Source organism: Streptomyces sp. B21-105 (assembly GCF_036898465.1).
Classification (GTDB): Bacteria; Actinomycetota; Actinomycetes; order Streptomycetales; family Streptomycetaceae; genus Streptomyces.
Genome location: NZ_JARUMJ010000001.1, coordinates 7,389,901 through 7,505,243 on the forward strand (window position 1 = coordinate 7,389,901; position 115,343 = coordinate 7,505,243).

The following is a 115,343-nucleotide window of genomic DNA, read 5'->3' on the forward strand; positions in this document are numbered from 1 at the left end:
CACCCTGCGCCACGACGCGGCCGTGCTGGAGCGCATCCTCGCGCGCGTGCGGCCCCACCTCGACGGCGTGCCCGACGCGGCCCGCCTGCTCGCCCCGGTCGACGACTATCTGCTGGTCTGTCCCGGCCTCGCAAACGCCTGGGACCCCGGCACCGCCGATCCGCTTCGTCCGCTGCCGCCGCTGACCACCGCCCATCTGACGGCCCTGCGCATCGCCGGCGGCCGGATCGCCGTCCGCACGGCCGGCCTGCTCCACCAGCTCGTCACCGGCGCCGGACGCGACCCGGCCGGCGTGCTGCCGGAGCTGGACGTGCTCATCGACGCGTGGTGCGCCCGCTACCGGGACGACTGCGGGGCGCGCTGGATCCCGGTGGCGCGCCAGGCCGAGTACCAGGCGCGGGTCGTCCTCGCCGCGTTCCGTCTGGCCGGTGCCCGTTCGGGTGAGTCGCACTGGGGTACCCAGCCCGTCGTGCCGATGCACCGGGAATGAAGCACTTCCTCAACCCTCTCCGGCCGGCCCGGGCGGTACGGCGCGTCCTGCCGGCCGCGGCCGCCCTCCTCCTCGCCGCCGGCGCCGCCCCGGCGGCCCTGGCCGCCCCCCACGACGCCCCCGCGGCCCTGGCCGCCCACCACGCCTTTGACGCCTCCCTCGAGGCCCTCCCCGGCAACTGGCTCCAGCTCACCGTCACCCGCGGCGACGCCCGCTCCCGCGACACGCGCGGCACCCTGCTGCTGTGCGACCCGCCCCAGGGCCACACGCGGGCCGCGGAGGCCTGCGACGCCCTGGCCCGGTCCGGCGGCGACGTCGAGGCCGTCCCGCGCGACGGCAGCCGCGTCTGCCCGCTGGTCTACGCCCCGGTGACGGTCCGCGCCCAGGGGCGCTGGAACGGCCGCCCGGTCGACTACAGCCACACCTACAGCAACGACTGCGAGCGGGAGGCGCTGACGGGCCCGGTCTTCGCCCTGGACGACGATCAGGTGCCCGAGTTCTGAGCAGCCGGTCCGCACGCACGGCCCCGGGAACCCCGCGTTCCCGGGGCCGGCCCCGGGCGGACGGCCCGATCGGACGACATGGACGGGACGACGGGACGACGGGACGACGTGGACGGGCGCACCGGCCGGAGGGCCGGCGCACCGGTTCGGCCGTGCGGGCGAACCGTTTGGCCCACGGCAGTTGCGCCCCGCGGTCACGCCGCCCGGTCGCGGGCGTGCAGGGCCGCCGCGACGACCGTCCGGGACTGGTGCTCGACCTGATGCTCCAGGGGGACCCAGCGGGCGTGGAAACGGTCGGCGAAGGCGTCGCTCCAGGTCGCGACGAGGTGCTCCAGGCGCGGAGCCGCGTCGTCGTCGCACTCCTGGAGGACCCGCCACAGCATCGCGGCCGCCCGCAGCGGCAGCCGGCGGGCGAACGCGTCCACGCTGCCGACGTACGCCATCGTCGTGTCGGCCGGCGGGGTGCGGGTCCAGTCCGCGGCCAGCCCGGGCACCAGCTCCAGCGCCCACCTGGCCGCCCGCAGCAGCGGACCGTCGACGCCCTCCAGCCGCGGCAGCACCTCGGCGAGCACCCGCTCCACCTCCGTCGCGTCCCGCAGCAGCCGTCGCGCCAGCCGCCGGATCGCCGCCGCCGGGGCGGGATGCGGGGCGGGGTCGTCCACCATGTCGCTCGCCCACATCGGGACCTCCACCACCGCCGTCAGACCGCCGTAGCGGTGGGCGTGGTACCAGGTGCTGTGCCGGGCGTCGTCCGGCATGCTCGGGTAGGCGGCCTCCGCGCCGGCGGCGGGCATCACATGCACGCCGGGCCCGGACGCCGGCCAGCCCGCCGCGTCGGAGGCGCCCGTCTCGACCGGGATGTGCAGTTGCGCGGCGGACTTCGCGAACGGCTCGGCCAGCCCCGGGATGTCCTTCGTCAACTGCACCCAGCTGCCGCCCAGGTCGGTCCCGTGCAGGGTCGCCTGGAGATAGGGGCGCAGCTCGTCGATGACCCGGGTCAGCGCGCGCGTCTCGGGCGGCAGCCGGTCCGGCGGCAGGACCGCCGGGGACCACTCCGGCTGCTCGGGGCCCGCCGGACGGAAGAAGCCGAGGTGGTACTCCAGCAGACTGCGGGGCGCGGGGGTGACGTGCAGACTCGCCCCGTCGGGGTCCGCGCACAGCAGGAAGTGCCAGGACGTGCCGTCGCGCAGTTCGCGTTCGTACAGCACCCGTTCGGCGAGCGCCAGCAGCGTGCACCCCCCGGTCGGCTCGTTGGCGTGGGCGCCCGCGACGACCAGCACGGCCCGCCGGGCGTGCCCCACGGACAGCAGGTGCAGCGGCCGGCCCGCACGGGAGACCCCCACCTGCCGCAGCGTGCACGTACCGGGCTGGCGCGCGGCCAGAGCCCGGGCAGAAGAGGTCAATTCGCTCACCGTGGGGTAGCGCAGCTCCGGCAGGAGACTCACCCCCGTATTCGTCCGCCCGGCCTTCGCCTCCGCAGTACCCCACGGCCGGTGTGAACTGTCAAGAACGCCCGCGGGCGGGCTTCAGGGGCGCTCGAAGCACGTCCCTGCGGTCGAGGGCGGGCCGACGACACGGCCGCGGGTACGGGCGTGCGACACCTGCTCGGACGCCTTCGCCGTTCGCCGTCGCTCAGTCCCCCGTTCCCCCCGTTCCCCCGCCGGGTCGTTCGTTCCCCCCGTTCCCCCCGCTCCCCCGCCGGGTCGTTCGTTCTCTCCGTCCGACCGCGCCGTGTGAGGCCGCCCGTTCGTCCGTCGCGTATCCGTTCGCCGCGTCAGTCGACCCGTTCCAGCAGCGCCACCGGCAGCCGTTCGAACAGGTCGGCCACGCGCGCGTGCCCGCTGAACTCCCGCTCCCCGGCCAGCGCGTCGGCCCAGCGCCCGGGCGGCAGTGCCAGCCGCGTCTCCCGCCAGCCGCCCGTCTCCGCCAGCCGCAGCGACAGCCGGGTGACGGCTGTGACCGCCCGGCCGGAACGCGCGAACGCCAGACAGTGGTCCGACGCCACCCCTTCCGCGGGCAGCGGCTCGTACGTCGCCGACTCGCCGAAGACGTCCGGCCGCCGCCGGCGCAGCCACAGCGCCGCCTCGGTCACCGCCGCCTTGGTGTCGGGTTCCTCGGGCGGGAAGCGCACCGGGCGCCGGTTGTCCGGGTCGACGAGCGTCCGGGACTCGCACTCGGCGCCCTGGTAGACGTCCGGCACGCCCGGCATCGTCAGATGCACCAGCGCCGTGCCGAGCACGTTCGCCCGGATGTGCGGCGCCAGCGCGCGGCGCAGCGCGGCCACCCGCTCGCCCGGCGGCCCGCACGGTCCCGCCGCAGCGAACGCGGCCAGCGCGTCCTCGTACGACGGCTCCTGCTCCGTCCAGCTGGTGTACAGGCCCGCCTCGCGCGCGTGCTTGAGCAGTGCGTCCAGGACGCGCTCCGGGGCCGCCGGGCCGAGCCCGAAGACCGTCTGCCAGGCCGCCCACGCCAGCTGCCCGTCCACCGACTGCCCGTCCACCGTCTGCCCGTCCACCGTCTGCCCGTCCACCGCGCCCTCCTGCGCGGCGGTGACCTCCGCCAGCACGTCGGACCAGCGCGCCGGGCACTCGGTGAGCACGGCGAGCGCGGCGCGCACGTCGGCGCTGCGCTTGGTGTCGTGCGTCGACACGACCGTCCCGGTGGCCGGCCAGTCGCGCTGCACGCGCGCGCAGTACGCGTGGAAGTCGGCCGGCGACACGCCCGGGGAGCCGGGGTCGCCGCCCACCTCGTTCGCCGCGGGCAGCGGCACGTACCGGTAGAACGCCGTGTCCTCCACCGACTTGGCGCGCAGCGCGGACGACGTCTGCGCGAACCGCGCCCGCAACTCCGCCCCCGCCTGGCCCTCCCCGCCGAGCACCAGTGCCCGCACCACGTCGACCGCGCCCGCCTCCTCCGGCACGGCGAACGCCTCCCGGGCCTCCTGGGCCGCCGCCTCGGTGACGACCGCCGCCGGGTCGCCCGAGGCGTAGGGCCGGTAGACCTCCATCCGGACCAGCAGCTCCACCAGGGCCCTGCGCAGCGCCCAGGGCGCCCGGTCGCGCAGACGGGGGTCGGACGAGGCGGCGCACGCCCGGGAGGCCGCCCGCGTCAGCCGGTCCGTCTCGGCCGCCAGTTCGTGCGAGAGCACCGTGTACGCCGCCCGCCGCACGGTCGGCCCCCAGTCGCCGCCCCGGTCCGTCTGCGGGGCCGCGAAGCGCCGGTAGCGGGCCAGGAGCTCCCCGGCCCCCGCGGGGTCCGTGAACAGGCCGTCGACGCGGCGCAGGGCGTCGTAGCCGGTCGTGCCGGCGACGGGCCAGGAGTCCGGCAGCCGCTCCCCGTCCGAGAGGATCTTCTCGACGACCGTCCACCGGCCGCCGCTCGCCGCGTGCAGCCGCTCCAGGTAGCCGTCCGGGTCGGCGAGGCCGTCCGGATGGTCCACGCGCAGGCCGTCGAGCACCCCCTCGTGCAGCAGCCGCAGGATCGTGCCGTGGGTCGCCTCGAACACCACCGGGTCCTCCACCCGCACCCCGATGAGCTCCGAGATGCTGAAGAAGCGCCGGTAGTTCAGCTCGGTGCGGGCCAGCCGCCACCAGGCGAGGCGGTACCACTGGGCGTCCAGCAACCGCGGCAGCGGCAGCCCGCCGGTGCCCTCGCGCAGCGGGAAGACGTGCTCGTGGTAGCGCAGGACGTGGCCGTCCACCCGCAGGTGCTCCAGTTCCCCGCCGACCGGACCGCCGAGCACCGGCAGCAGCATCCTGCCGTCCTGCGCCTCCCAGTCGACGTCGAACCAGCGCGCGTACGGCGAGCCGGGGCCCTCCCGCAGCACTTCCCACAGGGCATGGTTGTGGCGCGGGGACATCGCCATGTGGTTCGGCACGATGTCCACGACCAGGCCGAGCCCGTGCTCGCGCGCGGTGCGCGCCAGGGCCCGCAGTCCCTCCTCCCCGCCCAGCTCCGCACGCACGCGCGTGGGGTCGGTGACGTCGTAGCCGTGCAGGGAGCCGGGTACGGCCTCCAGGACGGGGGAGAGGTGCAGATGCGAGACGCCGAGCGAGGCCAGGTACGGCACGGCCGCCGCCGCGGCCCCGAAGGGGAACCCGGGCTGCAGCTGCAGCCGGTAGGTCGCCGTGGGCGGCACGGGAACGGGGGCGTCACGTCGCTCAGGGGTCATGACACCCTTCGTACCCGCCCCGCCGCGTTTCGTGTCACCGCCTCCCCGTCCGGGGGCGGTCCGGACCCGTCTCCCGGGCCCTCGGCCGGGTCCGTCCCGCAAGCCGGCCCCTCGCCGCCCCGTGCCGCCCGGGAGCGGCCTACGTGGGCCGCTGCAGCACCGTCATGCTCCGGTCGGGCAGCGTCAGCCGGGCCCCGGCCTGCACCTCGGCGCCCGCCCCCTGGGCCACGGACGCCGGGTCCGCCGTGTCCACCACCACCTGCCACTGCCGTCCGTGGTCGACCGGCACCACGAACTCCAGGGTCCTGGCGGTGGCGTTGAACATCAGCAGGAAGGAGTCGTCCGTGATCCGTTCGCCGCGCGGGCCCGGCTCGGAGATCGCGTTGCCGTTGAGGAACACCGACAGCGCGGACGCCTGTGCCCGGTCCCAGTCCCGCGGCGCCATCTCCGTCCCGCCGGGCGTGAACCAGGCGATGTCCGACAGCTCGTCATGGGTGCCCTCCACCGGCCGGCCGTGGAAGAAGCGGCGCCGCCGGAAGACGGGATGCTCACTGCGCAGCCGCACCAGCGCGCGCGTGAAGTCCAGCAGCTCGCTGCCGTCCTGCGGCCACTCGACCCAGGCCAGCTCGCTGTCCTGGCAGTAGGCGTTGTTGTTGCCCTTCTGGGTGCGCCCGAACTCGTCCCCGTGGCTGATCATCGGCACGCCCTGGGAGAGCATCAGCGTGGCGACGAAGTTGCGCATCTGCCGGGCCCGCAGCGCCAGCACCCCGGGGTCGTCGGTGTCGCCCTCCACGCCGCAGTTCCAGGACCGGTTGTGGCTCTCGCCGTCCCGGTTGTCCTCCCCGTTGGCCTCGTTGTGCTTGGCTTCGTAGGAGACCAGGTCGTGCAGGGTGAACCCGTCGTGGCAGGTCACGAAGTTGATCGAGGCCAGCGGGCGCCGACCGTCGTCCTGGTAAAGGTCGGACGAGCCGGTCAGCCGGGAGGCGAACTCGCCCACCGCCCGCGCCTCGCCCCGCCACACGTCCCGCACGGTGTCGCGGTACTTGCCGTTCCACTCCGTCCACAGCGGCGGGAAGTTCCCCACCTGGTAGCCGCCCTCGCCCACGTCCCACGGCTCGGCGATCAGCTTCACCTGCGAGACCACCGGGTCCTGCTGGACCAGGTCGAAGAACGACGACAGCCGGTCCACCTCGTGGAACTGGCGCGCCAGGGTCGCCGCGAGGTCGAAGCGGAACCCGTCGACATGCATCTCCAGGACCCAGTAGCGCAACGAGTCCATGATCATCTGCAGTACGTGCGGAGACCGCATGAGCAGCGAGTTCCCGGTGCCGGTGGTGTCCGTGTAGTACCGCGGGTCGTCCGCCAGCCGGTAGTAGGACGGATTGTCGATGCCCCGGAAGGACAGCGTCGGGCCCAGGTGGTTGCCCTCGGCGGTGTGGTTGTAGACCACGTCGAGGATGACCTCGATGCCCGCCTCGTGCAGCGCCCGCACCGCCGACTTGAACTCCAGCACCTGCTGGCCGCGGTCACCCCAGGAGGCGTACGCGTTGTGCGGGGCGAAGAAGCCGATCGTGTTGTAGCCCCAGTAGTTGTTCAGCCCCATGTCGACGAGCCGGTGGTCGTTGACGAACTGGTGCACCGGCATCAGCTCCAGGGCCGTCACCCCGAGCTCCGTCAGATGCTCGAGGACCGCCGGGTGGGCGAGGGCCGCGTAGGTGCCGCGCAGCTCCTCCGGCAGCCCGGGGTGGCGCATCGTCAGGCCCTTGACGTGGGCCTCGTAGATCACCGTCTGGTGGTAGTCCGTGCGCGGACTGCGGTCGTCGCCCCAGTCGAAGTACGGGTTGACCACCACCGACGTCATCGTGTGCGGCGCCGAGTCGAGGTCGTTGCGCCGCTCGGGCGCGCCGAAGTGGTAGCCGTACACCTCCTCGCCCCACCGGATCGCGCCCGCGACCGCCTTCGCGTAGGGGTCGAGCAGCAGCTTCGCCGAGTTGCAGCGCTGCCCGCGACCGGGGTCGTAGGGGCCGTGCACCCGGAAGCCGTACCGCTGCCCCGGCATGACGCCCGGCACGTACGCGTGCCGGACGAACGCGTCGCTCTCCCGCAGTTCCACCGCCGTCTCCGAGCCGTCGTCGTGCAGCAGACACAGCTCTACTCGGTCCGCGGCCTCCGTGAAGACCGCGAAGTTCGTGCCGGCGCCGTCGTACGTGGCACCGAGGGGATACGCCTCTCCAGGCCAGACCTGCATGGATACGACTCTTTCAGGTGTGCCGCCGCGGCGGGGTCGCCTTGCCGCCCGAGTCTCCCGGAAACTGAGGGAACCACCCGTGACGTACGCCCCTCTTACCCGGTGACCGGTGCATGCGGGGCCAAACGGACACCGTGTGCCGAACCAGTGGGGCAGACGTACTCCCGGCAGCAGGGGGAGTAGGGGGAGATTGTGCGCACGACAGTGCGCCGCCACCTGGGCAAGGTGGTGGCGGGTACGGCCATAGCGGTGGCCGCGACAGCCGTGATGGTCGGGATCACCCTCCCGGGCACGGCGGGGGCGGACGACACGGGAGGCGGCAAGAACGGACAGAGCGCGGGCCGGGCGGCCGACGGAACCCAGGGGGACACGGCGGCGGTGCGGCCCGGCGTCGTCGAGGAGGCGCCCGCCGAGGGCGCGAAGGGCACCGGACGCGATCCGCTGACCGACGACGAGATCGCGCGCGTCGAGAAGATCGCACTCGGCCGGCAGCCGCTCACCGCCGCGAAGGACGTGGACGGCGACCGCGGCCCCCAGCGCCTCGGCGTGGACCTCGCCGACCTCGAGGCCGACGAGGTCGACGACCCCGATGCGCCCCGGCGCGCGGAGGTGTCGTTCTACGACTACGCGACCGACACGCTTCTCACCAGGACGGTCAACCTCGACACCGGCAAGGTCGAGGCCACCGGTTCGCAGCGCGGCGTCCAGCCGCCGCTCGGCACCGCCGAGCAGAGCGAGGCGGCCGCCCTGCTGATCGCCGACCCGCTGGGCGCCGGCCTCAAGGCCGACTTCAAGGACGCCACCGGCAAGGTCCTCACCTCACCCGAACAGCTGCAGCTCGCCGGCATGGTGTATCGGGCGGTGCCGGGCGCAGGCCCGGCCGCCCTCGCCAAGTGCGGCGAACACCGCTGCGTACGGCTGCTGTCGAAGGTCAGGAACGGACCGTGGATCGACACCCGAAGCCTGGTGATCGACCTCAGCGCCCGCAAGGTGGCCCGGATCACCGGTTGAGCCGGCCCTGAACCGCTCTGACCGCTCTGACCGCTCTGACCTCTCTGGCCGCCCTGTACCGCTTTGAACCGACGCGGCGGCCACGTCGGCCTACGCCACGTCCGTCCGCTGTGAACCGGCGGGCCCACGCGGCCCACGCCCGGCCCGTCCGCTCCGAAGACCGACGCGGGGCCCACGCGGCCCACGCCCGGTCCTTCCGCCCGTCCGTCGTCGCCCCGCCTGCCTCCTGCAGAGGGATGCAAAGGAGTCATGTCGTCATGCGCGTTCCGTTTCTGAAGCGCGGCCCCCGGTCGCAGGGCGCCGCCCGCGCCCGCACCGGCGTGGCCGCCGGCCTCTGTGCGGCGGCACTCGCCGCCGGTGTGGCCGCCGGCGGCGGCCCGGCCGCCGCCCAGCCGAAGGCCGCCCCCGCGGCGGCCGCCGCCGACTGCAGCGCCGCCTACCGCATCGAACAGAAGCTCTCCACCGGCACCACCTGGCGCATGTGCTGGCGCTTCGAGGCCAAGTCCGGGCTCGTCCTCGAGAAGGTCTCCTACCAGCCGCCCGGCGAGGCCAAGCCGATCCGCGTCCTCAACAGCGCCAAGATCGCCCAGATCCACGTCCCGTACGACGACGGCAAGAACGAGTACAACGACATCACCGACTACAACTTCGGCTCGGGCCTGGTCAACATGACGCCCGCCGAATGCCCCGGCGGCACCATCCGCACGGTGAAGGTCCCCGACTCGTTCACCGGGAGCCCGAACGTCAAGGGCCTGTGCACCACGACCCGTTCGCGCGGCCACGCCTACCGCATGCAGGCCGACAACAACAAGGTCTTCCAGGCCCAGGGCAAAGACCTGCTGATCTACACCGTCAACAAGGTGGGCTGGTACGAGTACATCACCGAATGGCGCTTCTCCGACGACGGCGCGATCAACATGAACGTCGGCGCCACCGGCAGCCTCTCGCCCTTCGACTACGACGCCGGCGACGGCCGCGGCTGGCCCCTCGGCAAGGGCGCCAAGGCCTACGCCACCAGCCACAACCACAATGTGTTCTGGCGGCTCGACTTCGGCCTCGACGGCTCCTCGGCCGGCAAGGTGGAGCAGTACGACTCGGTGGTCAGCCCGCCCGCCGGCGCCCAGCAGGGCCCGACCACCAAGACCACCCGCACCGCCGTCACCAAGGAACTCGCGGGCGACGCCGCGAACATGCGCTGGTGGCGGGTGGTCAGCGCGACCGGCAAGAACAAGGACGGCCACGCCCGCTCCTACGAATTCGTCCCCGGCGCCACCACCAAGTACGCGGGACGCCCCTTCACCCGGCACGACGTGTACTTCACGCAGTACAACAAGTGCGAGCAGTACGCCAGCAACAACGTGCGCGACTGCGGCAGCCCGCTGCACGGGTACTCGGTCGACAAATGGGTGAACGGCCAGGCCCTCACCCACCCCGTGGCCTGGGTGAACGTGGGCTTCCACCACGTCGCCCGGGACGAGGACCAGCAGCCCATGCCGGTCCACTGGCAGGGCTTCTCGCTCGCCCCCAGGGACGTCACCGCCATGAATCCGCTCACCCCCTCCGCCCTCGCGGGACAGAACGGACGGCCGAACGCCGGTAGTTGAGAAACGACCTGTCCATCCGGCTGCACCGCCCGCCGCTCGCGGAGTACCCTTCCTTGATCGTTGGGACGGGGAGTGCTCGGGGGAGCGGAAGGCGGTGCGCGGGTGGGCTCGGGAGGGCTGGAGCTGCCCCCTGGTGACGAGGGTCACGAGGGGAGCTCCGCAGACGTCCCGCCCGGCACGGTGTCCCTGGCCCGGCCGATGGAGACGAACGCCATCGGACCGGAGCTGGACTGGGACACCGAAGCCTGGCGGGAGGTGCGCACCCGCGCCCAGCGGGCCGGCCGGGCCTACATCTGGCTGAATCTCGTCGAGCAGCGGCTGCGCTCGGTCGTGGCCGCCGTGCTGCGCCCCATCTACGAACCCGTCAACGGCGACGAATGGGTGGTCGCCGCGGCCGGCCCCGCCGGGCAGGAATGGGTGCAGCGCGCCGTCGCGGTACGCGAAGTCAGCCGCCGCAAGGGCTACTTGCTCGACCCGGCCGACGACAACGTGATCTCCTTCCTCACCCTGCCCCAGCTGCGCGAACTGATGGTGCAGCACTGGCCCTGCTTCGAGCCGTACTTCGACGACCGCCGCGACGTCGAACTCGCCCTGGACGAGCTGGAGGTGACCCGCAACGTCGTCTCCCGCAACCGGGCTCTGTCCGAGGCCGTCCTGAGCCAGGCCGAACGGGCCTCCGCGCGCCTGCTGGAGATGCTCGGCACCAGCGGCGACGTGCCCTCCGCACGCCGGCTGCCCGTCGACGCCGTCGAGGACCTCGTCGGCGACCGGTACGCGGACGTGGTCGCCGTCCACTCCGACCGGGTGCGGCTGCTGCGCCAGTTCCCCGCCGAGGACATCTTCGACGGCTCCCGCCGGATCGACGCCATCGGCATCGGCCTCAACCTGCTGGTGCAGAACTTCTCCGGCCGCCGCCTGGTCCGCCTCGCCGAGGCCGGCGCCCGCGTCCGGCTGCTCTTCCTCAACCCGGCGTCCAGCGCGGTCAAGCGCCGCGAACGGGAACTCGGCATGAAACGCGGCGAGTTGAGCCGCGCCGTGGAGATGAACATCCTGCACATGCGCCGGGTCCGGTCCCGGCTGCGCGACCCGGGCGCCTTCCAGATCCAGGTGTACGACGAGACGCCCCGCTTCACCGCCTACCTCGTCGACGGCGACGGCACCGACGGCATTGCGGTGATCCAGTCCTATCTGCGGCGCATGCGCGGCATGGAGGCGCCGGTGCTGGTGCTGCGGGGCGGCAGCCGGGTGGTCAAGCCGGGCGAGGTGGACGAAGCCGGCCTCTTCCCGGCATATCGCGAGGAGTTCGAGCTGGCCTGGGCGGACTCGCGGCCGGTGTCCTGAAACGTCGGGCGCCTAAAACGTCGGGTGTCCTGAAACGTCCGGTGTCCTGAAACGTCCGGTTCTCCTCGCGGTAAGCGGAACGCGCTCCTCTGATTGTCAGTGGCCCATGGGAAGGTGGGAACCACTGGGGGAAGCACCACCGAGAAGGGGGGCCGACATGGCCTGGCACCAGGAGCTGCTGGTCGGCTTCGACCTGGAGACCACCGGGACGGACCCGCGCGAGGCGCGCATCGTCACGGCAGCCGTGATCGAAGTCAGGGACGGGCAGGTCCTGGGACATCGCGAGTGGCTGGCGGACCCGGGCGTGGAGATCCCGGCCGACGCGGTCGCGGTGCACGGGATCAGCAACGAGCGGGCGGCCGCCGACGGCGCTCCGGCCGACCGGGTCGCGAACGCGATAGCCGACGTCCTCGTGGGCTACTGGCGCACCGGGGTCCCGGTCGTCGCCTACAACGCGGCCTTCGACCTCACGCTGCTGTCGGCCGAACTGCGCCGCCACGGGCTGCCCTCGCTGCGCGAGCGCCTCGGCGGCCTCGACCCGGCACCGGTGGTCGACCCGTACACCATCGACCGCTCGGTCGACCGCTACCGGCGCGGCAAGCGCAACCTCGAAGCGGTCTGCGCCGAGTACGGCGTCCGCCTCGACTCCGCGCACGACGCCTCCGCCGACGCCCTCGCCGCCGCCCGGCTGGCCGGGGCGATAGCGGCCCGCCACCCCAAGGTCGCCGGTCTCGGCCCGGCCGAGCTGCACCGCCGTCAGATCGAGTGGTACGCCGAGTGGGCGGCGGACTTCCAGAGCTTCCTGCGCCGCAAGGGTGACGCGGAGGCGGTGGTGGACGGCTCCTGGCCGGTGCGGGAGCCGGCCGGCAGCCCCAGCGTGTGAGGCGCGGCCGGGAGGCCCGAGCACGTCGCCGCCCTCGCGACGGGGCCGGTGTCCCGGGCCCGTGTCCGGGCCCCTCGCACGGGTCTGTGTCTTTGGCGGGGGAGCGCGCCCGGGCGGCGGAGTGTTCCGGCGGGGGAGCGTCTGGGTGGGGGAGCGTCCCGGCAGGAAGTGAGTCCCCCGGCCGGGGAAGCGTCCTCGGCCGGGGAAAGCGACCTTGGTGGAGGAATCGCCCCCGGTGAGGCCGGGTTCCGCGAAGGGGCGCCGTCCTCAGAAGGGGTACCAGCGCACCGCCTCGTCCCCGTCCCGCAGTGACGCCACCCGGCGCCGGAACTCCGCCGCGGCCTCGGCGTTCGCCGGCGCGTGCTGGGCGACCCAGGCGCAGCTCGCGGTCTCGCGCGCGCCCCGCAGCACCGCACAGCCCTCCCACTCCCGCACGTCCCACCCGTAGGCCTCGGTGAACGCGTCGTAGGCCTCGGCGGGCAGGCCGTACCGGTCGAGGGAGAGCGCCATGACGACGAGGTCGTGCTCGCGCAGATCGGCGGAGAACGTCTCCAGGTCGACCAGGACCGGCCCGTCGGGGCCGATGTGCACATTGCGCGCCAGCGCGTCGCCGTGGATCGGGCCGGGCCGCAGCCGCGGGGTGAGAGCGGCGGCGGCCTCGGCGAAGCCGTCGCGTCGCGCGCGCAGAAAAGCCGCGTCCGCCGGGTCGATCGCGTCGCCCGCGAGCCGCAGCCAGCGTTCGACTCCCGACAGCAGGTCCCGCGGGGGCAGCGCGAAGGCGGGGGCGGGCAGGGCGTGCACCAGCCGCAGCAGTCCGGCCAGGTCCCGTGGCCCGGCAGGCCGCACCGGATCCGGCAGCCGGTGCCACACCGTCACCGGATGCCCCTCGACCAGCAGCGGCTTCGGCTCGGCTGCCCGCACCGCGGGCACGCCCGCCTCGGCCAGCCACGCCGCGACGTCCAGCTCGCGCCGGGCCCGTTCGAGGAGTTCGGCGTCCCGGCCCACCTTCACCGCCAGGCCGCCGGCGGCGAACACCGCGTTCTCCCCGAGGGCGAGCAGCCGCGCGTCCGCCGCCGGGCCGGGCAGCACTCCCGCCGCGGCCAGTACGATCCGCGCCCGCGCCTCGTCCATCGTCCGCCTTCGTGTCGTCGCCGGCCCGGCCCCGCCGACGGGGCCTGCCGTCCGGCGGTGTGGCCCCGCCGACGGCGTGGCCCCGCCGACGGCATGGTCCGGTCGTTCGACGCTCAGTGTCGCATTCGGGCAGGCAGGCGCCGCTCGAGCGGTCTGCGCTCCGACGGCGGGGCGGCGGGGTGTACTCTCGATTTCAGTTGCACGATACGTATCGTCTCGCCTACGGTCGGCCCATGACCAGTCGCGCCGCCCATATCGCCATGTTCTCCATCGCCGCCCACGGCCACGTGAACCCCAGCCTGGAGGTGATCCGCGAACTCGTCGCCCGCGGGCACCGCGTGACGTACGCGATTCCGCCCGCCTTCGCCGAGAAGGCCGCCGGCGCCGGAGCCGAGGTCAAGCCGTGGCACTCGACGCTGCCCTCCCCGGACGACGCCCCGACCGCCTGGGGAACCACGCTCCTCGACCACGTGGAGCTCTTCCTGGCCGACGCCGTCCAGGCGCTGCCCCAGCTGGCCGAGGCCTACGACGGCGACGAACCCGACCTCGTGCTGCACGACATCACCGCCTACCCGGCTCGCGTCCTCGCCCATCGCTGGGGCGTCCCCGCCGTTTCGCTGTCGCCCAATCTCGTCGCCTGGGAGGGGTACGAGGAGGAGGTCGCCGAACCGATGTGGGCCGAACCGAGGAAAACGGAACGCGGAAAGGCTTACTACGCCCGTTTCCAGGCCTGGCTGGAGGAGAACGGGATCACCCGGCACCCGGACGCCTTCGTCGGCCGCCCGAACCGCTCCCTCGTCCTGATCCCCAGGGCGCTGCAGCCGCACGCCGACCGGGTGGACGAGAGCGTGTACACGTTCGTCGGCAGCTGCCAGGGCGACCGGACCGCCGAAGGCGAGTGGACCCGGCCCGCCGACGCCGAGAAGGTGGTGCTCGTCTCGCTGGGCTCCGCCTTCACCGACCGGCCGGAGTTCTACCGGGAGTGCGTACGGGCCTTCGGCGTCCTGCCCGGCTGGCGCCTCGTGCTCCAGATCGGCCCGCGCGTCGACCCGGCCGTGCTCGGCGAGGTGCCCGACTCCGTCGAAGTGCGTTCCTGGATCCCGCAGTTGGCGGTGTTGCGGCAGGCCGACCTGTTCGTCACCCACGCGGGCGCCGGCGGCAGCCAGGAGGGGCTGGCAACGGCCACGCCGATGATCGCCGTACCGCAGGCCGTGGACCAGTTCGGCAACGCCGACGTCCTTCAGGAGCTCGGCGTGGCCCGGCGGATCGACACGGCGGACGCCACGGCCGAGACCCTGCGCGAGGCCGCCCTCGAACTCGTCGACGATCCCGAGGTCGCCCGCCGGCTCAAGGCGGTCCAGGCGGAGATGGCTGCGGAAGGCGGCACACCGCGGGCGGCGGACCTCGTCGAGGCCGAACTCGACGGGACACGCGGCTGAACCGGGCAGGAGGTGCGGCTGAACCGGTCAGGACACGCGGCTGAGCCGGGAGCACGCGAACCTGAACCCGGCACGCAGAAGGGCCCGTTGACTCCCCCGGAAGTCAACGGGTCCTCAGTGCTGTCGCCTGCTGTAGCTTGCGGTTCCCTTGCGGGGACGCCGCAGAGCGTCAGACCCTCACCTGCCGGTCCTCGTCGTCCCGCGCCACCGGCGCGACCGCCTCCGGCGACTCGTCGTGCGTGAGGTCGGGCAGCCAGTGCAGCCACTTCGGCAGGTACCAGTTGCGCTCGCCGAGCAGCGCCATCACGGCAGGCAGCAGCACACCGCGGATGATCGTCGCGTCGATCAGAACCGCTGCCGCGAGACCCACGCCCATCTGCTTCATCGACTGCATGGACAGCGTCCCGAAGATCGCGAACACGGCGACCATGATGACGGCGGCGCTGGTGACCACGCCCGCCGTGGTGACGACGCCGTGCGCGATGGCCTCGTTCGTCGTACGCCCCCGCAGCCGCGCCTCGCGGATCCGGGACACGACGAACACGTGGTAGTCCATCGACAGACCGAACAGGATCACGAACAGGAACAGCGGCAGCCAGGTGATGATGGCGCCGACGCCCTCCGCGCCCACCAGCGACGCGCCCCAGCCGTGCTGGAACACGGCGACGAGGATGCCGTAGGCCGCGCCCACCGACAGCAGGTTGAGCACGATCGACGTGATCGCGACCGTCAGCGAGCGGAACGACAGCAGCATCAGCAGGAAGGCGAAGACCACGACGAACGCGAAGACGGGAGTGACGGCTCCGGCCAACTGGTCGTTGAAGTCCTGCGAACCGGCCACCTGGCCCGTGATCGGCGCCTGGACGCCGTCCACCTTGCCGAGCGTGGCGGGCCGCACCTCGTCGCGCAGCTTCGCCAGGCTCGCCCCCGCCTTGTCGAGGTCGGAGCCGCCGACCAGAGGGACGTACACGTACGCGATGTTCTGCGCGTCGTGCAGCTTGATCTCGACCGGGCCCCGGGAGGCGCCCGAACTCACGGCCTGCTCCTTGAACGCCTGGAGCGCGGCCTTCACGTCGGCGGCGTTGATGTCGTCCGCCTTGACGATCACCTCGGCCGGTTCGGATCCGCCCGGGAAGGCCTCGTTGACCCGGTTGTACGTCTGCACGATGGGCAGCGAGTCGCCGAACTCCTGGTCCAGGGTGAGGTTCTGGGTCTTCATGCCGACTGCCGGAGCGGCGATCGCGAGCAGCGCGCCGGCCGCGACGACCAGCGAGACGCCGGGCTTGGCGAGGACGACCTTCAGCACGGCGCTCCAGAACCGGCTGCCCTGCGCGGCACGGCCGCCGTTGCCCTTCTTGCGGCGCTTGTCGGGGTGCAGGAACGGGATCTGGCCCTTCTCCACCCGGTGGCCGAGCAGCGAGAGAAGCGCCGGCAGCACGGTCACCGAACCGACCATGGCGACCGCGACCACCATCAGAGAGGCCAGACCCATCGCCTCGAACGTGGCGAGCCCCGTGAACAGCATGCCCGCCATCGCCACGCACACGGTGACACCGGAGACGATCACGGCACGGCCGCTGGTCGCCGCGGCGATCCTGAGAGCGGTTTCCGGATCACGTCCCGCGGCCCGCTCCTCGCGCTCACGGCGGAGGTAGAACAGGCAGTAGTCGACGCCCACGGCCAGACCGACCAGCAGCATCACCGAGCTCGCGGTGTCGTCCATCGGCTGGAAGTGGCTGACGATGCTCATCAGACCCATCGTCGCCATGATCGCCGTGACCGCGAGGGCCACCGGCAGCAGCGCCGCCACCAGCGCGCCGAAGGCGATCAACAGGATGCCCAGCGCCACCGGTACCGCGGAGTACTCGGCCTGCTGGAAGTCGTCGCCGAACGCGTCGTCGAACGTCTTCATCATGCTGGCGCCGCCGATCTCCTCGATCCGCAGCGAGGAGTGCTCTTTCTGCACGCCCGCGACCGCGTCGAGAACCGGCTCGACCCGCTCGCCGGCGGTGTCGGAGTCGCCGCGCATGTCGAACTGCACGAGCGCGCTGCGGCCGTCCTTGGAGATCGTCTGCGTGTCGTAGGGTGAGGTCACGTCGGTGACCTCACCGGTCTTGCCGACCGCCGCGACGACCGCGGTGACAGCCGCCTTGAACTCCGGGTCGGTGGCCTTGAGGGAACCGTCCTTCGCCTGGATGAGCACGGTCTCGCCTGCCGGCTCCTCGATCCCGGCATCCTCGATGATCTTGGCGGCCGTGTGGGTCTCGCCCGCGAGCTGGTCGCTCTCCTTCACCTCGACCGTGCCGGCCGCCGAGCCGATCCCCATGGCCAGGACGACGAACAGCACCCAGATGCCGACCGCGGCCCATCGATGCCGGGCACTCCAGCCGCCCGCCCGCGCGGCGAAACCCCGCACCCTTGTATCTCCGGTTCCCATGACGGGCCTGCCCCCTTGTGATGCGGTGGAGGCCCCCTGCCGCCACCTTCCGATTCGAAGGTATGGCCTGGATAAAGCCGTCTCGTCGTGCTGCCCGGTGAAGTGCCGGGCACACGAGTCCTCCCCTCGGAGCGCGTCGTCTCACCACTGGGTAGGACAGTGACCCCTTACACCTATCAGCGGATCTCGGGGGCGGCGTTCAGGGTGCAGTCGCCGGTGAAGCGTGGAAATGTCGTTGGAAAGTTTGCTCAACACGTCACAGGCCTGTGGAGAAGTCCGTCAGAGGTTGCTCCGCGGCCCGTCGATCGGCGAGAGTTTCGCCCGGCCCCTCGTCCGGGCCGCCCGGCCCCTTCGTCCGGGCCCGTGGCCGTCGTGCTCACCCCCACGGGGCACGGCGGCCGCATAGGCTGAGCGGGTGACGACGACGTACGCGGCCCTGCTGCGCGGCATCAACGTGGGCGGCAACAGAAAGCTCCCCATGGCCGAACTGCGCACCCTGCTCGAAGAGCTCGGCCACGGCGACGTGCGCACCTACCTCCAGAGCGGTCAGGCCGTCTTCTCCAGCGGCCACGGCGACGAGGAGAGCCTGGCCGCCGGGCTCACGGCGGCGATCGAGAAGCGCTTCGGCTTCGCCGTGGACGTGCTCGTGCGCGACCACGCATATCTGCGGGCCGTCGCCGACGCCTGCCCGTTCCCGGCCGCCGAACTGGAGGCCAAGCAACTCCACGCCACCTACTTCTCCGCGCCCGTCGACGAGGAGCGCTTCGCCGGCATCGACCGCGCCGCACACCTCCCCGAGGACTTCCGCCTCGGCGACCGCGTCCTGTACCTGTACGCCCCCGTCGGCCTCGGCCGCTCCAAGCTCGCCGAGCAACTCGCGAAGCCCCGCGTGAACAAGGGGCTCATCGCCACCACCCGTAACTGGAACACCGTCCTCAAACTGGTGGAGATGACCCGGCAGTGAACCGGCCCCGACGGCGGCCGTGACCGGGTGGGGCGGCCGTGACCGGGCGGGACTGGACGGTGGCCGCAATTGGGCGAGCCAGGCACGGTGGCGCCTTCGACGCCCCCTGGCCACCCCCGGCTCGCACCCGGCTCGCACGCCGGGGTTGCTCGGGCTTGCCCCCGGCGTGCACGTGGCCGGCCCCGGCGCGGGGCGGTGTCGCCGGTACGGCGAAGACGCCCTGCGGCAGGGGAGGGCAGGGTAGGGGAGGGGAGAGCGTGGCAGGCCAGGGTGTCCCGCCGCCCCACCGGGCCCTTCACCACCGGAAGTTGCCACGCCCCGCCCATGAATCCCGCCGACGAATCCCCTCGACGAATCCCCTCGACGAATCCCGTCCGCGTACCCGGGCGGCTGTGCGAGGCTCGTCCCATGCGCTACATCATCATCGGGGCAGGGGCGGTCGGGGGCACGATCGCCGGACGGCTGGCGGAGGCGGGGCAGCACGTCGTCCTGGCGGCGCGCGGCGCGCACCGGGCGGCCCTCGTGGAGAGCGGACTGCGACTGCGCGTCCCGGAGGGCCGGCTGACCTTCCGGCTGCCCGTGGTCGAGAGCCCGGCCGAACTCGGCACACTGCGCACCGACGACGTCCTCGTCCTCGCCGTCAAGACCCAGGACGCCGAGTCGGCCCTGGGGGCATGGGGGCCGGCCCCGGTCGAGGGCGGCGCCACCGCAGCCGAACGGCTGCCGCTGTTCTGCGCGCAGAACGGCGTGGAGAGTCCCCGGGTGGCCCTGCGCCGCTTCCGGCACGTCTACGCCGTGTGCGTCTGGCTGCCGTCCACCCACGTCGACCCCGGCATGATCGCCGCCGCGGGCACCCCGCTCACCGGCATCCTGCACCTCGGCCGGTATCCGCACGGCGCCGACGACACCGTCCGCCGTGTCGCCGCCGACCTGGAGAAGGCACACTTCGAGGCGCCCGTCGTGCCGGACGTCTCCCGCTGGCAGTACGCCAAACTCCTGTCCAACCTCGGAAACGCCCTGGAAGCGGTGAGCGGGCCGACCGGCGACCCCCGCGCCGAGGCGCTGTACGCGCGTGTGCGGGCCGAGGGCGAGAGCGTGCTGCGCGCCGCCGGCATCCCGTACGCGAGCACCGAGGAACAGCGGGCCGCACGCGGCGACAAGATGACCCTCGTCCCGCTCGACGACGCCCCACGCGGCGGCGGCTCCTCCTGGCAGTCTCTCAGCCGCGGCACCGGGACCATCGAGGCCGACCACCTCAACGGCGAGATCGTGCTCCTCGGGCGCCTGCACGGCGTGCCCACCCCGCTGAACGAGTTGCTGCAACGGCTTGCGAACGAGTTCGCCCGGGAGCGGCGGGAACCCGGTTCCCTGCCGTTGCAGGACCTGTTGCGGCTGGCCGACGACGCTGTCGCGTTTCTTCAAGATTCCCCAGAACCCCGCTCTGTAGCGTGAGCGGCATGAAGCACGACGAGACCCACCGGTACCTGTCCGCATGCGCCGCCGAGGCGGCGCGCGTCGCCCGCGGCGTTCCCGCGGAGCGGCTGAACGACCCCACGCACTGCCCCGGTTGGACGCTGCGCACCCTGGTCGACCACTGGGTCCTGTACACCTCCCACGGCCTCGAGCACCGCGCCCTGCGCAAGCCCCTGCCCGACGAGCTGACCGGCCGCGACTTCACCGCCGACCCGCACTGGGCGAACGCGTACGCCGAGCAGCTCGACCGGGCCGTCGCCGCCTGGGCGGACCCGGCCGTGTGGGAGGGCGAGATCGACCTCGGGGCGGCGGCGATGCCCGCCGCCGAGGTGGTCTCGCTGATCATCAAGGAGACGGCGCTGCACGGTTGGGACGTGGCCGTCGCCACCGGCCAGGAGTTCAGGCTCCCCGACGACGTGGCCCGGTTCGTCCTCGACGTCGTCGAACGGCACGGCGACCTCTACCGCCGCTACGAGGGCTTCGCGCAGGCGGTGCCGGTGGCGCAGGACGCGCCGGTGTTCGAACGGGCGCTCGCCGCGAGCGGCCGCGACCCGCGCCAGGGCCCGGTCCCGGCGCCGGCCTGACGGCCGGCTCGCTCCGTCGTCCTGCGGGGTCGGCGAGATCCATGGCGTCCATGGCGTCCATGGCGTCTGTGGGGTTCGTGGGGGTTCGACCCATCGGCAGCGGTTGCACAGCCGACCTCCGCCACCGTCACGACACACACGCGCCAGCCCGCGCCGCCGCCCGTCGGCCGCAGTCGCGCACCCGCCGGCGGTCGCACACCCGCCGGCTGAGGTTCCGCCTCAGGCCCCCACAGATGCCAGAGCCGGTGTCCGGGCTGTTTCGTAACGTTCCAGAAGCACCCGGGCCACCTCCGGCGCCGGGCCCAGCACGTCGGCCAGGACGTCCGCCCCGGCCGCTCCGCGCGCGATGCGGTCCGGCAGAAAACCGGGGGCCAGGACGTACGGCGCGACGGCGACGCGCGCACACCCCAGCGCCCGCAGTTCGCGGACCGCGTCCTCGGTGCGCGGCAAAGAGGCGGAGGCGAACGCAGGCCGCACGGCACACCAACCGGTGCGCCGCCACTCCCGCGCGATTTCTGCGATCACTGCGATCGCCTCCGGGTCGGAGGACCCCGCCGAGGCCAGCACGACCCCGGTCGAGGACTTGTCGGCGGGCGACAGCCCCGCCTCGTACAACCGCCGTTCCAGCGCGGAGAGCAGCAACGGCGAGGGGCCGAGCACCTCGGCCTGCCTGATCCGCAGCTGCGGCGGCGCGTGCCGCAGCACCGCCGGGATGTCCGCCTTCGCATGGAACGCACGGGTCAACAGCAACGGCAGCGCCACGACGTTTCGCACGCCGTCCGCCGCCAGCGACTCCAGCACCCCGTGCACGGACGGCACGTTGAAATCGAGGAAACCGGTCTCTACACGCAACCCCGGCCGCAGCGACCGTACCCGCCGCACCAGGGCGTGGACGGTCGCGGCATGCCGCGGGTCACGGCTGCCGTGGGCGATCACCACAAGGGCGGGGAGAACCGGTTTCCTGTGCATGCGGCGTCAGCTCTTCACCAGCAGGCCGCGGCTGCGCAGCACCCACCGCTCGAGCGGACTGAAGATCAGCAGGTCGATCGCGATGCCGACGAACAGGATGAGCAGGATCGCCTCGAACACCATCGACATGTCACTGGCGTTGCGCCCGTTCTCCAGCAACTGGCCGAGGCCGACGCCGAGATCGGGGAACGACGCGATGATCTCCGCCGCCATCAGTGAACGCCACGAGAACGCCCAGCCCTGTTTCAGACCCGCCACATAGCCCGGCAGCGCGGCCGGCAGCGTGATGTACACCGTGCCCTTCAGCCCCGTCGCCCCCATGGTGCGGCCCGCCCGCAGGAACAGCGGCGACACCTGGTCGACCCCGGAGACCAGCCCGTTGGCGATGGACGGCACCGCGCCGAGCAGGATCACCGCGTACATCATCGAGTTGTTCAGACCCAGCCACAGCACGGCCGGCGGCACCCACGCCACCGACGGCAGCGACTGGAGACCGGACAGGATCGGTCCGATCGCCGCCCGCACGAACTTCACCCGCGCCACCAGCAGGCCCAGCGGGGTGCCGATCGCCAGGGCGAACAGGAAGCCGAGCAGTCCGCGCGAGACGCTCGTCCAGATGTAGCCGAGCAGCTCGCCCTGCAGCCAGGCCTGGCGGAGTGTGTGCCAGACGTCGAGCGGGGAGACCAGCTTGGTCGGGTCGTCGACCGTTTTGAAGGTGATCTGCCAGACGACCAGCAGCAGCGCCGTCGCGACGACCGGCGGCAGGATCTTGTCGACGAGGGTCCGCCGCAAGGGCACCCGCGCGGTGGGCGCGACGACGTCCAGCGCGTCGAGACCCGCCTCCACCCCGGCCAGCCCGCCGGCGTCCGCCTCCGTCACCGTGCCCACCGTCCCCGTTCCCGTTCCCGTCGTCTTCGTCTCAGTGCTGGCCATGACGGCGGATCTCCCCACGCAGGACCTCGGTGATCTGGAGGGACAGTTCCGCCACCGGGGCGTCCTCGATCCGGCGCGGCTGCGGGATGTCCACCGTCCACTCGCGCGCCACCCGGCCGGGCCGGGAGGACAGCAGGACGACGCGCTGCGCGAGCCGCACCGCCTCCCGCACGTTGTGTGTCACGAACAGGACGGACAGCCCCGTCTCCGCCCAGATCCGGGTGAGCTCGTCGTGCAGCACGTCCCGCGTGATGGCGTCCAGCGCCGCGAACGGCTCGTCCATCAGCAGCAGTTGGCTCTCCTGTGCCAGCGCGCGGGCCATCGCCACCCGCTGCCGCATACCGCCGGAAAGCTCGTGAACACGCTTTCCGTACGCGCCCTTCAACCGGACCAGCTCGAGCAGCTCCTCGGCCTTGCCGCGCCGCTCGGGCTTCGCGACCCCCCGCAGTTTCAGGGCGAGTTCGATGTTCTTGCCCGCGGTCAGCCACGGGAACAGCGCGTGCTCCTGGAACATCAGCGCCGGGCGGCCGTCCGTCGTGATGGATCCCACGGTGGGCCGGTCGAGCCCGGCCACCAGGTTCAGCAGTGTGGACTTGCCGCAGCCCGACGCCCCGAGCAGGGTGACGAACTCGCCTGGCGCGACATCGAGGGTGATGTCGTCCAGGACGAGTTGCTGCCCGCCCGGACCCGCGAAGGACTTCGAGACGTGGTCAAGGCGCGCCGCGTACGCCACGGACGCGGTGGGCTCGGCGGCCTTGGCGAAGGTCGTGGCCATGGTCGTCACCTCCTGGGAACTCATCGGGACTTCGGCCGGCCGACGCCCAGACCGGCGTCGTCGACAGCGGACTCGCCCTCGGCGTCGAGGACCTTGTTCAGGATCGTCAGGTCGTAGATGCCCTCGAGGTCGGGCTTCTCCAGCAGACCCGCGTCGACGGCGTGGGCCGCCTCGGCGCCGAGGGTGGCCGCCAGCGGGTCGTCGGTGAACCGGATCGACCGCCACGCCGGGTCCAGCACGTCGGCGGGCAGGGCCTTGCCGGTGTCGGTCTCCAGCTGCCTGTTCGCCGCGGCCTTCGCCCTCGCCGGGTTGGCGCCGATCCACTCGTTGGTCCGCACCGCGCCCTTCAGCACGGCCTCGACGACCTTGGGATGCTCCTCGAGGAACCTCTGCGACACGATGACGTTCGTGATCACGAACTTCCTGTCGGGCCACAGCGACGCCTCGTCCAGCAGCACCCTGCCGCCCTCGGCGAGCAGCTTCGAGGCGGTCGGCTCCGGCACCCAGGCGCCGTCGATCGACCCCGACCTGAACGCGTCCGGCGTCACCTTGTTGTCGCTGCGGACGACGGTCACGTCACCCTTGCCGCTCTGCGCGTCGACCTTCCAGCCCTGCTCCGCGATCCAGTGCAGAAACGCCACATCCTGCGTGTTTCCGAGCTGAGGCGTCGCGATCCTCTTGCCCTTGACGTCGGCGATCGAGGCGATCTTGTCCGGGTTCACCACCAGTCTCACCCCGCCGGACGCCGAACCCGCCACGATGCGCAGGTTCTTGCCGTCGGACCTGGTGTACCCGTTGATCGCCGGGGACGGACCGATCCAGCCGATGTCGAGGGAACCGGCGTTCAACGCCTCGATCTCCGAGGGGCCCGCGTTGAACGTCGCGTACGACGCCCTGGTGCCGCCCAGCGCCTTTTGGAGGAAGCCCTGCTCGCGGCCGACGAGCGCGGTCCCGTGCGTCAGGTTGCCGAAGTACCCGATCCGCACGGAGTCGAGCCCGTCGATCTTCCGCGCCCCGGCGGCGACCTGCTCGTTGGCGTTGGCGTCCTTGGCCTGCGAACCGTAACCGCAGGCGGCGAGGGCGAGCAGGGGCAGAGCCGCTAGGACCGCGACGCCGCGGCGAAGCCGTGACAGGGGGAGACTGGCAGGCACCGGGAGGGGTTCCTCTCGTCGGCCCGGCGGTCACGGTCTCTCAGGTCGTGGCCGGGAGCTCGGCAAAGGGTTTTCGTCGTTTCCACGACGGCAGGCGGGACGAGCGGGCGCGCGGGCGGTGCGCGTACGTCAGCCCGCACATCGCGCGACTCCGCCCTGCCCGCTGCCGAGGAGGCCGCTGCCGACCCGGCCGCCCTCCTTCGCGAACGTCGCGTAGACGTCGGTCGCGGCCACCGTCAGAAGTCCCAGCCGTCGTCGTCGGCCGCGTCCTTGACGGGCTCCGGCGACGCGAACGACTCGCCGACCATGCCCGCGGTGAGCGTCGTGCCGTCCGCCGGGTCGATCAGGATGAACGAGCCCGTACGGCGCGAGTCGGCGTAGGAATCCACCGGAAGCGGTTGTGCCGTGCGGATCTTCACCCGGCCGATGTCATTGGCGACGAGCTGTCCCGGGTGCGGGTGCAGGGACAGGTCGTCGAGCGTGAGACGGGACGGGATGTCCTTCACGATCGCCTTGACGGTGCGGGTGCCGTGCTTGATCAGCACCCGGTGCCCGACGGTCAGCGGCTGGTCGGCGACATGGCACACGGTCGCCTCGACGTCCTGGGTGGTGGCCGGCGCGTCCTTGGTGGGCACGATCAGGTCGCCGCGCGAGATGTCGACGTCGTCCGCGAGCAGCACGGTCACGGACTGCGTCGTCCACGCCACGTCCACCGGCTCGCCCAGCAGGTCGATGCCGGAGATCGTCGACGTCCGACCGGACGGCAGCACGGTCACCGGATCGCCGACCCGGAACGTGCCCGCCGCGATCTGGCCCGCGTATCCCCGGTAGTCCGGGTGCTCGGCGGTCTGCGGCCGGATCACGTACTGCACGGGCAGCCGGGCGTGGCAGTGCGCGAGGTCATGACTGACCGGAACCGTTTCGAGGTGTTCCAGGAACGTCGGCCCGCCGTACCAGTCCATGTTCGCCGACGGATCCACCACGTTGTCGCCGGCCAGCGCCGAGATGGGGATCGCGGTCACCTCGGGGACGCCCAGCTCGCTCGCGTACGCCGTGAACTCCTCGGCGATCGCCGCGAAGACCGGCTCCCGGTAGTCGACCAGGTCCATCTTGTTGACGGCGAGAACGACGTGCGGGACCCGCAGCAGGGCCGCGATCGCCGCGTGTCGGCGGGTCTGCTCGACGACGCCGTTGCGGGCGTCGACCAGGATCACCGTCAGCTCCGCCGTGGAGGCGCCCGTCACCATGTTGCGGGTGTACTGCACATGACCTGGGGTGTCGGCGAGGATGAACCGCCGCCGCGGCGTGGCGAAGTAGCGGTAGGCCACGTCGATCGTGATGCCCTGCTCACGCTCGGCGCGCAGCCCGTCGGTGAGGAGCGCCAGGTCGGGCGCTTCCTGCCCGCGGCTCGCCGAGGCGCGCTCGACGGCCTCCAGCTGGTCGCTGAGGATCGACTTGGAGTCGTGCAGCAGCCGGCCCACCAGGGTGGACTTGCCGTCGTCGACGGAGCCGGCGGTGGCGAACCGCAGCAGGGTCGTGGCCGAGAGTTCCTCGGAGGTGATCGTGCTCATGCTTAGAAGTACCCCTCGCGCTTGCGGTCTTCCATCGCGGCCTCGGACATCTTGTCGTCGGCGCGGGTCGCACCGCGTTCGGTCAGCCGGGAGGCGGCGATCTCGGCGATGACGTCGTCCAGTGTCACCGCGGCGGAGTCGACGGCGCCGGTGCAGGACATGTCACCGACAGTGCGGTAACGCACGAGACGCTTTTCGACGGTTTCCCCGTCCTTGGGTCCGCCCCACTCACCGGCGGTCAGCCACATGCCGGCCCGTTGGAACACCTCCCGCTCGTGCGCGAAGTAGATCTCCGGCAGCTCGATGCCCTCGCGGGCGATGTACTGCCAGACGTCCAGCTCGGTCCAGTTGGAGAGCGGGAAGACCCGGACGTGCTCGCCGGGCGCGTGGCGGCCGTTGTACAGGTTCCACAGTTCGGGCCGCTGGCGACGCGGGTCCCACTGCGAGAACTCGTCGCGCAGGGAGAACACCCGCTCCTTGGCGCGTGCCTTCTCCTCGTCGCGCCGGCCCCCGCCGAAGACCGCGTCGAACCTCTCCGCCTGGATCTTCTCCGTCAGCGGCAGCGTCTGGAGCGGGTTGCGGGTGCCGTCGGGACGCTCCTTGAGCACGCCGCGGTCGATGTAGTCCTGCACCAGGGCCACATGGAGGCGCAGCCCGTGCTCGGCGACCGCGCGGTCGCGGTACTGGAGGACCTCGGGGAAGTTGTGCCCGGTGTCCACGTGCAGCAGCGAGAAGGGCACGGCGGCCGGGGCGAACGCCTTCAGTGCCAGGTGCAGCATGACGATGGAGTCCTTGCCGCCGGAGAACAGGATCACCGGCCGCTCGAACTCGCCCGCCACCTCACGGAAGATGTGCACCGCCTCGGACTCCAGCGAGTCCAGGTGACTGAGGGCGTACGGGCTGACCGTGCCCTCCTCGGTATCGGCGACGGTGGTCGTCATGCCAGTCCCCTCTCGCTGAGCAGGGCGTACACCGACGCCGCGGACTCCTGCACGGTCTGGTCCTGGGACTCGATCCGCAGATCGGGCGACTCGGGCGCCTCGTAGGGGTCGTCGACCCCGGTGAGCCCGGTCAGCTCGCCCGCCGCCTGCTTGGCGTACAGGCCCTTCACGTCACGGACCGAGCACACCTCGACCGGAGTCGCCACGTGCACCTCCAGGTAACCGGTTGCGCTCTCCTGGTGGCGCTTGCGCACGGCCTCGCGGCTGTCCGCGTACGGCGCGATCACCGGGACGAGCACCTTGACTCCGTTGCGGGCCAGCAGCTCGGCCAGGAAACCGATGCGCTGCACGTTGGCGTGCCGGTCCTCGCGGCTGAAACCGAGGCCCGCGGAGATGAACTCGCGGATCTCGTCGCCGTCGAGCACCTCGACGAGGTGGCCCTCCTCGCGCAGCCGGCCGGCCAGCTCGTACGCGATGGTGGTCTTGCCGGCACTCGGCAGACCCGTGAGCCAGACGGTGGCTCCGGTCGTCACGTGGTTCTCCCGGTTCGTAGGGGGACGGGGGGCGTTGTCGGGGGTGGCGCTGTTCGTGGAGGTCGCGGTCATGGCGGTCAGCCGTGCAGTCCGCACTCGGTCTTCCCGCGTCCCGCCCAGCGCCCGGCGCGCGCGTCCTCGCCCTCGAGGACCCGGCGGGTGCACGGGGCGCAGCCGACGGAGGTGTAGCCGTCCATCAGAAGGGGGTTGGACAGTACGCCGTGCTCCGTGATGTACGCATCGACGTCGTCCTGGGTCCAGCGGGCGATCGGCGAGATCTTGACCTTCCGCCGCTTCTCGTCCCAGCCGACCACCGGGGTGTCCGCCCGGGTCGGCGACTCGTCGCGCCGCAGGCCGGTGGCCCAGGCGAGGTACCCGCGGAGCCCCTCCTCCAACGGCTGCACCTTGCGCAGCTTGCAGCACAGGTCGGGATCGCGGTCGTGCAACTTCGGCCCGAACTCGGCATCCTGCTCGGCGACCGTCTGACGGGGGGTGAGCGTGATGACGTTGACGTCCATCACGGCCTCGACCGCATCCCGGGTGCCGATGGTCTCGGGGAAGTGGTAACCGGTGTCGAGGAACACCACGTCCACGCCCTTGAGGACGCGGGACGCGAGGTGGGCGACCACGGCGTCCTCCATGGAGGACGTCACACAGAACTGCCTGCCGAAGGTGTCCACCGCCCACTGAAGGATCTCGAGCGCCGAGGCGTCCTCGAGGTCGCGGCCCGCCTGCTCGGCCAGCGCCTTCAACTCGTCCGCCGTACGGTTTTCCTGAAGCGTCGTCATATCCGGTCCCCTCCCGTTTCGGTGCGCTGAACGCCCCGGGACAGCAGCCCGAGGAACTTCAGCTGGAATGCGCGGTTGCACGCCGCGCATTCCCAGGCGCCGTGACCGCCCTGCACGGCCTCGCTCGGACGCAGGTCCTCGTCGCCGCAGTAGGGGCAGTGGAAAGGGGCGGCCCGCTCGCTCATGAAAGGGCCTCCTCGCTGGCGCGCGCGGCCCAGGCGGCGAACCGCTCGCCGTCCTCGCGCTCGTCCTGGAACCGCTTGAGAACGCGTTCCACGTAGTCCGGCAGCTCGTCCGAGGTGACCTTCAGCCCGCGGACCTTGCGGCCGAAACCGGCTTCGAGCCCGAGCGCCCCGCCTAGGTGTACCTGGTATCCCTCGACCTGCCGGCCCTGCTCGTCGAGGACCAGCTGACCCTTGAGACCGATGTCCGCGACCTGGATGCGGGCGCAGGCATTCGGGCAGCCGTTGAGATTGATGGTGAGGGGCTCGTCGAAGTCCGGCAGACGGCGCTCCAGCTCGTCGATCAGCTGGGAGCCGCGCTGCTTGGTCTCGACGATGGCCAGCTTGCAGAACTCGATGCCGGTGCAGGCCATGGTGCCGCGCCGGAAGGTCGAGGGCTTCGCGGTCAGGTCCAGGGCCTCCAGGCCCTCGACGAGTGATGCGACCTGCGCCTCCTCGACGTCGAGGACGATCATCTTCTGCTCGACGGTGGTCCGGACGCGGCCCGAGCCGTGTGCCTCGGCGAGCTCCGCGATCTTCGTGAGGGTCGTGCCGTCCACCCGGCCGACACGCGGTGCGAAACCGACGTAGAAACGGCCGTCCTTCTGCCGGTGCACGCCGACGTGGTCGCGCCACCGGCCCACCGGCTGGTCCGGGGCCGGGCCGTCGACCAGCTTGCGCTGCAGGTACTCGTCCTCCAGCACCTGACGGAACTTCTCCGGCCCCCAGTCCGCGACCAGGAACTTCAGCCGGGCGCGGGTGCGCAGCCGCCGGTATCCGTAGTCACGGAAGATCGACAGCACGCCCTCGTAGACGTCCGGGACCTCGTCCAGCGGCACCCAGGCGCCCAGCCGCACACCCAGCTTGGGGTTGGTGGACAGCCCGCCGCCGACCCACAGGTCGAAGCCAGGCCCGTGCTCGGGGTGGCGGACGCCGACGAACGCGACGTCGTTGATCTCGTGGACCACGTCCAGCACGGGGGAGCCCGAGATCGCCGTCTTGAACTTCCGCGGCAGGTTCGAGTACGCCTTGTTGCCGAGAACGCGGCGCTTGATCTCCTCCAGAGCCGGGGTACCGTCGATGATCTCGTCCTCGGCGATACCGGCGACGGGGGAGCCGATCATCACACGGGGGGTGTCGCCGCACGCGGTGACCGTGGACAGGCCCACCGCCTCCAGGCGGTTCCAGATCTCGGGCACGTCCTCGATGCGGATCCAGTGGTACTGCACGTTCTGCCGGTCCGTGAGGTCGGCGGTGCCCCGCGCGAACTCCTGCGAGATCTCGCCGATGACCCTCAGCTGCCGCGTGGTCAGCGCACCGCCGTCGATGCGCACGCGCAGCATGAAGTACTCGTCGTCCAGCTCCTCCGGCTCCAGGATCGCGGTCTTCCCGCCGTCGATCCCGGGCCGGCGCTGGGTGTACAGGCCCCACCAGCGCATCCGGCCGCGGAGATCGTTGGGGTCGATGGAGTCGAAGCCCCGCTTGGAGTAGATCGTCTCAATGCGTGTCCGCACATTGAGACCGTCGTCGTCCTTCTTGAACTGCTCGTTGCCGTTGAGCGGGGTGTGGTGCCCCGCGGCCCACTGGCCCTCGCCGCGGTGACGGCTCACCTTGCGGCGGGGAGTCGCGGCTGCAGGCTTCTGCGGGGTGGCGGCCATGGTTGATACGTCCTTCGGGACAGCAGCGGAAGGTGTCGGCGCGCAGCGCCGTCCGGCGGTGGTCGGGTGACGGGGCGAGAGGCTCTGACCTGTGCGTACGGGCGCACAGGAACCGTGCGCGTCGTTGCGCAGGAGGGAGGCTGTAGTCAGATGTCGGGCGGAGCTGCGGCTCGTCAGCTCGCCGGACAGATGGCGCTGGACATGCGGCCGAGGTCGACGTGCCGCCGACTCACCAAGGCAATTCCAGTTCCGGACATGACGAAAGCGTGTCACGGCGATCTGGACACAGTCCAGCTTCGTCCGCGATTCGGACACCCTTGTCCCGGAATGCGAGACAAGGGTGGCGTCTGTCACATGACGTGCACGGTCTCGTGTCCGCGCAGGTCACCACGGACAGGACGCAGCGGACAGGACGCAGCGGACAGGGCGTAGAGGACGGGACGCAGCGGTTCAGATGGGGAAGGCGCCCGGCCAGGGACCCGGCGCAGACACCTCGGCCTGTTCCTCGACCTTCCTGTCGAACAAGATGAAACCGCGCCGCTGATAATTCTCCATCGCGTGCTCGCCGTCCAGACTGCAGGTGTGCAGCCACACCCGCTTGGTCTGCGGCAGCCCCGGCCAGCGGTCGGTGAGATCCCACGCCCGGGCGGCGCCGTACGACAGCAGGTGTCCGCCGATCCGCCGCCCGCGGAAAGCAGGCAGCAAACCGAAGTAGACGATTTCGACGACCCCGTCGTCCTGCGGCTCCAGCTCTACGTATCCGGCCGGCGTGCCCCGCTCGTAGGCGACCCAGGTCTCGACCCCGGGGCGCTGCAGATGCTCCCGCCACTGCGCGTATGTCCAGCGCAGCCGGTCGATCCAGCGAATGTCCCCGCCGACGGACGCGTACAGGAAACGGCTGAACTCGGGGGAGGGGACCTCGGAGCGGGCGATCCGGACATCGCCCTCGGGCGCGGCAACCGGCAAGAGGTCGCCCGGGTCGGTCTGCTCCAGGGACCAGGTGGTCACGGGGATGTTCGTCATGCCCGAAAGAAAATCATCACCGCGACGTTCTGTCGATCGAGGCCAGCGGCAGCGCGAACAGCGCCCGGCCCGACTGCGCCCAGACCTCGCCGGTCGCCGCCCAGTAGGACAGCGACTCCGTCTGCGTGCTCCAGCAGCCGTGCCGGTCCGCGGCGCCGCACACCGCGGCGCCCGAACCGCCCGCGCTGTGCCCGCCGTCCGCCTCGCCCTCGCCGGAGCTCTGGCGCCACAGCGTCCCGTGCGCGTCGTGCGGGCCGGCGGCACGGGTCACATACCACCGCGCGTCGTAGGACAGCACGCCGTGCACCCCCGTGACCTTCGTCGTATAGGCCTCGGACGCCGTCACCCGACCGTTCGCACCGGTGGCGAGCAGACCCGCGTGGCCGGGCGCGGTGCTGAACGGGTAGCGCCACAGACGGGCGCCACGGTCGCCGTCGTCGCGCGTCCACTCCCCGGCGACCAGGCTGTCCGGCGCGGTGCTGCGGTCGAGGGAGACGGTCGAGGGACGCGGCGCGCCCGAGCCGCCGCTCAGCTCGTAGGAGCCGACGGCCGGCAGCACGAAACCGTACCCGTGCGCCGACCAGCCGCCCGGCACCCGGCCCACCGCGTCACCGGCGACCGTCGCGCGCTGCACACGGTTCATGTCGTACACATACAGCGCGGACCGGTCCCCGTCGTCCGCGGTGACCAGCAGCTTGTCCTGGTACCAGACCATGCCGGAGACGTGCGAGACCAACCCGCGGTAGTCCCGGCCGCCGTCCACGGGGACGGCGAGCAGCGCCCAGGTATAGGAGAGGTGGCCGAGATCGGCGGCATCGACGAAGCCGACCCGGGCCAGGCCCCGGTCCGCCGCCGCGCCGCCGCTGCGCGACCAGCCGGAGAGGATCACCCGGTTCGAACCCCACACGCCGTCGTCGTCCGCGTCCCCCGACGTGGTGACCGCGCCCGGCCGCCAGCCCGCCGTGTCGTCGGTGTTCCAGCAGTACGCGCGCGTGGCCGTGGGGGAGACCGGCAGGGCCCGGCGCTCGGCGGGCGAGCAGTCGATGGCGTCCCGCAGGGTGCGGTCGGCGCCGTCCAGCACCGCGCTGACGCCGACCGGGCGGCCCATCCCGGCCGCGAGCCGGTCCAGGGAGGCCTGCGGCACCATGTTCTCCGTCAGCCGCAGCCCGGCGACCTCGGACGCCGCGGTGAGCGGCTTCAGATCCCCGGGCCGTCATGGGTGACCGTCGCCTGGGAAGCGCTGATCACGGTGGCGGCAGCAGTGAGGGCGAGAGCGGTTCCGGACAGGAACGCCCGCAGTGCCCTGCCGCGTCTGCGCCGGCGGTGTCGGCCGCGCTGTCTCATTCGCCCTCCCGAGGCGGGCCAACTGCACCTGATGATCCATACGTTGACAGAGGAGCAGGTGGGGTGACCCGTTAGAGGGATGCTACGGCAGTCGGCCGCCCCGGAGGACGGAGACCGTGCAAATATGCGGAAGACGCTGTAGTAAGAAACGGAAGACGCTGTCGCAAGAACCCGGATGAATCGCCGTTACGACGGTGACGACGTCCTGTTTCTGACCACCGCAGGCGCCGTCGAATGGGGCAGCAACTCCCGGGATCGGCGGGCAGCAGCACGTCGACGTCGGCATCCTCGCAGAAACGATACGGCCGGTGTTCCAGAAATCCCCCCAGGTAGCGCCGCACCCGGGACATCTCGGCCCGTACCGTCACCGTACGGTCCGCGTCGCCGAACATGTCCTCCGCGAGCTCCGCCGCACTGCGCCCGCTCCGCTGCGCCGCCAGCAGATACAGTAATTCCGCATGCCGGGGACTGAGTTCGTGGGACCACGAGCCCGCGTCCCCCGACACCGTCACCGACCAGCGCCGGGGCCTGGTCAGGTCGAGCACGATCCGGGTCGCACCGCTCTGCCGCCGCCCGGCCGCCTCGTCCACCGACCGCACCAGCCAGCCCCCGGCCAGCGGCTCGAGGGTGCACAGACCCAGCGCCGGCAGCCATCGACGCCCCGGGGACGGCGACTTGGGCAGCGCGATCCGGCTCGTGTACGGCATCCCGGTCACCGCGGCCGTCCAGCCCTCGCCGTCCACGGCTGCGGCCCGGCCGCCTATCCGGGCCAGCGCCGGCGCCGCCACAGCGCGCAGCCGCTCCAGTGAACCGAGGTGTTTCTCGCGCAGCCTCGACTCGGCGAGCTTGGCCACCGAGTCGACCCACGCGAGGGTGGCCGGGTGCATCGTCTCCAGCGGCCCGCTGACGTCGACGACGCCCAGCAGCCGGCCGCTGCGCGGGTCGGTGATCGGCGCTCCCGCGCACGTCCAGGCGGCGTGCGAGCGCACGAAATGCTCGGACGCGAACACCTGCACGGGCCGGCGCACCACCGCCGGCGTGCCGACCCCGTTGGTGCCCACCACCGCCTCGCCCCAGTCCGCGCCCAGCTCGAAACCGAGCCCGTCGGCCTTGCGCAGCACCGGGCCGCAGCCCTCGCGCCACAACACCCGACCCTCCCCGTCGGCGACCACCATGATGTGGTGAGCCACGTCCGCGACCGACAGCAACCCTTCCCGCAACACCGGCAGCACCTCGCGCAGCGGCGACTCCTCGCGCCGCCGCCGCACCTCGTCGGAGGTGAGCAACCCCGCCCGGACATCACGCTCCGGATCGACGCCGCTGCGCAGCAAGCGCTCCCAGGACTGCTCGATCACCGGACGCGGGGCGACGCGCACCCGCTGCCCGGCCAGCCGGGCGTCACGGACCTGGTTGAGCACCCGCGCCGCCCGCGCGGCGTCGACGGCCGCGAGCTGCGGCACGTTCATCGGTGGCATCGCCACTGGACCTCCCGGGTTGGACGCAGGCCGAGAACCGGGTGTCAAGCGCCTGCGCCGACTGTTTCCGGTCTTACTGGGACCTCCCATCTTGCCGTCCACGCGTGACGGAGGGGCATACTCCGGTCACCACCACCGACAAGTTGCAACCCCCTGCAACCCTGGTGAAGACCCACAGCTTGTTTGAAACTTGAGCCACGCCGTCCCGAGCGGCGATGCTGGCCTCGCAGGGCCATTGCGGCGGGGGTGGTGCCGTGTCGGCGCAGCACCACCCCCGCTTCCTGTTTCGGTGACTTTCCCGAGCCGGGCGTCATTCCCGGGGAGCGGCCCGCTCGACGAGCGCCGCCAGATCCAGACGGTGCGGCAACGTCCCGAAGGCCGCGCCCCCGTCCCCGCCCAGCCGCGAGGCGCAGAACGCGTCCGCCACCTCGGGCGGCGCGAACCGCACCAGCAGCGACCCCTGGAGCACCAGCGCGAACCGCTCCGCCAGTCGCCGGGCCCGCCCATCCACCCCGTCCAGATCGGCCAGGTCCGTCAACAGATCCCTGATCGCCCCGTCCAGCCTATGGTCGGCCCCCCGCGCCAAGCCCACCTCGTGGAGGTAGGCGTGCAACGCCTGGGGCTCCCGCTGCAGCGCCCGCAGCACGTCCAGTGCCTGGACGTTGCCCGCACCCTCCCAGATCGAGTTCAGTGGCGCCTCCCGCACCAGCCGGGGCATCCCCGACTCCTCCACGTAACCGTTTCCGCCGAGACATTCCGCCGCCTCCACCGCAACTGGAGCACAGCGCTTGGTCACCCAGTACTTGGCCGCCGGAACAGCCATCCGGAGAAACGCCCGCTCCTGCTCGCTCCCGTCGTCGCAGGCCGCCGCGAGCCGCAGCGCGAGCGTGGTCGCTGCCTCCGACTCCAGCGCCAGATCTGCCAGCACATTGCGCATCAGCGGCTTGTCGACGAGCTTTCCGCCGAACGCCGCACGATGGGAACAGTGGTGGACCGCCTGCGCCACCGCCTGCCGCATCAGCCCCGCCGACCCCAGCACACAGTCCAGCCGGGTCGCCGCCACCATGTCGATGATGGTCCGCACCCCGCGCCCCTCCTCGCCGACCCGCCGCGCCCACGTCCCGTCGAACTCGACCTCGGCGGAGGCGTTGGACCGGTTGCCCAGCTTGTCCTTCAGCCGCTGCAGGCGGAACACGTTCCGGGAACCGTCTTCGAGAACGCGCGGAACGAGGAAACACGTCAGCCCGCCGCCACCCCCGCCGTGAGCCGTCCGCGCCAGCACCAGGAAACCGTCCGACATCGGCGCCGAACAGAACCATTTGTGCCCGGTCAGCTCGTACGCCCCGTCCCCGGCGAGCGCGGTGGCGACCGTCGTGATCGCCCGGACGTCGCTGCCGCCCTGTTTCTCCGTCATCCCCATGCCGAACAACGCACCAGCCTTCGACCGGGCCGGCCGCAGCGCACGGTCGTAGACCGAGGACGTCAGCCGGGGCTCCCACTCCGCGGCCAGCACCGGATCGGTGCGCAGCGCGGGCACCGCCGCGTGGGTCATGGACAGCGGACAGCAGGTGCCCGCATCGACCTGCGTCCACACCAGGAACCCCGCCGCCCGCCGCACATGCCCGCCCGGCCGCCCCCAGGCACCGGTCAGCCCGGCCCCCACACCCTTGCCGAGCAGCCGATGCCACGCCGGGTGGAAGTCGACCTCGTCGACACGGTGCCCGTGACGGTCAAACGTGCGAAGTTCCGGAGGATGCGCATCGGCCTGCATCGCCCACTCCTGCACCTGCGCCGACCCCGCAGCCCGCCCGAGCGCCGACAACTCGCCGCGCACCTCGTCGAGCAGTTCCGGATCCAGGTGCCTTTCCACGGCCGCCACCAGCGTTTCGTCCGCGCCGTAGACGTCGTATCCGGTGAGGGGCGGGGGCTGGTTGGTCACCGTGTGCGTGCTGCCTGCCATGGCCCGAACCTACCCCCGGGCACGTCGGTCATGACCGTCAGCGGGCCGCGCGCCGCTCCCCGACCCGGTGAAGAGGCCTTGCCGGAGGTGAGTGCAGCCCCGAACGGCGGATACCTTTAGGGCGTGCAGCCAGCAAGTCAGTCACCCGAGCAACCCGGGAGCCCCGCGGGGCGTCTCCACCGGGCGCGTGCCCTTTACCGGAACGTCTCGAAGCGGCGGACCGCCTGGCTGCTGTTGAAGGACACCGTCAACTCGTGCATCGAGTACCGCATCCTCGGTCTCGCTGCGGAAGCCGCTTTCTTCACGTTGCTCTCGGTGCCTCCGCTGTTGCTCAGCCTCATCGGTCTGCTCGGCTACGTCGACGACTGGACCGGCACCGACACCATCACCAGCCTGGAGGCCAACCTCCTCGACGCCTCCCGCACGGTCCTGTCCGACAAGGGCGTCCGGCAGATCGCGCAGCCGATCCTCGACGACGTGATGACGGGCGGACGCCCCGACGTCATCTCCATAGGCTTCCTGTTCGCGCTGTGGTCCGGCTCGCGCGCGGTGAACGTCTTCATCGACACCATCACCGTCATGTACGGTCTCGACGGCGTCCGCGGCATCGTCAAGACCCGGCTGGTCGCCTTCCTGCTGTTCGTCGGAGCCCTGCTGATCGGGTCGGTCGCGCTGCCTCTGATGGTCGCCGGACCGGACGCCGTGGTCCGCATCGTCCCCTGGTCGACGACCGTCGTGCAGGTCCTGTACTGGCCGGTCGTGATCGTTCTGTCCATCGCGTTCCTGACCACGCTCTACCACGTCTCCGTGCCCGTCCGGTCCCCGTGGATCGAGGACGTGCCCGGCGCGCTCGTCGCCCTCGCCATGTGGGTGCTCGGCAGTTTCCTGCTGCGCATCTATCTGACGAGCACCATCGAGGGCGCCACCATCTACGGCTCCCTCGCGGCCGCCGTCGCCGTCCTGCTGTGGATCGGTGTGTCCGCGTTCGCGGTCCTGGTGGGCGCCGCCGTCAACGCCGCCATCGACCGGGTCTGGCCGGCCGCCGCGACGGCCGCCGCCCGCGCGGCCAACGAACGAGTGCGCCAGGAGGAGGCCGCGGAGTACGTCGCCCGCATGGCCGCGGCCCGCTCCTACGAGGACGACGACCCGGACGATCCCGACATGCCCTCCGAGTTCCCCGAACGGTGGTCCCGCTTCCTTCCCCCGGAGGACGTGACGGGACGCTTCCGGGCCCATGTGAAGAGCGCCGCGAAGGGAAACGGCGTGAACGGGGTGAACGGCGCGAGCAGGGGAAACGACGCATCCGACGGAGACGGTGTGAGCGGCGTGAGCCGCGGAAACACCGGAAACAGCGTGAGCCGCGGAAACAGCGGGAACGCGGGCAACAGCGGTATGGGCGGCAACGAGGGAAACAGCGTAGCCAGGCCAACCGGCGGAAACAGTGAGGAACAGCCACCCGGACAGTGACCCTGGACAAAGGTGTTACGAATTCCAGCCCCCGCTTCTGCCGCCTCCCTCGCGAACGCCGCAAAGTCGCGCGGCCGGAGCACCTTCTGAACGCCCTCCGAGAGGCAGGCGTTGCATCCGCCCAGCAGCACCCGAACCTTCACCAGGAACGAGCTTTCCTCCGGCGCGACACCGAAACCTACGTAGCCGGCCGACGTCCCGTCCTCGCCGCCGACCGACTGCGCGACATCGAGGACACCATCGGCGCGATCGGCCGCCAGAGCGGTTACGGAAGCGCGTTCTCCCGCCCTACACCCGCCCTCAAGCGGGTGTAGGGCGTCCCCCGGGAACACCGGACGAGGGCGTCGCGGAGGCAGGCAGCAGAGGGCGCCGCAGCGGCGTGACGAAGCCGTCCCCTCCTGCGGCGTAGGCTGGCATACGTGTACGAGGAGCGGGTCTCCCGGCTGGCCGGGGCGGTGGTGTGGACCAATGCGCCGTCGCCGTCGACCCGCGCGTTTCCCGTCCTGCCCGACGGCTGCATGGACCTGCTGTACAGCGAGGGCAGACTGCTGGTCGCCGGGCCGGACACCCGGGCTCACGTACCCGACGGACCGCCGGCGCCCTGGGCGGGCATCCGCTTCTTCCCGGGTGCCGCGCCTGCCCTCCTCGGTGTACCCGCTCACGAACTGCGCGACCGGCGCGTGGAGTTGGCAGATCTGTGGCCGGCACCCGAGGTGCGGTGCCTGACCGACCGGGTCGCCACCGCGCTCCGACCGGCGATGGCACTGGAGTCGTTGGCTCTGGAACGCGCGGCTCCCCCCGCCCCGGAACTGCGCCGTCTCGTCGCCCTCCTCGCCGCCGGCCGTCCGGTGGCCGCGACGGCTGACGAACTCGGCATCGGAGCACGCCAGTTGCACCGACGCTCGCTCAACGCCTTCGGCTACGGACCCAAGACACTGGCCCGGATCCTGCGCCTGCAGCGGGCTCTCGCGATGGCCCGGGAGGGCATGCCGTACGCGGACACCGCGGCCCGCGCCGGATACGCCGACCAAGCGCATCTCTCCCGGGAGGTAAGGGAGTTCACGGGGGCGGCACTCGGCGACCTGCTGCTGCGCCGACGACTTGCGGCAACGCCGCGAACGGCCCCCTTGGGCCCAGCGCCTCCGGCAAGGTCGGACGAAGCACCCTCGCAACCTTTCAGGGCGGGTTACTGATCCAGCAGGGGCGGGCCTGGGGATCCGGCGGCTCGGCCCTGGCGAACCGCCGATACGGCACTGGATGATCCGGGGTACGGGCCTACCGATCCAGCCGCGCGAAGAGGTCGACGCCGTTGCCGTCAGGGTCGTGCACGACGGCGTACCGTTGGCCCCAGAACGCGTCCCAAGGCTTCAGCTCGCCCCGATGACCGGCGCCCACCACCTCCGCGTACACCGTGTCGACCTCCTCCGGGGTGTCGCAGCGAAGCGCGAGCGAGGTCCGGCCGCCCCCCGACGGTGCTCGCCACTGCGGGTGGAACGAACGCACCGTGCTCTCGGTGTCCAGCAGGAGCCGCAACCCGCCCGGCAGGTCGGCCTCGGCGTGCGGTTGCTTTTCGGAGCCTTCGGGGAAGGCGAATCCCAGCCGACGGTAGAAGATGACGGAGGCGGCCATGTCGGAGACGACCAGGCCGATGGCATCGAATCGTGGAGTCATACGGCCACGGTAGGCAAGGTCGCCACAAGCGGTCTTGAAAGAAACGGACACGTCGGACCGACGGGCCTGGGAGATCGTTCCCGGGGTCGGCCGGCTGCGGAAACGACTTCAGGACGTGCCGGCTCCGGAAATCCATTTCTCGCAGTTTCCCGCGCGTGCCAGGCTGAACTGATGGACATCCTCGGCCGTCGGGAACTTCTCAGCTGGCAGTTCGATCTCACCTGGGCACTCTTCGAGTACCACCTGGATCGGCTGGAGCCGGAGGACTTCCTCTGGGAGCCCGTGGCGCGATCCTGGACTCTCCATCCGGACGGAGCCGGAGGATGGACGCCCGACTGGGCGGACACGGAACCCGACCCGGTGCCGGTCCCGACCGCCGGCTGGGTGAGCTGGCACCTCGGCTGGTGGCTGAGCGTAGCCACGGACCACCTGCTGGACCGTTCTCCGCGAGAGCGCGGCGACATCCGCTGGCCGGGCGTAGGAGAGCCGGCCGTCTCGTGGCTGCGCGGCCTGCGTGAGGAGTGGGCGGCCGCCGTCGACCGCCTCGTCGACGCCGACCTCGACCGGACCGCGACCCTTCCCTTGCCGAACAACCCGCAGTACACGGTGGCGCACCTGCTGACCTGGGTGAACGCCGAACTGATGAAGAACGTGGCGGAGATCGGACAGTTGCACCTGCTGAGGGCGGTCTCGCAGGTCGACTGAGGATACGGCGAACCGCGTCGGCGAGCCGCCACCCCCGCAAGCTGCCGTCGGGCAACGCCGGCGCATCTCCCCGTCGTTGCCGTTGCCGTAACCCTGGGAGTGGGCAGGTAAGTTCCCGGTCCCCGCCCCGACACGCGTCCGGCGTCGGGGCCGCTCCGCCGGGTGAACCCCGAGACCTGCCGCACATCCCGCCCTGATCAGCTCCCGAGACGTACGCCCCGTCACTCTGGGCTCATGCGCATGAACGCTCGTCTGCTCGTCTACAGTCGCACGGCCGCCTACCGCCACGACTCCATCCCGGCCGCCGTCGCCGCAGTGCGCGGTCTGGGCGAGTCCGTCGTCGATCACACGGAGGCCCGGCGGCACTCGAAGCCCCGCTGGACGGGTACGCGGCCGTGGTCTTCCTCTCCACCAGCGGCGAGGTGCTCACTCCACCGGGGCGGGACCGACTCTCCGGCTACATCGAGGCGGGCGGCGGCTTTGTCGGGGTGCACGCGGCGGCGTGCACCGAGTACGACTGGCCGGCCTACGGCGAACTCCTCGGGGCACGCTTCGCCCGGCATCCGGCACTTCAGCCCGGCAAGGCGGTGATCGAGGACCACGACCACCCCGCCACCCGTTCCCTGCCGGCCGTCTGGGACTTCATCGACGAGTGGTACGACTTCTGTTCCAACCCCCGTGGGCGGGTGCGCGTCCTCGCCGTCGCTGACGAGACGTCGTACGAAGGCGGCGGGCTGGGCAACGACCACCCACTGGTGTGGTGCCGTGAACAGGGGCGAGGGCGCGTCTTCTACACCGCTCTCGGCCACATGGTCGAGGCATACCGCAATCCCGACTTCCTTGCACACCTGCGCGGCGGGCTGCGCGGTGGTCGGCGAAAAGCCGCTGCTCTTCAACCAGATCGCAGGCGGCAAGTCGCCCCGGCTCTCCTTGCGTGAACTGTCCGACCTCGGGGTGAACGTCGCGATCTACAGCACCCCCTGTCTGTTCGCGGCCCATAAGGCCGTGCACTGCGCCCTCACCGAACTGAAACGGACGGACGGTCGGCTGCCCCCGTCGGACGCCCTGCACGGTGGGTGTCCACCGTCACAGCCTGCGGGAAGGCCACAATCGCCCGTCGCCGCCCTGCCGCGGAAGAGGCGGGATGCAATCGGGAAACAGCGAGCATGAAGGACGACAAGTGGGCTGAGGTGAACGCGGGGGTGTGAGCCCGGCGCCCGGAAGCTGCCTCGGTAAGGCTGACGTGCGTGTGTGAACGGCCCGGGTGCGGCGCCATGGAGGTGGGATGAGCACGGAAACAGCGCGGGCCGAGTGCCGGCCTGAGAGCCGCGCCGGGCGGACGAGCCGTCAGTCCGGCGGCGGCGCCGTGCTTGCCCGTCGGACGAGTCGCGTCGACAGCTCTGTTCGGGTTCCCTCCGGGCGCTCTCCGTCCATCATCCGCACTAGCAGCCGCAAGGCCGTAGCCGCCATCTCCGCCAGCGGCTGCCGCACGGTGGTGAGGGCGGGCGTCGTCCATCGGGACTCCGGCAAATCGTCGAAACCGACCACACTGACGTCGCAAGGAATTCTCAACCCCCGCTCCGCCAACGCCTGGTACACCCCCAGAGCCATGCGGTCGGAACAGACGAAGACGGCCGTCGGCGGTACGGGCAGGTCCAGCAGTTCGTGCATCCGGCGGTGAGCGACGGACTCGTCGAAGTCGCCGTCGCGAAGGTACTCGGGACGGTGCGTGGCCCCGGCCGACGCCAGCGCCGAGCGGTAGCCCGCCATTCTGGCGCTGCTGCACATCCTGCGGCGCGGTCCGGCGATCACGGCGATGCGCTCGTGCCCGAGTTCCAGCAGGTGCTGCGTCGCAGTCACCCCGCCCTGCCAGTTCGCCGCACCGACCGAGACCACCTCGGGCGGCGGCTCGACCACCGGGTCGATCATCACGAACGGGACGCGGTGCTGCTCCAGCCAGGCGTACTGCGAGTCCGCCAACTCGGCCAGGTTGAACAGGACTCCGGCGGAACCGCGCGCGGTCAGCTTGTCGAGCCAGCCGCGCTGCGGACGGCCGGCGCGAGTGCGGGACAGGCCCGCCGAGACCACGACGTCCAGATCCGCGTCGTGCGCCGCCTCCTCGACGCCGTGCAGCACCGCGCCCGACCATGAGCTGTCCAGCGAGTGCACGACGAGATCGACCAGCCTGGTCGGCTTGGTCGCGTCGAAGCGCGGCCTGCGCACGTATCCGAGCCGGTCCAGCGCCTCGGTGACCCGGCGTCGGGTTTCCGGAGCGACGTCTTCCCGGCCGTTCACCACCTTGGAAGCGGTCGGCACCGACACTCCCGCCTCCCGGGCCACGACCGCCAGGGTCGGCCCGGCCGGCACGCCGGTACTCGCGCTCGCACTCACCGTGCGCACCATCGGGAACCACCTCTCCGGCCCGCCCGAGGGCCAGCGAAAGTTCGACCAGCGCCGTTTCGGAGCCGATCCCCGAACAGGCGGCTCACAGAAAGCGCTTGCTATCCTAGATGCGGCTCAGCGCGGCGTGAAGACACCGGGAAACGCTAGATCATGAGCGTTGTCCTTCGGGCCGTCGAGTCGACAGTGCTTCGATGCTTCCGAAACGCCGAAACGCGTGGGCCTGAGTGCTCAGCTCGGCCGCTACACGGAGCGGTGGCGTTACCGGCGTTATCGACACGTCCACAGCGGTGAGGACGCCGGGAGGCGACGGTCGGCGGTCGCTTCATCTCTCCCTGCAGGTCAGCCGGAAGTGTCGAAAGTCCGCCGTGAAGGACGCGTTTACCAGATCTCGGGCGTGGATCCCGGCCAGCGTGCCGGTGAAACGAAGTTTCCCGCCGTGGTCGTCCGACAACCGGCCGGCGTCCATCGGCGGGCCGACCGGTGTCCGAGCCTCGCTGGGCCCGTGCCAGAAACGTGCTTCTGTCCCGTCGACAGTCACCCCCAGCGTGATCGGTGCGCGCGCGTCCACATCCACGACCGCGGCCTGCCGCGCACCCCGTTCGTCGCGCTCCACGAGACTGAGCACGGTCCGCCCCGTGCTGTGCCATTGCTGTCCGCGTTGCGGCTCGGCCGCGGGTTCCGCCCAGGTCAGCTCGAGTGAGATATAAGCTTCGGCGTCGTAGCGAAGGATCAGACCCGCAGCCTGTGTGAAGGTCGTCGGGGCCGCTTGGACGGTGACGTACGCGGTGGCGCAGTGCTCGGTGATGCGTTGCGCGAGCAGGCTCTGCGCCCAGCGTGACTCCGGACCGTGCCGTCCGCGCAGACGGATCCAGCCCGGGCGCGAGACGAGATCCGCCCAGGACGGGTCCGGCGATTCGCGCAGCGTGCTCCAGGGCCAGCCCAGCGCATCGTGGCGGACTGCCCGGTGAGGACTTGCCGCGGAAGGCGTGGGCCCGTCGACATCGACCGAGGGGTGCCAGCCACCCGTCCGGAGCCGGGGCCTGCCTTGTGCGTCCCAGACAACCGCCTGGATCGCGGTCTCCCGCCCCAGAGTGCAGCGCGGGCCCTGCGCGGTGTCCAGCGGACGAGACGTGAGGTGACTCATGAACCACGCTCCGTCGGGCGTCTCCACCAACTCCGCGTGCCCTGCCTTCTGCAACGGGGACTTCGGATCGTCGCGTGCGGTGAGGAGGGGATGTTCGTCGAGCTCGTAGGGCCCAGAGATGCTACGACTGCGAGCCGTTCGGACTCCGTGCTCGAAACCGGTTCCACCCTCTGCGAGGATGAGGTGATACCAACCGCCGTGTGCTGTCAACTTCGGCCCCTCGAGCAGCCGTTCGTGCTGGAGCAGCAGGCGGGTGCCGCCGATCGGGGTGAGCGTCTCACGGTTCAGCTCCGTCAGCACGATCCCCGCGAAGCGCCGACCGCCGGGACGATGGTCGTTCTGCAGGTTGAGCAGCCAGAGCCGGCCCCCCTCGTGGAAGAGGGCGGGATCGAAACCGTGACTGGCGACGCGGCGCGGCGAAGTCCAGGGGCCGGCCACGTCCGTGGCTGTGGTCACGTACGTGTCCTGGTCGAAGTACGGCGTACCGATGGACCGTACGACCGAGTAGACGACCCAGAACCGCTTGCCGTCCCAGCTCAGGGACGGCGCCCAGATGCCGCCGGAGTCAGGAACGCCGGACAGCGTGCCTCCTGGGGCAGCTCCGCGTACGTGACCCGCGTACTCCCAATGCGCCAGGTCGCGGGAACGGTGGATAGGGATCGTCGGAAACCATTCGAAGGAACTGGTCGCCACGTAGTACCAGTCTCCGACCCGGATCAAGGAAGGGTCAGGTGCGAAGCCGCGGATCACCGGATTGCGCAGGACCGTCACTTCAACGCCCCCAAGGTGACGCCTGTCCGCCAGTATCGACGCATCGCGACCATCATGATCGCCATGGGGACGATGGACAGCAGCGCGCCGGTCAGTACCAGGCTGGACAGGTCGACCCCTGATTCCAGGCGCTTGCCGCTCCAGTTGTAGAGGCCGATGTTGAGCGTCCAGTTCTCCTCGCCCCGCAGTACTGTCAGCGGCAGGAAGAAGGCGTTCCAGGTGTTGACGAAGGCCAGCAGAAACACGGTTGCGCCTCCTGTCGTCATCATCCTGAGCACGATGCTTGTGAAGATGCGCAGTTCGCCCGCGCCGTCGAGGCGCGCCGCCTCGAGCAGTTCGAAGGGGATGGTCGCCTCGGTGTACACCTTGGCCAAGTACACGCTGAACGGGTTGATCAGGCAGGGGATCAGCATCGCCCACGGCGTGTCGACGAGGCCGATCTCCGAGAACAGCAGATACAGCGGCAACGTGAGCAGGGCGATCGGAATCAGGAACGACCCCACTACGCAGGCGAAGACGAGGGAACGCCCCGGAAACTCGAAGCGGGCCAGGCCGTAACCGGTTGCGAGCGCGATCAGGGTGCCGCCGAGCGACCCGACACCGGCATACAGCAGGGAGTTCGCGGTCCACCGCAGGAAGATGCCGTCCGAGTAGGTGAACAGCTGATGCAGATTGTCCCAGAAATGCATGCCGGAGAACCAGAGACCGTTGCTCTGGTAGAGCCCCGCACGGTCCTTAGTGGCGGCGACGATCAGCCACCACACCGGAAACAGGCTGTAAGCGCTTGCCAGCATCAGGCCCAGGAGTAGGAAGCGCTGCCCGCCGCGTGAACGAGCCGCCGGATCGGCCGTTGTACGGCGGCTTACCACCAGCGTCATGTGTTTCGGTGCGCGGTCTTTGGTGAGGGTCATCAGTCGGCCTCCTTCGACGTCATCCGGTAGAAGAGGAAGGAAGCGACGCCCAGGATCAGCGCGAGCAACACGGAGAGGGCCGCGGCGTAGTGGTAGTTGCCGGCGTTGAACGCCTGATTGTAAATGATCATGATGGGTGTGAAGCTGTCGTCCACCGTCTGCGGTGTGACATTGCGGAACAGCGCCGGCTCATTGAAGATCTGCAGCATCTGGATGACGGAGAGCAGCCCGGTCAGGACCAGCGCCTCTCTGACATACGGAACTTTGATGCTGCGGGCGATGCGGATCTCCGAAGCGCCGTCCAGCCTGGCAGCTTCGAACAACTCGCGGGGAACCGCCTGAAGTGCCGAGTAGATGATCACCATGTTGTAGCCGATGCCGTGCCAGGTGAGAAGGTTCCCGATCGACGGCCAGACCATGGAAGGAGCGAAGAAGTTCCAGTCGGCGCCGAACAGTGCGCCCAATGGGGTCAGCGGACCGACGTCGGGGCTGTAGAGGTTGATCCACACGATGGCGGCGACCACCCCGGGGATCATGTAGGGGACCAGCAGCAGGATCCGGAACCGGCTTGCTGCACGCGACGTCAGTGCGTCCAGGAGCAGTGCCAGCAGGAGGCTGATCGACAGCATGACCGGTATCTGCACCCCGGCGAACAGCACCACGCGCAGGATGGAGCCCAGAAACGCCGAATCCGTCAGACCCTGATGGTAGTTGTCCAGACCGGAGAATTCTTCCGTCGCGCCACCGAGCCCCAGCCCGGACTGATGGGTGCGGAACAGGGACTGGTAGACGGCGTAGCCGATCGGCACCAGATACAGAAACACGAAGCCGAGTTGGAAGGGCACCGTGAATGCGGCACCCTTCCAACGCAGTGAACGGATCATCCTCTGCGCCTCAGCCCTTGACGCTGATGCCGCGGGACTTCAGGTCGTCGACGGTCCACCGCTGCATGTGTGCCAGCAGGTCGGTGACGCTCTGCGTTTTGTTGACGACTTTGGCCCAGCCGGCCTGCATCTCGGTGAACATGGCGGTCCAGTTGGGGCCGAAGGTCCAGTCGGTGGTCACCGTGCTCAGACTGTCCTTCACGACCTGCTGGGCCGGCTGATAGTTCGTGCCGAGCAACTTTTCCGGGATCGCCTCGGCGACGTACGGGTGGCTGTCGACCAGCGCGGGCATCACACCGTTGCCCGTGGCCGGGTCCGCCATCGTCGTGACCGCGCCGACGTCCGTGGACATCCACAACGCTGCTTCCGCGGCTTGCTGCTGGTGCCTGCACTGTTCCGTCACCAAGGTCAGGCCGCCGCTCTGGTTGGTGCCCGCCGGCGTCTTGGCCGCCTCACCCGCGAACGTCGGCCACGGCGACAGCGCCCACTTGCCGAGGGACTTGGTGAAGTTCTGCACCATGCCGGCCATCTGCCACGTCGATATCTGTCGCGTCGCGGTGCCGCCGTCGTCGTAATTGCGCTGAACGGCTGCGTAGTCGGCGAAGGAGAGCTTGGAGTTGAGGTCGTTGTCGATGATCTCCTGGATCACCTGGGCGGCCTTGAGGGTTCCCTCGTCCTGGAAATTCACTTTCCACGACGATCCGTCGATGGCGTACCAGTGTGCTCCCGCCTGCATGGCGAGCACTTCGAGCGTGCTGGGATCCTCGCCGGCGAAGTTGGTGATCTCGACACCGTGTTTCTTCAGCTGCTTGCCCGCGGCGATGAATTCGTCCCAGGTCGTGGGGGCCCGGAGACCGTACTTGGTGAAGATGTCCGTGCGGTAGATGGTGAACGCGGGAGCCGAACTGGTCGGCACCCCGTACACCTTGCCCTGAACCTGTCCCGCGGTCCATGACCCCGCGTTGAACTTGTCCTTGCTCGAACCGACGTACTGCGTGATGTCGGCCAGCGCGCCCTGTGACACCCAGCTGGTCACGTACTCGGCGGTGTTCTGCACCAGGCAGGGAGCGTTTCCCGCCTTGACGGCGTTGGTCAGCTGCTTCTGCATGGTCAGCTGGTCGGTCACCTTGGTGTACTTCAACTGGACGTCCTTGTGGGAGGCGTTGAACGCTTCGATGACCGCCTCCTGCCCGTTGGCCCATCCCCAGAACGGGAGGGTGACCGGGCCGGACGCCGAGGCGTCCCCGTCATTCGATCCGCCGCAGGCGGAGAGCAGACCTGTCAGTGCGATACCTGCCACGGCGGCGCGGGCGAACCTTCTCCGGGGGCTGCTGGAGTTCATCTGACCGTGATCCTTCGGGAAGTGGGTGTCTCGGAACGAGGGAAACGGCGGCTCAGTACTGGCCGGGAACGGCGGCGGTGAGGCCGGACGACGTCGGCAAAGCGGAAGCGGTAGAAACCGGTTGCTGTGACCGTAGGCCGGTTGCTCCGGCCAGATCAAGGGGGCGGGCAGGGAAATGTTGTGCGTGTGGGATGGGCGAGAATGGGCGAGGTGCTCGCGGAGCATTGCAACGATATGAATCGGTGCAGCTCAGATGCGGCTGACGGCTCGGAAGTGGGATGCGGGGCCGGGCCTCCGGGGAGGCCCGGAGCAAGACACCCGTTAGAAACCGTTTACGAAACTCTGGCTCGATCGGTCTGAGCCGATGCCGTCTGCGGTGCTTCCAGGGGATAATGCCGGCCGTTCACGTCGCCGGTCGCCCTGCCGCGGGACGGAGTTGGCGTCCGACAAGCGCCCGAGTGAGTGACGCGATGCGGAGGTGCTATGCGTGGTGCGGCGACCTCGGTGTCCGGCGATACCCCGCTTGACGGGTGAGGTCGCGGGACTGGGGAGCCGCGACGTGAGGTGCGGCTCTGTCTGGCAGTGCTAAGAGCGTTGAGGTGCCGGCACGCGGCGTTGCCACGGTTCGCCGGCCGGCGTTTCACCGTCGGCGTTTTTTCGGTGGCCGCACGGAATCCCGTACGACGACGTGGGTGCCCAGGATCAGATGTTCGGCGTCGCCGCCCTTGCGCCGGACGGTGGCGCCGACGCCCTCCCGGCGATCGGCCACCGCGCGCAGGGCGACTCGTCCCATCTCTTCGTACGGCACGTGCACCGTGGTCAGTTGAGGCGTGAGCTGGGACGCCAGCGGGATGTCGTCGTAACCCGTGATCGACACGTCCTCCGGCACTCGAAGCCCCGCTGCCCGCACCGCCTGCATGGCGCCGGCGGCAACGATGTCGGTGCCGGCGAGCACGGCGGTGAAGTCGGGCGTCTCGTGCAGGGCAGCCTCCACCGCAGCGTATCCGTGCTCGTCGTCGTACGGACCGTGCCGCACCAGCCCCGGATCGAACCGCGCGCCGTAGGCCTCGAAGGCCCGTCGCGCACCGTTCAGCCTGCCCTGAGCCGTGGTCAGTCCGGCGGGACCCGGCAAGACCAGGACACGTCGATGGCCGGCCGACAGCAGGTGACTGGCCATCGCGTAGGCACCGGACTCGTTGTCGTAGTCGACCGTCGTCGCAGGGACATCGCCCTCCAACGGCGGCCTGCCGACCAGGACCAGGTGCGACCCGGCAGCGTCCAGGGACCGTGCGAAACGGGCCATGCGCAACTGGTACTCGTCGTAGTCGTAGGCGCCGCCGAGCAGGACCACCGCCGCGACGCCCTGCTGGCGCATCATGTTGACGAGGGCGAGCTCGCGTTCGGGATCGTCGCCGGTGGTGCCGACGAGCGAGAGCCAACCACGCAGCGTGGCCGCGCCCTCCACGCCTTTCGCCACGTGGGCGAAGGCTGCGCCGGTGATGTTGTTGATCAGTATCGCCACTGTCGGAGTGCCACCGCCGGCCAGGGACCGGGCGTGCGCGTTGGTGACGTAGTCGAGGTCACCGACCACCTGCATCACGCGGCTGCGGATGTCCTCCGAGACCGGGTAGTTGCCTGAAAGGACCCGGGAAACGCTTGCCACGGACACACCCGCGTGATGCGCGACGTCCCTTATCGTCACCCGGCCAGGCTTCCCGGTCGTCCTGCTCTGACTCACGTTGCGCTCCTTACCGTCGTGGGCGCCATGACGGACGCTGTGGAGGCCACGGGTCGCGGAGACCTCTGTGACCTGATCACGGGACGGCCGTGCCCGGCCCCCCGTCGGTGCGGGAACGCTATCCCAATGTTCGTCCTGGTGGACCGGCCTGTGGATAACCCCGGCGACCCCTTGCGGCCGCGGTACCGGAACAGGAGGAAGACCGGATTTCAGGCCACCCGGGCAAGGTCGGTATGGCGCACCTCATGGGCGAGCGGCAACCCTTCGGCCAGGCGTTCCAGCTCCTCGACGACGATGCGGCCGAGTCGTTCCAGCTCGTTGCCGAGCGATCCGGCGATATGCGGCGTGAGAAACACGTTCGGCAATCGGTACAGCGGAGAGTCCGCGGGCAGCGGCTCGGGATCGGTCACGTCCAGGACCGCGTCAAGGCGGCCCGCGACCAGTTCGTCGGTGAGGGCGGCATGGTCGATGAGGGCGCCCCGCGAAGTGTTGATCAGCACGGCGCCGTCGCGGATCAGGGCGAGCCGGTCGCGATCGAGCAGGTGACGGGTCTCCGGAATGTCGGGCGCGTGCAGACTGACGATGTCGCTGTGCCGCAGTAGGTCCTGCAGGGAGAGCAGCTGCGCGCCGAGCTCGGCGGCCTCGGCCGCGTCCAGGTAGGGATCGTGGAGGAGAACCTCGAAGTCGTACGGGTGCAGCAGTTCCAGCAGACGACGTCCCACACGGGAGGCGCCGATGATGCCGATGCGACGGCCGAGGTTGCCGGTGGCAGCGGTTTGCGCGTGTGTCGGGTGGGCGTGAGTACGACGGAAGCGCTCACGGTGGGCGAAGGCGTCCTTCCCGGCGAGCAGGATCATCGCGAGGGTGTATTCGGCGACCGGGAGGGCGTTCGCCGTGACCGCGCTGGACACCGTCACCCGTCGGTCCCACAACACTTCGCCGACGAGCGAACGGACCGAGCCCGCGGCATGCAGGACGCTACGCAGCCGGGGTGCGGCGGCGAGGACGCCCGCATCGAGTCGGGGGCACCCCCAGCCGGTGATCAGGACTTCCGCTTCGGCCAGCACCGTTGCGGCGGCGGGATCGGTGAAGTCCCGCACGACGAGGCTCGGCTCGATGGCGGCCGTCCGCTGCAGCCGTGCCAGGAGCGGCGCGGGGAACAGCAGCGGGAGGTGCACCGGATCCATGGCGAACACGGCCCTGGGCAGCTGGGCGCTGGGCATGACTCTCCTGAGGTGCGTGGGAAACGGTTTCTGAAAGCGTCTTCTACCGTAGATCTGACGCAGAGGCCTGGTCAATCGATGGGAGGGATCCACCGTCGGGGGGAAAATTTTCGAGTGATTTCCCGGCAAAGAACCACCTCAGACGCGCAGTTGGAGCGCATATGGGATCCGGTGTCGGCGGTCGCGCGGTCTCCGAGGACGGGACTCAGGTTGTGGGTCGCCCGCGCCCTCCCATGTACGGATCTGCGCGCTGAGAGCGATAGATACCCCATGCTCACAACCGGTTTCTGCCCGTCCATCGAAAGCTGACCGCAGCACTGCTACGACCCACTCGATCGTTTCCGCGTCGGGTTTCTGCGCGTGAGGACACATCACTGCAGTTCAGAGGGGTAGCCCAGAAAGCAGACACGAGCACGGCTGCGCGGCTGGAGTGGACATCGGAGGTCGCGAAGCATTTTCGAAAATCTGCCAGGCCCCTTGACGGGCCACCTTGGCCGGAACAAGCTCTGGCCAGCGGGGCGTAGCAACCGGTTCCTACTTGTTACTACGGTCCTTGCCGGCCACCTGCCTTGCTTGCGGGGCCCGAACCTCTCCCCACTCCTCTCGTCCCTGCGCCAGAAAGAGGACGTCTCATGCGCTCCCACGTCGGTGCTCCTTCCAACGGCCAGGGTCGGTCCGGACGGTGGCGGTCGGCACTGTGGCCGCCTCGACGGCGGGCGTCGGCCGTCCCCTGCGGGTGCCGACCGTGCTGAGCCACCTGCCGACTTCAAGCTCGGGGTCAACCCCGGCCCGGTCAAGCACGAGGGCACCTGGGCAAGGGAGCGCTGCTCCCTTTCGGGCAAGATGCACGACGTCTTTCCGGAGCTGACACCCGGGCCCGAAAGGGCCTCGACATCAAGATCGCCACGGTGGTGCGGGCCGCGCCCGCCCCGAGGCCGCTCCCCGGCCCAGCGCGATGGCGTCGCCGATATGCCGACAACCGGCTTCTACGTGCCCGTGCTCACATGCCCCGAGCAACCCCTTACCGATCTGTTGCAAGGAGTCCCGTATGAACACGCCTCTGTCCCGCCGCACCGCCCTCACGGCCGCCGGAGCCACCGTGCTCGCCACTGGCCTCTCCGGCGGTCTCACCGCCACGGCGGCTCACGCGGACGCCGACGACTCCGCATCGAAACTGGTCACCTACCCGCGCCCCGCCACCCTGCCGACCAACGTCAGCTTCAAGGTCCGGGTGCGTCCCGCCCCGAGCGGCACGTGGCAGACCCTGGACATCTACCGGCCCCAACTGGAGGAGATCAACGCCACCACCGGCTCCGGCAAGGTCTACAGCACGTCGATGGTGTACTTCGACTTCCGAGGCTCCGTGGAACTCGAGATCACCTATCTCAAGGGCGGCGCCACCAAGACCGGGGTGCGGCCCCGCGCCCTGGGCATCGTGCCCGAACTCCTCGGCGACACACTCAGATTCACCCTCGACGAGCCCCGTGACGTCGTCGTCCAGATCAATGACGAGATCTTCGACTGCCTGCACGTCATCACCAATCGCATCGACCCGCATCCGCCGTGCGCGGACGATCCCGACGTGATCTATTTCGGTCCCGGCGTGCACACGGTTGCCGGGAACGTCCTCACCGTGCCCAGCGGGAAGACCGTGCATCTCGCGGGCGGCGCCGTCCTCACCGCGCAGGTCTACTTCAAGGACGTGGAGAAGGCGGCCCTCTCCGGCCACGGCATGTTGTACGCCGGCCCTGGGGGGATCCTCTGCGAGGGGAGCAAAGACATCCGGGTCCAGGACGTCATCATCATGAACCCCAACGGCTACGCGGGCACATTCGCAGAGAGCGAGAATGTCCACGTCACCAAGGCCAGATCATTCAGCTCGAAGGGCAACGGAGACGGTTTCGACGTCTTTTCCTCGAGCGGAATCGTCTTCGACGGATGTTTCATGCGCAACTCGGACGACTGCTTCGCGATCTACGCACACCGCTGGGACTACTACGGCGACACCAAGAACATCACCATCCAGAACTGCACCCTGTGGGCGGACGTCGCGCACCCCGTCAACGTCGGGACACACGGTAACACCGACGCCCCTGAGGTGATCGAAAACCTCGTCATCAGAAACGTCGACATCCTCGACCACCGTGAGCCGCAGATGGGCTACCAAGGATGCATCGCCCTGAACCCCGGCGACTCCAACCTCGTCAAGAACGTCCGCATCGAGGACGTACGGATCGAGGACTTCCGGTGGGGCCAGGTCATCCACATGCGGATCATGTACAACACGAAGTACAACACCTCGGTCGGCCGCGGCATCGAGGACGTGTACGTCAAGAACCTCACCTACACGGGCACGCACGCCAACCCGTCCCTCTTCCTCGGCTACGACGCCGAACACGCCATCAAGAACGTGACCTTCGAGAATCTGGTGATCAACGGGCAGGTCGTCGCGGACTCGATGAAGAAGCCCAGCTGGTACTACACGACCGACGCCATGCAGTGGTTCGCCAACGAGCACGTGCTCAACCTGAAGTTCCTGACCACCGCCGAGGCGGAGGCGGCGCAGTGAGCCCGGTCAGCCGCCGCGGCCTGCTGAAGTCCACCACGGCCCTGCTGCTCGCCGCAGGCACGAACTCCCTCTACGCGCCGGCGGCGAGGGCGGCGGGAGCGCACGACGACACTTACGGAACCGCCTTCGCCCACCCCGGGCTGCTGCACAGCGCGGCCGATCTCGCCCGTATGAGGTCCGCGGTCGCCCGTCGGCAGGCGCCCGTTTACGACGGTTTTCTCGCCCTCACCGCACACAGCCGTTCGCAGGCCGCGTACAACGTCCAGAACACAGGCCAGATCACCTCCTGGGGCCGTGGTCCCACCAACTTCATGAACCAGGCCGTCTCCGACTCGGCCGCGGCCTACCAGAACGCGCTGCTGTGGGCCGTCACAGGCGACCGCGCCCATGCCGACAAGGCTCGTGACATCCTCAACGCATGGTCCGCCTCGCTGCGGGTCGTCACGGGAGCCGACGGGCCGCTCGGTGCCGGCCTGCAGGCCTTCAAGTTCGTCAACGCGGCCGAACTGCTTCGGCACACCGGGTACGACGGCTGGGCGAACGCGGACGTCGCGCGATGCGAGGAGTCGCTTCTGGACGTCTGGTATCCGGCGATCTCCGGATACATGCTCTACGCCAACGGCAACTGGGACCTGACGGCCATTCAGTCCATTCTCGCCATCGGTGTGTTCTGCGAGGAGCGCGTCCTCTTCGAAGACGCCCTGCGCTTCGCCGCAGCCGGCGCGGGCAACGGCAGCGTGTCCCACCGTGTCGTCACGGCGATCGGTCAAGGCCAGGAGAGCGGCCGCGACCAGGGGCACGAGCAGCTCGCCGTGGGCCTCATGGGAGACGCCGCACAAGTGGCCTGGAATCAGGGCGTCGACCTGTGGGGTCACGACGGCAACCGCATTCTCGCCAACGCCGAGTACGCCGCCCGCTACAACCTCGGCGGTGACGTTCCCTTCATCCCCGACCTCGACCGCACCGGCAAATACATCAAGAAAACTGTTTCCGCGACCGGGCGCGGCTCCCTGCCCCCCATCTACGAGATGTACCTCGCGCACTACGCGGGCGTCCGGGGTTCGGCGGCACCGTTCACCGAGGCGGCCGTCTTCCGTGGGCCCGGAGGCGCCCGGGTCGTCGAGGGCAGCAACGACGACCTTCCCGGTTGGGGCAGCTTCGCCTACGCGGGCGCGACGGCCCCCACGCCGACCGTCCCCGCGCCCCCAGCCGGCGTCACGGCCTTGGGGGAGGAACGGGCCGTCAGCATCACCTGGCTGCCCTCCGCCTGGGCGACCGGATACACAGTCCTGCGTGCCTCGGTGCCCGCCGGCCCCTACACCCCCCTCGCGACCGACGTGACGAAGCCCGGGTACTCCGACACCGACGTACGCCCCGGACGCCTCTTCCACTACCGCGTCGTCGCCTCCAACTCTTCCGGAATCAGCGCCAGTTCGGCTGTCGTGTCGGCACTCGCCGGACTCCCGGCCCCCTGGTCGGCCACTGATGTCGGCACCGTCGCCGTCGCAGGCTCGGCCGCCTTCGACGGCGAGCGGTTCCTGCTGGAGGCCTCCGGCGGCCCCGACGCCTGTCGCCTCGTCCACCTGCCGCTGCGCGGCGACGGCTCGGTCACCGCCCGGATCGTGTGGCCGCTCAGCTCCCAATACTCCAAGATCGGCGTCACCGTCCGCGCATCGCTCGAGGCGGACGCCGCGCACGCCTCGATGCTGATCCAGGGGTTGCCCCTGTACACCTGGAGCGGGGTGTGGACCGTCCGGCCCCGCACCGGGGCCGCGGTGTCGTCCACCGGGAGCACGCCCGTGCCACCGTCCCAGCAGGAAGCGATCACTCAGAAGGCCTCGTTCCCGATCTCCGACCTCGGCGCGCTACCGGAGTCCGCCACCCCGCTGGAAGCTCCCCACGTGGAGGGCGCGGGCGACGGATACCGGTTGCGGACGCCTTACTGGGTGCGGGTGACCCGGAAGGGACGGCGCTTCACGGGAGCCATCTCCGCCGACGGCCTGAAGTGGACCGTCGTCGGCACGACCGAGCTGGACGGTGTGCCGCTCTCCGCCTACGCCGGCCTCACCTTCACTTCCTGTCTCGGCATCGGCGAGACCTACGCCGAGACGGGCACCGGCGCCTTCGACAACGTAAGCGTCACCGGTGCCGACAGGGACGTCTGGAGCACACCCCGCCCCACCCGTACCGCCGCAGACCTGCGCGCCACGCCCCGAGACGGGGAGAGAGTCCGGCTCACCTGGACCGATCCCGACCTCTCCGCCCGCTACACCGTGCTGCGCGCCTCACGCGCCCATGGACCCTTCCGGGCGATCGCCTCCGATGTCGGTCCCGTGGGATTCGGTGCCCGTATCCGGTACACCGATGCGAGCGGCGCCCCGGGATCGACGTATCACTACGCCGTCGCCAAGACCAACTCCACTGGTATGGGGCCTCGTTCAGGGGCATGTGCCGTCATCGCACCGCCTCTCCCCGTACCGCCGGACCAGGAGACGCCCGCCACGTCCGCTTCTCCGTCCGCCCCTTTGCCGGCTCCCTGGACGCACGGAGATCTCGGCGACGTCGTCCGGGACCAACGGGACTACGCGACCCTCGGTGTCGTGGCCGTTCTCACGCCCGGCGACACGTCGTACGACGACGAGACATTCGCCGTGCGCGGCGCAGGCACCGACCTCAACGTCAACTCGCAGGGTATGACAGCACAGTTCGCCCGCCGGACCGTCTCCGGCGACTGCACGCTCACCGCGCGGCTGCTGTCCCGGGAGGGAGCGCCCACCGACCGCGTAGGCCTGCTGATGACCAAATCGCTGTCACCGTTCGACCAGGCGGCCGGCCTGATCGTCACCGGTGGCACGACCGCGCAGCTCATGCTGCGGCCCACGGTGGCCGGCGCCTCCGTGTTCTCCGGCACGACCGACGTCCGGCTTCCCGTCCTGCTGCGACTGAAGCGCACGGGAACCGCTTTCATCGCCTACGTCTCCACCGATGACGGCGTCACCTGGTCCCCCCTCGCCGAGGGCGTGGTCCCCGGCTTCGGCGACGCCCCCTACTACGTGGGCCTCGCGGTCTGCTCACGCAACCCGCAGGTCCTCGGCACCGCACGGTTCGGCGAGGTGATCGTCACCTCGGGATGACCACGTGGATCCCCCACGGATCCACCCCACGGATCCACCCCACGGATCCCCCACGACGGGAGCTGCATCCCATGACCCGCACATCCCCCCACCAGGACCACCCCCCGTTGAGCCGCCGCGGCCTGCTGAGAACCGCAGGCGGGTTCACCGCGGCGCTCGCCCTCGGAGCGGGCGCCGCCACCGGCGCGGGCCCGGCGGACGCGGCGCCCGCCGCTTTCACCCACCCGGGCATGCTGCACAACGCCGGCGACATCAACCGCGCCAGGGTCAGGGTCGCCGCGGGCGACGACCCGTGGCTGTCCGGTTGGAACAGGCTCACCGCCAACGCCCACTCCCGGTCCACCTGGACGCCCAGGGCGACGGCGACGATCGTCCGCGGCGGCACCGGAGAGAACTACAGCCTTCTCTACAACGACATCGCCGCCGCCTACCAGAACGCCCTGCGCTGGCGGATCGCGGGCACCGAGGCCAACGCGCGATGCGCCGCGAACATCCTCAACGCCTGGGCCACGACCCTGACGTCCGTAACCGGCAACGCCGACCGTTTCCTCGCCTCCGGTCTCTACGGCTGGCAGCTCGCCAACGCGGCAGAACTCCTGCGGGATTACGCCGGCTTCGACCTGGCAGCCCTCCAGGAGATGCTGATCAAGGTCTTCTACCCGCTCAACAACAGTTTCCTGACCCACCACAACGACGCCTGTATCACGAACTACTGGGCCAACTGGGACCTCTGCAACATGGCCTCCATCATGGCCATCGGGATCCTCAACGACGACGCCGCCAAGTTCGACCAGGCTGTTTCCTACGCCAAGTCCGGCGCCGGAAACGGCTCCCTCGTTCACGCAGTGCCGTACCTGTACACCGACGCTGACGGCTACGGCCTCGGCCAGTGGCAGGAGTCGGGCCGCGACCAGGCGCACACCGTCCTGGGCTTGGGCCAGTTGGGCGCACTCTGCGAGATGGCCTGGAACCAGGGCGAGGACCTGTACGCGTACGACGGCAGGCGCTTCATGAAGGCCGCTCAGTACGTCGCCAAGTACAACCTCGGCAACGAGGTGCCGTTCACCACCTACACCTGGGGCAGCGGCCAGAACTGCGCACGGAACACGCAGACCGTCGTTTCCGCAACGTCCCGCGGGCAGGTCCGCCCGGTGTGGGCCATGCTGCACTACCACTACCACGGACGCCTGTCCCTGGACGACAAGTACATATCCCGCATGTGCTCCTCCGTCGCCCCCGAAGGCGGCGGAGGGGATTACGGGGCCGCCAGCGGAGGCTACGACCAGCTCGGCTTCGGCACCCTGATGTACGCCAAATAGCTCAAATAGCTCTCCCACCGGCTCGTGCACCGGAATACCGGGCGCTGTTGTGGTGCTCTGGTCATACCGGTGCGCGAGCGCGGCGAAGGGCTGGTGGGCAAATGGCAGCAGACCGGACGAATCCTGCGGGCAAGGCCCGAGAGGGGCCCGTCCCCGTCTCCGCCCGCGGCCCCGACGCCGCCCGCCTTCCCGACGCCGACGCAGCTCCCGTCGTGCGCACCCCTTACGGGGTCGTGCGCGGAAGATACGAGCACGGGATCGCCGTGTTCCGGGGGATCCCCTACGCGTCGCCCCCCTTCGGCCCCCGGCGGTTCAGACCACCGGTGCCGCCCGAACCGTGGAACGGCGTGCGCGACGCGGGAGCCTTCGGCCCGACACCGCCGAAACCGCCGTACTCCGACGCCTTCGCCCAGTATCTGTCCGACCCCGCCGTGCCGGGCGAGGACTGCCTCAACCTCAACGTCTGGACCCCCGAGCCCTGCCCCGGCGTACGGCTGCCCGTCGTCGTTTGGCTGCACGGCGGCGCGCTGACCAGGGGCTCCTCGGCGGTTCCGGTGTATGACGGGCGCCACTTCGCACGCGACGGAATCGTTTTCGTATCGATCAACTACCGACTGGGAGTGGAAGGCTACGGACTGTTTCCGGACGCGCCCGCCAATCCCGGTCTGCGAGACCAGCTCGCCGCCCTGGAATGGGTTCACCGCTCGGTCGGGGCCTTCGGCGGCGACCCCGACAGGGTCACCCTGGCGGGACAGTCCGCCGGAGCCATCAGCGTCGGCGCCCTGATCGCGGCCCCGCAGGCACAGGGCCTGTTCCGGCGGGCCGTCCTGCAGAGCGGGCCGCCCGAGGCCCTCGAACGGGACAAGGTCCGCCGTATGGTGCGCCGGATGGCCGCCCGGCTGAAGATCCCCGCCACCGCGGAGGCCTTCGCAACCGTAGACCGGGACCTGCTGCTGCGCGCCCAGGCCGAGGTCGGCAGGCTCAGCAGCCCGGTGCTGGGCGGGCCCGCCTTCGGCATCGTCGTCGACGGCGATCTCGTGCCGCGCGACCCACTGCAGGCACTCCTCGACGGGGAGGTCGCCCCTGGCATCGACCTGCTGCTGGGCTGGACACGGGACGAGTACCGGCTCTGGCTGGTGCCCGGCGGGCTGCTGGAGCGCGTCGACCGACTCGGCGCCGTTGCTCTCGCGGGCGCGATGGCCCGCTGCCACTGCGGCCCCGAGGTGCCGCGCGGCTACCGTGCGCTGCACCCCGGGGCCGGCACCGCCGAGGTCGTCGGGCAGATGGTCACGGACAGGCTGCTGCGGCTCCCCCTGCGAAGCCTGGCCGACGCCCGCCCCGGGACGTCGTACGTGTACGAGTTCGCCTGGCCCTCGCTCCGTCCCGGCCTCGGCGCCTGCCACGCACTCGAACTGGGCTTCGTCTTCGACACCGGCGAGACGGCGGAGTCCGCGAAACTGGCCGGGGAAGGGGTTTCCCAGGAACTGGCCGACGCGATGCACGGGGCGTGGACGCGCTTCGCGGCGACCGGGGACCCAGGGTGGGAGGCCTGGAACGCGACGCATCCGGTGCGGATCTTCGGGGAGAGCGACGCCGCTCGTCTGCCGAAGGATGAGGACGGGGCGCCGCCCGGAGCCGACGGCTCGGCGTACACCGCACACGGCGTACGCGACCGCGAGCTGGCGCTGTGGACGACGCCGTCACCGCAGGCCGCCCTCCCGGAGGAACCGCTCGACGGGACGCCGATTGCCGATCCCTCGCTCGCTGGACCGTCCCTACGCGGCACAGAGCTGAGGTCGACGGTACGCCGACTGCGCCGAGCCACCGGGGGGACGAGGGAACGCTGACCGCAACCGGAGGGGAGGACGGCCTTGCCGACACCACACCGGGTGCCGTGGACGGCGGACCGGCGGGCGAGGGCACTGTTTCCGTCGAGCGGACCAGGCGGAGGTCGTACTGTCGACGCTCGGCAGTCCGACCCGACTCGACCTGGCCTGGCAGTCTGGCCTGCTGTGACGATCTGGCAGGGAAGCCGTTTCTGGGAACTCTCGGCAGCCGTTGCCCGACCCCTGAGGGCTTTGAGCGCGGTGCCTTCCCCGCTCCCGACGCCGACGCTCACGCTGGTGCCGGCGCCTGGACGGCGTTCGTGTTCCGCACCGCCCGGTCGGGGTGCCCCCCGCCCCCGGTTGCAGTGCCGTGGTGCCGGACCAGCGGGACAGCCGTTCCTCTCTTCTCGCATCGTGAGGTCCGGGGCCGTCGGAACGCTCACCCTCACCCGACCTGTCATTCAGGCCTGCTGGGTCGCTCCGCCCGACCGCATCGCGGAGGACCCCGCCCCGACGCCCGCCACCGAGTCCCGCACCACGACGTGTGTGCCCAGAAGCAGGTGCTCGTTCGGTGCGTCGGGTGTGCGGCCCAACACGGTGCGTACGGCGAGGCGGCCCAGCTCTTCGTAGGGGACATGGACCGTGGTGAGGGCGGGGCGCAGTTCACGGGCGAACGGAATATCGTCGTAGCCGGTCAGTGAAACATCACCGGGCACGTTCAGGCCTGCCTCGTGCAGGGCGGCCAGGGCGCCGATGGCGACCATGTCGGTGGCGGCGACCACGGCCGTGAAGCGCAGCTGCTGCTTCAGAGCCGCGCGCAGCAGGCGATGCCCCGAGTCGCGGGTGAAGTCGCCGTGCAGGATCAGCGCCGGGTCGACCTCGATGCCCCGCGCCCGATGGGCCTGTGTGTAACCGCATTCGCGACCGAGCGCCGTGGCGTGGTTCGGTTTTCCGCCGAGAAACAGCACCCGCTGGTGCCCCTGGGTCAGAACATGCGAGACCAGGGCGAAGGCGCCCCCCTCGTTGTCGTATTCGACGACGGTCACAGGCGCCCCGGGGCCGAGCGGCGGACGGCCGCACAGCACCAGCCGCGATCCTGCGGACGCCAGCGAGTCGGCGATGCGGCGAGTGCGCTTGCGGTACTCCGGAGTGTCGGCGGCCCCGCCGACCAGGATCACGGCGGAAGCGCGCTGGGCTCGCATGGTCTCCACGAAGTCCAGCTCGTGCCGCAAGTCTCCCTCCGTGCTGCACACCAGGCACAGGTGTCCCAGCCGGTGTGCCTCGCGTTCCACGCCGTGCGCCTTGTGCGCGAACGACGGTCCGGTGATGTCCTCCAACACGAAGGCCAGTGTCGGCGTGCCGGCCCCCGCGACAGCCTTGGCCCGCGCGTCGGCGACGTAGTCGAGCTCGCCCACGGCCCGCAGTACCCGTCTGCGGGTCTCCGCGCTCACCGGATAGACGCCGCCGAGCACGCGTGACACGGTTGCCGCGGACACCCCCGCACGGGCCGCTACGTCCCGAATGGTGCTGCGTGCTGTTTCCGCAGGTTTCCTCGTCATCCCGCTCCCCCTGCCCCCGCCTCCTACGGAAATCCGGCAGCAACCGTCTTCCCGAGCGGAGGCTAGCAGTGGCGGAGCACTCGCCAGGAGGGCTATGTGGACGTCAGTGTCCGGGCGATGGAGGTGACCGCGTCCGGGCCGACCCGGCAGCAGCCTCCGATCAGCCGGGCCCCGGACTGCCGCCAGGCCAGGACCTGTTCGGGGGCGAAAGTGGAGCGTCCGACCCAGGCGCGCGCCTCGGCGTCCCAAGTCTCGCCGCTGTTCGGATACACGACGACCGGCTTGCCCGTCACGCGTGCCGCTGTCGCCACGGCGGCGTCGACGTCGCCGGGGTCGCAGCAGTTCACGCCGACCGCGATCACCTCGTCCGCATCCGCGGCCGGTGCGAACGCCTCCTCCAACGGCTGCCCGGCCCGGGTACGGTCACCGTCGATGGAGTACGACAACCAGGCGGGCACGCCCAGCCCGCGCACCGCGCGCAACAGCGCTTCGGCCTCGTCGGCGTCGGGTACCGTTTCGAGAGCGAGTACGTCAGGCTCCGTGGCGGCCAGAACCTCCAGGCGCGGCCGGTGGAAACGTTCCAGGTCCGCGGCGCTCAGTCCGTAGCGGCCCCGGTACTCGGAACCGTCCGCGAGCATCGCGCCGTACGGCCCGACCGAAGCGGCCACCCACAACGGGTGCGCGACCCCTGTGGTCCGGGCCCGCCGAGCGGCGTCCCGGGCCAGTTCCACGCTCCGCGAGAGCAGCCGGGCTGCCTCCTCGTGATCGATCCCCCGTTTGGCGAAGCCCTCGAACGTTGCCTGGTAACTCGAGGTGATCGCTACGTTCGCACCCGCTTCGAAGTAGGCGAGGTGCGCCTCGGTGATCGCCTCGGGGTGCTCCGCCAGAAGTCGTGCCGACCACAGTTCGTCGCTGAGATCATGCCCGGCGGACTCCAACTGGTTCGACATGCCGCCGTCGAGGACGACGGTGCCGGCGGCAAGAGCGGCGGCGAGGGTGGTCTCCGTGCGCGGGGCAGGGGTGTCGCTGGTCATGTCACGACGCTAGTCGAAGAGCGGGGGGACGGCCCGACGGGTCCAGTCCATGAACAGTTCCCCCCCGCTCACCGCCCGTGCGCCGCTCGCCGCCCGCCTCGACGGCGTCCGGTGCCGCGCGTGCGCTTGGTCGCCGGGAACAGCAGCCCGCCGAGCAGGCCGGCTGCCAGCACGTACGGCCACCAGCCGAACGCGTCGCCCTGGGCCGCTGCGGTACCGCGCTCGTCGGCCGTCACGACGCCCGACGAGGCCTGTCCGTGCGCACGCGCCGAGGTGCTCGCTCGGGTGGTGGTCAGGACGACGTCGTTTCCGTCTCCGCCTGTGTAGCTGATCCGGTAAACGGTGTCGGCGAGTTTCACCTCGGCACCCTCGCGCAGCCCGTCGAACGTGCCCGTGGTCGGCCCGTTGCCGGTGTGCTCCAGGACGCGGATCTCACGGAGGGCCGCACGGGACGAGGCGGACGGCGCCCGGGAAGCGCCCTCGCTGTGTGTGGGAGCGGCCCCCGCGCTGTTCGCCTCGGCGGCCGCTCCCGCGGCCGACAGGTCGAGTCCGCCCCGCAGAGTGACCTTGCCGCCGGTTTTCAAGGGTTTGTCCGTGAGCACGAGTTGGCCCTTGTCGGTCTGCGTGTAGCCGGCGGTGACCGTCAGCCCGCCGGTGACGACACCCTCGTTCGTCACCGCCCCTTTCACGGTGCCCTTGCCACTGAGGGTGCTCATCACCCGCAGCGGCGAGCCGCCGGTGTCCAGCCGCGCCGCCGCGGACGTCAGCCGCACCACCCTGCTGTTGACGAGGCTTGCCCCGCTCTCGAGCGCGAGCGTTCCCTGACTGATCGTCGTCGTCCCGGTGTATGTCACCGCGGGCCCCGTGAGGGTCGTCGTGGCGGCTCCCGACTGGACGAGCGAACCGCTGCCGCCGAGCCGGGACAACGAGATCGCCTTCTTCGCGTTACGCACGACGAGCGTGCCGTCGTTCACGATGCGACGTCGGTCGGTGCCCGTGAGCAGTGAACCGTCCCCCTGCGCCGACCCCAGCCGCAGGACCGCGCCCTTCTGCACCGTCGTCGAACCGTCGTAATGCTGGTCGGCGGCGAAGGTGACGTCGTTTCCCTTTGTTCCCGCGATGACGACGTCACCGGCGCCGGGCGCGGCCAGGGTGTCGTGGTACCTGCCACCGCCGATCGGCGCGCCGAGAGTGACCGGCCCGTTGTAGTCGAACGTCAGCAGGGACCGCCGTCCGCTGGCCTCGTGCATGTTGATGTATACGGTGTCTTTTGTTCCCGGCATGAAGATTTTGTGCGTGGTGCCGTCGCCCCACTGCACGTTCGCACCTTCGATGTTGGTGCCGCGCTTGTTCAACTGGTGCGCCACCGGACGCCAGTTGATGTCCGGATCGCTGAGCGAGGGGTCGGTGTCCCCGCCCTGGTCGCTGTAGCTGTATTGACCGGTCAGGATGACCTTGCTGCCGGGCCGTGTGTGGACGTTGACGTCGCTGCCGTACGCCCGCTGGTAGAAGTCCTGGCGCAGAGTGATCGTCCGGTTCAGTGGGGTGTCGATGATCCAGGATCCCTGGTTGACGATCGCTCGGGCGTCGGGCAGCGAGACCGGGAACTCGGGGCGGCCCGCCGCCATGCCCGTACCGTTGTCGATGACTCCGGAAAAGGGGTGGGTGCCCGCCAGATCGAGCGTCCCCCACATGTTCCGGGGCTGGGTGACCAGACCCGACCCGCTGATCGTGCCGATGTTGAACGTGCGGGTCAGCGACAGCCGGAGCGTGCCGTCGACGCGGACGTTGAGCTCGTTGAGCCGATAGCCGGGCGTGGCGTAGGGGAAATGCCCGATCAGGCCCGTGCCCTTGCCGGTCCCGTACTGCAAGGTCGCCCCGCGGGCGACGGTGATGGCGGGCGGGTCGGGGTTGCTGACCGTCGTGTACGGGTGGTTTCCGCCCTGTGTGCGCACCACCTGCCTGCGGCGGGACGTGGGCAGGGTGAAGTCGCTGTCCCTGGTCAGCACGAGCGTACCGACGCCTCGCACGGTGAGCGTTCCCTGGCCGCGGAAAGCGCCGTCGTAAGTCGTCGTTCCGGCGGGCACGGTGACCACCGTGTCGCCGGCGAGGTTCACGTCCCGGTCGGCGAGGACGTCGGCGGTGACGTCCCGGGGTCCGGCGGCCGCGGCGGGGGGAGCAGTGACCAAGAGGGCCGCGACCGCCGTGAGGACGCCGAGGACCGCTGCTGAGGTGGGGAAAGGGCTGCGCACACATCGGAGACGGATGGGCGAGACGGCGATAACACAAACTTTCCTCTCGGAGCGCAGGCAGGCCTCTTCCGCTCCGGGAAACGCGGTTCCGCGAGGAACGGTTCCGGAAAGGGCTTTCTAGCAAGTCACGTCAGACCCGTTGACCTGCTCGTAACACGCCCGTACCTTTTCGGCGTTCGTCATTCCACATCTTGTTCGCAGTTCCGATCCTTCCTCTGTCGTCGAGAGGCGCTGCGTGTACCGCAACCCCGCCCTCCCCTCACCGCGCCGACCCGCAGGCCCTGCGCCGCATCCGGTTCCGGGCCCCGCGTCGGACGGGGACGGCGCCTCAGAGTTCGGCGTTCCGGTCGCCGACACCATGAAAGAGAGCCTGTGAGATGAGACGTGCGTACGCGACCCTGCTCGCCCTCTGTCTGGCGCTGATCGGCGCTCTCACCCTGGCGGGACCGGCCCAGGCGGCACCCGTGACGCTCGCCAACGGCACGCAGTTCAAGGACACCTCAGGTAGTCCCCTGCACGCCCACGGCGGCGGGGTCCTCAAAGTCGGCTCCTACTACTACTGGTTCGGCGAGGACCGTAACGCCGACAACACGTTCCGGTACGTGGACGCCTATCGTTCCACCGACCTGAAGAACTGGGAGTTCCGCAACCACGTGCTGACCCAGTCGAGCGCGTCCGAGCTGTCCTCCGCCAACATCGAACGTCCGAAGGTCGTCTACAACGCCTCCACCGGCAAGTTCGTGATGTGGATGCACAAGGAGAACGGGACGGACTACAGCGAAGCGCGTGCCGCAGTCGCCGTGTCGGACACCGCCGACGGTGACTACACCTGGCAGGGCAGCTTCCGGCCGCTCGGTCAGCACATGTCGCGCGACATCACGGTCTTCGTGGACAGTGACGGCGCCGGGTACATGGTCTCGGCGGCGCGCGAGAACTACGACCTGCAGATCTACCGGCTGACTGCCGACTACACCGGTATCGCAAACCTTGTCGCCGATCCCTGGCACAACGGCCATCGCGAGGCGCCGGCGCTGTTCAAGCGCAACGGCGTCTACTTCATGCTCACCTCGGGCGCCACCGGCTGGAACCCCAACCAGCAGCAGTACGCGACGGCCACCTCCCTCGCCGGTCCCTGGACGGGCATGACGAACGTCGGCGATGCGACGACGTTCGGCACGCAGACCGCGTACGTCCTTCCCGTCCAGGGGACCTCGGGCACCTCCTACCTGTATCTGGGCGACCGCTGGGGCAACTCCTTCGGCGGCACCGTCAACGACTCCCGCTACGTCTGGCTGCCGCTGACCTTCCCCACGTCCACCTCGCTGTCGATGTCCTGGACCCCCGAGGTGACGGTCGACACCGTCACCGGGACCGTCACTGGCACGAGCGCCGCCTACAACACCCTGGTCGCCCGGCACAGCGGCAGGTGCGCGGACGTCACCAGTCAGTCGCTCTGGGCGGGAGCCCAGATCAAGCAGTACGACTGCAACGGCGGCAACAACCAGAAGTACTGGTTCAAGTCGGTCGGAAGCGGTTACTACCAGTTGGTCGTCCGCAGCAGTTCGCTGTGCGTGCGGGAGAACGCGGGCACGGTGAGCCAGGAGGACTGCAATGCCTCGGCCACCGCTCAGCAGTGGTCGCTGACGACCTCGGGCAGCTACGTGAACATCACGTCGCGCGCGAGCGGAAAGTGCCTTGACGTGAACGGCGCGTCCACCGCCAACTCCGCGGCGATCATCACGTACGCCTGCAACGGAGGTACCAACCAACAGTGGACGCGCAGTTCCTGACTCTACGTCACACAAGCAGGTCGATCGCGTCGACGGACGTGCCGGCGCTCAGGTAGGAGGTCGTGCCGGACCCGCTCACCACGTTGATCTTCAGCACGTTGTACCGGCTTGTGTCCGTGAGCCATGCGCTCGCGGGGATGCTGTAGGTGAACGTGTGGTTGTTGCCCCGGTACGACCCGTTGGTCAGGGACCGGGTGCTCGGCTGAGTGGGCGGGGACGGAACGGCAGAGGTCCATGCGTCGTTGACGACGACCTGCGGCCGGCCGTTGGCATAGGCCGTCGTCACGCCGATGCGCAGGGTGTGCGCGGCGGCGGCCTGGGCGGCGGTCAGCTTGAAGTACAAGAGCAGGCCGCTGTTGACGTCCTTCCAGAGGTAACAGGGGAACGCCGAGGTCTCGCTGCCGCTGCCGATGACGACGTTGCCGGTCCACGCGGAGGCACGGACGTCCGACGGGTGCGCGTACGTCATGAGGTCCGCGTTCTTGAAGCCGCTCGGCGTGCCGGTCCAGTCGTTGATCCGCCAGATCGCACTCGCGTTGCTCGGATCGTTCGAGGACGGGACGGCGATCGAGTTCAACGTGGTCGTCGTGCCCGCGGTCACCGTCACCTGCGTGGTGTACACGGCCAGTTCGCTCTTGTGGACGGTGAGCGTGTACGTCCCGGGGAGCACCCCTGTGATCGAGAACCAGCCGTCGGACGCGCGCGCCGGACCCCAGTACTGCGCCGTCGGGTTGGCCAGGCCGACCGTGTACGGGTATGCGGCGTCGCGCCCGGTGATGCCGACGCCCGCGACCCGGCCTCGGCCGCCGGCGCCCACGTATCCGGCGATGCCGAGCGAGTCGGCCCACGAGGTGCTCAGCGTTCCCGGGAACAGCGAGGAGGAGGGGGCGCCGCCGTTCGTGAAAGCGATCACGTACGGGCCCTGGAGGCCGAAGCGTTGCGCCTCCGTCTGGTTCTGGCCGTAGTAGAGGATCTCGTACAGGCCGCCGCCGTCGGCGCTCTGATGGCGCAGGAGAGAGCGGTAGAAAGGGCCTCCGGAAGCCTTTTCGTGGTTGCTGCGCACGATCCACAGACCGACGCCGCCGGCCGTCCAGCCGATGTAGTCGTAGTCCATGACGCGCAGTTTGGAGTAGTGCTTGGAGCGGGTCTGGCCGTTGGACTTGGCGAAGACGTCGGAGGCCTCGATGGTGCTGGTCGTGTACGTGTACGAGTCGGGCTCGTCGTTGAGGAACAGACCCGCCTTGACCCGCACGATGTAACGGGTTGCCGAAACGGACGTGTCCGCCTTGTTGGTCCACAAATAGATGTTGTTCTCGCCACTGCGAGCCGCGTAGTAGTGCCGGAGCGAGCCGTGTGTGACCGAGATCAGAATCGTGGAACCGGACCGTGCGATCGTCACGGTGGAGCTGCCGAGGCCCGACTCGATGTGCGAATTCATGCCGCCATAGCCCTGGTACTCGGTGCCCCGGTAGACCAGTGAGGTCAGGTCGCCGGTCGACTTGCTGACCTTGAAGACGAGGTCGGCGCCGGTGTCGACGACGTAGCGAGAGCCGTCGTCGGTGTAGCCGAAGGCCGCTGCGGCGGCCGGAGCGGCGAGCGGCCCGGCGAGCGCGGCGGAGCCGGCGGTGGCCGCGGTGCCGAGGACGAAGGTGCGGCGTCGGACCGGGTGATGCGCGGATCCGGACATGGGGGTGCCTCCTTCGGGAGGTGTGGGGGTGCGGGTGTCTGAGAGGGTGACAGTTGAATCGATTTTGCGAAAGGGCTTTCACGCCAGGGAAGTCGACAGTTCTACGAAATCTGCGCCAGGTCTAGAAAGCGCTTGCCGGAGACGGTACGGTCCAGCCGCCAGCCCCTGTGTCATGACGGAGGAGTCGTAAGTGAGACGTTTCAACACCGCCGTGCTGGCGGCGCTGACCCTGGCCGCCGGCCTGACGGCCGTGCCGGCCGCCCACGCCGACGGCGGCCGTGCCCCCCTCGGCATCGACAACTGCACCGCCACCGCCTGCCACTTCGACGTCGCACCGGGCGTCTATGACGTGGAGGTCGTGCTCGGCGGCAGCGTTGCCTCTGCCACCAGCGTCACCGGAGAGACGCGGCGGGCCCTGCTTCCCGAGACCGCCGTCCCCGCCGGCCGACGCGTCGCCCGCAGCTTCACCGTCGACGTCCGCACACCCGAGGGAGAGCCCACGGGCCGCGACGGAAGCGCCGGCCTGGATTTGGCCCTCAGCGGCTCCGCTCCGGCACTGGCGAACATCCGGGTCACCCCCGCCAGGCACGCCCGCCAGATCTTCCTCATCGGCGACTCCACCGTGTGCGACCAGCCCGCCGAACCGTACACGGGATGGGGCCAGCAACTGCCGCAGTATCTGCGGCAAGGTGTTTCCGTCGCCAACTACGCAGATTCGGGGGAGAGTACGGTCACGTATCTGGGGAACCCGCAGCTCTGGGACACGGTTCGGCCGCTGATCCGGCACGGCGACCTGGTCCTGATCCAGCTCGCCCACAACGACAAGACGACCGACGAGGCCACGTACCGCGCGAATCTCGAGACTCTGGTGGCGGGTGTGCGAGAGAAGGGCGGCCGGCCGGTCCTGGTGACCCCCATCGTGCGCCGCTGGTTCAACGCCGACGGGACGCTGAACAACGGAACGGCTCTGCTGGTCAACGGACTCGGTGTCGACCATCCGGCGGTCATCCGCTCGGTCGCCGCCGCGCGGCACGTCCCGCTGATCGACCTCACCGCCAAGACCAAGGCGGTGGTGGAGTCCCTCGGCGTCGAGGGCTCCAAGGCGCTGTATCTGTACAACGAGAAACGGGACAACACGCACACCTCCGTGCACGGGGCCACCGTCTACGCGGGCCTGGTGCGCGACGAGCTCCTCGCCCGGCATCTGGTGCCGAAGGGCATCGTGCGGGTGGGATGAACGCCTGGGGGCGCCCCGACCGGAACCGGGACGCCCCCAGGTTCTGACATCCCTAGGCCCGGACCCGGCCGCGAAGGAAAGAATCAGCACATGCGTCTGCCCCCGCCCGACCTCGCCCGCAGCCCTCGCACGGGATACACCCGCGGCCACTGGGAGGCGGCCGCCGACGCCTGCTCGCCGCGGTGGAGCCGTACGCCACCGAAGATCGCGCTCTCTACCATTTTCCCGGCGGACGGGGGAGCTGGTCCGGCCGGCTCTCCGACGGCCTGGAGGGGTATGCCCGCACACTGCTGCTCGCCGCGTTCCGCCGGGACGAAACCGCGCTGGAACGTTACGCAAGCGGTCTCTCGGCCGGCGTCCGCGGTGCTTGGCCCCGCATCGAGGACCGCGGGCAACCTCTCGTCAAGGCCGCGTCACAGTGCTCACGCCCCACGGGGCGGGCACGCCACCCCATCAGCGGTCTGGCCTCCCGGCCGACCAGCAGGGGCACGGTCTGAGAGCAGAACTCGAATGGTTCCGGCGGAGAAAGTGCTCACCTGCTGGCGGCTACAGCACCGAGTCTCTCCGACCCGGCAGGTCCCATTGGGCGTGGTGGAAGAGGGCCCCGCCACGATCTTCGTCGCGCTGGCCCGGCTCACCGCGGAGCCCGACCCGCTGCCCCTCCAGGACCTCGCGGCCGTCGAGGTGCGCAGGGCGGCAGTCGCCGACGACCCCGACGAGGCTCACGCCGCCTACGACCGGAGCGTCCGCTGGCGGACCGGCCCGGAACGCCGCTTCCGTTTCCTGTCCTCGGCGGACCGGCCCTCCGCGGTGGCCGACGCCGCAGGCGCGTCCGGGAACATCGCTCCGCACGAGGTCACGGCGTCGGGTCGATCCACGACTCCCGACGGGCTCACGGTTTCAGACGAGCGATCCGCAGCGCCGTCGTGGTCGGTGAAGCCCTGGTGAACGCCGTCGCGTAGGTCGGCGTCACGGGTGCGTAAGCCCGGGCCAGCGACCCGTCCTTGAGGACTGCGAGGTCGCCGGTGATACGGGTGCCCACCACATGGTCCGCGCTCCGGAACGTGCCGTTGCAGTCGACGAGCCTGAGGTGGGTGCCCGTGAAACGCCGGTGCAGGTGCCATTGGCGCAGTGCGCGCTCTTCAGGGACTCCCAGGAAACGAGGAGACGGTCCTTGCCGTACGGCGCGACATGGACGTTGACGTTCTCCGTGCCGACGGCGGGGGTGAGGAAGACGGCCTTGCCAGGGCCAGAGTTGCGGTTCTTCAGGAAGGCGAGCGCGACCTGGTGTGTGCTCGTCTTCGGTTTCACCGTCCAACCACGGCTGCTGGCATCGTCCGGGTTCTTCCGCGCGGAGGCTGCTCCGCGCGAGGCGAAGGCGGTTGTGTAACGACCGTCGGGCGATTTCACGAGGTCACCGGCGCGGCCGGGGAAGGTGCCGCCGCAGTATCCGGCCCAGCACTGTTCTCGCTGCACCACGGGAGCCGTGTCCGGAGCTCCGACGCCCGTCGAGACGAAGAGGCCCGAGCGCCAGTCGTCGAAACAGAGGGAGGTGAAGGCTCCGGACGTCTCCGCGTGCAGGGCGATGCCCTCGTTGTGACTACAGCCCCAGCTCCAACCTCCGGCCAGTTTCCCACCCTTGGCGCTGACATACGCCACCTTGTCGCTGTAGTGACCGTCGGCGAAGCGTCGGCCCCATGGACGACGAAGTACGCCCCGTAACGGGTGCCGTTCCAGGCGAGCTGCCCGTCGAGGAGCGGAGCTGTGTCATGGGAAGCGGTTCCGGTGAGTTTCGTGCGGAAGGTCTCCTTGGCGCCGGTGCACCGGACGATCGCAGCTGCCGTCTCCTTCCACTTGTTCGTGTCGGCCACCCGGGTGAGCAATGCGAAGCCGTCGTTGTGCGCGACCAGACCACCGACCTCCTTGGCCTACTTGACGACGGTGTCGGCGCCTGAGCGTCTTCCCACCGTCGTCAGCGGAGTGACGTGGACGCCGTCCGCGGCGGGCCATGCCCTGAGTGTGCCGTTCGGAACCACCGCGGTCGCCGTCCGCGTTCACTCCCGGGTGTTGTTGTAACCGGCTGACGGGTAAGGGAACTTGGCGGCGAGCGTGACGGCCGCCGTGGTGAGTGTGAGGTTCGGGGTGCTGGTCGCCGCCCCGGCGGTGGCCCACCAGGCGCCTACGACGACCCCGGCCACCGCCAGGGCGCCGATGGCGGGCTTGCGGGCCGCGCGGATGCGGCGGTCGTGCGTCGTGCAGATGTCATGGCTGGTGGTTGCCGTGGCTGAGGGCAAAGTTGCCGACGGGGCGCCATGGTCACCGGACCGCGTAAATGGTGTTGCTGTGCGTAGGCGGTGTCGAGAAGAATCCGCGCATGACTTCTGCCATACGGCATGTGACGATCTCCTGTTCCGACGCCTATGCCCTCGCCGGTTTCTGGTCCGAGGTACTCGGTCAGCCGCGCCACGAGGATGACAAGCCCGGTGATGAAGAGGTGCTCATCGAAGGGGCGGGCCTGCTGTTCGTCACGGTCCCGGAGACCAAGAGCCAGCGGAACCGGATCCACATCGACCTTCAGCCGCAGGACCGCACCCGTGAGGAGGAAGTGGAGCGCCTGCTCGGCTTCGGCGCCACGATGTTCGACGACCGCCGCACACCCGACGGCAGGGGATGGGCCGTCCTCAGGGACCCGGAGGGCAACGAGTTCTGTGTGGAGCGCAGCGCGCGGGAACGTGACAACGCCGGCTGACTCCTCAGGCGGCGTTGTCACGTTCCCGCGCGGAGTGATCCCCCGGAACAGCCGCCGGGCGATGGCCGTCGTGCCGCGACAGTTCGGCGGGGGCCGCAACGACACACCCGTAGCGTGCGTCGTATGCGTGCACCCGGAGTGACCCCGAGTTCCGTCGTTTTCGCGGACCTTCATCGCACCGACAACCCCCTTCTCCTGCCCAACGCCTGGGATCACGCCTCCGCGGCCGCCATGGCGGGGCAGGGGTTCCAAGCGATCGGCACGACGAGTCTGGCCGTGGCTGCGGCGGTGGGACTGCCCGACGGCGCTTCCGCGACACGCAACGAGACACTCCGACTCGCGCTGGCACTGGGGTCACAACCCCTTCTCCTGTCCGTCGATGCCGAAAGCGGTTTCAGCGACGATCCGGACGAGGTGGCGGAGTTGGCGCGCCAGCTGGCGGCCGTGGGGGCGGTGGGCATCAACCTGGAGGACGGCCTGGGGCCGGTGGACCGGCACGTGGCGAAGATCGCCGCCGTGAAGTCGGCTGTGCCCGGCCTGTTCGTCAACGCCCGCACGGACACGTACTGGCTCGGCGAACCCAGCACAACCGAAACCCTCGCGCGCCTCGAGGCCTATCAACAGGCGGGGGCCGACGGCGCGTTCGTTCCTGGGCTGACCGATGCGGAAGAGATCGCCGAGCTCGTCGAACGCCTCGAGGTGCCCCTCAACATCCTCTACTCGCCGACCGGCCCCACCGTCGCCCGCCTCACCGACCTTGGGGTGAGCCGCATCAGCTTCGGCTCGTTTCTGTACCGGCGCGCTCTGGGCGCGGCGCTGGAGGCCGTCGACGAGGTCCGTCGCGGACGCACTCCTGGCGGCCGCACGCCGACCTACCGGGAGGTGGAGAGCCTCGGCGTCGGTACGGCCCGCCATGTCTGACGTGATGGCGTCACCCGGCCGTGCGTCGATCGACGCCATCCGCAGGGCGCGTCGATCCATTCGACGCGTGCGGCGCGTCGACAGGTGACGTGCGCCGAGGAACGCCCTCGACACCATCGCTGCCACCTCGCACTCGGCGGCCACGTGAAGGCCGGACGGTGTGGGTCGTGGCGAGCGACTCGGGGGCCTGCGCCCCAGGGGCTGTCGGCCACTTTGGTAGTGTGCCGCGACGCATGCAGGGGGTCCGGTGCAGCGGGGCGTGGAGACGAGAATCTACGGAAACAGGTTCGCAACCGTACGCATCTTTCGACGCCTTGAGCCGCACCTTCCTTGAACGCCGCAACCCCCGATGCCGAGAGCTCAGAGAATCCGGACAACCGTAGCCAGGGGTGGGGATGTTACGTGCGTCGCTCATGTCGGCGTGGGTGGCTGGGCGGCTCTCTGTCTTGTGCGTGCCCGGGTGCTCGATCGGGAGCAACGAGGGGTCCGGCTCTGACGCGAGCGTGGGGGAAACGCATGAGAGCAGGAGGAGCGACGGCGGTTCCGGAACCGGCAGCCGGACCTGCGGGAGCGACGGCGGGTCGGGCGCACCGGAATCCGTCCCGCGGAATCCTCACCAGGGGCCGCACCCTCCGCCGGCTCCCTCGCGCCCCGTCCTCACGCTGGAGTGGACCTCCGCGCAGCGGCGGCCCGGCGACCCCGACTCCGCGGCGCCTGCGGCAGGTTCCTGAAGCAACTCGAAGCCCACAGAAAGAAGGTACGCACGCCGTGGTCGGCAAACCCCCTGATGAGGCGGGAGACAACTCGCCCATGTCCGACGAGGAATGGCAGGCCTTCCTCCGGGACAGCGAGCTCGGCGACGCCTCCGCGCCGAAGGAACCCTCCGCCCGGGCCCGCATGGTCACCGAGCGGTTGCGGCACCAGGAACAACCCGAGGGGTGGCGGACCGGCCCGACCCCGCGGGACATGAACAACAGGACGAGACGACGGCGGCAGGCGTGGTCGGTGCTCGGTGTGGCCCTGGCGCTCGGTGTGGTCACCGTGGCACTCAGACCGTCCCTGCTGCCCGGTGACCCCCTCGGAGCAGGCGAGCCCAAGACCGCCGCGGTGACTCCATTGCCCGCCGAGACCGTCGCCCCCACCGCCGCGCCGGGCGCCGTACCCGACCAGGTGCCGACCATCGACAGGCCCTTCGCCGGTTCTCCGGCCCTCGCCTGGGCAGACGGCGAGGCCGGCGTCGTCCTGCCGGCCGCCCGGGCCGTCGGGTCGGCATCGCAGGAACGCGTGTCGAAAGCGCTTCAACTGACCAGGGAACTGCTTGTCGGCGCGAACCTGGACCCGAAGACGCTGCGCGGCGAACGTCCGGCCGCCGCACTCGCGGTGCTCGATCCCAAGCAGCCGGGTCTGCTCGACGACATCGACGCTTTCCTTCGTTCGCCGGACCGGACGCACGACCCGCTGACGCTGTTCAGCCGGTTCGACCCGAACGAGGCCAGGGTCGTGGGTGACGTGGTCAAGACGCGCGGCCGTATGACCTACAAGAAGGCCCGGTACGACGGCGTGACCGTGCACGCCGACTACACCTTCGTCTATCCCGTCCGCCCCGCCGAGGGCCCGCCCGAGGTCACCCGCACGATCGTGCGGCGCGTCGTCGACCTCGAACTCCCCGACCCCGCGCACTACGACGTGACACCGGGGCGGCTGCTCCTCATCCGGTACGACGAGGAACTCTTCAACTCCGCCTGTGACGTCCACGACGGCTTCCTGCACCCGCAGTTCAGGTCGGCCGGGCCGACGGGTCCGCCGCAGACCGGCCCGACCGAGGACCCGTACGACCGGAGCGAGGGCGTCGGTGAGGGCAGGGCGTTCGACAGTTGCGGAACCGCTTCCCGACTCTGAGCGGATCGTAGAAACAAGTTACGGCACGGCACGGGCGCTCGGACGGCGGCCTGCCGGCCGACCGCGACGCGGCCGGCCTCAGCGTCCGGCCGGCTTCGGCGGCCGACGCCCGCCGGTCCGTCGTGCGGATCGGCGTTCGCGGAGCACCTCGCCCCCGGCATCCGCCGGCGACCTACCGCGGGCGACTTGCCGCGGCCGGCCGGTCCGCACAGGTCTCTTCCGATCCGCTCCTCGTCGCGAGGTCCGCTCACCCCGCGTCATCCGTTCACCCCCGTGTAGTGCTTGAGGCTCCACCGCCACAACAGCCGTGAACCGAGATACGCCAGCACGCCCAGCAGCGGGGAGACGGCCGCCAGCCAGTAGGGGACGCCGGCACTGTGACCGTGGCCGGTCAGAACGGCGGCCGGGAAGTACGCGACGAAGGCGAGCGGGAGGCCGTACGTCAGGAATCCGCCCACCGCCTTGGGAAGCACGTTGAGCGGGTAACTGCCGAACGTGCCGAGAAGCTCCTCCAACCAGCGCCCCCAGTAGTCGGCGGCCGGGAAGCGCAGCGCGGCGGAGGCTACCGCCGTGAACAGTGCTGCCTCCAGGAGCATGCCGCCGATCACCGCCGCGATCAGGTACGACGTCCGGCCGGCCGTCCAGTCGAGTTCGCTGCGGCTGAGCGCGCCCGCCATCAGCCCGACCGCGACCGTCAGGTCGCCGATGGCGTTCGTGGGGAACATGCGCAACTGCACCTGCAGGTGTACGGGCATCGGCCGCACCAGGCAGATGTCGATCTTGCCTTCCTGGATGAAGTAACCGATTCCGTGCATGCGTCCCAGAAACAGTACGAACAGACCGTGGGCGAGCATCCGGGTCGCCGGGATCAGCAGCACGTCCGAGCTATCCCAGCCGCCCATCCCGCTGAACCGGGTCAGCAGCACGGTTGCGAAAACGATCACCGAGACCTGCCAGACGGCGCCGATCGCCACCATCATCAGAAACTCGGAACGGTATTCCAACTGGGCACGGAAGTTGAGGCGCGTGATCCGCCACGCCAGGCGCACGTTCTTCAGCGCGTTGTTCAGCGGAATCAGCCTCCCTGCGAGATGACCCGCCGGGCGGCGAGTCGCCACACCAGCCGGGTGAACAGGGCCAGCACCGTCACCCAGACGGCCTGAACCAGCAGTGCGGGGCCGGCGTCCGAGAGCGGGATGCGGCCGACGTAGAGCGACAACGGCACGCTCAGCGTGGCCTGGAACGGCAGGAAACCGCTCATCGTGACGAACCAGTCGGGGAAGTACCACAACGGCGCGTACACCCCGGACAACAGGTTCTGCGCGAAAATGAGGATGAGCATCGCGGCGTTGTTGCGCAAGGTGAAGAAACAGAGCTGGTCGATGGCGAGCATGACGTAGTACAGGATCCACTGGCCGAGCAGCAGGCTCAGCGCGAACACCCCGGCCACGGCCGCCGACCCGGGAGGCTTCACCGCGCCGGACCACAGACAGACAACATAACCGGCCAGCGCCCATGCCAGACCGTACAGCTGCTCGCCGAGCGCCCGCAGGGCGTAATAGCGCTGCGGTGACAGCGGCCGCAGGTACCAGTACACGATGGTGCCGAAGTGCATGTGCTGGATGACGGTGTCGCGGCCCGCGTACTGGTCCAACGCCCGTAGCCGGGAAGCGAGTACGGCCAGCACCGCATAGGTGACGGCCTGGTCGCGCGTCAGTCCGGCGGTGGTGCCCGTGTGGGCGTACAGACCGTGCCACAGGGACGCCACCAGCACCACCTGCACGGCGAGACGCAGCAGGGCGGCGGTCATCCGGGGCGGGGTGTGCAGCTCGCCGAGCGGGGTGACCCGGGCGGCGCGCCAGGCGGACAGTACCGCCATCACACGGTCCCGGCCTGGGCGTACGCGGCCCGCATCACGTCCTCCAACTCCGCCTCGTCGAGGGCGATGTCCGTCACCTCGAACCGTTCGATGACGGCCTTCAGCGCCTGGTGGACCGTGGGTGCGCCCGCCCCGTCCGGGCCGAACACCACCCGCGCGCCCTCGCGGCGCAGAACCGTGATCCCCGGCGGTGCCACGACCTCGGCGTGCGGGTCGGCGAGGGTGGCCCGCACCTGCCAGGTGGAGCCGAAGGTGCGGCGGATCTCGTCGAGGGTGCCGTCCAGCACCAGCCGGCCGTGGTTGATCAGCACCACGCGCTCGGCGAGCCGCTCGACCTCCGTCATGTCGTGGGTGGTCAACAACACCGTGCGACCCCGCTGTTCGACCTGGTGGCGCAGGAACTCGCGGACCTGTTCCTTCACCACCACGTCCATCCCGATGGTGGGTTCGTCGAGGAAGACCACGGGCGGGTCGTGCAGCAGCGCCGCCGCGAGGTCGCAGCGCACGCGCTGGCCGAGGGACAGGTGGCGCACCCGGGTGTCCCAGAACGAGGAGAGATCGAGAAGGTCGTCGAACTCCCGCAGCCGCACCGTGTGTTCGGCGCGCGGGACCTGGTAGATGTCGCGCAGGATCGCGAACGACTCGCGCACCGGAAGGTCCCACCACAGCTGGGTGCGCTGTCCGAAGACGGCCCCGATGTTGCGGGCGTTGCGCTCTCTCTCCCGGTACGGCACGACGCCCGCGACGCGTGCCTCACCGGAGGTGGGCGTGAGGATGCCGGTGAGCATCTTGATGGCGGTGGACTTGCCGGCGCCGTTCGGGCCGAGCAGGGCGAGGAGTTCGCCCGGGGCCACGTCGAAGGTGACGTCGCAGACGGCGTGCTTGGCGACCCGCTCCGGGTCGACCAGAGAGCGCAGAGCGCCGACGAGACCCGGGCGACGGACGGTGGTGTGGAAGGTGCGGGACAGGCCGCGCACCTCGATGCTGCCGGTCACTTGCTCAACCTCCGATGCGCCGCGGCCGGCCGGGCCCGGGAGGCCAGGCGGGCCGCGGAGACGTCATCACATGTCGGAATGCCGATCGGACGGTGAATCGGTGAATCGGTGAATCGATCACCCGGTCTTCGAGAACACGAAGGAGAACTCGACGGGTACGGCGTTCAGGAAGTACCGCGGGAGCGGGCCGGGGCCGCAGGACTGGGAGCCGATGCCGTGCTGGCCGTGGTCGAGGTGGACCCAGACCGTGTCGCCGGGCGTGAGGTCGGCCGGGTGGCGCGCCGCGTCCAGCTGCTCGGTCGTCCAGCGCCGCGCGGAGAACCAGAACGCCGGATCGCCCTCGATCCGCAGTCCGCCGAGCTCCGCCCAGCGGACGTCGGCCCTGGCGCCGTTCTCCTGCGGGCGCACGTACGGGGTCTGCAGCTCCTCGATGCTCCCGTCCCACCGGCCGAGCATGGACGCGGCCATGGTGTCCGGGTACGCCTCCCCGGGTCCGCCGCCGAACCACCGCGCGTGTCGCGCGGACGCCTGCGCCAACCCGAAGCGGATGCCGATCCTGGGCAGCGGCACCGTCCAGTCGCCCTCGGGCGTCACGGAGACGGTCAGTTTCAGCCGGTTTCCGTCGGACGTCCAGCGGTACGCGGTGCGCAGGCCCGCCTCGCGGCCGGCCGGCGCCACCCGGGTCCGTACGGTCAGCGCGTCATCACCCGCCTCGACGCCGTCCAGGCGGTGCCGCATGCGGTGCAGGCCGAACGTGCGCCACAGCGGGCCGTAACGCGTGTCGTCCTGCCAGGACGCGCCGTCGTCGTTGTCGGTCGTCGCCCGCCACACATCGAGGCGTGGCGGCGCCGTGACGTCGACGCCGCCGACCGCCTTCAGCGCGCCGCTGCGGGCGTCGAAGACGCCGGGACCGAGTGTGATCAGCCGCCCGCCGGGGACGGGGCGGCGCGAGGCGGCGACGGTCACCGGTCCGCGTGGGACGACGGTCTCCTGGCCCCACGCCACGACGTGGCCCCCGGGCGCCCACGGCGTGTCCTCGGCGAGCAGCGCGCGGACCGTCCACTGGACCTCGCCGCCCTCGCCGTCCTTGCTGTCGGGGCCCGCCGGGAGCTTCACCTCGGCCGACTCCCCGGGTGCGAGGGGCCCGACCGGGAGGGTCCTCGCACCGGTGGAAGCGCCGTCCACCTGGTGGAAGACCTCGAACCTCAGATGGGAGAGGTCCGAGAAGTCGTGCCCGTTGGTGATCCGCACGGTCGCGCCGCTGCCGTCGCCCTCGATGCGGACCGGCTCGATGACCTTCTTGAACTCGAGCAGGCCGGGGGAGGGGGTTCGGTCCGGGAAGAGCAGGCCGTCGCAGACGAAGTTGCCGTCGTGCAGTTCCTCGTCGAAGTCGCCGCCGTAGGCGTAACCCAGCTCCGGATGCTTGATGCCGTGGTCGATCCACTCCCAGACGAACGCGCCCTGGAGCCGGTCGTGCGCGTCGAAGATCCGCTGGTAGTCGGCGAGCCCGCCGGGGCCGTTGCCCATGGCGTGGGCGTACTCGCAGAGGATGAAGGGCAGTTCACGTCGCTTGTGGGTGCCGCCGTCCAGCCCCCGTCCGATCCGTTCGACTTCCTCGTGCGAGGCGTACATGCGCGAATAGACGTCCGTGTCCCGGCAGTCGACGTCGCCCTCGTAGTGCACGAGGCGCGAGGCGTCCCGGCCGTGGATCCACTCGGCCATCGCGGTCAGCCCGCGCCCGGTGCCGGCCTCGTTGCCGAGGGACCAGATCACGACCGACGGATGGTTCTTGTCCCGTTCGACCATGCGGGCGGCGCGATCGAGCAGGGCGGGGGTCCAGCGTTCGTCGTCGACGGGATTGTCCCGCCAGTCCTGCTCGACGAACCCGTGGGTCTCCAGGTCGCATTCGTCGATGACCCACAGGCCGTACTCGTCGCACAGGTCGAGGAAGGCGGGGTGCGGGGGGTAGTGCGAGGTGCGGACGGCGTTGACGTTGTGCCGTTTCATCAGCAGCACGTCCGCGCGCATCGTCTCCAGGTCGAGGGCGCGGCCCGTCTCGGGGTGCCACTCGTGCCGGTTGACGCCCTTGAAGAGGATCGGCCGACCGTTGACCTTGATCAGACCGTCCGCCAGCTCGACGGTACGGAAACCGATACGCAACGGAACCCGCTCACCGTCGGTCACCAGCGTGCCGTCGTACAGCGTGGGCGTCTCCGCCGTCCACGGCCTGACCGGCGTCGTCACCGTCTCCCCGGTCGCGGCGTCGATGCCCAGGGCGGGGACGACGACCCGTCCGTCGACGTCGGAGTCGACGCGCAGGGCGCCCTCGCCCGTGACGTGGTCGTAGGAGGCGTGCACGAAGAAGTCGAGCACGCTGCCCGCCGGCCGGTGCAGCAGGGTGACGTCCCGGAAGATGCCCGGCAGCCACCACTGGTCCTGGTCCTCCAGGTACGAACCCGCCGACCACTGGTGGACGCGTACCGCGAGGACGTTGCCGCGCGGCTCGAGCAGATGCCCCACCGCGAACTCGTGCGGCAGCCGGGAGCCCTTGAACTCGCCGAGTTCCGTGCCGTTCAGCCAGACGCGGGCGCAGGACTCCACACCGTCGAAACGGAGTACGAAACCGCCTTCGGAAAGGTCTGGCCATTCCTCGGGCAGGTCGAAGACCCGTCGATGGTCGCCGGTCGGGTTCTCGGTGGGAACGCGGGGCGGGTCCACCGGGAAGGGGTAGAGGTGGTTGGTGTATGCGGGTGAGCCGAAGACGCCGTCCCCCTGCAGGACCCAGTGGCCTGGAACCGTGACCTCGGTCCAGTCCTTGGCGTCGTAACCCTCCGCGGCGAACGCGTCGTCCTCGGCGTCGGCCGTGGCCGACACCCGCAGCCGCCAGCGTCCGTTGAGTGACAGGGACTTCGCGTCGGACGACGCGTACCAGGCGCGGGGCGCGAGGGCCCCGCTGCCCGGTGAGACGCTCTCGACATAGTCGGCGGCCGGGGTGCGCAAGGACATGGGTCTCCTAGGTCAGCCCTTGATGCCGGTCTGTGCGATCCCCTGGACCAGCCAGCGCTGGAGGAAGAGGAACACGAACACCAGGGGCAGGATGGAAAAGGCGGTGGCCATGAAGATCAGGTGGAAGACGACCGTCTGGTTGGTCATGTAGTTGGAGAGCGCGACCTGGACCGTCCACGAACCCGGGTCCTGGCCGATGACCAGCGGCCACAGGAAGGAGTTCCAGCCGTTGATGAAGGTGATGGTCGCCATCGCCGCGAAGAAGTTCAGCGAGTTGGGCACCACGATGCGCCAGTACGCACCCCAGTAGCCCAGCCCGTCCACGCGCGCCGCCTCCTCCAGCTCCTTGGGGAACCCCAGGAAGTACTGCCGGAACAGGAAGCAGGTGAAACCACTGAACAGGCCCGGGACGATGAGACCTCGGTAGGTGTCCACCCAGCCGAGCGACGACACCAGGACGAAGCTCGGGACGAAGGTGACCGCCGTCGGGACCATCAGGGTGCCCAGGACGGCGTAGAAGACCTTGTTGGCGTGCCGGTACGGGATACGGGCGAGTCCGTAGCCGGCGAGCGAGCACACCAGCAGGACGCCGGCGGTGTGCAGGGTGGCCACCACCGCCGAGTTCCACAGGGACTGGCCGAAGGGCACCGTCCCGTCGGTGAACAGTTCCTTGACGTTGCCCCACTGGATGTCCGTGGGGAAGAACTTCCAGTTCTCTCCGGTGATCTCGGCGTCGGTGGACAGGGCGTTGCGGACGAGCAGGTAGAACGGGACCAGGAAGAAGAAGCCGGCGATCCCGGTGGCGATGTAGAGGCCGGTGGAGCTCATCACGCCGCCGCGCCCGCCCCGGCGGGGCTTCGGTGACGGCGGTGCGGACTTGCCTACCTCAGGCGTCGTGGTGGTCACTTGGACTCGTCCCCCCTTCCGAAGCCCATGAACTTGCCCTGGAGCAGGGTCACGGCGCAGATCAACACGGTCAGGATGACCGCACCGGCGCTGCCGGAGCCGTAGTCCTGGCTCTCGCCGAGAGCCTTGTAGTACAGCTCGACGAGCGGCGGGCGGCCCCACGTGGTCTTCGACAGCAGGTTGAAGAACTCGTCGAACGCCTGGTAGGCGGCGATGAGCAGCAGCAGGATCACCGCGGTGGAGGTGGCGCGCAGTTGCGGCAGGGTGATGTGGCGGAAGGTCTGCCAGCCCGGCTTGGCGCCGTCGATGGCGGCGGCCTCGTACAGCTCGCCCGGGATGTTCTGCAGAGCGGCCAGGAAAAGGATCATGTAGAAGCCGGACTGCAGCCACAGGCGTGCCGTGACGATGACGAGCCAGTACCAGGGCGGGTTGGGGTCCGCCAGCCAGGCGATGTTCTCGACCCCGAACCATCCGATCACCGTGTTCATGAGGCCGAAGCGGACCCCGCTGAAGATCGACATCTTCCAGATCAGCGCGGCGGCGACATAACTGCACGCCGTCGGCAGGAAGAAGACCGAACGGAAGAACGCCCGCATGAAGCGGAGCCGGTTCACCAGCAGGGCCAGGCCCAGCGAGAGCGCCCAGGTGGTGGGCACGATGAACGCGGCGAAGACGGTGAAGGTGACGAGGGAGCCGACGAAGTCGTCGTTCGTCAGCATGTACGTGTAGTTCTCGAACCCGACGAACTTGTCGGGCGTGACCGTGAAGCGGGCCTCGAAGAAGCTGAGCCAGAGGCTCCACAGGATCGGCGCGTAGACGAAGATCGCCAGGCCGATGAGGAACGGCCCGGTGAAGAGCCAGAAGTTGAAGGTCGGGCTGCCCCGCAGACCCCGCCGCGGCTTGGCCGGTGAGGCCTTCGCCGGGGCGGGGCGCGCGAGGTCGCGCGTCTTGGTCGTCGACATCTCGAGGTCCGTCCCGCGGCCTATCCGAACAGCTTCTTGAGCTCGCGGTTGACGGCCGTGTCCGCCTTGTCCAGCGCCGCCTCCGGGTCCATGTCCTTGCGGACGGAGTTGGCGAAGACGTCCTCGAGGGCGGAGATCATGGCCTGGGTCCAGCCGATGTTGTCGAAGTGCCCGAACTCGTTGAAGAGCCGGACGCCCTCAGCGGCGTTGCCCGACTTGAGCTTGGTGGCGGACTGGGCGATCGAGGTGCGCGGCGGGATGTGGAAGCCGTAGGAGGTGGCCCAGTCCTCCTGGTACTCCTTCTGGTCGATCCACAGCCACTTGACGTACTCCTTGGCGGCGTCGACGTTCTTGCCCTTGGCGTTGACGAACATCGACCAGCCGCCGTTGTAGACCGACTGCTTGCCGGAGTCGACGGTCTTCGGGAAGGGGAAGACGCCCCAGTCGTCGCCGAGCGCCTTCTGGATTCCCGGCATCGCCCACATGCCGCAGAACTGGATGGCGCACAGGCCCTGGTTGAGCGAGGAGGGGTCCCAGGACTCGGTCGGAGCGCCGAGGAGAAGGTTGCCGCTGGTGAACAGCTTGCGCATCTTCTTGATGCCCTCGATGACGCCCGGGGTGTGGTAGGCGATCTGGTTCTTCGCGTCGAGGGTGTCGGCGCCGGCCGACCAGATCATCGGGTTGATGACGTTGTGCAGGTCGTTGCCCATGTACAGGCCCTTGACCTTGCCCGTGGTGAGCTTGGCGGCGGCCTCCATCAGCTCGTCGAGCGTGGTCGGCACCTCGACCTTGGCCTTCTCCAGCATCGACTTGCGGTAGAAGAAGAACTGCGGGTCGTCGATCATCCGGACGCCGTATATCTTCCCGTCGACCGTGTGCGACTTGATGTCGGCCGGGTTGAAGTCGCTCTTGACCGGATCGATGATGTCGGTCAGGTCCGCCACCTGACCGCTCTTGATCATCTGGATCTGCGGGTGGAACTCGAAGAGGTCGGGAGCGTTCTTGGTGAGCAGGGTGGCGAACAGCTTGCTCTCGAAGTCGGCGCTGGTGATCCACTGCGTGGTCACGTTGGCCTTGTCGTAGGCCTTCGCGTACTTCTTGATGGCCTGCTCGGTGCCGGCCTCGCCGTACGCGTGGAAGAACTGCGTCAGGTCGACGCCCGAACCGGATCCGCCGCTGCGGCCGTTGTTGCCGCCGCAGGCCGCGAGGCTGCCGGCGGCGGCCATCCCTGCGGCGGCCCGGAAGAGGGACCGGCGGGACCAGTTGCTGTTGCTCAGTGCCGACATGGTGACGTCCTTGTCTCGGAGTGCGGCGAAGGCTCTTCGCTCGGCGCAGGTGGCTCAATTCCTGCCGCGGAGCCGGACGTTAACCTTCGGCTAAGGCTTCGGCAAGGGGTTGGACGAAGTCTGTTCGAAGCGTTGTGATCGGTTCGGGATCGCGAACGGCGGAGGGGTGGGCGCTATCGCGAAAGCGCTTGCGAAAGCGCTTGCTGAAGTGCCTGCGGAACCGGTTGTGAAGGCGGTTGTGAAGCGGCTTGCAACGCCGTGCGCGAAGCCCGCCGTTTGCGAAGCAGCTTGTGAAGCGGTCTGCGACGCTCGTAGCTTGTGAAGCGGCTTGTGAAGCGATTTGCGAACCCCGCCGTTTGCGAAGTCGGTTGTGAAGGCGGTTGCGGAACCGGCGTCGCGGGCGTGGGGAAGGGAAGGTGAGGGCCGCCGGTGTCAGGGCCGGCGGCCCTCGGTCTCATGGGGTGCCCGGGCGGCGCCCGTCACACCCGTCCTCACCTCGACGGCGACGCCGCCGAGGGGGCGCGGGACCGCCTGCGCACCCGTCGGCCGCCGTCAGGGACGTACGCGCTCCTACGAGTACGCCGGCGGACGGAGGAGTCCGGGGCACCGGTATCCCGGCATGCCGGTGTGCAACTCGCCGACGGCGCTCCGGGCCGGGCCTCGGCCCCTGCTTCGGCCGGCGACCTGCTCCCGGCCGACGACCTGGCCCCGGCCTCGGGCCCGGCTTTGGCCCGGGTCCGGTGACCGCGTGCAACCGGAAAAGTTGCGTTGCCGGTGCTTGCGGTGCTTGCGATGCGTGCGGTGCGTGCGGTGCTGGTCAGGACTGCCTCCCATCCGTCGTCGTGCGGGCGGTGCGAGCGGTAGCGGCGGTGCGGCGCGCGGTGTGCCGGGTCAGGGGGCCGGTGCGATGCGACTCCTCACACGGGCAGGCGCGGTGCGCTTGAGGCTTCGCTGTCCGACCGACTGCAGCGCCCCTTCGAGCGCGAACGTCGCGGCGCCCAGACAGGCCGGGTCGGTGGGGATGGGCGACAGGACGATCCGGCTGGCGCTCAGGGGCCGCTGCAGCGCGTGCCGGGCGACGGCCTCGCGCACCGCCTTCAGGAGGGGCTCGCCGAGCCGGGCGGCCACCCAGCTGCTCAGCACGACCATCTCGGGATTGAGGAGGTTGACCAGGTTGGCTATGCCGGCGCCGAGGTAACGGGCGGTTTCCCGGACCGTCTCGACGGCGTCGGGATCGTGTGCGGCGATCCCGTCGGCCAGGGCGTCGATGGTGGCGGTCTGGTCATCGGGGTGCAACAGCGGGCTGTGCGGGCTGATCTCGCGCAGGTTCTGCATGATGCCGGGCGCGCCGACGTACGTCTCGACGCAGCCGTGGTTGCCGCAGCGGCACGGCCGCCCGTCGAGCACGAGCGTGGTGTGCCCCCACTCGCCGGCGCTGTTGCTGACGCCGCGGTGCAGTCCGCCGCCCAGCACCAGACCGGCGCCCACACCGGTCCCCAGGTTGACCACCACGGCGTTCGCGTGCCCGCGTGCCGCCCCGAACCACAGCTCGGCGACCGCGCCCGCGCGCAGCGGGTTGTCCAAGTACAGTGGATACGCGATGTGTTCGGACAGCAGATCGAGCAACGGCACGTCGTGCCAGTCCCAGTTGGGCGCGTATGCGGAGACGCCGGTGGCGCGGTCGACCTGTCCCGGCACGCTCACCCCGACGCCGAGCACCCGGGCGGCCTCGACCCCGGCCTGGGCGACCACCGAGCCGGCGGCCGCGGCGACGTGGCCCACCACCTGCTCGGGGCGGCTCTCCCCGGGCCGCATGTTCTCCTCGGCGCGGGCCAGCACGTTCAGGGCCAGGTCGAAGAGCTCGACATGGACGTAGGTCTCGGCGATGTCCACGCCGATCAACGCGCCCCCCGACGCGTTGACGGCCACGAGTCCCCGGGGGCGGCCGCCCGCCGAATCCTCGAATCCGACCTCCGTGATCATGTCGAGGTCGAGCAGCTCGCCGACGAGCGTGGCGACGGTGGCGAGCGACAGACCGGTGGCGGCCGCGAGCTCCTGCCGGGAGGTGGGCGACGCGGCGATGATCTGGCGCAGCACTTCGTAGCGGTTCGCGGTGCGGATGTCACGTGATGTGCCGCGCTTCATGGAGCGTGCCCCCTCATCCGTTCCCGTCCTTCCCGTCCGTCCCGCCTTCCCGTCCCTTCCGGACCGGGCGGGCCCGCCCGGCGACGGCACCGGCGCCGCGCCAGGTTATGGCGTGCCACAGCGTTCGACAAGGGGTTAGGAAAGGGGCTTTATAAAGTCGGCCGGTAACGGGTTACATCAGTTTCCCAGGACGTCCCGCACGAAGTCGTTGGCGAACTTCCCGGCCGGATCCAGCTCGCGCGCCAGCGCCCTGAAGTCGTCCATCCTGGGATAGCGCCCGCGCACCGCCGCGGCGGGAGTCTCGAACACCTTGCCCCAGTGGGGGCGCGGGTCGAACGGCTCGAGCGCCGTCTCCACGGCGCGCACTGCGGGGAGCACGGACGCCGCGTCCTCGATCCAGGTGAAGTGGACGGCGACGGTGTCCCGTCCGTAGGAGGGGCTCAGCCACTGGTCGTCGGCGGCCACCGTCCGCACTTCGCAGATCTGCAGGACGGGCGAGACCGTCTGCCGTATCCCGTCGATCGCCCGCAGCGCCTCGACGGCGTGCCGGCGGGGCAGCAGGTACTCGCTCTGCAACTCGTTCCCGCTGCTCGGGGTGAACTCCGCCCTGAAGTGCGGCAGCCGCTCGTGCCAGGGCCCCGGCACACCGAGCTGCTCGGTGCAGTTGCCGGCCGGCATCCCCGGCACCGGATGCAGCGCCCGCACGGCCGGGGCCGCCCACGGAAAGCCGGCGAGCGGTTCGTCCGTGCGCCGCTTCAGCCACACCTGCCGGAAGCCGGGCGCATCCCAGTCGGTGAACAGGCTGACGCTGTACGCCGCCCCGGCCACCGCCTCGAAGTCCAGTCCCTCCAGCGGGAGTTCGGTGAACAGATGCTGCTCTACCCGGAAAGCCGGCTCCAGATCCAGGACCAGTGCGGTGGCCACGCCGAGGGCGCCCAGCGAGGTGACGGCCCCGCCGAACCGCTCGTCGCCGCGCGCGAGGACGACGGTGGAGCCGTCCGCCGTGACGATCTCCACCTCCCGTACCGACGAGGCGAGCGAGCCGTTGCCGACCCCGGAGCCGTGCGTGCCGGTCGCCACCGACCCGGCGACGGAGATGTGCGGCAGGGAGGCCATGTTCGCGAGCGCGAGCCCGTGCCCGTGGACGCGGCGCGCCAGCTCGGCGTACCGGACCCCGCCCCCGACCCGCACGGTCCGTGCCGCCGTGTCCACCTCGACCTCGCCGGTCAGGGCGCCCAGCGACAGCAGCACCCCGTCGGCGCCCGGCTCGGCGATCCGGTTGAACGAGTGCCCGCTGCCCAGCACCCGCACCCGTCCGGCGGCCGCCACGAGCGACCTGAGCGCGTCGAGCGAATGCGGACGATGCAGCTCCTTGGCGGCGAAGGTGATGTTGCCGGCCCAGTTCGTAACGGTTTCTGTCATACGACTTTCGCCCCTCCGAGGAGATCGAGAACCAGAGTTTCCCCTGGTGGAACCTACCTTGCCCGCAACACGAGGCCCCCGCACCCACGTCCGCGCCGGCCGGGGCATACCGTGAGGAGCCGTACGCCTGAGCCGGGAGGAGAGACGGATGGGCAGCCGTACCGCGCTGGTCGAAGATCTGATGGGGCGGTTTCCGCATGTTCCGCGGGAAGCCGTTTTCAAGGAGGACCTGCTGCGCGGAGGCGTGGCCTTCGACCCCTTTGCGCTCAGCGACAACGAGTCGGGAGAGGTCAAGCCGAAGTCCTACTTCATCTTCTCCTTCGACCACGGCACCCTGCCCGAGCTCGGCGAGGCGGCGCTGCGCCGCCCACCGGAGGAGATCATCCTCACCGGTGGCCCGTACGACCTGCGGCGCACGGTCGTGTCGGTCCGGGTGAACCCGTCCTCGCCGTACCGCGTCGCCGCGGACGACGACGGGCTGCTCGGCCTCTACCTCGACGGCAGCCGCATCGCCGACGTCGGGGTGCCGCCGATGCCGGAGTACTACCGGCACAAGCTCTCCAACGGGAAGTCCGTCATGGAGGTCGCCCCCACCATCCAGTGGGGCTACCTCATCTATCTGACCGTTTTCCGGGTGTGCCAGTACTTCGGCGCCAAGGAGGAGTGCCAATACTGCGACATCAACCACAACTGGCGCCAGCACAAGGCGGCAGGCCGCCCCTACACGGGCGTCAAGGACGTCGACGAGGTCCTCGAGGCGCTGGAGATCATCGACCGCTACGACACCCAGAAGGCCTCCACCGCCTACACGCTCACCGGCGGCGCCATCACCAAGACCGTCGGCGGGCGCGACGAGGCCGACTTCTACGGCCGCTACGCCAAGGCCATCGAGGAGCACTTCCCCGGCCGCTGGATCGGCAAGGTCGTCGCCCAGGCGCTGCCCCGCGACGACGTCCAGCGCTTCAAGGACTACGGGGTGCAGATCTACCACCCCAACTACGAGGTGTGGGACCGCCGTCTGTTCGAGCTGTACTGCCCGGGCAAGGAGCGCTACGTAGGCCGCGACGAGTGGCACCGGCGGATCCTCGACTCGGCGGACGTCTTCGGCGCGCGCAACGTCATCCCCAACTTCGTCGCGGGGGTCGAGATGGCCGAGCCGTTCGGCTTCACGACTGTCGACGAGGCCATCGCCTCCACGACGGAGGGGCTGCGCTTCTTCATGTCGCACGGCATCACGCCCCGCTTCACCACCTGGTGCCCGGAGCCCACCACCCCGCTCGGCAAGGCCAACCCGCAGGGCGCGCCGCTGGAGTACCACATCCGGTTGCTGCAGGCCTACCGCGCCGCCATGGACGAGTTCGGGCTCTCCTCGCCGCCCGGGTACGGCCCGCCCGGACCCGGCCGGGCGGTGTTCTCCGTGAGTTCCTTCATGGACAGTCTTCCGGCGCAGGACGGGGCGACCGTATAGTCCCGGCAACCGGTTGAGAAAACATGGCCTCGGTGGTGAACGCAGGGCGGCCCGCGCCCGTACCACTGGCCGGAGCAACGGGCGCGGCAGCCTCCGTCCTTCCCTGTCCTGGTGTCTTTACATGACATCTGAACCGGGCGCTTGTCAGTTGTGTCGGTAACGTGAAAAGCTCTGCCCCTGCCGCGAGGTTCCCCCCAACTCCATTGCCCTCATGGTGAGTTGACCTTGCTTGTGGATGCAGGAGACCCATGCCCGACCTGCCGACCCCGAAGGACGCCGCTGAGGCCGCGCTGTTCTCCGAGTGCTGGGACGCCGTCCTGTCGTACGCGGATCTGTGCACGTCCGGCTCGACCGCGGCGAACCAACTGGCCCGTGAGGCGTTCGCACTCGGCATACGCGAGGCCCGCGCCGCCGAGACCGGTACCGCACGCGGCGCCGGCCGCCGCTCCTCCCGGCTGCCCAGGATCCCCCTGTTGCTGACCGCCGTGCGCGCCACGGCGGCAGACTGGGAGGCCCGCGGGCAGGGCCACAAACTCGACCCCGACCTGCGCCTGTGGCTGAACTCCGACAAGGCCGCACGCTACGTCGGGCCGCCGTTGAGCCGTCCCATCGCCCTGCGCGGCCTGCGCGACATGCAGGAACCGGACGCCGCACTGCTGTGGCTGACGGAGGTGGAGGCGCTGCCGCTGCAGGCCGTCGTCCGCCGCCAGGGCCTGGACCAGTCTGCCGCGGTGGAGGAGCTGAACGAGGTTCGCGGTCTGTTTCGAGACCGCTGTCACCGCAATCATCTCGACACCCCGATGGACGCGGAGTGCCGTAGCTACGTCCGGCTCCTGGACGCCGTCACCCGCTCGCCCGCCGCCGACACGCCCCCCGACCTCTCCCGGCACCTCGCCACCTGCGTGGAGTGCGCGGAGGCCGCGGCCTGTCTGCGGCTGCACGGCGGGGGACTGCCCGCCGCCCTCGCCCAGGGCGTGATCGGCTGGGGCGGTCTCGCCTACCTCGAACGCCGCCGCCGCGCGGCCGAGGTGCGCCGCGGCGGCGGCAGCCCCGCCGCGCCGGACCCCGAGGGCGCTGCAGCGCGGGCCGCGGCGAACAAGGCGCGGCTGCGGCGCAACGGGCTTCTCGTCACCGCCGTCCTCGTCTCCGGACTGGCGCTCGCCGTGTCGATGATGCCCGGTGGCGGCGGCGACAGCCTCGCCAAGACCGGCCCCACGGACAGCAGTCCGGTGGCCGGTCCCGGTGCCCGCGTGCCGTCGGCCGCGCCGGCCAGCTCCGCCGCGCCGTCCTCGTCCGCCCCGAAGCCCTCGGCCAGCGGCTCGCCGACGACGGGGACGGGCGACGACGCCAAGCCCGATCCCGAGCCGCAGGGCACCTCCTCGGCCACAGCCGGAACCGGTGCCGGTGCGGAGGACGCGGCCTGCGAGGTCCAGTACGACCTGGTCAACCAGTGGCCGGACGGCTTCCAGGCCACCGTCACCGTCACCACCGCCCACGCTCTCGACGCCTGGCAGGTGGCGTGGTCCTTCCGCGACGGTCAGCGGGTGGACCAGATGTGGGACGCGAGCCTCGCCCAGGACGGCTCCCGGGTCACGGCCACCGCTGCCGACTACAACCGGACGGTCGCGGCGAACGGCACCCTCACCTTCGGGTTCCTCGCCTCCTGGCAGGGGAAGAACACCGCGCCGTACGCGTTCAGCCTCAACGGGCAGGCGTGCGCGGGGAAGTGAGCCCAAGGGGCCGGGACGGAAGCGTTTGCCTCGCGGCCAGGTGCTGTGGCGGCTGCGGTGGGCGCAGCCTCTGAAGCCACCCCGGCCGGAGGGGCGGCGGCTCAACTCCGCCCCCGCCAGGGCGTCGGGCGAACCGGGGGCCGCACTCGTGGAAGGCCACCGGAAATCCGGTGGCGTCCGCCTGGGGGCGTCCCTATGCTGAGGGAGCCTTGCGCGGGGCCGAAGGCCGCCGCTGCCAGTTGAACGCGAAACGGAGGTGGGACCCATGACTGTCGCCTTGAAGGGCGCTGTCCGCAGCGACCAGACGATCGTTCACACCACCTCCGCGGTCTCCGGCTGACCTTCTTCCTCTCCGCTTCGCGCGGGTAAGCGTTTTCGCACCGCCGAACGCTGCCGGGATCGCCCTGTGAAGGGTTTTCCTTGTCTTTCTCCGCCTCTTCGGCTTCCTCCGCATCGGTTTCCGCTCCCTCCGACGCCGCTGCGGTAACCGGTTCTTCTGTTTCGGCTTCCGTCCCGTCGGCCTCCGGCCCATCGGCTTCTGCCCCGTCTGCAGCTTCGCCGCATCCGCTCACCCCGTACGGCTGGGACGACGACTGGGCGGCCGCGTTCGCTCCTCATGCCGCGCAGGGGCTCCTGCCCGGCCGTGTCGTCCGGGTCGACCGCGGCCTCTGCGACGTCGTCACCGAGGCGGGCGTCGTCCGCGCCGACACCGAGTTCGTCGTCCCGCACGACCCGATGAAGGTCGTCTGCACGGGGGACTGGGCCGCCGTCGATCCCGAGGGCAAAGACCCGCGTTACGTACGGACGCTCCTCCCGCGCCGTACCGCCTTCGTGCGCTCCACCTCCTCCAAGCGGTCCGAGGGACAGATCCTCGCTGCCAACGTCGACCACGCCGTCGTCGCGATGTCGCTCGCCGTCGAACTCGACCTCGGCCGCGTCGAACGATTCCTGGCGCTGGCCTGGGAGTCCGGCGCCCAGCCCGTCGTCGTGCTCACCAAGTCCGACCTGGTATCCGACCCGGTCGCGCTGTCCCACCTCGTCGAGGACGTCGTGGCCGGCGCTCCCGGAGTGCCCGTGCTCACCCTCTGCGCCCGCGACGGCGAGGGTGTCGAGAAATTGGCCGGCATCCTGGGGCGCGGCACCGCCGTGCTGCTCGGGGCCTCCGGTGCGGGCAAGTCGACGCTCGCGAACGCCCTGGTGGGCGCCGATGTGATGGGCGTCCAGGCCATTCGCGACCAGGACGGCAAGGGGCGCCACACCACCACGACCCGCAATCTGCTGCTGCTGCCCGACGGGGGCGTTCTCATCGACACGCCGGGTCTGCGCGGCGTCGGCCTCTTCGACGCCGGAGCCGGGGTCGGACGGGTCTTCTCGGAGATCGAGGAGTTCGCACGGGGCTGTCGGTTCCACGACTGCGCGCACGAGTCCGAGCCGGGGTGCGCGGTGCGGGCGGCCGTCGACGAGGGGGAATTGTCGCAGCGGCGGATGGAAAGTTACCGCAAACTCGTCCGGGAGAATCAGTGGATCGTCGCCAAGTCCGACGCCCGCCTGCGCGCCGACGTCCGCCAGGACTGGAAGCGCAGGCAGGCCGAGGGCCGTGCCGCCGCGGAAGCCAAGCGCGGACGCGGCCCGTGGCGGCCCGCTCCGCCGCGGTGACGTCGGGGGAGGCCGGACGCTGACTGCGGAGGTTCCGGGCTGGGCGGAGGCGGTTCCGGTCTGACGGCGGCTCGAGGGCGGCCGGACGCCTGGTGGGACAACGGTGTCCGGACTCCGGCGGCTGGAACCGGTTTCCCGTCTCGTTACGAGACGTTTCTCCGTGTCCGCCGACCAGCCGACCCGGTAATTGATTCCCTCCTCATTTCTGTCCTTCAGCGTCACGTCCGATTTCCCCCAGCAGGGTTTCCGTCACGGGCGAAGACTGGGACCCATGACGGACCAGGACAACCGTTACGAGGCGGTTCGCAGCAGGGACGCCCGGTTCGACGGCGAATGCTTCTTCGCCGTCGAGACCGCCGGCACCTACTGCCGGCCCAGTTGCCCCGCCGTGACGCCGAAAAGCCGTAACGTGCGTTTCTTCGCGACGGCCGCCGCCGCGCAGGGCTCCGGTTTCCGGGCCTGCCGGCGGTGCAGGCCGGACGCCGTCCCGGGATCGGCGGCCTGGAATGCGCGCGCCGACGTCGTCGGCCGGGCCATGCTGCTGATCGGCGACGGAGTCGTCGACCGGGAAGGCGTCACCGGGCTCGCCGTACGGCTCGGCTGCAGCGCTCGCCAGATCCAGCGACAGCTCACCGCCGAACTGGGGGCGGGACCGGTCGCCCTCGCCCGGGCGCAGCGCGCCCACACCGCGCGGGTCCTGCTGCAGACGACCGGTCTGCCGGTGACCCCGAGATCGCCTTCGCGTCCGGCTTCGCCAGTGTGCGCCAGTTCAACGACACCGTCCGAGCCGTGTACGCGTCCACTCCGACCGCACTGCGGGCTGCGGTGCGCACGGCCAGGGCCGCCGTCACACCGTCCGCCGTCACACCGTCCGCCGGGATTCCGCTGCGGCTCGCCCACCGCGGCCCGTACCACTGCGCCGCCGTGTTCGACCTGCTGCACCGCCAGGCGGTGGCCGGGGTGGAGGAGATGAGCGGGCCGGTCGGCTCCCGCACCTGCCGCCGTACGCTGCGATTGCCGCACGGCACCGGTATCGCCGGCGTGGGCGAGTTCGGGGGCGGGCGCACCGGACGTGCGGGCCGGGCCGCGGACGTGCACCCCGGCGGCTGGCTCGACGCCCGGCTGTACCTCACCGACCTCCGTGACCTCACCACTGCCGTCCAGCGGCTGCGACGGCTGTTCGATCTGGACGCCGACCCCTACGCCGTCGACGAGCGGCTGAGCGTGGATCCACGTCTCGCCCCGCTGATCCGCGCCCGGCCAGGGCTGCGCGCCCCGGGGGCGGCAGACCGGGAGGAGTACGCGATCCGGGCGCTCGTGGGACAAGCGGAGGCCGAAAGACTCGTACGCGCTTACGGCAAGGTTCTGGACGCGCCCTGCGGTTCTCTCACCCGCCTCTTTCCCGAGCCTGCCGTCCTGGCGGAGGCCGAGCCCGAAGGCCCTCTGGGCGCGCTCGCCGCGGCCCTTGCCGACGGCGCCGTACGCCTGGACGCCGGAGCCGACCGGGACGACGTCCAGGAGGCACTGCTCGCTCTGCCCGACCTGGACGCCGGCGTCGTCGCGGAGATCCGTGCCCGTGCCCTCGGTGACCCCGACGTCGCCCCACCCGGCGTGGACGCGCCCGACACCTGGCGCCCCTGGCGCACGTACGCCGCGCACCACCTGCGCACCGCGGAGGAACGATGACCGAACCTGCCGCCATGAGCGGCTCGACCGACTCCACAGACCTGACGGGCCCGACGGACTTCATCGGCCTGACCCCACCGAAGGATCTGAGCGAACCGCCTGCCTCGACCGACCTGACACACTCGACGGAGCCGATGCACCCGATACACCCGATGGAGCCGACCCACGCGATGAACTCGTCCCCCTCCATGCCTCCGACGCGATCCGGTCGCCTGATGGAAACAGCGGAAACCGCGGAAAGCATAGAAGCCGCGGAAACCATAGAAAGTGTAGAAACCGCACGGCTGACAGGCTCGACGGGCTCTGCGGGCTCGACGTCGAGCGGTCCGACGTACTGGACGCGTGTGGAGAGCCTGCTCGGCCCCCTGCTGCTCACCGCGGATCCCGACGGCGCGCTGACCAGCCTCTCCGTGCCCGGGCAGAAGGGCGGACGGACCGTCCAGGAGGGCTGGCGGCACGATCGCGGGCCCTTCCGCTCGGCCGAGGAGCAGCTTGCCGCCTACTTCGCCGCCGAGCTGAAGGAGTTCCGGCTGCCGCTGCGCAGTGCGGGCACCGCGTTCCGCGAGCGGGTGTGGGCCGCCCTCGACTCCGTCCCCTACGGTGCGACCACGACGTACGGCGAGGTCGCCGCCCAACTCGGAGCGTCCCGGATGGCCGTGCGGGCCGTAGGCGGGGCCGTCGGGGCGAACCCGCTGCTGATCGTGCGCCCCTGCCACCGCGTCATCGGCGCCGACGGCTCGCTGACCGGGTACGCCGGAGGCCTCGACCGCAAGGTGCGCCTGCTGACACTGGAGGGCTCGCTCCGCGCGCGGCTCTGACCAGCCCCGTCCTACCGGCCCGGCACCGCCGAGGACCGCACGGTGCGGCCATCCACTCCACGGGCCTGGCTGTGGCTCGGTGGGGACCTGCCCCGGGACGTGACGTCAACCCCACAACACCGCACCGAGCCATGCGCCCATGATCAGCAGGCAGGTGAACAGTTCCGTGAGGATGCTGGAGCCGCCCGAGCGCATCGCTCTGCGCAGGGCGGCCCGCGCTTCACCGTGCCGGCCCAGACGAAGGCGTTCGCAGAGGTAGACGCCACCCATGAACCCGGGGATGGCGCCGAGCACGGGGATCAGGAAGAAGCCGAGAAACGCGCCGAGTCCGGCGAACACCGCCATCCGGGGGGTGGCGCCGCTTTCGCGCAGCCGGCGTGGCGGCAGGGACCAGCGCACCACCTGCGAAACGAACAAGGCCACCGTGGCGCCCACCAGCACGGCCCAGGCGACCGGCTGCGGATCCTCCAGCGCCCACCACAGGATCGCGGCCCACACCAGCCACGACCCCGGCACGCCAGGCACCAGCACTCCGCACAGGCCGAGCAGAACGACCACTGCGACCAGCAGGAGTTCCCACACTCCCATCTGCCCAGGGTGCCCGAGCCGGAGAGAACACGCAGGTCAAGAGTCAAGAGGTGGTGCCGGGAGCGTCGCAGCGGTCAGCGCTCGCGGGTCACCCAGCCGCGCTCGTACGCGTGCCAGCCCAGCTGCAGCCGCGTCGACGCCCCGGTCAGCTCCATCAGCCTCTTCACCCGGCGCTGCACGGTCCGCAGCCCCACATCGAGCTGCTTGGCCACGCTGGCATCGGTCATCCCGGCGAGCAGCAGGGAGAGGATCTCCAGGTCGGCGGCGTCAGGACCGTCCGGCCCCTGCTCGGCGACACCGACCGCACCGCAGCGCAGCGGCAAGGCCACCTGCCACACCGACTCGAACAGGCCGGACAGCAGCTCCAGCAGCCCGCTGGCGTGCACCACCAGCGCCGCGGGCTCGGCCGGGCTGCCGTTCACCGGTACGAGCGCCAGCGAGCGGTCGGCGATCACCAGCTTCGTCGGTACCTCGTCCACCACCCGCACCTGCTCGTCCCGCCCCAACGCGGCGGTCACCTCCGTCATGCCGCCCGGCTGGTCGAGCACGGCCCGCTCCAGGACGACGCGGTAGCGCACCCCACGGGCCGTCGCCTGCTTCTCCGCGTCGTTCTCGCTGCCGGTCACGGCCACCGTGGTACCGGTGACCAGGGCGCACACTTCGCGGCTCGCCCCGAGCTGGATCTGCAGGAAGCGCTGGGCGACGGCGGCGGCGCCCGTCACCACCTCGACCAGATCGTGCACCGTCGGCTCGGTCGAGGTCGCCCGGTACTCCTCGGCCAGCAGCGCCGCCGTCAGTTCGGCCTTCTCCAACTCGTGACGTTGCTGGGTGAGCAGGGCGCCCAGGGCGACGCCCGGGGGAGCGGCGACCCAGCGTCCGGGGCGACCCGAGGACTGGGCGGCCAGGCCATGTCGTTCCAGTCGGCGCAGAGCGCGTTCCGTGTCGTGCTCGCCGAGGGTCAGCCGGCGCGCCAGGTGGGGCACGTCGGCCGCGCCCACGGACACCAGCTCCCGGTACGCCGACTCGTGCGTCTCGTCGAGCCCTATCGCTCTCAGCATCAGGTGCCGCCCATCCCTCTCGTTTCCCACGTTTCATGAGCGTTTCTGACGGTCCCTGTGTGATGTCACGTCGCGTGACTGGCGGGAAACAGCCACGGCGTAAACCCGCCGCCGTACATCATCGCCGTACCGACGGTCACTCTGCCAAGGTGTGGGCGACGGCGAAACCCGTGATCATCCTCTGAAATCCACAGCGGATCTCCGGAACGCCGCGCAGACCCGGAACGGCCGGTCACCAGGCCGTGCTCCGAGGTTTCCGAGAAACGTGATCCGGACTCTTGACGCGCGCAGGGGCGCACAGGGGATATGAGCCCGGGTCACCCCGGTCGCCGGACGGTTCTCCCGTGGGGGGTGGAACCGTCCGGCGACTTTTGACCCCTTTGGTCACAGTGGTGTGCAGAACATCGCTCGGCATGCAGTCTGACGCGGTCAGCCAGGACGCAATTTGCGGATGCCCCGTTTTCATACGGCCCGCGCGGTGGACAATCGGGGACATGAGCCAGCAGGGGGGAAGGCCCACCGGTCACGAGGACGACTGGTGGGGGCAGTTGTACGACGACGCCACCGAGGACACGGGCCCGGCGCCCGGAGCCGACTCCCTCGACGACCGCTTCGCCTCGGCCGCGGGTGCGGTGCGCTCCGCGGGCGCGGCGGAAGGCGCGGACAGGGGGGAGGACGGCGGCCAGGGCAGCACGAGTCCCCCACACGGTGCCGGCTCTGCTCCCGGCGCAGGCCGTGCCGGTGACACGGGAGGCAGTAGCGATGGGGACGGGTTCTCGTCCGGTTCGCGAAGTGCGAGCCCTGTGCCGGCTCCGCGCGACGGGCGCAGGGGCTCTGGTGGGGGCGTCGACTGGTGGACTCCGCAGGACGACGACACGAGGGCGGGAACGCCGTCGGCAACCGGTTCCGCGGTGCCGTCGCCGCGAGGTGGACCCGTGGCCCGACCCGTTGGGGGATCGTTTACTGACCCTGTTGCCGAGCCCGGTCGACAAACTGATTCTCAGCCTGGTGGGGATCCCGTTCCTGAGCCCGTTTGTGAACCAGTTTCCCAGGCGGGATCCGAGCCCGTTTGCGAATCCGTTACTGAACCTGTTCCCGGGGCGGATGCCCCACGGGGTCCGGAGCCAGCGGCCGGGCAGGACGGTCCAGAGGGGGACGCAGGGGTCGATGCAGGCCCGAACCCGCGAAACCTGCCGGCGCGGGGAACCTCTGTCGAGACGGGTTCGGGCGCCGACAACGCAGGAACACCTTTCGACGTACCTACGGCGCGCGGCGCAGGAACAGCAGAAACAGGTGCGGCCCTCCGCGCGGAAACGGCCGACGTCGCCCCGGGCGCCGGTTCCCAGGAGCGGCATCGCGCTCCCTGGGAACCGCCGTCCGGCTCCCCATCAGGTCCCTCGAACTTTCCGTCCGGCCCACTGCCGCCGGGGTTCGCCGAGCGGCCGCCCTCAGACCCCGGGTCGTCCGCGACGAGCGTCCGTACGTCGACGGAGACGGCGTCAGCCGCCGGACCACCCATGACGGTCCTGCCGCCCGCGCCGCCCACTGTCCCGCCCCCGACACCGGCCTCCGCCGACGAAGCGCTCGGCACGCTCGGCGAGCGCGGCACCACCGGAGCCCCGCCGCCGCCCACGGTGCCGCCCCGTCCGGCACACATCCCGCGGCTTCCGACCGCCCCCACCGGCGGCACAGCGGCACCCTCGACGGTGCCCGACTCCCCGGCCGCTGCCGACTCCCTGGCCGCCCCCGACGCGGCGGCGGCCGTAGGCGACCCGGCCGCCGCGGGGCCCGATGGACGGGGCCGACAGGCGGCTGCTCAGGCGCTCCCGAAACGCGGGCGGGTGCCCGACGCCCGCGGCGCCCCCGATCCCCGAGTCGGGTCCGGGCAGGAGCCCGGTCGTCCCCCCACCGTTCCCGCGCTCCCTGTCCTGCCTTTCCCCGTCACCCTCGGCTCCAAGGACTACGTGGGCTCCGGCCCGCCCACCTACGACCCCGAGCCCACTGCTCTGCCGCCCGCCGATCCGGACGAGCTGGACGATCTGGTCGCCGACACCGTCCTGGACGGCGCCAGGTACGGGGCGTGCGCGTTGCGGGCGGTGTCCGTGCGGGGTGATTCCGCGCGTTACCGGGGCGAGCCGCGCCGCGACTCGCTTCTCACTGCCCGCTTCGGCACGGGTGAGCACGCGCTGATCCTCGTCGCGATGGCGACCGGCGCCCGGGCGACACCGGGAGCACACCGGGCGGCCGCCGAGGTGTGTCAGTGGATCGGGCGGGCCGTGGGCCGCAGTCACGTCCGACTGGCGCAGGACATCCGCGCGGCCCGGCGCGGCGACCTGAAGTCGGGCCTGCACCGCCTCACTGACCGCAGTCTCGGCCGGCTCCGCGCCAGCGCCGCCGAGCAGGGCCTCCAACCGGAGGAGTACGCGGCGACGCTGCGCTGCCTCCTCCTGCCCGCCGACCCGGACTGCCGCACGCGCGTGTTCTTCGGCGTCGGCGGCGGCGGACTGTTCCGGCTGCGCGGCGGCGTGTGGCGGGACATCGAGCCACGGGCCGGCGAGGCCGCCGGCGAGCCGGTCGTCGGGTTCGGTTCGCTGCCCGCCGAGACGCCCGAGGGCGACCGGCTCACCATGGACCTGGGCGTCCCGAAGCCCCCGACCCCCTACGACCCGGCCCCCGAACCACCCTGGGAGCCGTTCCGCTTCCGCGCCTCGGTAGCCCGCCCCGGGGACACGCTCCTGATGTGCACCGGGGGCTTCGCCGACCCCCTGCGCGGCGAGCCGGAACTGTCCGCCTATCTGACGGGACGCTGGTCGGGCCCCACCCCGCCCGGTCTGGCCGCCTTCCTCGCCGACACCCAGGTGAGGGTGAAGGGCTACGCCGACGACCGGACCGCGGCGGCCGTCTGGGAGGCGTGAGCGGCCCGTCGCGGCCACTGTGGAGGGGAGAACCCGGCAGCGACCGAAGGGGCGTCGATCCATGGCCGAGCAGAACGTCGCCGAACAGTTCATGGACATCCTCGCCCGCGCGCGCGTGCGACGCCTCTACGGCGTGGTGGGCGACAGCCTCAACCCTGTGGTGGACGCGGTGCGCCGCAACCCCGCCGTGGACTGGACCCACGTCCGCCACGAGGAGGCGGTCGCCTTCGCCGCCGGCGCGGAAGCGCAGAACCGGAAAGCTCACCGCATGCGCGGGTTCCTGCGGGCCCGGCAACATCCACCTCATCAACGGTCTCTACGACGCCCACCGTTCGATGGCCCCCGTCCTCGCCCTCGCGTCGCACATCCCCTCCAGTGAGATCGGCCTCGGCTACTTCCAGGAAGCGCATCCGGACCAGTTGTTCCGCGAGTGCAGCCATTACAGCGAGCTGATCTCCAGTTCGAAACAGATGCCCCGGCTGTTGCACACCGCCATTCAGAACGCGGTCGGCCGCAGCGGGTCAGCGTGGTGTTGCTTCCCGGTGACGTCGCGCTGATCAGCCGGCCCCGGAGAAGGCAGTCGAAACCGCTCTCGTCACCACTCGCGCCACGGTCCGGCCTGGCGACGCCGAGATCGACGCGCTCGTCGAGATGATCGACGCCGCCGACAAGGTGACCCTTTTCTGCGGAAGCGGCACGGCGGGCGCGCACGCCGAGGTCATGGAGTTCGTCGGAAAGGTCAAGTCTCTTGTCGGGCACGCGCTGCGCGGCAAGGTATGGATCCAGTACGACAACTCCTGCGACGGTATGTACGTTGCGGCTGCCCAGCGGGCGGCGTGAGCTGACGAGCTGCTCGGCTGACGTGTGCAGGTATGGCCAGTACGAAACCCTTACGACGTCGGTATGAGCGGCCTCCTCGGCTACGGCGCCGCCTACGAGGCCACACATGAGCGACCTTGTGATCCTGCTCGGAACCGATTTTCCGTAAAAACGCCTTCCTTCCCGACGACGTCCGGATCGCCCAGGTCGGCGTACGGCCCGAACACCTCGGCCGCCGCTCCACACTGGATCTCGCGGTGTGGGGCGATGTACGCGAAACGTGGCGCTGCCTCATTCCCCGTGTACGGGCCAAGGAGAGTCGGCGCTTCCTCGACCGGATGCTGAAGAAGCATGCCGATGCGCTGGAGGGGGTGGTGAAGGCGTATACACGGAAAGTGGAGAAACACGTTCCCATCCACCCGGAGTATGTTGCCGCCGTCCTCGACGAACTCGTCGGCCCAAACGCCGTGTTCACCGTCGACACAGGCATGTGCAACGTTTGGGCGGCGCATTACCTCACGAGCAACGGCCGCCGTAGGGTCATCGGTTCCTTCACTCACGGCTCGATGGCGAACGCCCTGCCGATGGCGATCGGCGCACAGTTCACCGACCGCCACCGTCAGGTGGTCGCGATGTCCGGGGACGGCGGCTTCTCCATGCTCATGGGCCAGGGCGATTGCAAAGTCCGTTGATCGTGTGTTGGCGCAGGTCAGTTGAGTCCGAGGAGTGCCAGTGGCCGCTCGTAGGGGCGGAGGGCTGTCGTGCGGAGTCCGGCGGCGATGTTGGTGTGGCCGGCGTTGCGGAGCTGGTTGATGGCGAAACTGCGCAGGGTGGCCATGTTCTCCGGGCCGTGCCCGGTGCGGATCTTCGAGGCGTCCTCGCGAAAGGCGGTGTCCCGGACGAAGTGGAGCCTGTTCTCGATCACCCAGTGCGCCCTCAGGATCTTCGCGATGCGTTCCGGGGATGCCTGGCGGCTGGTCAGGTCGGTGATGACGTAGACGGTCTCGCGGCTCTGCTTACCGGTCTTGGCGTCGGTGCGGTGGCGTACGACCTTGGCGACCTGGGCGGCGTGGGGGAAGTCGACGCCGAGGTCGGTGACGGTCAGGGCCTGCACGACCCGGGTTTCCTTGCGGCCGTGGCCGGTGGTTCGGTCGTAGAACTTCGCCGTCGCCTCGCCCCAGGGCAGCGTTCGCAACTGCTCGTAGAGGTTCTTCTGGTTCCGCTTCACCGTGAAGACGTAGTGCGCTTTCTTCGCCTCGACGAGGAAGCGGGCGTGGTCGCGCTGGGTGTGGAGAGCATCGCCGGTCACGGTGACTCCTTGCAGGTCATAGGGGTCCAGGAGAGCGGCGAAGCACGTGATCTCGTTCGTCTTCTCCGGGACTCGGAGCTGGGTGACGGTCATTCCGGTGCCGGTCATCGCGGCCAGCAGGTGGGCGGCCTGGGTGGCGCCGAGGCGCGAGCCGCGGGCGCTCTTGCCGTCCACGGCGAGGGTGTCCGCGCCGGCCGGGTCGTGGCCGAGGAGGTCGGCCAGACCGCCGGGGCAGGTGTCCTTGATGACCCGGCGGATCGTCGCGCCACTGGGTGGGACCCGGACGGCCAGAGCGGTCGCGGTGCGGGCGCCGAGCCGGGCCAGAACGTCCTGCGGGGCGTCGGTGGCCCACTCATCGATCGCCGCGAAGCTACTCGCCCCGGTCACCACAGCGGAGCAGACGATCAGCAGTACTGCCACGAAGGGGTGACGCTTCCCGCGCCGGCACCGCGGATCGGCCAGCGTGGCCAGCCGCTCGGCCAGCGGACCCGTCGCACAGTGCTGACGGGTGGGCGACTTGACCAGACAGACGGTGGCAGACTGACGGCACATCGAAGCTCCGTTGGGCGCAGGCGACTTGGCAAGGTCACCTCCGCAACGGAGCTTCGTTGCGTCCGGTCGCGCACCCTCCCGGCATCGTCACACCGCCGTGACCTGCACACTCACGAGATCACCGCGACTTTGCAATCGCCCTGGCTCATGGGCGACTTCCTGACCCTCGTCCAGGACGACCTGCCCGTGTAGGTCGTCCTGTTCAACAACTCCTCACTCGACATGGTGGAGTTGGAGATGTTGGTCGCCGGTCTGCCGTCGTACGGCACCACGAACAAGAATCCCGACTTCGCGGCCGTGGCACGTGCCTGAGGGGCTCACGGCGTGCGGGTCGAGAAGCCCAAAAAGCTGGCCGTGGCCCTGCGGGACGCCTTCCGGTATAATGCTCCGGCCCTCGTCGACGTCGTCACCGATCCCAACGCCCTGTCCATCCCGCCGAAGATCAGCGCCGACATGGTGAGCGGGTTCGCCCTGTCCGCCTCGGAGATCGTTCTCGACGGTGGAGCGGGCCGGATGCTGCAGATGGCCCGCTCCGACCTGCGCAACGTGCCGCGCCTCTGACGACGCAGCCCGGCCGGCGGCGCAGCGCGGGCGGGCGGGCTACCCGTACGATGCGTGGTCGGCCATGCGGACCGTCGGCCCGGTGAGCCGTCGCGTGGTCGCGGCACCGGCGGGGTCAGTCGGCTGCCGGAACCCATCGGCGTTCGCCTTCGGCCGAGCCGTACCAGTAGCGGGGCTGCCCCTTGATGCCGCTCGTGCGGAACGGGCTGCCGTGGTCGTCGACGCGCACTGTGCCGGAACGGCCCTGAGAAGACCAGTCCAGCTCGACATACCAGTTGCAGTCGCAGTTCTCGGTCCGCGCCGTGACGAGCAGCACCTCCGGATCCTCGCTCGATACACGGTAGGGAAGGCTCACCGCGGGGATCGGCGTACCGGCGTCGTTGCCGGCGACAGAGTGCGCCACGGGACGATCCTTGTCCAGGTCGACCGCGAAGTAACGCTTGCTGAGCGAGCCGCCGCAACCCTGGTCCATGGCGTACACCGTGCCCGGCTCCGGTGCGGCACGGCCGACGACCCGTACGCGCAGCGCCGTCAGCACGACAGCCGTTGAGCTGCGGCCCTGCACCGAGATTTCGACGTTGGTCTCCCGCCCGTGCACAGCGCCCTGCGCCGTTGCCCAGGGGCCGGCGTCCTGTTCCGCCGGGGGCGGGGGAACCAGCGCGGGTGGTTTGTCGATGACGTAGTCATGACTGCAACCGAGCGCCCAGACCTGGGAGTCGGCGGTCCAGGCGAGTGGCACACCGCTGTCCGCGGCCGTGTTCTCGCCGCCGATGGGAGCGGCGCCCTGTGAGGGAGAGGCGCTGCCCGACGCGGAGACGGGCGAAGTCGTGCTGGGCCTGGGCGACACGGAGGAGGTGGAGGTGGAGGTGGAGGAACGGTCTGGAACGGCTGTCCCAGTCGGCGTGACGGAGACCGGCGCGGGCGAGCGGGCCGCGTCGACGGGAGCCGGTCGGTGGCCGCCGCCGGGCAGCGCGGAGAGCGTGCCCAGGGTGGCGAGGAGCGCGCAGGCGACGCCGACGAGGACCGTGGTGCGCCGGCTGCGGTACCAAGGGCGGGGAAGCGCCTGCTGGTCGTGTTGCGCACTCTGTTTCTGGATCTGCACCACTGGCGAAACCGGGGTAGACGGTTGCAAGCAGGTTTCCGCGCTCCCTGCTGTGACCGCTGCTTCCCAGTTTTCCGGCGCTGTGCCTGTGCTGGGGGTTTCGGTTCTTTCCCGGGTCGTGCGGCGTGTTCGGGTTGCCTCTGTTACCTCGTCGCCTGCCTGGGAGTTTGGGGTTTCCGGAGGCTCAGGGGTTTCCCTTGTGTCTGCCGCGGTGCCCCGGGGCCGTTGTCTGGCCGCTACCGCTCGCAGCCACCGTCGGTGCAGCTCGAGTCGTTCCTCCGGCGTTGCTCCGCAGAACTCCGCAAGCCGCTCGACGGGGGCGAAATCCTGTGGAACCGCTTCCCCCGCGCAGTAGCGGTGCAGAGTCGAGGTGTTCATGCCCAGCCTGCGGGCGAGAGAGCCGTAGCTGCGCTCCGTACGCCCCTTCAGCTCGGTCAGGAGCGCCGCGAACTCGGTCACTTCGCCTGCACTGTCGTCGGTCGACACCGTTCCCCCGTGCTCGTCCCGCCCGGGCGGTCATCCCAGGCACCCGTATACCTGCACGTCAGAAGCGCTGGGATGGTTCCACGGCGGCCGATCGGGCGAAGACCGTTGCAGTCGGCCCTGGAGACGGCCGATGCTCTGGGTGTCGCACCGACCAGAGCCGAACCGACCGATCGGCCTCGCAGCGACACCCCACGCCCGCGCTTTCACCGACCGACGCATTCATTGATTCCCGTACTCGCCCATACGTGTACCCGCCGATCTCGCACTCGTTGAGTCACGGCACTTATTGGTCCAGATCTCACCCACGGGGGACATCCATGGTCAAGCACACCCGAGCGCGCATGCTCACCGGACTCGCCGCACTATCCGCCGCCGGCCTTGTGTTCGGCGCCGTGTTCGCCGCGCCGGCGGGCGCAGCCGCACCGAAGCCGCCCGGCTTCCTCTCGGCGGCGGACCTTCCTCCGCACCCCAGTTCGACGTGGACGTCGGGCAGGATCACCGCCGGCGTATCGCCCGAGGGCGAGCTGGACCGCTGCCTCGGCGCGGCGCTGGGCGACGGCCGGAACTCCTGGTACCGGGACTTCCGGACCGACCTCGACGCGAGTGCCCGTCAGGTCAGCGTCAAGCACGCGACCGTCAGCGCGGCGAAGGGTCGGTACGCGCGAATCAACAAGGACATCAAGTCCTGCCCCGTGCGTATCGAGCGGGCCGACCCGGAGGTCGAGGCCGCCCTCAAGGACTACGGGAAGCTAGACGTCGAGGAGGGCGCTCACGTCTACGGCCTGCACACCGCGACGTCCTGGGGCGCGACCGACATCCGCCTTCTCTCCGTGGGCCGGGACGGCACCACGGTCACGGTCGTGGACTGGGGCCAGATGGGCGACTTCGACGACGCCCCGGTGAAGGCCTTCAAGAAGACGACCGTCACAGCCGTCAACAAGCTCCACTGACGGCACGCACCGCACGGCTCGTACATCCGGCACGGCTCGCCCAGGTCGCACGCCGGGACGGCCCGTCCGACGGGGGCGGAGCGCCGCCCGGCCGTCGGACCACATGGCCGTCGACGCCGTGGCAGACCACTGAGAACGCCGGGGCCGCCGCCGCTCCCGCCACGGGGGTCGGGAGCGGCGGCGGCCCCGCGCAACACCCGTCCAACGGGCGCACCACACCGAATCACCGCAACCACAGAACCACTGCACGGCAAGCACCGACCCAGAACCGCCGAACCGGACGGACCATCCGGTCTGCACACACAAGACATACAAGACATACAAGACAAACGGGGAACGCGAACATGAGCACCGAGACCGACAAGACCGTTCAGACCGTCGAGGCCACCGCGGGGGTCAAGAGCTCGACCCGGCTGCGCACCACCCGCCGGACGGCCGTTGCCGCCGGGCTTGCCCTGGTTCTCGGGCTCGGGGCGACGGCACAGGCGTCCGCCGGCGGCTCGCGCAGCGTCAGCGGGAAGCCGTCCGACAACGTCACTCGTATCGCGAACTTCTACGGCGCCTACATCGACGCGGTCATCGACGAGGACGGCAAGCTCGCGGACGATCTCCGCAAGCACTACCTCACCTCCGCATTCCAGAAGGAGCTGCAGGCCTGGGAGGACAAGAACCACGCCAACGGCGTCCTTCAGGCGCAGAACGTCCCGCTCGCGTGGAACGTGACCGACAACGGTACGGCGAACTACACGGAGGCCGTCGTCACGCTCACCTGGGGCGGCGACCACACCACCCAGCTCATCGTCGACATGAGCCGGGAGAGCCACAAGATCTTCCACATCGGCACGAGGGGGGCTGAGGTCGGCTAGGAACCGGCCTACCGCGACCCACCGGGCCCACCGTGGCCACCGCAACGTACCGGGTCCCGCCACTCCACGGAATCACCGGGACCCGTTGGGTTCAGGCCAACCTCGCGTCCGGTCCCAACCGTCACTGCCCTTCCCCGACTACGGCCAGGTCGGCAGAGGTGTGTAAGCCTGCGTGCCGAGGGCCGGCGGTCAGCTGCCCTCCGAGGTGTGTAGGACCGATGGAGGGGAGGGCGGTCGGCGGGCGGTCGTACGGACGATTGGATGGGCCGGCGGAAGCCGGTCGTGCGGGTGCGCTCCCTCAAGGGAAACGCACCCGCACTGTTGTTCCGCGTTACCGTGCCGGAGCTCGCAGCCGTCCGTCTCCCGTTCCCGGGGCGGCGAGCACGGTGAACCGGTAGCGCACACATGCCCAAAACCTCGGTCTCACCAACCGCAACAGGCACGTCGACCAGGGCCTTTGGCTTACGACACCGCTCTCGAACGATGTTTCCCACCGATTGCCGTTGAGACCCGGTGTCGCAGCGTGACCGGCCGTGACGCTCGGATGACGCATGTTCGGCCGGTGCGTGCCGGCCTGTCGACGGCCGCTGTTCCAAGGGGTCGGCGCGGCGTGACCTGGGGCCGTGCCATGCGCTCGGTTGCGACTTCTCGCAAACGCAGGGCCTCGAGCCGCCGCTCCCGGAGAGGGGCTGCGTGTCGGAAGGTGTCCCGCGACTCGGGCCGCTGCGTCGGAACGGCCGCGGTGCTCGACATCTCGCCGGAACTCCCGTTCCGCCGCCCGAACATGGCCGAACACCTGGTCGTTGACAATTCGACATGACTGGCCGGGTGGCGATCGGGCATGGATCCCCGTGAACGTGTTCGAGCAGGAGGGGAACCGACATCGACACGCGGGCGGGGGCCATGGAAAGGCAGGCACGGGGAAGCGGTCCGGCAACGATCGCGGGCACCTCGACGACGAGAAGTACGGGAGGAGCGAGTGGGACGGGGGAGGCGGTGGACGCCGGGGAAGCCGGCCAGGATCCTGCTGTGACCGCGGCGGAACAGAGCAGGGCCTCGCAGCTCAGGCGCCGACTCGGACGGGCCGACCTGCGGGCGGTGCCCGAGGCGCGCCGGGCGGTGCGGGAGCTGCTGCGGGGCTGGGGGAAACCCGGCCGTTCCGAGACCGCGGAACTGCTCACCAGCGAACTCGTCACCAATGCGCTCGTGCATACCGACGAAGACGCGCTCCTGACGGCCACCGTGTCGCCGTCCGGACTGCGCGTGGAGGTCCGGGACGGTGCGGCCGGCAGGCCCCGTCCGGGAGCGCCGACGCCCGACGAGGGAACGCACGGGCGTGGACTGATCCTGGTGGAGTCTCTCGCGGACACCTGGGGAGTCCGGGCGCTGGGCGGCGGGAAGGTCGTCTGGTTCGAGCTGGCAGCCGGAGCCGCCTGAAACGTCGAACCCGGCAAGCGAACGGGCGCCGAAACAGAGGAAGCGGCGGAAACAGCGGTCGGGCGGGAACGGCGGAAAAACGCCGGAAACGGCGGGATGAAACGCCGAAACGCCGAAACGCCGCAACAGCGGAAACGGCGGGATCAGCGGAAACGGCGGTGGTCTCGGAGAAGGGGCCTGGGTCGAAAAGGCGTACCAGGGTCGACGGGGGTGTGGGGCCTTGTGTCACGGGAAGGGGGCGCGACCGTTGCGGTCGCGCCCCCTTCCCGACATGCCTGGCTGGTCGTCAGCCGAACTGCTGCTCCAGGTCCTTGAGCTTGCGCTCCAGGGAGTCCAGGCGCGGCAGGGCCATGGTGTCGTCCTCGGCGGTGAGGTCGACGGTGGCCGACGCCTCAGAACCGTGGCGGACGGGCTGCAGGGAGGGCCGTGAGCGCACGGGCAGTTGCTCCGCCGAGTTCGCTATGGCAGGTTCCGCGGCGACCCGCTCGGCCGTGGCCCGTTCCAGAGCCGCCTGCGCCTCGACCTGACGGCCGCCGCCACCGCCGCCGCCGCGGCCGGGGAAGCGGCCGTGACCTCGGCTGATCGCCTTCAGCTGTGCCCGCTCGACCCGCTGCTGCTCACGGCGCCGCAGCTTGGTCTCCTCCTTGCGGGCCTTGTCCTCGCGCACCTCTTCGACGGCCTCGTCCAGGCTGCGCACACCCTCGAGGAGCATGAGCGACCAGGCCCTGTACGTCTCACGGGGCGCGCGCACCCAGCGCACGACGCGGATCTGCGGCAGCGGGCGGGGCACGAGACCCTGCTCGCGCAGCGCCGCTCGGCGGGTCTGCTTCAGCGCCCGGTCGAAGAGCACGGCTGCCGACAGCGACATGCCGGCGAAGAAGTGCGGGGCGCCCGCGTGGCCCAGGCCCCGGGGCGCGTGCACCCAGTTGAACCAGGCGGCGGCACCGGCGAACGTCCACACCAGTATCCGGGAGCCGAGCGCCGCGTCACCGTGGCTGGCCTCGCGCACCGCGAGCACGGAGCAGAACATGGCCGCGCCGTCCAGGCCGAACGGGACCAGGTACTCCCAGCCGCCGGAGAGGCCGAGGTTCTGCTCGCCGAAGCCGACCAGTCCGTGGAAGGAGAGCGCCGCGGCGACGGCCGCACAGCAGAACAGAAGGACGTAGGAGGCGGTGCCGTATATGGCTTCCTTGCGCCTGCGGCGCTCCTCGGTACGCTCCCACGAGTCGTCCGCGCTCGCGCTTGCCCCCGAGGAGCGCTTGCCGCGCGCGAGCACCGCAACCGCCGCCAGCATGCCCAGGAGCAGTACGGCGCCCGGAAGCAACCAGTTCAGCGATATGTCGGTCAGTCTCATCTGGGGTCCCTTGCATTGGGATAGGGCGTAACGCCCGCCATAGTGGCCCAATCCCGCCGTCCCTCAGGGGGTTTCGGGGCAAGAGGCCGCCAAGGAGGTGCAAGGGGATGCCCAAGGCGACGTTCTGCTCGAACTGCCGCTTGAGGGGCGGGAGTTGAGTTCGAATAAGACTACCCGTACGGGTGGTTCAACGGAAAGTTCCCGTGACGAGTGAGAAAGTTGTGAATCGCGTGTAACCGTAGGGCGGTCTCGTCCAGGTGATCTTACGGGACGCCTCGTGGTGGCTGGTCCTCGGGGGAGTCGTCGGAGTCTCGGCGGAGGCGTGGTCCGGGGCGCCTGAGGGGTGCTCAGCCTGCGTCGGCTGCGGTGAGTTTGGTGACCCGGGCCGTGTCGCAGGTGCGTGGACAGGTGGCGCAGGTGTCCTCGGGGCGCACCGTGTAGAACAGACAGCAGCTCGCCCGGTCGCGGCTCGGCAGAGTCGCGCCGTCCGGGCCGGCCATGTCGCGGAAGGCCGCCGAGCCGACGAAGGGGCGGGTGGCGCCCGGGAGCAGGAGTTCCAGCTCTCTTCTCGCCCGCTCGTGCTCGTCGGGGCCGAGCCGCTCGGCGACGTACCAGAGGCCCTCGACGATCTCGTCGGTCACCATGCCCCACAGGGCCCGGCCGCGACGCCGTGCACGGGGTCCGAAGCCGGCGAGCACCGGGTCGTGGTGCTCGGCTATCGCCGCCCGTACCTCGGTGCGCAGCGCATCCTCGTCCCGCACGACGCGGGCGCCCGGCAGGAGCGCCGCCGGGTCGCCCGGCAGGCAGGCGAAGGAGGTTGGCGGGCGGACGGCCATCCGCATGCCGCCGTCGGTGCGGTCGTACGAGACGTGCGTCACGGGGAAGCGGGGCACCCGGCGGTGCAGGAACCAGGGGGCTGTGATCAGCAGGCAGGCCGGCCAGGCGTACCGGTGCAGTCCGAAGGTCGCGATCACGTCCGGACGGGCTTGGTGACCGTAGTCACGGACGACCTGGTCGTCGTCCCAGGCGAGGAAGGCCTCCAGCGCTGGTCCGCCCTCTGCCAGCTGCGCCGCCCGCACCCAGCTGGCGCCCTCGGGAAACGGTTCCGTGTGCCCGAGTTCCGTGACGGTCAGCTCCGGCAGCGCCTCCGTGAGACGGGCGTAGGCCTCGGCCGTGGCCGACGAAGCTGGGGGCATGGCGGACCGCCGTTTCGAAAGCGATTGCAGGTAAGCCTAACCTAAATCACTGTCCTCGGGATTTGAACTGACGGCCAGTGCGCCTAAGGTGCTTGACGGGCGAGTAACAACCACCCGCAATGACCGCAAGTACCGACAAGGCCGGAGGAGGCCCCGTGGAGCACAGCGCGCAGGGCTTCACGGAAACAGGGACACCGGTTTCACAACAGAATGACGGCCGTGCCCGGGTGCCGGTGCAGTCGCGGGCCGGGTCTGCCGGGCCGGTCGGGTCCGCTGGTCCCGTCGGGTCCGGCGGGTCCGTCGGGTCCGCCGAGTACGGCGAGTGGGGGGAGCGCGAGCGGTGTGGTCCGGCGGGCGCTGCCCGCGGGGAGCACACGCACAGCGAGACTCCCGCCCCCGATCCGGGCGCGGCCACCAATCCCGCCGCGGCCTCTGTTCCGGCCCCGGTGCCCGCCTCCGTTCTCGGTTGCGGCCGGGAGGAGGGGTGGTCGGCGCAGCAGTCCCGACCGGTCGTCCAGCGCGCCTCGGTGCGCGGCCAGATCCTCGACGCGCTGCGCACCGCGCTCGTCAGGGGGGAGCTGCTGCCGGGCGAGGTCTACTCGGCGCCGGTGCTCGGTGAGCGCTTCGGGGTGTCCGCGACGCCGGTGCGGGAGGCGATGCAGCAGCTCGCGCTGGAGGGCGCCGTCGAGGTGGTGCCGAACCGGGGCTTCCGGGTCATCGTGCGGGGAGCCCGTGAACTGGCCGAGCTGGCGGAGGTGCGGGTGCTGCTCGAGGTGCCCGTGCTGATGAGGCTCGCCCGCACCGTGCCCGCCGAGCGGTGGGCCGAGCTGAGGCCCCTCGCGGAGGCGAGCGTGCGGGCGGCGGCCACCGGTTGCCGGGCGACGTACGCGGAGGCCGACCGTGCCTTCCACGGGGCGGTCCTCGCGCTGTCGGGCAACGAGCAACTGGTCGGCATCGCCGAGGACCTGCATCGGCGGTCGCAGTGGCCGTTGGTCGGCGGCCCGGCGGGGCCCGGCCGGGCGGCTCTCGTCGCCGACGCGGCCGAGCACATGGTGTTGCTCGAGGCGCTGGCGGCGGGGGAGCCGGAAGTGGTGCAGGCGTTGCTGCGGGAGCATTTCGTCGGCACGGGTGAGTAAAGAGCGGTTCGTTGCGTGACCGCTTTCTGTCTTCTTTCTGTCTTCGCAACGCCTGCGGGTGGTACAGCCGTTTCCGAACATCGCGCCGTGTGTTTCCGTACCGCCCTCTGGGGGGCGTCGTCACCCGTACCCCCGCTGCGGCCTCGTAGCCCGTCGCCGCCCGCCCAAGCCTCCGCTTCGGACCCCGCACCCGGTCCGACCGACCTCCCCGGCGTCGCCGTTCGCTTCCGGCCGGATCGTGACTCAGGCGCCGGACGGACTGGGGGTCGCCGATGTCGCCGGGAGCGCCAACTGGCGTGCCAGCCACGTCGGTACACCGCCCAGGAGGCGGAAGAGACGGCGGGCCTCCTCCCGCAGGCGGGCGGCCTCCGGTTCGACCTCCGCGTCGGCGAGTGAGGCGAGCGCCGGAGCGGTGCCGACGAGGTAGCCCAACTCCTCGCGGATGCGCAGGGATTCCGCGAATCCGTGCCGGGCTTCGGCCAACTCCCCTTCACGCAGGGACAGTCCGGCGAGATGACGCCAGGTGAAGGACAGCAGCAGCGCGTCGGAGTGTGCGGCGGCCGCGGTGTGGGCGCGCCGGTACGCGGCCCTCGCGGCCTGCGGGGAACGGGCGATGTTCTCCGCGAGCAGGCCCCTGCGGAAGTCCAGCAGCGCCCGTGCGGGAGCGTCCGGCGGGATCAGCGCCGCCGCCCGTCCGAGCGCGGCCCGGGCCTCGTCCACCCGGTCGCGCACTTTGTGCACCGTGGCCGCGTAGGCAAGGTGCCCGCGTTCACAAGCGGCTGCGCCCCGCTCCTCGTCGTCGTGGGCCAGAGCCTCCGCCGTGCGCAGTGCGTCCTCGGCGTCCTGCCAGCCCTGCTCGGTGTACAGGCACCGCTCCACCATCAGTGAGGCCCGCTGGACCGCACCCGCGGCCGTGTCGGGTGGCAGCAGGGCCGCCGCGTCCGCCCAGCAGGCGCGTGAACGCAGCCGCCACACCGCGGTCTGGACGGGATCGTCACCTGAGGTCGTTCCGGTACCAGACATGGCGGAATGCGCCACGTTGCCCTCCCCGAGCGCGCCGTCGAGCTGTGAGTGGTGGGCGCATCTCAGCACGAATGGAGGCACCGGGCCAAGGGGGCGGGTGAAAGATTTCACAAAGTCGTGGGATGTTTCCGTCCTCCGGGTTTCGCCCGGCGGCGGCCGACGGGCGGCCTCCGGCGCCGGTCCGGCCTCAACTCATGCGCAGGGCCAGGAAGAAGTCCAGTTTGTCCTCCAGTCGCGACAGGTCACGGCCCGTCAACTGCTCGATACGCCCGACCCGGTAGCGCAGGGTGTTGACGTGCAGGTGCAGACGGGAGGCGCACCGGGTCCACGAACCGTCGCAGTCGAGAAACGCCTCGAGCGTCGGGATCAGCTCGGCGCGGTGCCGCCGGTCGTAGTCGCGCAGGGGGTCCAGCAGCCGGGCGGTGAACGCCCGGCGCACGTCGTCCGGGACGAACGGCAGCAGAAGCACGTGCGAAGCGAGTTCCTGATGCCCCGCCGCGCAGACCCGGCCGGGCCGGGCGGCGGCCACCCGCCGGGCGTGCCGGGCCTCCTCCAGCGCCCCGCGCAGCCCCTCCGCCGAGTGCACCGCCGCGCTGACCCCCAGCGTGAGCCGCCCGTCGCCGTCCAGACCGGCCGACAGCGGCTCGCGTACGGCCGCCAGCAGCGCGTCGGCGAGGACGCCGGTCTCGGAGCTGTCGTGCTCGCCCGTCACCGCCTGCAGCGGGACCAGGGCGACGGCCTCGTCCCCCGAGTGGGCGACGGCGATGCGGTCGGAGGGCTCGGGGCCGCCGGCGAGCGGGTCGACCAGGATCTCCTCGAGGAGCGACTGGGCCACCGGGCCGGCTTCGAGGCCGCCGTCGGCCCACTCGACGCGGGCCACGACCACCTGCCAGTGCGGGGCGGCCCCGAGGCCGGGCAGCAGCACGGGCGCGGCCACCCGCAGGCGGGCGGCGATCTCCGCGGGGGCCGCGCCCGTCTGGACCAGTTCCAGCACCTCCTGCGCGAGCCGCCGGCGGACCGCGCGCGCCGCGTCCCGGCGCTCCCGCTCGACGGCGATCAGCTGGGTGACGCCCTGGAGCAGGTCGAGGCGCTCGTCCGCCCATTCACCGGCGTCCGCCTCGACGGCCAGCAGCCAGTCCGACAGGACGCTCTCCCGCACGTCCCGCACGTCCCGCACGTCCCGCACGTCCCGCACGTCCCGCACGACCTGGGAGACCGGCGCGACCTGGGAGGTCGGTGCGGCCTGTGCCGCGGGCCTGCCGCCGCGGATCGGGAAGAGCGAGTACGTCACCGAGCCGATGTTCACCCGGTGCGGTCCGGGCCGGCCCGTGCGGACGGCCGCCAGGTGCTCCGCCGCGAGCTGCGCGCACACCTCGGTCGGCAGGCCCGGCCGGCCGCCTTCGGACCCGCGACGAGCCGGCCAGTCGGGGACAGGACCCATGCGCGCAGGTCCAGGTCGGAGCCGAGCAGGTCCAGGACGACGTCCGGGCCGCCGCCGGCCGGGCCCGAGGTCATCATCCGGCGGTGCCGGTCGACGACGGCCGCGAGGTCCCCCGCCCGCTCGCCGGAGACCTGCCGGACGACATGCTCGGTGATCGTCGCGAAGGCCACCGACTCGTGCACGGCGAACAGCGGCAGCCGGTGCCGGGCGCAGGCCGCGGCAAGGTCCTCCGGGACGTCGCCGAGCTCCGCCTCGCCGGCTGCCAGGGCGGCCACGCCGGCCTGCACCAGGAGCCGCACGAACGGCTCGGAGTCCGCCGCGTCCCGTCGCCAGGCCAGACCCGTAAGCACCAGCTCGCCGCCGGAGAGATACCGGCTGGGGTCCCTCAGGTCGGTGGTCATGACGCCCCGCACCGAGCGGTCCAGTTCGTCCTCGCCGCCGAGGAGCCTGAGGCCCAGCGCATCGGTGTCCACAAGTGCGCGCAGCCGCATCTCGTCGCCGCCGTTTCTCTGTCTCGAAATCTACGATGAATCCTGAAGGGTGCGGTGGACGGCGACCTGCCTCGCCCCCGCCTCCGGGCCGGACGCCGAGGCGTCCCGGTCACCGACCGCATTCTTCGATCGCCAGGCTGTTTCCTACGTTTCCACAGGAAAACGAGGAGGTTACCGAGGGCCTGCGTTCATACGAATCTACAAGATGCCCGTACCGACCAGCCAACTCCTTCATGGTTTCCGTGACTGACCCGGTCGGCGCAAGGCGCTGTGTACTGGGCTCATTCCGCGTGAACAGCACATGAACGAGCCGGGCCCGCCGCACCCGATTCTGGCTCGAACCGAACGACTCACGAGACTCATGAGACGAAGAAGAGAGCCGGTCATGGACTTCCTTCGCCCCGCAAGCTGGGAGGAGGCGCTCGCCGCCAAGGCCGAGCACCCCACCGCTGTGCCGATTGCGGGTGGCACCGATGTGATGGTCGAGATCAACTTCGACCACCGCAGGCCCGAGTACCTGCTCGACCTCAACCGTGTCGGTGACCTCTACGAGTGGGAGACCGGCGAGGACAGCGTGCGGCTCGGCGCCTGTGTCCCGTACGCCCAGATCATGGAGAGCCTGCGCGCCGAGCTGCCCGGCCTCGCGCTCGCCTCGCACACGGTGGCGTCCCCGCAGATCCGCAACCGCGGCGGCGTCGGCGGCAACCTCGGCACCGCGTCCCCGGCCGGCGACGCCCACCCCGCGCTGCTCGCGGCCGGCGCCGAGGTCGAGGCCGAGTCGGTGCGCGGCGTGCGCCGGATCCCGATCGACGCCTTCTACACCGGCGTGAAGCGCAACGCGCTCGCCCCCGACGAGCTGATCCGCGCGGTTCACGTCAACAAGGCCGACGGTCCGCAGCAGTACTCCAAGGTCGGCACCCGCAACGCCATGGTCATCGCGGTCTGCGCGTTCGGGCTCGCGCTGCACCCCGAGACCCGGACCGTGCGCACCGGCATCGGCTCCGCCGCCCCCACCCCCGTCCGGGCGAAGACCGCCGAGGACTTCCTGAACGCCGCGCTCGAAGAAGGCGGTTTCTGGGACAACGGAAAAATCATCGCGCCGTCCGTGGCCAAGCAGTTCGCCCAGCTCTGCGCGGCCGCCTGCAACCCCATCGACGACGTCCGGGGCACCGCGAGCTACCGCCGCCACGCGGTCGGCGTCATGGCCCGCCGGACGCTCACCTGGACCTGGGAGTCGTACCGCGGCGCCCGCCGCAACTCGGAGGGAGCTGCGTAATGCGCGTCAACTTCACGGTCAACGGGCGTCCGCAGGAAGCCGACGACGTGTGGGAGGGCGAGAGCCTGCTCTACGTGCTGCGCGAGCGGCTCGGACTGCCCGGCTCGAAGAACGCCTGCGAGCAGGGCGAGTGCGGCTCGTGCACGGTCCGGCTGGACGGCGTGGCGGTCTGCTCGTGTCTGGTCGCCGCCGGTCAGGTGGAAGGCCGCGACGTCGTCACCGTCGAGGGACTCGCCGAGCACGCCCGACAGCGCGCGGCACACGGCGGTGCGACACACGGTGATGCGGCCCACGGCGATGCGGTACACGGCGGTTGCGAAACCGGTTCCTGCAACGTTTCTCCGGCGCAGAGCGGGCAGCAGCGGGCGCCCCTGAGCGACGCCTGGGGGAGCGAGGCCGAGCGGCCGGCCGACTCGCAGACCGGCGAGGGCTCCGGGCTCGCCCCCATCCAGCAGGCGTTCATCGACGCCGGAGCCGTGCAGTGCGGCTTCTGCACCCCCGGTCTGCTGGTGGCCGCCGACGAGATGCTCGAGCGCAACCCGAACCCGACCGACGCGGACATCCGCGAGGCCCTGTCGGGCAATCTGTGCCGCTGCACCGGTTACGAAAAAATCATGGACGCGGTCCGTCTGGCGGCCGCCCGGCAGGGAGAGGCGGTCTGAGATGCCCTTGCCCACGCACGGCTCCGCTCGAGCGAAGAGCACTCCGGTCGGCACCCCCACCAAGATCACCCAGGAGACCGGGACCAAGGGCGGCATCGGGGAGTCCACGCTGCGCCCCGACGGCACCCTCAAGGTCACCGGCGAGTTCGCCTACTCGTCCGACATGTGGCACGAGGACATGCTGTGGGGCCAGATCCTGCGTTCCCCGGTCGCCCACGCCGAGATCGTCTCCATCGACGTCTCCGAGGCCCTCGCGACGGCGGGCGTGCACGCCGTCATGACCTACGACGACCTGCCCACCGAGGT

83 protein-coding genes and 11 pseudogenes (2 of these 94 only partly in view) are annotated in these 115,343 nt (G+C 70.5%); 41 read left to right on the top strand and 53 right to left on the bottom strand.

The window, feature by feature from the left end; all coding sequences use genetic code 11:
• Together QA802_RS33150 and QA802_RS33155 are read left to right on the top strand one after the other, a co-directional pair.
• On the top strand, positions 1-490 hold the 3' portion of the coding sequence (locus QA802_RS33150) for a M14 family zinc carboxypeptidase (protein WP_334535030.1). The gene continues 857 nt to the left of window position 1, outside the view; 490 of the gene's 1,347 nt are visible here — the last part of the coding sequence; its start codon lies off the left edge, out of view; it ends in the stop codon at positions 488-490.
• Positions 487-993 carry an SSI family serine proteinase inhibitor gene (locus QA802_RS33155; RefSeq protein WP_334530532.1) on the top strand — a complete coding sequence of 169 codons (507 nt, stop codon included), beginning with the start codon at positions 487-489 and terminating at the stop codon, positions 991-993. Before QA802_RS33150 ends, QA802_RS33155 begins: the two co-directional genes overlap by 4 nt.
• Before the next feature lie 194 nt (positions 994-1,187).
• Here QA802_RS33155 and QA802_RS33160 read toward each other — a convergent pair whose 3' ends face one another.
• From QA802_RS33160 to glgX, 3 genes are all read right to left on the bottom strand, one after another.
• On the bottom strand, positions 1,188-2,438 hold the full coding sequence (locus QA802_RS33160) for a M14 family zinc carboxypeptidase (RefSeq protein WP_334530535.1): 1,251 nt from the start codon (positions 2,436-2,438) through the stop codon (positions 1,188-1,190).
• A gap of 329 nt (positions 2,439-2,767) precedes the next feature.
• Positions 2,768-5,164, bottom strand: a complete 2,397-nt coding sequence (gene treY / locus QA802_RS33165) for a malto-oligosyltrehalose synthase (RefSeq protein ID WP_334530538.1) — start codon at positions 5,162-5,164, stop codon at positions 2,768-2,770.
• Between the two features lie 139 nt (positions 5,165-5,303).
• Positions 5,304-7,412 (bottom strand): glycogen debranching protein GlgX, encoded by a 2,109-nt coding sequence (gene glgX, locus QA802_RS33170; protein ID WP_334530541.1) that lies wholly within the window; start codon positions 7,410-7,412, stop codon positions 5,304-5,306.
• A 192-nt stretch (positions 7,413-7,604) separates the two neighbouring features.
• On the opposite strand from glgX, the gene QA802_RS33175 reads away from it, so the two are divergent.
• The 4 genes from QA802_RS33175 (at position 7,605) to QA802_RS33190 (ending at position 12,251) form a co-directional block, all read left to right on the top strand.
• On the top strand, positions 7,605-8,423 hold the full coding sequence (locus tag QA802_RS33175) for a Tat pathway signal sequence domain protein (RefSeq protein WP_334530544.1): 819 nt from the start codon (positions 7,605-7,607) through the stop codon (positions 8,421-8,423).
• A gap of 257 nt (positions 8,424-8,680) precedes the next feature.
• A complete protein-coding gene (locus tag QA802_RS33180) occupies positions 8,681-10,027 on the top strand; it encodes a copper amine oxidase (RefSeq protein WP_334530546.1) in 1,347 nt (448 codons plus the stop codon).
• 102 nt (positions 10,028-10,129) lie between these two features.
• On the top strand, positions 10,130-11,368 hold the full coding sequence (locus QA802_RS33185; protein ID WP_334530548.1) for a DUF5919 domain-containing protein: 1,239 nt from the start codon (positions 10,130-10,132) through the stop codon (positions 11,366-11,368).
• 157 nt (positions 11,369-11,525) lie between these two features.
• Positions 11,526-12,251, top strand: coding sequence for a 3'-5' exonuclease (locus tag QA802_RS33190; RefSeq protein ID WP_334530551.1), 726 nt, complete (start codon positions 11,526-11,528; stop codon positions 12,249-12,251).
• A gap of 267 nt (positions 12,252-12,518) precedes the next feature.
• On the opposite strand, the gene QA802_RS33195 is transcribed toward QA802_RS33190, so the two are convergent.
• Complete coding sequence (locus QA802_RS33195) at positions 12,519-13,382, bottom strand: phosphotransferase enzyme family protein (protein WP_334530553.1); 864 nt, start codon at positions 13,380-13,382, stop codon at positions 12,519-12,521.
• A gap of 233 nt (positions 13,383-13,615) precedes the next feature.
• On the opposite strand from QA802_RS33195, the gene mgt reads away from it, so the two are divergent.
• Positions 13,616-14,821, top strand: a complete 1,206-nt coding sequence (gene mgt / locus QA802_RS33200) for a macrolide-inactivating glycosyltransferase (protein ID WP_334530555.1) — start codon at positions 13,616-13,618, stop codon at positions 14,819-14,821.
• Between the two features lie 169 nt (positions 14,822-14,990).
• Here the strand turns inward: mgt and QA802_RS33205 are convergent, their stop codons facing one another.
• Positions 14,991-17,258: an MMPL family transporter gene (locus QA802_RS33205; RefSeq protein ID WP_334530558.1), complete on the bottom strand. Its 2,268-nt coding sequence runs from the start codon at positions 17,256-17,258 to the stop codon at positions 14,991-14,993.
• Positions 17,259-17,673: 415 nt separating this feature from the next.
• Here QA802_RS33205 and QA802_RS33210 point away from each other — a divergent pair, with 415 nt between their 5' ends.
• From QA802_RS33210 to QA802_RS33220, 3 genes are all read left to right on the top strand, one after another.
• Positions 17,674-18,222 (top strand): DUF1697 domain-containing protein, encoded by a 549-nt coding sequence (locus tag QA802_RS33210; protein WP_334530561.1) that lies wholly within the window; start codon positions 17,674-17,676, stop codon positions 18,220-18,222.
• 408 nt (positions 18,223-18,630) lie between these two features.
• Positions 18,631-19,674: a ketopantoate reductase family protein gene (locus QA802_RS33215; protein WP_334530564.1), complete on the top strand. Its 1,044-nt coding sequence runs from the start codon at positions 18,631-18,633 to the stop codon at positions 19,672-19,674.
• 5 nt (positions 19,675-19,679) lie between these two features.
• The gene (locus QA802_RS33220) at positions 19,680-20,279 is read left to right on the top strand and encodes a TIGR03086 family metal-binding protein (protein WP_334530568.1); all 600 of its coding nucleotides are present in this window, start codon (positions 19,680-19,682) and stop codon (positions 20,277-20,279) included.
• A gap of 219 nt (positions 20,280-20,498) precedes the next feature.
• On the opposite strand, the gene QA802_RS33225 is transcribed toward QA802_RS33220, so the two are convergent.
• The 15 genes and pseudogenes from QA802_RS33225 to QA802_RS33295 all read right to left on the bottom strand — a co-directional run bounded on the left by QA802_RS33225 (position 20,499) and on the right by QA802_RS33295 (position 35,621).
• Positions 20,499-21,248 (bottom strand): sirohydrochlorin chelatase, encoded by a 750-nt coding sequence (locus tag QA802_RS33225; RefSeq protein WP_334530571.1) that lies wholly within the window; start codon positions 21,246-21,248, stop codon positions 20,499-20,501.
• A 6-nt stretch (positions 21,249-21,254) separates the two neighbouring features.
• Positions 21,255-22,181 (bottom strand): ABC transporter permease, encoded by a 927-nt coding sequence (locus tag QA802_RS33230; RefSeq protein WP_334530574.1) that lies wholly within the window; start codon positions 22,179-22,181, stop codon positions 21,255-21,257.
• Entirely contained in the window at positions 22,168-22,980 is an 813-nt protein-coding gene (locus tag QA802_RS33235; protein WP_334530577.1) for an ABC transporter ATP-binding protein, read from the bottom strand. Before QA802_RS33235 ends, QA802_RS33230 begins: the two co-directional genes overlap by 14 nt.
• Positions 22,977-24,107 carry an ABC transporter substrate-binding protein gene (locus tag QA802_RS33240; RefSeq protein ID WP_334530580.1) on the bottom strand — a complete coding sequence of 377 codons (1,131 nt, stop codon included), beginning with the start codon at positions 24,105-24,107 and terminating at the stop codon, positions 22,977-22,979. Before QA802_RS33240 ends, QA802_RS33235 begins: the two co-directional genes overlap by 4 nt.
• 236 nt (positions 24,108-24,343) lie before the next feature.
• On the bottom strand, positions 24,344-25,678 hold the full coding sequence (locus tag QA802_RS33245; protein ID WP_334530582.1) for a sulfate adenylyltransferase subunit 1: 1,335 nt from the start codon (positions 25,676-25,678) through the stop codon (positions 24,344-24,346).
• 2 nt (positions 25,679-25,680) lie between these two features.
• The gene (gene cysD, locus QA802_RS33250; protein ID WP_334530584.1) at positions 25,681-26,619 is read right to left on the bottom strand and encodes a sulfate adenylyltransferase subunit CysD; all 939 of its coding nucleotides are present in this window, start codon (positions 26,617-26,619) and stop codon (positions 25,681-25,683) included.
• On the bottom strand, positions 26,616-27,224 hold the full coding sequence (cysC, locus tag QA802_RS33255) for an adenylyl-sulfate kinase (protein WP_319168759.1): 609 nt from the start codon (positions 27,222-27,224) through the stop codon (positions 26,616-26,618). The genes cysD and cysC overlap by 4 nt, the downstream gene beginning before the upstream one ends.
• A 5-nt stretch (positions 27,225-27,229) precedes the next feature.
• The gene (locus QA802_RS33260; RefSeq protein ID WP_334530588.1) at positions 27,230-27,940 is read right to left on the bottom strand and encodes a phosphoadenylyl-sulfate reductase; all 711 of its coding nucleotides are present in this window, start codon (positions 27,938-27,940) and stop codon (positions 27,230-27,232) included.
• On the bottom strand, positions 27,937-28,125 hold the full coding sequence (locus QA802_RS33265; RefSeq protein ID WP_334530591.1) for a hypothetical protein: 189 nt from the start codon (positions 28,123-28,125) through the stop codon (positions 27,937-27,939). The genes QA802_RS33260 and QA802_RS33265 overlap by 4 nt, the downstream gene beginning before the upstream one ends.
• A complete protein-coding gene (locus QA802_RS33270) occupies positions 28,122-29,819 on the bottom strand; it encodes a nitrite/sulfite reductase (RefSeq protein WP_334530594.1) in 1,698 nt (565 codons plus the stop codon). Before QA802_RS33270 ends, QA802_RS33265 begins: the two co-directional genes overlap by 4 nt.
• Positions 29,820-29,992: 173 nt before the next feature.
• Complete coding sequence (locus QA802_RS33275) at positions 29,993-30,076, bottom strand: putative leader peptide (RefSeq protein ID WP_309486338.1); 84 nt, start codon at positions 30,074-30,076, stop codon at positions 29,993-29,995.
• A 193-nt stretch (positions 30,077-30,269) separates the two neighbouring features.
• On the bottom strand, positions 30,270-30,842 hold the full coding sequence (locus QA802_RS33280) for a GNAT family N-acetyltransferase (RefSeq protein WP_334530597.1): 573 nt from the start codon (positions 30,840-30,842) through the stop codon (positions 30,270-30,272).
• 16 nt (positions 30,843-30,858) lie between these two features.
• Positions 30,859-32,186: pseudogene (locus QA802_RS33285) on the bottom strand (hypothetical protein).
• Between the two features lie 186 nt (positions 32,187-32,372).
• Positions 32,373-33,667 (bottom strand): annotated as a pseudogene (locus QA802_RS33290) (helix-turn-helix domain-containing protein).
• A gap of 304 nt (positions 33,668-33,971) precedes the next feature.
• A complete protein-coding gene (locus tag QA802_RS33295; RefSeq protein ID WP_334530600.1) occupies positions 33,972-35,621 on the bottom strand; it encodes an acyl-CoA dehydrogenase family protein in 1,650 nt (549 codons plus the stop codon).
• A gap of 123 nt (positions 35,622-35,744) precedes the next feature.
• Between QA802_RS33295 and QA802_RS33300 the strand changes: the two genes are divergently transcribed.
• A complete protein-coding gene (locus QA802_RS33300; protein WP_334530603.1) occupies positions 35,745-37,088 on the top strand; it encodes a YihY/virulence factor BrkB family protein in 1,344 nt (447 codons plus the stop codon).
• A 419-nt stretch (positions 37,089-37,507) separates the two neighbouring features.
• Entirely contained in the window at positions 37,508-38,281 is a 774-nt protein-coding gene (locus QA802_RS33310; RefSeq protein WP_334530605.1) for a helix-turn-helix domain-containing protein, read from the top strand.
• 82 nt (positions 38,282-38,363) lie between these two features.
• Here QA802_RS33310 and QA802_RS33315 read toward each other — a convergent pair whose 3' ends face one another.
• Complete coding sequence (locus QA802_RS33315) at positions 38,364-38,759, bottom strand: VOC family protein (RefSeq protein ID WP_334530608.1); 396 nt, start codon at positions 38,757-38,759, stop codon at positions 38,364-38,366.
• A 171-nt stretch (positions 38,760-38,930) separates the two neighbouring features.
• On the opposite strand from QA802_RS33315, the gene QA802_RS33320 reads away from it, so the two are divergent.
• The 3 genes and pseudogenes from QA802_RS33320 to QA802_RS41735 all read left to right on the top strand — a co-directional run.
• Complete coding sequence (locus tag QA802_RS33320) at positions 38,931-39,464, top strand: DinB family protein (protein ID WP_334530611.1); 534 nt, start codon at positions 38,931-38,933, stop codon at positions 39,462-39,464.
• Between the two features lie 240 nt (positions 39,465-39,704).
• Positions 39,705-40,402, top strand: a pseudogene (locus tag QA802_RS33325) (ThuA domain-containing protein).
• Positions 40,332-40,634 (top strand): annotated as a pseudogene (locus tag QA802_RS41735) (hypothetical protein); the annotation flags it as partial. The pseudogenes QA802_RS33325 and QA802_RS41735, both read left to right, overlap by 71 nt.
• A gap of 177 nt (positions 40,635-40,811) precedes the next feature.
• Here the strand turns inward: QA802_RS41735 and QA802_RS33335 are convergent.
• From QA802_RS33335 to QA802_RS33365, 7 genes are all read right to left on the bottom strand, one after another.
• Complete coding sequence (locus QA802_RS33335) at positions 40,812-41,867, bottom strand: LacI family DNA-binding transcriptional regulator (RefSeq protein ID WP_334530614.1); 1,056 nt, start codon at positions 41,865-41,867, stop codon at positions 40,812-40,814.
• A 322-nt stretch (positions 41,868-42,189) separates the two neighbouring features.
• Positions 42,190-43,782 (bottom strand): glycoside hydrolase family 43 protein, encoded by a 1,593-nt coding sequence (locus QA802_RS33340; protein ID WP_334530617.1) that lies wholly within the window; start codon positions 43,780-43,782, stop codon positions 42,190-42,192.
• Positions 43,779-44,693: a carbohydrate ABC transporter permease gene (locus QA802_RS33345; RefSeq protein ID WP_334530620.1), complete on the bottom strand. Its 915-nt coding sequence runs from the start codon at positions 44,691-44,693 to the stop codon at positions 43,779-43,781. The genes QA802_RS33340 and QA802_RS33345 overlap by 4 nt, the downstream gene beginning before the upstream one ends.
• Complete coding sequence (locus tag QA802_RS33350; protein WP_334530623.1) at positions 44,693-45,577, bottom strand: carbohydrate ABC transporter permease; 885 nt, start codon at positions 45,575-45,577, stop codon at positions 44,693-44,695. Before QA802_RS33350 ends, QA802_RS33345 begins: the two co-directional genes overlap by 1 nt.
• Before the next feature lie 10 nt (positions 45,578-45,587).
• A complete protein-coding gene (locus QA802_RS33355) occupies positions 45,588-46,919 on the bottom strand; it encodes an ABC transporter substrate-binding protein (protein WP_334530626.1) in 1,332 nt (443 codons plus the stop codon).
• 640 nt (positions 46,920-47,559) lie between these two features.
• Positions 47,560-48,657 (bottom strand): LacI family DNA-binding transcriptional regulator, encoded by a 1,098-nt coding sequence (locus tag QA802_RS33360; RefSeq protein ID WP_334530629.1) that lies wholly within the window; start codon positions 48,655-48,657, stop codon positions 47,560-47,562.
• Between the two features lie 209 nt (positions 48,658-48,866).
• Entirely contained in the window at positions 48,867-49,880 is a 1,014-nt protein-coding gene (locus QA802_RS33365) for a hydroxyacid dehydrogenase (RefSeq protein WP_334530632.1), read from the bottom strand.
• 1,048 nt (positions 49,881-50,928) lie between these two features.
• Here QA802_RS33365 and QA802_RS33370 point away from each other — a divergent pair.
• From QA802_RS33370 to QA802_RS33385, 4 genes are all read left to right on the top strand, one after another.
• On the top strand, positions 50,929-52,449 hold the full coding sequence (locus QA802_RS33370) for a glycosyl hydrolase family 28 protein (protein ID WP_334530635.1): 1,521 nt from the start codon (positions 50,929-50,931) through the stop codon (positions 52,447-52,449).
• Positions 52,446-55,583, top strand: coding sequence for an alginate lyase family protein (locus QA802_RS33375; RefSeq protein ID WP_334530638.1), 3,138 nt, complete (start codon positions 52,446-52,448; stop codon positions 55,581-55,583). Before QA802_RS33370 ends, QA802_RS33375 begins: the two co-directional genes overlap by 4 nt.
• A gap of 71 nt (positions 55,584-55,654) precedes the next feature.
• Entirely contained in the window at positions 55,655-56,902 is a 1,248-nt protein-coding gene (locus tag QA802_RS33380) for an alginate lyase family protein (protein ID WP_334530641.1), read from the top strand.
• 101 nt (positions 56,903-57,003) lie between these two features.
• Positions 57,004-58,749 (top strand): carboxylesterase/lipase family protein, encoded by a 1,746-nt coding sequence (locus QA802_RS33385; protein ID WP_334530644.1) that lies wholly within the window; start codon positions 57,004-57,006, stop codon positions 58,747-58,749.
• Positions 58,750-59,189: 440 nt separating this feature from the next.
• Here the strand turns inward: QA802_RS33385 and QA802_RS33390 are convergent, their stop codons facing one another.
• From QA802_RS33390 to QA802_RS33400, 3 genes are all read right to left on the bottom strand, one after another.
• Complete coding sequence (locus QA802_RS33390) at positions 59,190-60,287, bottom strand: LacI family DNA-binding transcriptional regulator (RefSeq protein ID WP_334530647.1); 1,098 nt, start codon at positions 60,285-60,287, stop codon at positions 59,190-59,192.
• 92 nt (positions 60,288-60,379) lie between these two features.
• Positions 60,380-61,321 carry a homocysteine S-methyltransferase gene (mmuM, locus tag QA802_RS33395; RefSeq protein WP_334530649.1) on the bottom strand — a complete coding sequence of 314 codons (942 nt, stop codon included), beginning with the start codon at positions 61,319-61,321 and terminating at the stop codon, positions 60,380-60,382.
• Between the two features lie 68 nt (positions 61,322-61,389).
• Entirely contained in the window at positions 61,390-63,573 is a 2,184-nt protein-coding gene (locus QA802_RS33400) for an autotransporter-associated beta strand repeat-containing protein (protein WP_334530652.1), read from the bottom strand.
• A 377-nt stretch (positions 63,574-63,950) separates the two neighbouring features.
• Here QA802_RS33400 and QA802_RS33405 point away from each other — a divergent pair, with 377 nt between their 5' ends.
• A complete protein-coding gene (locus QA802_RS33405) occupies positions 63,951-65,363 on the top strand; it encodes an RICIN domain-containing protein (protein ID WP_334530654.1) in 1,413 nt (470 codons plus the stop codon).
• A gap of 7 nt (positions 65,364-65,370) precedes the next feature.
• Here the strand turns inward: QA802_RS33405 and QA802_RS33410 are convergent, their stop codons facing one another.
• Complete coding sequence (locus tag QA802_RS33410) at positions 65,371-67,050, bottom strand: rhamnogalacturonan lyase B N-terminal domain-containing protein (RefSeq protein WP_334530656.1); 1,680 nt, start codon at positions 67,048-67,050, stop codon at positions 65,371-65,373.
• 190 nt (positions 67,051-67,240) lie between these two features.
• On the opposite strand from QA802_RS33410, the gene QA802_RS33415 reads away from it, so the two are divergent.
• From QA802_RS33415 to QA802_RS33425, 3 genes and pseudogenes are all read left to right on the top strand, one after another.
• Positions 67,241-68,287 carry a rhamnogalacturonan acetylesterase gene (locus QA802_RS33415; RefSeq protein WP_334530659.1) on the top strand — a complete coding sequence of 349 codons (1,047 nt, stop codon included), beginning with the start codon at positions 67,241-67,243 and terminating at the stop codon, positions 68,285-68,287.
• A 90-nt stretch (positions 68,288-68,377) separates the two neighbouring features.
• Positions 68,378-68,703, top strand: a pseudogene (locus tag QA802_RS33420) (DUF2264 domain-containing protein); the annotation flags it as partial.
• Positions 68,704-68,878: 175 nt separating this feature from the next.
• Positions 68,879-69,235: a hypothetical protein gene (locus tag QA802_RS33425; protein WP_334530662.1), complete on the top strand. Its 357-nt coding sequence runs from the start codon at positions 68,879-68,881 to the stop codon at positions 69,233-69,235.
• A gap of 21 nt (positions 69,236-69,256) precedes the next feature.
• On the opposite strand, the gene QA802_RS33430 is transcribed toward QA802_RS33425, so the two are convergent.
• Positions 69,257-69,946 (bottom strand): hypothetical protein, encoded by a 690-nt coding sequence (locus tag QA802_RS33430; RefSeq protein WP_334530665.1) that lies wholly within the window; start codon positions 69,944-69,946, stop codon positions 69,257-69,259.
• 395 nt (positions 69,947-70,341) lie between these two features.
• Positions 70,342-70,581 (bottom strand): hypothetical protein, encoded by a 240-nt coding sequence (locus QA802_RS33435; protein WP_334530668.1) that lies wholly within the window; start codon positions 70,579-70,581, stop codon positions 70,342-70,344.
• A gap of 80 nt (positions 70,582-70,661) precedes the next feature.
• Here QA802_RS33435 and QA802_RS33440 point away from each other — a divergent pair, with 80 nt between their 5' ends.
• The 3 genes from QA802_RS33440 (at position 70,662) to QA802_RS33450 (ending at position 73,856) form a co-directional block, all read left to right on the top strand.
• Entirely contained in the window at positions 70,662-71,036 is a 375-nt protein-coding gene (locus QA802_RS33440) for a VOC family protein (RefSeq protein ID WP_334530671.1), read from the top strand.
• Positions 71,037-71,159: 123 nt separating this feature from the next.
• Entirely contained in the window at positions 71,160-71,957 is a 798-nt protein-coding gene (locus QA802_RS33445) for an isocitrate lyase/PEP mutase family protein (protein ID WP_334530674.1), read from the top strand.
• Between the two features lie 810 nt (positions 71,958-72,767).
• Positions 72,768-73,856, top strand: a complete 1,089-nt coding sequence (locus QA802_RS33450) for a hypothetical protein (protein ID WP_334530677.1) — start codon at positions 72,768-72,770, stop codon at positions 73,854-73,856.
• 257 nt (positions 73,857-74,113) lie between these two features.
• Here the strand turns inward: QA802_RS33450 and QA802_RS33455 are convergent, their stop codons facing one another.
• The 9 genes from QA802_RS33455 to QA802_RS33495 form a co-directional block, all read right to left on the bottom strand.
• Positions 74,114-74,914, bottom strand: a complete 801-nt coding sequence (locus tag QA802_RS33455) for an ABC transporter permease (protein WP_319168783.1) — start codon at positions 74,912-74,914, stop codon at positions 74,114-74,116.
• Positions 74,915-74,931: 17 nt separating this feature from the next.
• Complete coding sequence (locus QA802_RS33460) at positions 74,932-75,735, bottom strand: ABC transporter permease (protein WP_334530680.1); 804 nt, start codon at positions 75,733-75,735, stop codon at positions 74,932-74,934.
• Positions 75,735-76,730, bottom strand: coding sequence for an ABC transporter ATP-binding protein (locus tag QA802_RS33465; protein ID WP_334530683.1), 996 nt, complete (start codon positions 76,728-76,730; stop codon positions 75,735-75,737). The genes QA802_RS33460 and QA802_RS33465 overlap by 1 nt, the downstream gene beginning before the upstream one ends.
• Before the next feature lie 117 nt (positions 76,731-76,847).
• A complete protein-coding gene (locus QA802_RS33470) occupies positions 76,848-79,736 on the bottom strand; it encodes a glycoside hydrolase family 2 TIM barrel-domain containing protein (RefSeq protein WP_334530686.1) in 2,889 nt (962 codons plus the stop codon).
• 12 nt (positions 79,737-79,748) lie between these two features.
• Positions 79,749-80,642: a carbohydrate ABC transporter permease gene (locus QA802_RS33475; RefSeq protein ID WP_306948434.1), complete on the bottom strand. Its 894-nt coding sequence runs from the start codon at positions 80,640-80,642 to the stop codon at positions 79,749-79,751.
• Positions 80,639-81,604: a carbohydrate ABC transporter permease gene (locus QA802_RS33480; protein ID WP_306948433.1), complete on the bottom strand. Its 966-nt coding sequence runs from the start codon at positions 81,602-81,604 to the stop codon at positions 80,639-80,641. The genes QA802_RS33475 and QA802_RS33480 overlap by 4 nt, the downstream gene beginning before the upstream one ends.
• A gap of 20 nt (positions 81,605-81,624) precedes the next feature.
• Entirely contained in the window at positions 81,625-82,890 is a 1,266-nt protein-coding gene (locus QA802_RS33485; protein ID WP_334530693.1) for an ABC transporter substrate-binding protein, read from the bottom strand.
• Positions 82,891-83,781: 891 nt separating this feature from the next.
• Entirely contained in the window at positions 83,782-85,035 is a 1,254-nt protein-coding gene (locus QA802_RS33490; protein ID WP_334530696.1) for an ROK family transcriptional regulator, read from the bottom strand.
• Positions 85,036-85,212: 177 nt separating this feature from the next.
• The gene (locus QA802_RS33495) at positions 85,213-86,457 is read right to left on the bottom strand and encodes an FAD-binding protein (RefSeq protein ID WP_334530699.1); all 1,245 of its coding nucleotides are present in this window, start codon (positions 86,455-86,457) and stop codon (positions 85,213-85,215) included.
• A gap of 148 nt (positions 86,458-86,605) precedes the next feature.
• Here QA802_RS33495 and QA802_RS33500 point away from each other — a divergent pair, with 148 nt between their 5' ends.
• The 5 genes and pseudogenes from QA802_RS33500 to QA802_RS33520 all read left to right on the top strand — a co-directional run bounded on the left by QA802_RS33500 (position 86,606) and on the right by QA802_RS33520 (position 93,815).
• Positions 86,606-87,925 (top strand): radical SAM protein, encoded by a 1,320-nt coding sequence (locus tag QA802_RS33500; protein ID WP_334530701.1) that lies wholly within the window; start codon positions 86,606-86,608, stop codon positions 87,923-87,925.
• A gap of 248 nt (positions 87,926-88,173) precedes the next feature.
• A complete protein-coding gene (locus QA802_RS33505) occupies positions 88,174-89,655 on the top strand; it encodes a cellulose binding domain-containing protein (protein ID WP_334530703.1) in 1,482 nt (493 codons plus the stop codon).
• A 420-nt stretch (positions 89,656-90,075) separates the two neighbouring features.
• Positions 90,076-91,311 carry a ribosome small subunit-dependent GTPase A gene (gene rsgA / locus QA802_RS33510; protein WP_334530705.1) on the top strand — a complete coding sequence of 412 codons (1,236 nt, stop codon included), beginning with the start codon at positions 90,076-90,078 and terminating at the stop codon, positions 91,309-91,311.
• 271 nt (positions 91,312-91,582) lie between these two features.
• Positions 91,583-92,997: pseudogene (locus QA802_RS33515) on the top strand (DNA-3-methyladenine glycosylase 2 family protein).
• A gap of 344 nt (positions 92,998-93,341) precedes the next feature.
• A complete protein-coding gene (locus QA802_RS33520; protein ID WP_443042211.1) occupies positions 93,342-93,815 on the top strand; it encodes a methylated-DNA--[protein]-cysteine S-methyltransferase in 474 nt (157 codons plus the stop codon).
• Positions 93,816-93,920: 105 nt separating this feature from the next.
• Here the strand turns inward: QA802_RS33520 and QA802_RS33525 are convergent, their stop codons facing one another.
• On the bottom strand, positions 93,921-94,403 hold the full coding sequence (locus QA802_RS33525; protein WP_334530708.1) for a DUF456 domain-containing protein: 483 nt from the start codon (positions 94,401-94,403) through the stop codon (positions 93,921-93,923).
• A gap of 74 nt (positions 94,404-94,477) precedes the next feature.
• The gene (locus tag QA802_RS33530; RefSeq protein WP_334530711.1) at positions 94,478-95,461 is read right to left on the bottom strand and encodes a helix-turn-helix domain-containing protein; all 984 of its coding nucleotides are present in this window, start codon (positions 95,459-95,461) and stop codon (positions 94,478-94,480) included.
• Between the two features lie 1,418 nt (positions 95,462-96,879).
• Between QA802_RS33530 and QA802_RS33535 the strand changes: the two genes are divergently transcribed.
• Together QA802_RS33535 and QA802_RS33540 are read left to right on the top strand one after the other, a co-directional pair.
• Positions 96,880-98,376 (top strand): protein phosphatase 2C domain-containing protein, encoded by a 1,497-nt coding sequence (locus QA802_RS33535; protein WP_443042307.1) that lies wholly within the window; start codon positions 96,880-96,882, stop codon positions 98,374-98,376.
• A 61-nt stretch (positions 98,377-98,437) separates the two neighbouring features.
• A pseudogene (locus tag QA802_RS33540) lies at positions 98,438-99,863 on the top strand (thiamine pyrophosphate-binding protein); the annotation flags it as partial.
• Positions 99,864-99,904: 41 nt separating this feature from the next.
• Here QA802_RS33540 and QA802_RS33545 read toward each other — a convergent pair.
• Entirely contained in the window at positions 99,905-101,056 is a 1,152-nt protein-coding gene (locus tag QA802_RS33545) for an ISAs1 family transposase (RefSeq protein ID WP_334518345.1), read from the bottom strand.
• Between the two features lie 144 nt (positions 101,057-101,200).
• On the opposite strand from QA802_RS33545, the pseudogene QA802_RS33550 reads away from it, so the two are divergent.
• Positions 101,201-101,617, top strand: a pseudogene (locus tag QA802_RS33550) (thiamine pyrophosphate-dependent enzyme); the annotation flags it as partial.
• 115 nt (positions 101,618-101,732) lie between these two features.
• On the opposite strand, the gene QA802_RS33555 reads toward QA802_RS33550, so the two are convergent.
• Both QA802_RS33555 and QA802_RS33560 read right to left on the bottom strand, forming a co-directional pair.
• The gene (locus tag QA802_RS33555) at positions 101,733-102,722 is read right to left on the bottom strand and encodes a hypothetical protein (protein WP_334535034.1); all 990 of its coding nucleotides are present in this window, start codon (positions 102,720-102,722) and stop codon (positions 101,733-101,735) included.
• Between the two features lie 318 nt (positions 102,723-103,040).
• Positions 103,041-103,205, bottom strand: a pseudogene (locus QA802_RS33560) (helix-turn-helix domain-containing protein); the annotation flags it as partial.
• Between the two features lie 317 nt (positions 103,206-103,522).
• On the opposite strand from QA802_RS33560, the gene QA802_RS33565 reads away from it, so the two are divergent.
• The 3 genes from QA802_RS33565 to QA802_RS33575 all read left to right on the top strand — a co-directional run bounded on the left by QA802_RS33565 (position 103,523) and on the right by QA802_RS33575 (position 106,458).
• Positions 103,523-104,155, top strand: a complete 633-nt coding sequence (locus QA802_RS33565; RefSeq protein WP_334530717.1) for a hypothetical protein — start codon at positions 103,523-103,525, stop codon at positions 104,153-104,155.
• 344 nt (positions 104,156-104,499) lie between these two features.
• Positions 104,500-105,021: a hypothetical protein gene (locus QA802_RS33570; protein ID WP_334530720.1), complete on the top strand. Its 522-nt coding sequence runs from the start codon at positions 104,500-104,502 to the stop codon at positions 105,019-105,021.
• A 1,029-nt stretch (positions 105,022-106,050) separates the two neighbouring features.
• The gene (locus QA802_RS33575) at positions 106,051-106,458 is read left to right on the top strand and encodes an ATP-binding protein (RefSeq protein ID WP_319168711.1); all 408 of its coding nucleotides are present in this window, start codon (positions 106,051-106,053) and stop codon (positions 106,456-106,458) included.
• Positions 106,459-106,744: 286 nt separating this feature from the next.
• Here QA802_RS33575 and QA802_RS33580 read toward each other — a convergent pair whose 3' ends face one another.
• Together QA802_RS33580 and QA802_RS33585 are read right to left on the bottom strand one after the other, a co-directional pair.
• Positions 106,745-107,812, bottom strand: a complete 1,068-nt coding sequence (locus tag QA802_RS33580) for a DUF2637 domain-containing protein (protein WP_334530727.1) — start codon at positions 107,810-107,812, stop codon at positions 106,745-106,747.
• 347 nt (positions 107,813-108,159) lie between these two features.
• Positions 108,160-109,008: a (2Fe-2S)-binding protein gene (locus QA802_RS33585; RefSeq protein ID WP_334530730.1), complete on the bottom strand. Its 849-nt coding sequence runs from the start codon at positions 109,006-109,008 to the stop codon at positions 108,160-108,162.
• 155 nt (positions 109,009-109,163) lie between these two features.
• Here QA802_RS33585 and QA802_RS33590 point away from each other — a divergent pair, with 155 nt between their 5' ends.
• Positions 109,164-110,144, top strand: coding sequence for a GntR family transcriptional regulator (locus tag QA802_RS33590; protein ID WP_443042308.1), 981 nt, complete (start codon positions 109,164-109,166; stop codon positions 110,142-110,144).
• A 243-nt stretch (positions 110,145-110,387) separates the two neighbouring features.
• Here the strand turns inward: QA802_RS33590 and QA802_RS33595 are convergent, their stop codons facing one another.
• The 3 genes and pseudogenes from QA802_RS33595 to QA802_RS41745 form a co-directional block, all read right to left on the bottom strand.
• A complete protein-coding gene (locus tag QA802_RS33595) occupies positions 110,388-111,182 on the bottom strand; it encodes a hypothetical protein (RefSeq protein WP_334530735.1) in 795 nt (264 codons plus the stop codon).
• Between the two features lie 172 nt (positions 111,183-111,354).
• Positions 111,355-112,332 (bottom strand): annotated as a pseudogene (locus QA802_RS41740) (PucR family transcriptional regulator); the annotation flags it as partial.
• 101 nt (positions 112,333-112,433) lie between these two features.
• Positions 112,434-113,099: pseudogene (locus tag QA802_RS41745) on the bottom strand (PucR family transcriptional regulator ligand-binding domain-containing protein); the annotation flags it as partial.
• A gap of 385 nt (positions 113,100-113,484) precedes the next feature.
• Between QA802_RS41745 and QA802_RS33605 the strand changes: the two are divergent.
• The 3 genes in view from QA802_RS33605 to QA802_RS33615 are tightly spaced (at most 1 nt apart) and all read left to right on the top strand, a layout consistent with a single transcriptional unit that may run on beyond the window.
• Positions 113,485-114,375 (top strand): FAD binding domain-containing protein, encoded by an 891-nt coding sequence (locus QA802_RS33605; protein ID WP_334530737.1) that lies wholly within the window; start codon positions 113,485-113,487, stop codon positions 114,373-114,375.
• Entirely contained in the window at positions 114,375-115,037 is a 663-nt protein-coding gene (locus QA802_RS33610) for a (2Fe-2S)-binding protein (protein ID WP_334530739.1), read from the top strand. The genes QA802_RS33605 and QA802_RS33610 overlap by 1 nt, the downstream gene beginning before the upstream one ends.
• 1 nt (position 115,038) lies before the next feature.
• Positions 115,039-115,343, top strand: partial view of a xanthine dehydrogenase family protein molybdopterin-binding subunit gene (locus tag QA802_RS33615; protein ID WP_334530742.1) — the start only. 2,116 nt of this gene lie beyond the right edge of the window; the window shows 305 of its 2,421 coding nt (coding positions 1-305); it begins with the start codon at positions 115,039-115,041; the stop codon falls past the right edge of the window.

Coding starts and splice junctions, on each gene's coding strand:
- QA802_RS33365 (WP_334530632.1), bottom strand. CDS start 49,880: ATGCCCAGCGCCCAGCTGCCCAGGGCCGTGTTCGCCATGGATCCGGTG.
- QA802_RS33445 (WP_334530674.1), top strand. CDS start 71,160: ATGCGTGCACCCGGAGTGACCCCGAGTTCCGTCGTTTTCGCGGACCTT.
- QA802_RS33410 (WP_334530656.1), bottom strand. CDS start 67,050: ATGTCCGGATCCGCGCATCACCCGGTCCGACGCCGCACCTTCGTCCTC.
- QA802_RS33605 (WP_334530737.1), top strand. CDS start 113,485: ATGGACTTCCTTCGCCCCGCAAGCTGGGAGGAGGCGCTCGCCGCCAAG.
- QA802_RS33505 (WP_334530703.1), top strand. CDS start 88,174: ATGCCCGACCTGCCGACCCCGAAGGACGCCGCTGAGGCCGCGCTGTTC.
- QA802_RS33335 (WP_334530614.1), bottom strand. CDS start 41,867: ATGGTGCGCACGGTGAGTGCGAGCGCGAGTACCGGCGTGCCGGCCGGG.
- QA802_RS33485 (WP_334530693.1), bottom strand. CDS start 82,890: ATGTCGGCACTGAGCAACAGCAACTGGTCCCGCCGGTCCCTCTTCCGG.
- QA802_RS33215 (WP_334530564.1), top strand. CDS start 18,631: ATGCGCTACATCATCATCGGGGCAGGGGCGGTCGGGGGCACGATCGCC.
- QA802_RS33225 (WP_334530571.1), bottom strand. CDS start 21,248: ATGCACAGGAAACCGGTTCTCCCCGCCCTTGTGGTGATCGCCCACGGC.
- QA802_RS33610 (WP_334530739.1), top strand. CDS start 114,375: ATGCGCGTCAACTTCACGGTCAACGGGCGTCCGCAGGAAGCCGACGAC.
- QA802_RS33190 (WP_334530551.1), top strand. CDS start 11,526: ATGGCCTGGCACCAGGAGCTGCTGGTCGGCTTCGACCTGGAGACCACC.
- QA802_RS33275 (WP_309486338.1), bottom strand. CDS start 30,076: ATGTCCGGAACTGGAATTGCCTTGGTGAGTCGGCGGCACGTCGACCTC.
- QA802_RS33565 (WP_334530717.1), top strand. CDS start 103,523: ATGGTCAAGCACACCCGAGCGCGCATGCTCACCGGACTCGCCGCACTA.
- QA802_RS33545 (WP_334518345.1), bottom strand. CDS start 101,056: ATGTGCCGTCAGTCTGCCACCGTCTGTCTGGTCAAGTCGCCCACCCGT.
- QA802_RS33470 (WP_334530686.1), bottom strand. CDS start 79,736: ATGTCCTTGCGCACCCCGGCCGCCGACTATGTCGAGAGCGTCTCACCG.
- QA802_RS33460 (WP_334530680.1), bottom strand. CDS start 75,735: ATGGCGGTACTGTCCGCCTGGCGCGCCGCCCGGGTCACCCCGCTCGGC.
- QA802_RS33280 (WP_334530597.1), bottom strand. CDS start 30,842: ATGACGAACATCCCCGTGACCACCTGGTCCCTGGAGCAGACCGACCCG.
- QA802_RS33350 (WP_334530623.1), bottom strand. CDS start 45,577: ATGATCCGTTCACTGCGTTGGAAGGGTGCCGCATTCACGGTGCCCTTC.
- QA802_RS33355 (WP_334530626.1), bottom strand. CDS start 46,919: ATGAACTCCAGCAGCCCCCGGAGAAGGTTCGCCCGCGCCGCCGTGGCA.
- QA802_RS33295 (WP_334530600.1), bottom strand. CDS start 35,621: ATGGCAGGCAGCACGCACACGGTGACCAACCAGCCCCCGCCCCTCACC.
- QA802_RS33500 (WP_334530701.1), top strand. CDS start 86,606: ATGGGCAGCCGTACCGCGCTGGTCGAAGATCTGATGGGGCGGTTTCCG.
- QA802_RS33385 (WP_334530644.1), top strand. CDS start 57,004: ATGGCAGCAGACCGGACGAATCCTGCGGGCAAGGCCCGAGAGGGGCCC.
- QA802_RS33205 (WP_334530558.1), bottom strand. CDS start 17,258: ATGGGAACCGGAGATACAAGGGTGCGGGGTTTCGCCGCGCGGGCGGGC.
- treY (WP_334530538.1), bottom strand. CDS start 5,164: ATGACCCCTGAGCGACGTGACGCCCCCGTTCCCGTGCCGCCCACGGCG.
- QA802_RS33405 (WP_334530654.1), top strand. CDS start 63,951: ATGAGACGTGCGTACGCGACCCTGCTCGCCCTCTGTCTGGCGCTGATC.
- QA802_RS33180 (WP_334530546.1), top strand. CDS start 8,681: ATGCGCGTTCCGTTTCTGAAGCGCGGCCCCCGGTCGCAGGGCGCCGCC.
- QA802_RS33370 (WP_334530635.1), top strand. CDS start 50,929: ATGAACACGCCTCTGTCCCGCCGCACCGCCCTCACGGCCGCCGGAGCC.
- QA802_RS33345 (WP_334530620.1), bottom strand. CDS start 44,693: ATGACCCTCACCAAAGACCGCGCACCGAAACACATGACGCTGGTGGTA.
- QA802_RS33390 (WP_334530647.1), bottom strand. CDS start 60,287: ATGACGAGGAAACCTGCGGAAACAGCACGCAGCACCATTCGGGACGTA.
- glgX (WP_334530541.1), bottom strand. CDS start 7,412: ATGCAGGTCTGGCCTGGAGAGGCGTATCCCCTCGGTGCCACGTACGAC.
- QA802_RS33450 (WP_334530677.1), top strand. CDS start 72,768: ATGTCCGACGAGGAATGGCAGGCCTTCCTCCGGGACAGCGAGCTCGGC.
- QA802_RS33155 (WP_334530532.1), top strand. CDS start 487: ATGAAGCACTTCCTCAACCCTCTCCGGCCGGCCCGGGCGGTACGGCGC.
- QA802_RS33585 (WP_334530730.1), bottom strand. CDS start 109,008: ATGCCCCCAGCTTCGTCGGCCACGGCCGAGGCCTACGCCCGTCTCACG.
- QA802_RS33380 (WP_334530641.1), top strand. CDS start 55,655: ATGACCCGCACATCCCCCCACCAGGACCACCCCCCGTTGAGCCGCCGC.
- QA802_RS33260 (WP_334530588.1), bottom strand. CDS start 27,940: ATGACGACGCTTCAGGAAAACCGTACGGCGGACGAGTTGAAGGCGCTG.
- QA802_RS33235 (WP_334530577.1), bottom strand. CDS start 22,980: ATGAGTTCCCAGGAGGTGACGACCATGGCCACGACCTTCGCCAAGGCC.
- QA802_RS33320 (WP_334530611.1), top strand. CDS start 38,931: ATGGACATCCTCGGCCGTCGGGAACTTCTCAGCTGGCAGTTCGATCTC.
- QA802_RS33525 (WP_334530708.1), bottom strand. CDS start 94,403: ATGGGAGTGTGGGAACTCCTGCTGGTCGCAGTGGTCGTTCTGCTCGGC.
- QA802_RS33245 (WP_334530582.1), bottom strand. CDS start 25,678: ATGAGCACGATCACCTCCGAGGAACTCTCGGCCACGACCCTGCTGCGG.
- mgt (WP_334530555.1), top strand. CDS start 13,616: ATGACCAGTCGCGCCGCCCATATCGCCATGTTCTCCATCGCCGCCCAC.
- QA802_RS33495 (WP_334530699.1), bottom strand. CDS start 86,457: ATGACAGAAACCGTTACGAACTGGGCCGGCAACATCACCTTCGCCGCC.
- QA802_RS33480 (WP_306948433.1), bottom strand. CDS start 81,604: ATGTCGACGACCAAGACGCGCGACCTCGCGCGCCCCGCCCCGGCGAAG.
- QA802_RS33230 (WP_334530574.1), bottom strand. CDS start 22,181: ATGGCCAGCACTGAGACGAAGACGACGGGAACGGGAACGGGGACGGTG.
- QA802_RS33265 (WP_334530591.1), bottom strand. CDS start 28,125: ATGAGCGAGCGGGCCGCCCCTTTCCACTGCCCCTACTGCGGCGACGAG.
- QA802_RS33220 (WP_334530568.1), top strand. CDS start 19,680: ATGAAGCACGACGAGACCCACCGGTACCTGTCCGCATGCGCCGCCGAG.
- QA802_RS33570 (WP_334530720.1), top strand. CDS start 104,500: ATGAGCACCGAGACCGACAAGACCGTTCAGACCGTCGAGGCCACCGCG.
- cysC (WP_319168759.1), bottom strand. CDS start 27,224: ATGACCGCGACCTCCACGAACAGCGCCACCCCCGACAACGCCCCCCGT.
- QA802_RS33530 (WP_334530711.1), bottom strand. CDS start 95,461: ATGCTGAGAGCGATAGGGCTCGACGAGACGCACGAGTCGGCGTACCGG.
- QA802_RS33490 (WP_334530696.1), bottom strand. CDS start 85,035: ATGAAGCGCGGCACATCACGTGACATCCGCACCGCGAACCGCTACGAA.
- QA802_RS33270 (WP_334530594.1), bottom strand. CDS start 29,819: ATGGCCGCCACCCCGCAGAAGCCTGCAGCCGCGACTCCCCGCCGCAAG.
- QA802_RS33440 (WP_334530671.1), top strand. CDS start 70,662: ATGACTTCTGCCATACGGCATGTGACGATCTCCTGTTCCGACGCCTAT.
- QA802_RS33315 (WP_334530608.1), bottom strand. CDS start 38,759: ATGACTCCACGATTCGATGCCATCGGCCTGGTCGTCTCCGACATGGCC.
- cysD (WP_334530584.1), bottom strand. CDS start 26,619: ATGACGACCACCGTCGCCGATACCGAGGAGGGCACGGTCAGCCCGTAC.
- QA802_RS33195 (WP_334530553.1), bottom strand. CDS start 13,382: ATGGACGAGGCGCGGGCGCGGATCGTACTGGCCGCGGCGGGAGTGCTG.
- QA802_RS33580 (WP_334530727.1), bottom strand. CDS start 107,812: ATGAGACTGACCGACATATCGCTGAACTGGTTGCTTCCGGGCGCCGTA.
- mmuM (WP_334530649.1), bottom strand. CDS start 61,321: ATGACCAGCGACACCCCTGCCCCGCGCACGGAGACCACCCTCGCCGCC.